The organism is Shewanella sp. SP2S2-6 (assembly GCF_031931965.1).
Taxonomy (GTDB): domain Bacteria; phylum Pseudomonadota; class Gammaproteobacteria; order Enterobacterales; family Shewanellaceae; genus Shewanella; species Shewanella baltica.
In genome coordinates this window covers 1-115,343 of sequence record NZ_JAUOEQ010000012.1, presented here as the reverse complement: position 1 = coordinate 115,343, position 115,343 = coordinate 1, and the positions used below count along the sequence as shown (strand labels likewise).

Below are 115,343 nucleotides of genomic sequence, written 5' to 3'. Positions count from 1 at the left end.
TGCCGATACGCTTTTTCAAATCCTGTCTGACTTTGGCGCCATCAAACAACAATCGATACAGTACCGCTTCGGCTAATACACTCTCTAGATTGAGAAAGTCGAGCGGATCATAGCTCGATTGGGCATAAAACTGTGCCAATAGCGCCGCAATCGACTGTTGGCGCTGATGCTCAAGCAGGGCATCTTGATAGGCTTCATAACCTAGCCACTCTTCTGCATCGGGTGGGCTGGACACTTGTTCGAGCAAGAACTTGTCGACATCGCCGTACAGTGACTTGCCGTTGACGAGTTTATGCTTGCTGACAGTGCTGAGCATGCTCCAGCCTTTTTGAAAGCATTTGACTACGCCATCGGCGGTGATCAACAGGCGTATCGCCTGCTGCGGGTTTTGGTTTGACAATTCCATCAAACCAAGACTCACCACACCAATGACATCGTGCGCTGCTTGTTCAAGCAGGTGCATTTTGTACTTGTTGTAAAACTTATCGGCCAGTTTGAGGCTCATCAAAATGGCTTTGGATTTGATTTGTGACAGCTGTTCACCGCTCAGCATTTCGTCTGCTTGGCCTTGGATCAATACCTTGCTCAGGTAGGGTCCTTGATCTACATCACGCAGTACCAGTTGCATCAAATAATTCCTTAATCCAAAAAGCTAAACATATCATCGACTTCAGCGTATTCATCCGTCACTTGGTTTTTCTCTTTGGCTTGAATAACCAGCTCGTTGACAAACTTGCTGATGATCATTTCCCAACCTGAGCTTTCGTTACGCAGCAGACTCTTAATGGCTTTTTCAACATCGGGCGCAAGCTCGTGGATTAAGGCCATTAGGCTGCGTGGGTCGTCTATGCTGAGGCTGTGTGCATCTTCACTGGCGACGCGGCTGTCGTAGCCGATGGTTTCGGTGTCTTCTTCGTCATCATAGAGATCTGTGTAGCCGTCTTCATCTTCATGTTTTTCGCCTAACATCATTTCGATGAAAGGGATCGACAGATAGAAGAGGCCCGCTGGATCTTCGGCGATACATTCTAAAATCGCGGTTTGCTTTTCTTCGCTATCTTGGATGCGAATTAAATAGGTCAAAAAATCAAAGGTATGCTGAATAAGTTCTTCGGCATTGTTTTTGATTTTTTCTTCCCAGTACAAAGGTTGCTGACAGACGATGTCGCGAATTTGTTCTGGGGTCATGAGTTCAGACATGATCGAAGGGCAAGAGATATCATGGTGACTGTTGATTTGCGTCAGCGTGACGATATCCATGTGTTCGATGACTTCGACTAATTGCTCGTCGCTCATGGTATTCGCAATGATTTCAAAGCGTTTGCTCGCTTGTTTTGGCTCTACGTCCGCCAACTCTTTAATTTCGGCGACGGTAATCTCAATGAGACTAGTGTTCATTAGCGGTCCTCATCATCGTAGTGATCGTAGTAGCCATCTTCCTCTTCGCCTTCATCATCGTCGTCGTTATCTGAGGTGCCAACATAATCGTTGTCATCATCTTCATCGTCGTGATGTTTTGCTGCTGGCGTTGCTTTACCTTGATTTTCAAGTAAATACAGTACCGCGCAGCTTTCAATCAGTAAGGTTTCCGAGTAACCACGCACGGCTAACACTAAAGGTAAATCGGCATTGTTAAAGCCAATCGTGACTTTAAACTCATCCCACTCGGGTTGAGTTGCCGTGTTTATCCAATGTGCCCACTTGAGTTTGGCTTCGGCGGGAAACTTAATTCGACCGTAAAGCGCGACAGGCAGGTACTCAGGCACAGTATCAAGCATCTTAGGATCGGCTTCTAACACCTTTTTGATTTGGCTAGTAAATTGCTCTAGCGCTTTAGGTGTATCGGGATCGTCGTAGGACTCGATATTGTCGTAGGCATTATTTTTTAGCTCATTAATGCGTGAGATATTCAGTTTTTTGACCATTTGGCACTTACTCTAGAAAACGCTCAAGGATAAAATTGATCCCACAGCTCGCGCATGGCGCTAGCGGGATCGGTCACTATTACGTTATTGAAATCTTTGATAAACGCATTTCGTCGCTTAGGATCTGACAACACATCATAAGCATTTTTAACGCGTTCAAGTTGTACGGCGGCTTGCTGCTTTTCCTCTTCCGAGGCGCCTAACAACTTGTCGGGATGATATTTGTTTGACAGCCGTCGATAGGCTTTTTTAATGTCGTCTTCTTTGGCACTGGGTTTTATACCGAGCACACTAAAGTGGTTAATCATACTTGTACCTGCAGGCGATGGGGCTGATATCGCGAGATAAAAAGGGTTTGACTCTGATTATCTTTAAATTCGTGGAATTATGATTAGTCAGCCGTGGATGATAGCAGAAATCCCCACTCAGCGGCAAACGCGCGAGCAGGAATTTGTGCTTTAGTGAAGGGTTAAAAATCCTTTAAACTTTAATCTGTTGTGGCGCATGGATTAAGTCAACCGCTATGCTGTTGAAATCCCGTTACCAAGCCAGATTGACAGCTAACTTAACCTTGTTTTTAGGCGAGATAATTGCCCTCGATTCTGGGCAATATTTTAGCACCGAATCCTTCGCTAAAATCATTCACACAGAGCTAACCCACACTCGCCTCAGCCACGTTCGGCAGAGTTAACGCCGTAACAGCTAAGTCAAACTAGACACTAACCGCAGGTTCATCCCAAGCGTGAGCATTTGCTTCTGTTCCCGCTGTAAATCCTTCATAAACAGGCTGATTTTTCGCTTATGGCTCGGTAGCACTAGCATGAGCCCATCGGGGATCACTTTAATATGATCTAAGGTCAGCGTCTTGGCGATACGGCCAAGATTGAGCAAGACAGCGAGCCTCAGCAGGCAGAGCAGGCGATTCAACGTGAGCTTATGGTTGGGATCGAGTTCGGCGAGCATTAATTCGTTGGGCTTTTTTCTGTGATTGGTGATAAGCCGCGCTAAATCAAGCTGTAAGGCTTCACTAAACCCGGGTAAGTCACTGTTGCTGATGATATAGCCACCGTGTTTGTGCAGGGACTTTGAATTAATGTGTAGCCCAATCTCATGTAAGGTTGCGCCATAGGCGAGCAAGCGTGCATGGGGCCTTAATTGCCATTCATCGGCGACCTGTTCAAACAAGGCCATGGCGGTGTCGCGTACCTTAGCGGCGTGGGCCATATCGATATGATAAAGCTGGGCAATACTGTCGACGGTGCGGTGGCGAATATCCTGATACTGGCCAATTTTGGCCAGTTCATAGAGTACGCCTTCACGCAGTGCGCCTGGGCTAAACTCGAGCTTTTGTATCGGTAAGCGCCTAAAAAAACTGATTAAAATAGCAAGTCCGGCGGGCACTAAAGGAATGCGTTTATCATCGACATTGGCAAATTGAATTTGGCTAATATGACCACATTTGATCAACTTGATTTTGAGCTGTTTGAGTCGTGGCAGCGTGATGGTTTCATCACCGTGTTCTTCTTGAATCGCTTCGCAGATGGCTTTGACTGTGCCTGAGCTGCCTAACGTCAGCTCCCAGCCGCCCGCGAAATATTCCTTGGAGAGTGAAGCGAACTGCTTATCGGCTGCGCTTTGGGCATCACGAAATGAGGCTGGGGTGATGAGTCCATTGATAAAGAAACGCTCGTTAAAACTCACGCAACCGCAGCGCAGGCTAGATAACTGGGTTGGGGTATTCTTTTTACCGATCACGACTTCGGTCGAGCCACCACCAATGTCGATGACTAAATTGGATTTTCCAAGCACTTGGCTTTGGGCAATGCCGTTGTAAATCAAACGGGCTTCTTCATGGCCCGAAATCACTTCCACCGGATAGGGCATGATGGCGAGCGCGGCCTCAATAAATTGATCGCGGTTTTTGGCGATTCTGAGGGTGTGGGTGGCCACTAATCGCACTTGCGCTTGGTCTAGATTGGAAAATCTTTGGTTAAAATCCCGCAGACAATTGAGGCCACGTTCTATGGCGTCATTGTCGAGAATATTCTGCGCATTGAGCCCAGTGGCGAGCTGAACCTGTTGTTTTTCTTTGTGTAAAATCTGCAAGCTGCCATCTTGCTCACGGGCGATGACCAGATGAAAACTGTTCGATCCCATATCGATGGCAACAAAGTGGCGCGATTTAGCATTTGCGGGCGCATTGGTTTGTGGTGCCTGCGACTTTAGTAATGTGTGTTGCTGTGTGTGCGAATGTGTGGCTACCAATCGGATTATCCTTAGGCAATCAAAGCGATATAAAGCCAGCGTTAGCTGGCTTTGGCCTGTAACTCGGGCGTTATGTCGGGCTCAGCGTTGCTCTCTCGCTCAGCATCACCCTCATGGGCGGACATACGTAAGGCATTAAATTCTTGCAGTTGGCGCTTCTCATAATTAATCAGATATTGATAAATGGCAATTTGAGAACGCACTTTTCGTTTGTTACCCCGGTTTCGATAGGGGTTACTTTGTTCTTTGTTTATGACCCGTGCTTTAGTGTTGTCATTGAATTGTAAGGATAAAATATCCATTATCATTTGTTTTAGGCGCAGATCATAAATCGGCACACTCACTTCGACGCGGTTATCTATGTTGCGGCTCATCCAATCGGCGGAGCAGATAAAAAGTTTGTTCTCCCCGCCCGCGTGGAACAGCATCACCCGTGAGTGTTCGAGGAACCGGTCGACGATACTGTAGACTTCGATGTTGTCGCTGATCCCGGGAATTTGCGGAATAAGCGAGCACATACCGCGAATGAGTAACTTAATTTTGACCCCAGCCGCCGAGGCCTCATAGAGTTTTTGGACCAAGGATTCATCGAGTAAGTTATTTAGTTTTAAGGTAATCGCCGCCTTCATATGGCTTTGGGCATTGACGATTTCATTATCAATCAAGTGACTCAGTTTTTGTCTGGCATCGTAGGGCGACACGATTAAATGCTGGAAGTTATCGCGGCGATACGGATGCTCAATCAAGTCAAACACTTGCTCCACTTCACGGGCAATCTCTTGATTGGCGGTGAACAGCGACAAGTCGGTGTAGACCCGCGCCGTGCCTTCGTTAAAGTTGCCTGAGCCAACGTGACAATAGAGTTTGATTTCCCCTTGTTCCTCACGGCCAATTAAGCACAACTTGGAATGCACTTTTAAACTGGTGATACCGTGGTGAACTTTGACGCCCGCTTCGGCTAAGATGCGGGTCCATTCGATGTTGGATTGCTCATCGAATCTGGCCCGCAGTTCAATTACAGCTGTGACTTGTTTGCCATTTTTCACTGCATCGATAAGCGATTGCATCACATGGGATTTTTTCGCCACTCGATATAAATTAATTCGAATAAAGCGCACCGCCGGATCGTAGGCCGCTTGGCGCACCATTTCGGTAAAATGGGAAAACTTATGGTACGGATAGTTGAGCATGATATCGCCCATCCGAATCGCATCGAAACTGTTGGCACTGCGGCCAAAACCTGCGCTATTGAGCGCCGGCAGTTTTTCGTTTTCGAGGTAGTCGCGGCTCGGATTGGGAAAGGCGATAAAGTCTTTAAAGCTGTGGTAGCGCCCGCCTGGGATCAAACATTCTGTCGAGCTGATGTTCAGATTTTCTTTGAGCATCACCAACATGTGTTCGGGCATTTCTTTGTCATACACTAAGCGCACCGGCTCGGCGGTCAGACGTTTTTTCAATCCCTTAGTCATTTTTTCGAGCTGAGTTTGCTCTAGCTCGTCGGTGATATCAAAATCGGCATCGCGGGTTAATTTCATCGAATACACTTCAATGGCGTCGTACTCAAAGAAAGGGCCAAAGAGTTCATCCACGCAGTGGCGAATAATGTTATCTAATAAAATCAGATACTTTTTCGCTTTACTCTTTTCAGCGGGGAGTTCGATAAACCGCGGCACGTTTTTGGTTGGCACTTCGACTAAGGCGTATTGGCGGCGAGCCTTAGTGAACAAACACACGCATAAATAGGTGGCGTCGTCGTTGATTTGTTTGATCAAATCGCGATTGTTATTGACGATAAGCGGGGCGATATGGCGTTTAAATTGATCACGAAAATGTTTTTTCAGCCAGTCGCTGTGGAACTCGCTTAATTGTTTCTCATTGATTAACAAAATATTACGACGTACCAGCTCGCGCATTAAATCCGTGTATATCCCGTCGAACCTTTCTTGCAATGCCATCACTTTCGATTGGATTTTGGCCATTAAATGGCGACTGTTGCTGCGACCTTCCTGCAGGGATGACAGCAGAATCGAGCGCCTGACCGCAGCCACGCGTACTCTAAAAAACTCATCCATGTTATTGGAAAATATCCCTAAAAAGCGCACTCGCTCCACTAAAGGAACATTGGGATCGCAGGCTTCTTGCAATACCCGCTCATTAAAAGACAACCAAGAGAGTTCTTTATCAATCGAAAGTTTATCGGTATTCGGGGACACTGCACAGCTCCTTTAAGCAAGCGTCATGGCGCAATATACAATAGCATTCATCCGCCTTTGTGCAATCAGATTTACTGCCTACAAGTGAAGGAATTTCAATGATAAATACTGCGTACATGCCAAAATCAGTCTGGGATTTATCTGGGATAAAGATACGAGGGAAATATGTCAGCTTGATGACGAGTGTGACAGAAATATGACCTTAAGATGATCATCTTGGATTGGACTGAAATGCTGCTCGTGCAACTGCGATTGACGCATTGAGCCCGCTATACTCGCTGCCAGTTTGCGAGTCAATCCGGCAGTGTTAACTCCTTGGGCATTATCGCAAACTATGTTATCTTTCTCGGCTTTTTTATCGCGGGAGTAAAAGGTATGTTTGTTGGATTTGATTATGGTAGTGCTAACTGCGCCGTAGGGATCATGCAGGGTGATGATGTGCAGTTATTGGCGTTATCAGAGCAATCAGCTTATTTACCTTCGACCTTATATGCGATGGACAGGGAACTGATCGCCGAGGCGGTTTATCGTGGTCTTCCTATTGAATTAAAAGCCGATTACGCCAAAAAGCGCGCCGCACAATTGAGCCGCGCCCGCATGGTGCGCCATGAGTTAGATCTCGACGCTGATGTTCAGGCCGTGTTTGTCGGTGAGCAGGCGGTAAGCGTGTATTTAGAGATGCCGGAGGAAGGATTCTATGTCCGTTCGCCAAAATCATTTTTAGGTGCAACGGGTCTCAGACCCGAGCAAGTGGCCCTGTTTGAAGACATAGTTACCCTGATGATGCAGCACATTAAAGTGCGCGCCGAATCTGTGTTAGTTGAAAAGGACCTTGCTAAACAAGGCGCTGCGGCAACGATTACCCATGCGATTATTGGTCGTCCGGTGAACTTTCAAGGCATAGGCGGTGAAGAGAGTAACCGTCAGGCTGAATCCATTTTGACCTTAGCGGCAAAACGCGCGGGTTTCGTCGACGTTGATTTTCTGTTCGAGCCGTTAGCGGCGGGGATGGATTATGAAGCGAGCTTGACCGACAACAAAACCGTGCTGGTTGTCGACGTGGGCGGCGGTACAACGGACTGCTCAGTGGTAAAAATGGGACCCGCCCATAAACAAAAAGCGGATCGCAGTGAAGATTTCCTCGGCCATAGTGGTCAGCGAATCGGTGGTAATGATCTTGATATCGCCCTTGCAATGAATGCCTTTATGCCGCACTTTGGTTTAGGCTCTTTAATGACCAATGGCAAACCTATGCCCAGTAAAGCTTTTTGGAATGCGGTAGCGGTAAATGATATTAGCGCCCAGCGAGAATTCAGTACCTTAAGCAGCCGTAAACTGATTGATGAATTGGTGAAAGAAGCCGAGCAGCCACAGTTGCTCAACCGACTGTTAAAAGTGCAACAACAGCAGCTAAGCTATCAGTTGGTCCGCCAAGCCGAACGCGCCAAAATTGCCCTGTCGGATGCCGAGAATACAGATATCAATCTCGATTTTATCGAAGCGGCGCTGCACGCGGGTGTGAGCCGCAATTTGTTTGAGAATGCTATCGAGCCTTCACTGACAAAAGTAGAAGCCCTGATGCACCAAGCGCTCTCGCAAGCGGCAAAAACCTTAGCGGCTGATGGTTTAGCTCAAGACTCTGTGAATAACGAGAATGTATCTACCGACAATGCTGCAGAATGCAAACCCGATGTGATTTACGTCACAGGTGGTACGGCGCGAAGCCCTGCGATCTACGCAAAAATCGCCGGTATTTATCCCGATATTCCGGTCGTGGTCGGCGATCACTTTGGCTCTGTGACAGCAGGGCTAACCCGCTGGGCACAAAAGCTATTTGCTAAGCACTAACATATAAGCATTAACATAAAATCACTAACATATAAGCACTTATATAAGCACTAATGTAAAAGGATGTAGGAATGAAAACTCTGTTGAAGTGTGCGTTTGCCGCCACTGTGGGCTTTTTGCTCGCGGGTTGTGGTGACGATGTAGGTAAGGTGAGCTTAGGGCTTTTTACCACTAAAGATGTGATCATCGATGCTAAGCACGATCCTAAAATTCCTGGGGTGACTTGCCATATTAGTCGTATCGAAGCCAATTTAGATTTTGCCGATCCATCAGATATGGGCATAAGTTGCCGTCAAACGGGGCCAATTAACGCGGCCGATTTGGCTAATATCGACATGGGTAAACACGGTGAAGTGATTTTCACCGAATCCCTGAGTATTTTGTTTAAGTCATTAAAAGTGCGCCGGATTTATGATGCGCAGAACCAGACTCTGCTGTATTTGTCCTATTCGACGAAAGAGACCAACGGCAGCCATAAACATGCCTTGTCGACAGTGCCGCTATATGGCTCTGCTGCTTGGGTTGACCCTGCGTTGAGTGCTGGAGCAAAAGCGAATTAATCGCCAAAGAGTTTATAACTTTGCTGTGCTTTTGCCGTAAGCATCGATATTTGAAATAAGTTGAATTTGCAGTCAGTTAAATATGCAGTCAGTGTTGATAAGAGAAAGGGGCGGAATGTTTATTCCGCCCCTTTTTGTTTTTATAGGCTGCGAGCATTTAGCCGTTAATGACATAACGCAATAAATATTAGCCCTCTAACGACCTCGCTGAATTTCTATCACGATCTTTATCGCTACTTAGCTTTGGCCGCCAGTACTGCATTAAAGCGGTCAAACCCTGCGCTGAGATCGGCAATTAAATCCGCGGGATCTTCTAAACCAATATGCAAACGAATTAACGGTTTGCTCGCATCCCACTTTGTCGCGGAGCGGATTTTTTCAATGCCGAAAATACCGAGGATCAAACTCTCGTAGCCGCCCCAAGAAAATCCCATCTTAAAGTGACTCATATTCTCAACCAGTGCGGTGACCGCATCGGCATCGCCTTGTTTCAATACAAAGGAAAACAAGCCGTTGGAGGCGCTAAAGTCGCGTTTAAAGAACTCGTGGCCGGGGCAGGTATCAAACGCCGGATGACGCAGATGATCGACTTCTGGTCGGGTTTTCAACCAGTTGGCAACTTGCAGGGCATTTTTTTCATGCTGCGCCATACGCACGCCTAAGGTGCGCAGGCCACGGGCGGCAAGGTACACATCATCAGGGGAGGTGGTTTGTCCCATCAAATAGCTGTGTTCGCGCAATTGTGGCCAGTATTTTTCGTTGGCGGTAGCTGTGCCTATCATCACATCTGAGTGACCGACAATGTATTTGGTCGCCGCTTGAATCGAAATATCCACACCCATTTCAAAGGGCTTGCTATTGATTGGGGATGCCCAAGTGTTATCCAGCATAGTAATCAGCCCATGTTCGTGGGCGATGCGGCACAAGGTCGGCACATCTTGCACTTCCATTGTGATGGAGCCTGGAGACTCTAAAAACAACACTTTAGTATTGGGGCGAATAAGGTCGCCAATGCCCGCGCCAATCAGCGGATTGTAATAAGTGGTTTCGATACCAAAACCGCCGAGAATATGGGTGCACAGATCCCGCGTTGGCTCATACACGCTATCGACCATCAACAGGTGATCGCCGGCTTTTAAAAATGACAATAACGCCGCACTGATCGCCGCCGCGCCAGAGGGATACAGCGCTGTACCGACGCCGCCTTCTAATTCAGCAATCGCCGCTTGAAACGAAAAATGAGTTGGGGTGCCACGGCGGCCATAAAACATCTCGCCGTTGGTTTTATTTTTCGCGGCGTGGCGCAGTTCATCCATCGTTTCGAAGACGATAGTCGAAGCACGAAAAACGGGCGGATTGATCACGCCTTTGGTCCATTTTTTGTCTCGACCTAAGCTGACGATTTGGGTGGCTTGATGATGTTTATCTGTCATTGGATCATTACCTTGGCATTTAGGTTGAACGAATAGGTTGAACAATGTTGGAGAAGAACCATTGGAGATATCTAATCTATTGTTATGGCGGTCATCTTAGCATCTGCACGCAGAAATGACAGGAGGCGCGATGATGAGTTTGACTCATGTTATTGGCTCCTGTCCCTTCGGTCTTTAGATTATGAAGCAGGGCTCAAAGGCAAGGTTACTAGGATATCGACGCCATTATGCTCGCTGCGATTGCGGGCGAGGATTTGTCCTTGGTGGAACTCGGCGACCAATCGTGCGATATACAGACCTAAACCGAGATGAGGTTTGTCTTGGGCTTGATTTATCCGCACCGACACCATGGAGTCGAAAATCTGCTCCGACATATCAACGGGCAGTTCTGGTCCTAAGTTACTGATAAGCAAAGTTGCTTGCTTACCGACTTGGGTGAGCGTGACTTCGATGGCGCTGCCTTTATCGCAAAATTCAATCGCGTTAGCGATAAGTTTGTCCATCAATTGGGCGATATATTCCGGTACACCTTGCATCATCAGTGGCTGCTCGGGAACTTTTACGCTAAAGCCTTGTTCTGGATAGGTCATTTGATAACCTTGCATACAACCGCTAACCACTTGTGAGAGTGGAAACTTAGTGATATCGGCCTGCGTTAAACTCTGCTCTAAGCGCGTTGCTTCGCTCATGTTATTTAAAATCATGCTTAAGCGGCTGACACCTTCTTGGGCGCGGTCGACATATTTTTGCGTGTCTTTATCTAAGGTTTGTAGGTTTAAATGCTCAAGGGATGATCGCACAACCGCCACGGGCGTGCGCAGCTCATGGGACAGGCGCGACGACATGTTTTCCAGATAATGGGTGTATTGACCAAGCCGTCCGACAATGCTGGAGAAACTGCGGGACAGATCGCCAATTTCATCCCGTGCTTTAGACGGTTTGAGGTGATTACGAACGCGGCCTTGGCTATCAATGGCATTTTCAGCTTCATCGCGCAGTTTACGGATACGGTTAGAAATGCTCGAAGCGAAGAAGAACAGCGCCAAAGTGCCCATGCTCATTATGGTCAAAATTACGTTAAAGAGTTTTTCCAGCGCGCGGTTACGCAGGGTACGAATTCCGTGGGTGGTTTCTTCGGCGACAACGGCGCCCATGACATTGTTATCAATCCAAATAGGGCTGGCGGCAGCGAGCACCACAGCTTTATTGTCTGGGGTTAAGCGCCAAGTTGAGCTTTGCTGACCCGCAAGGGCTTTTTGGATATGACTGCCATCAAGCTCAGTGGAGTCTTGCAAGGAGTCGATAAAGTCTTTGGGCGGCTTAGTGAGAATTTTATAGTACAGCGGATGCAAGTAATCGCGCTTGAAGGTTTCCCACAGCGTGGTGCTCTTTTCATCTTCTAAGGTGCGGGTCCACACGCTGTCATTGGCTCGAATATCGCCCGATTTTGCCAGTACGCGGCCGTGCTTATCGACTACCCAAATGCGTGAGCTATAGTGGCTCATGCCTTTGATAATGTTTTCAATTTCTGGCGATGGCACCAACACAGTGCCGAGATTATCGACCGTATCTAAGGCCGATGTGCCGACAACGGCAGCCACATCGCGGTTCTTGCTGTCGTTAACATCGGAAATGGCAAAACCGAGTTTGCTGCCGACCATGTCTAATGGAATACGCAGCTCGACATTGTAGCCCACATCTGTGGTCGCCCATTGTCCTTGAATACGTACTTCAGGTTTGACGGGCACGGTTTGCTTAGGATTGGCAGGTAACTCGAAGGCGCTGATCCAACCGGGTTGCGTGGTGGCAACGATATAGCGCTTGAATTTATTGTCGGGCGCGAGTGTCGCAATTGAAAGATGATCGTTTCTATCGACACTTAAGGCATTTTTGCCACGCAGCACCACAGTTGGGTCGGTCACTTGAAAGAAGGCATACAGATAACCATCATACTGGCCGACCATGTGGGTAAAGCTTAAGGTCAGCGGCGCGTTGGGATCGGCGCGCATGATCTGATGCGCCTCACCGTACTGGATAAATCTGTGCTGATATTCTTCCCATTCGTTAAGTTTACCGTCGAGCAGAATCGCCCCATTGAGTTGATAGGCGTACAGATCGCGACTCTTTTCCACTTGCTTTAAAAAGCTCGCTTGTCCATCGAACAATTTCGGCCGTTCGTGCAGCGCGGTGGCCAATGCCTGAGTGGTGCCTTCTAAGGTGCGTTCTTGACCGTGGCGAAGATACTTTTCCATCTCCCACACATATTGATACCCCAGCCAAGGTAGGCAGAGCAAAAACAGGCTAAGGCCGATGACTTTAGTGCGTAGACCAAAGGGGAAACGTGTCATAAGTTAGGGATCAGCATCAATGGGATCAAAAGTGTATTGGCTCAAGGTTACGTGCATCAAGGTATCGCGAGAGTTCAGGCTAAGCTGTCCCAGCGATAACCCATGCCATAAACCGTATCGATACAGTCAAACTCAGGTGCGGTGGCGATGAACTTCTTGCGAATGCGTTTCACATGGGAAGTGATGGTGCTGTCATCGACAAAAATCTTCGCCTCTTGCATCAACTCATGGCGGCTGCGCACATGGCCCGGGTGTTTGGCTAACGCGTGCACCATCCAAAATTCGGTGACGGTAAGCTCAATGGGTAATTGGTTCCAATAGACTTGCATGCGATTGGCATCAATCGTCAGCGGACCTCGCTCAAGCAGATTTTCCTGCGCCGTTTGGCTGGCCGCAAGCTCGGAGCGGCGAAATAAGGCCGCTAAGCGCGCAGTTAAATGGGGAAAACTCACTTCTTTACTCAAGTAATCATCGGCGCCTAAACGCAGGCCACAAACAGTATCAAAGTCACTGTCACGGGCGGTCAAAAAGATGATCGGCAGCGTGCTCGACATAGCACGCAGTGACTGACACAGCATAAAGCCACCGTCAATTTCATTACCTAAGCCGATGTCGATAATGGCTAAATCCGGTAACCGAGTATTAAAGGCTAACATGGCCGATGGTCTGTCGGCATAGGTTTGCACGCTGTAACCGTGTTGTTGCAGCACGTCCTTGTAATTCTCGCGAATGGCCGCTTCATCTTCCACTATGGCGATACGCTTCATAGAGCCATATTCCTATTGACTTGGGGGAGTAAGTTTTCGTGACTATACAGGATTTTACCCGAGATAAAAGGCCACAAATGCAATTGCCATTTTGTTGCCACAATTGATAGTTGCATTGCCATTTTCCATCCCTGCTCATGCCATTCCACTTGTGTTTAATAGCCGCATTCAGTTTTGCACCCGTTTTGACCTGATGGGGTTTTGAACTTGTTGTTCAGGTTCGAGTGCAAGCTCAGCTAATAATCAAAAAGGAATGAGATGATGAAAAAGACACTAATTAATTTGTTGGTTTTGAGTTTATTAAGCGCGCCAGTCGCCAGTGTGTCGGCGCGGGTTTCACTGCAAAACCAAGCTCAAGGACAGGAGCGCAGCTTAGATAATGACGTCGATGCCAGCGGTATGGCGATGGATGGCGAATACGCAAATGAGGACGAACAGCCAGAAGCCTTAATTGGCCTCGGTGGTGGTGCATTAGTGGGCGCGTTAGTCGGTGGTCCTGTGGGGGCCATTATTGGCGCGTTCACTGGCACCTTGATTGGTAAGTCGGTTAGCGACACAGACACGCTGCACGTTCAGCAAAGGCAGATCAGCCTGCAAGAGTCGCAATTATCCGAGTTGAGTGTAAAGCAACAAGCCGCCGAAAAACGCGCGAGCGAATATGCCAAGGCGCAGCAAGAGCTTGATGAATTGCTATCCGCGCAACGTCAATTACTCAGTGAGCTCGCCCTAGGGCTAAACGTGCAGTTTCGCACTGGTTCCTCTGAGGTCGAATCGCATTTTTTGCCCCAATTAGATGATGTGGCCGAGGTGATGAATCTGTCGCCTGAGCTTAATTTGGAATTAAAAGGCTATGCCGATCGCCGGGGTGATGTGAGCTACAACCAAGCCCTTTCTGAGCAACGTTTACTGGAAGTCCGTGGCTACCTGATTAAGCAGGGCGTCGCCGCTGAGCGCATGACAACCCAAGCCTTTGGCGCTTTATCGCCACTGCAAGCGGAGCAGGACAGGGAATCGGATGTGTTCGATCGCCGTGTGACCTTGACCTTACAGCCTCATTCAACCTTGATGGCAACGCGCACGACACAATAGCGGTCGATGTTAGTCGTCCATTCTAAGCCGTCAATTTAGAACATTCATTTTAACGACTGCGAACGTCAGTCCATATTAGTTAATAGCAAGAAGGAAGCCTTTGTGATGATCACAGGGAAAAGGGTAAAAGAAATCAGCGAAAGCTTAGCGATATTAATGATCAGTGCTGCCGTATGTTGGGGCTTGCCCTTTGTGGCATTAGCCTCACCCAATAGCACGGGCACATTGTCTGAGCCGCAGAATATTGCCTCGGCGCTGGTCGGCCAAAATACTGCTCAAAGTACGGCAGAATCACAGGTCATTAATTACGATGGCATTACTCAGGGATTATTACTTTATCGTCAGCCGAGCGGCGCTTGGGTGCCATCTTTGCCACTCGATACACAAGTGTCGATGCAAGTCTCTGGCTTAAGTAATCGCGTGAGCGTGAAGCAGGTTTTTCGCAATAACACTGAGTTTGTGTTGAATGGGCAATATCTGTTCCCGCTGCCCAATGAGGCCGCGGTGGATTCGCTGCGATTACACATTGGCCAAAGGGTTATCGAAGGGCAAATTCATCCTAAGGCCGAGGCTAAGCAGATTTTTGAGCAAGCCAAAGCGGAGGGTAAACGCGCCAGCTTAGTGAGCCAAGAGCGGCCAAATATGTTCACGACCGAAGTGGCCAACCTAGCACCGCAGGAAGAGTTGATTGTCGAAATCAGCTATCAGGAGAGTATCAAATATGAAGATGGCTTGTTTAGCCTACGTTTTCCGCTGGTGGTCGCGCCTCGGTATATCCCGGGCTTAACCTCTGACGCCAGTGCTAGCGATTCAAATAATCCTATAGCACAGAGCAGCCAATCGAGCCGAGTGACCAGCTCGCAGGTGTTTGATGCCGACCTGATTGTGGCGCCTGTGCGGGACGGCGCCAGTGGACGCGATCCTGTGCTCAAAGCGGACATTCAAGTTTTGCTGGCAAAGGGGGTTGATAAGGCGTCAATTGAGAGCCCTTACCATGACATCAAACTCAAGCAAACCAATAGCGGCGCCGTTGATGTGTCACTGGCACAACGCGTGCCTGCCAATCGTGACTTTGTACTGCAATGGCGCGTACAGCAGGGTACGAGTCCAATGGCTTGGGTGTTTAATCAACAGGGTAAGACCCATAAACCCGATGGCGATAATTTGTCTCAGGACACGCTTGAAACCAGCAAAGCTAACGGCATGAATGAAGATAATTACAGCCTAGTCATGGTGTTGCCTCCTAAGGTCGAAAAGAGCACCCAACCGAGTTTGCCCCGTGAATTAATTTTGGTGATTGATACTTCGGGCTCTATGGCGGGGGATTCTATCGTTCAAGCCAAAAATGCACTGCTTTACGCATTAAAAGGACTCAAGCCCGAGGACAGTTTTAACATTATAGAATTTAATTCCAGTCTGTCTCAGTTTTCAGCGACATCATTACCGGCGACCTCGTCGAATTTGGCCCGCGCCCGTCAATTTGTGAGCCGTTTACAAGCCGATGGTGGCACTGAAATGGCGCTGGCACTGGATGCTGCCTTGCCCAAATCCTTGGGTAGTGTCTCGCCCGATGCCGTGCAGCCTTTGCGCCAAGTGATCTTTATGACCGACGGCTCTGTGGGCAATGAACAAGCCTTGTTCGATTTGATCCGCTACCAAATCGGTGAGAGCCGCTTGTTTACTGTCGGTATAGGCTCAGCGCCTAATTCTCACTTTATGCAAAGGGCGGCTGAACTGGGTCGTGGCACTTTTACTTATATTGGCAAAGTGGATGAAGTCGACGAGAAGATCAGCGCCTTGCTGAGCAAAATTCAATATCCCGTATTAACCGATATTCAAGTACGTTATGACGATGGCAGTGTGCCCGATTACTGGCCGTCACCGATTGCAGATTTGTACCGCGGCGAGCCTGTGCTTGTGAGTCTAAAACGCAGCGCCCGTGAGCCGCAGGAATTAGTGATCTCAGGTCGCCAAGGGCATAAAAACTGGCAACAGTCGTTATCGCTTCAGGACAACTCAGCGGGACTTATCACCAATCAAGGTGCGGGTTTAGATTTACTGTGGGCGCGTAAACAGATTGGTGCATTGGAGCTGAGTAAAAATGGCGCAAATGATGACAAGGTAAAGCAGCAAGTCACGGCCTTGTCGATGAATTATCACTTAGTCAGCGCTTATACCAGTTTAGTGGCGGTGGACTTAACCCCCATAGATTCAACCGCAATGAGCCGCGATGCTTTGGTGCGTCAGCACTTGCCCTTAGGTTGGCAGCCTTTTGGTGCCTTGCCACAAACTGCAACCTCGAGCCGTTTGGATATGTTATTGGGTGAGTTGACCTTACTGCTGGCCTTGGTACTTATGGGATCGATTCTGCGACAAAAACGCGAAGAGAAGGCAGCCATGGCGGCGCTTGCCTGTCATCGATGAACCATGAACCATGAATCATGAACGACGAGTAAAGCCCGATGAGCAAAGGCAGAACACAGCGATTTTTAGTGGTGGGATTATTTTTAATTGGCGCAACATTGTTAGGAAAGGGACTCTATATGCAAGCTAAAGCACACTTTGCCCAGTATTTGATTGAACAGGCGTGGACTAAAACCTTAGCTGATGGACAATCCCATAAGCCTTGGTCATGGGCGGATACTTACCCCGTCGCAAAGCTGTCCATTTATCGTGAACAAGCGGCGGCTAATAGCGATATTGAAGCCGAGCTTAATGACAGTTTATATGTGTTGGCGGGGGCTTCAGGGCGAAATTTGGCCTTTGGCCCAAGTTTAGTATTGTCCAGTGCGCCAGCGGGGCAAAAGGGCAATACTGTGATTGCCGGTCACAGGGACACGCATTTTGCGATCCTCAATGGCATGGCGGTAGGGCGTCGATTATCGTTGCAGACGCTTAAGGGAAATCACATTATTTATGAAGTAGTTGCGACTCAGGTGGTGCATGAAACTGAAACGCAGTTTATGGCGCCATCCGATGATAATCGCTTAACCTTAATCACTTGTTATCCCTTCGATGCGCTTCAAGGCGGCGCCGAACTGCGCTTTGTGGTGCAGGCGATACCGGTTGAGGATGAATCAATGGATACGGCTAGTGCCGATGTTTCAGCTTCAACTGGGAATGGGATGCAAGGGAAGGTCGCTTCTAGTACGCGCAGTTTCACCCATTAGGTCGCACGTTAATTTAAGCCTTAGCGCAATCTTCAACCAAAGCGTTAAGGCTGCTTTGAGCTAACAATGTCAACATTAATAATGTTGATTAAATCATGCTGACCAAATAGTGCTTATCAGTAACCGCCAAATGAGCGTCTTTTAATCATCCCAGCCTGAAGCCGAATCATCGGCGTCAGGCTAATTCATTACGTTCCAGTTAGCATAATCAAGCCATCACAATCAGTTGCTGATCGGTAACACACGATTTCGACCTAAACGTTTAGCGTCATAAAGTAATTTATCTGCCGCTTCAATTAATTGCATGCCCGTTTGTTTTTCTTGCCATTGGGCAACCCCAAATGAGGCACTGATATTATTGATGCGCTCGTCTTTACGTCTGTCTTTCAAACTGAGCTTTTCGAGTCCACGGCGCATGGCTTCGGCCAGTTGCCTTGCGATGCGTAACTGACTTTTAGGCACAATAATCACAAATTCTTCACCGCCAAAACGATACAGTTTCGCGCCATCGCGGCAGGATTCCTGTAGCCGTTTCGCCACGGCGCGTAACACTTGGTCGCCAAGCTGGTGGCCGTAGGTGTCGTTAAACACTTTAAAATGGTCGATATCGGCCAAGATCAAGCAGGTGCCTAAGGGCGCTTGGGCTAACATGCCAGCAAAATCGCTGTCGAAGGCGCGGCGATTAAAGCAGCCAGTCAGCGCATCGTAGAGCACATCTTTTTCTGTCTGTTCGAGCTTTTTCTTTAGCGCATCGATTTCGGTTTGCGCTTTCTGCAATTGTCCGGTAAAGAACTCAGTGCTCGAGCGAATATTGTCCGACTCTTTCACTAAACTGCGCACCAGATCGAGCACTTGCTCAACACTAAAACCCTCATCTTCGATGCGGTTGAGCTTTTCAAAATTACTCTCGATGCGCGACTGGAATTCATTGGCATCTAGATTGGTATCTTTGAGCGATTGGGACAGCTCAGTCACCATAGCATCCAGATTCTGGCGCATTTCGCGGACATCGAGTTCAACGGGATCGGCAACATACTGGCGATATAAGAGTTCGCTACTCACAGGAGGACAGGTGTTGTACTGGGCGATAACGGTATCGAGTCGTTGATTTAACTCGGGATTCTGTTCACCAACATAAGTGTACCAAAGCGCATAGTTAACCGGGGTGGTCGGAATTTTATGTTTGAGCATCAGAGGCACTGCTTTTTTGAGATTCAGTGCAGCAGCTTGTAATAACTCTAGCGACATATTGTTACCTTACTTAATGAAAATAAACGGATATTTTAAGATTTTCGCTATTTTATTCTGTTGTTATCTGTTCAAAGCTAACCGCAAGCATCGTCGGCTCGATGAAGGCATGAACACCGTTTGTGCTTGGGCAGCAGCAACTCCGTTTGCGCTAAGACTTCCATCATAAACTAAAGATGATATGGTAAAGTCTATCCTTAAAATCAAATAATGATAATAACTTGGGAGAAAGTTGTGAAAAATATCATCTTAGCCACAAGTCTGATGGCCACTATCTCATTACCCGTCTTTGCTGAAACCGCATTTGTGCAAAGCCTCGATCTCGCGCAATACCGAACCGATATTAAAACCTTAGCCAGTGATGCCTTCGGTGGACGTGCGCCTTTATCAGAAGGTGAGAACTTAACTTTAGACTATTTAGTGAAAGCATTTAAAGATATGGGTCTCAAACCCGGATTTGGCGACAGTTATCTGCAGGCCGTACCCTTGGCGCAAATTAGCGCAGATCAAAACATGCAGCTTGATATTGGCGGACTTAAATTTGCCAATGGCAGTGAATTTACCGCGAGAACCCAAAGAATCGCTGAAACCGTGAGCCTGAATAAAAGCGATGTGGTGTTTGTCGGCTACGGGATCAACGCGCCCGAATATGGCTGGAATGATTACCAAGGGTTAGATGTAAAAGGCAAAACCGTTATCGTGCTTGTGAATGATCCTGGCTTTGCGACTCAGGACCCTGCGGTATTTAAAGGCAATGCCATGACCTATTACGGTCGCTGGACTTATAAGTATGAGGAAGCCGCGCGTCAAGGCGCCGAGGCTGTGTTTATTGTTCACGAAACTGCGCCTGCCGCCTATGGCTGGGGTGTGGTGCAAAACTCCAACACGGGCACTAAGTTCACTCTGGTCGATGCCAATAATAACCAAGGCCAAGTTGGCGTCATGGGTTGGGTACAGCACGAAACCGCGCAAAAAATCTTTACTAAAGCAGGATTGGATTTTGATACCTTAAAGCAGCAAGCTGCCAAGCCAAACTTTAAGGCGATCCCACTTAAGTTGAGCGCCCAGCTCACGTTAAACAATAAAATTGAACGCGCTGAGTCCCATAACGTTGCGGCTTTACTGCCTGGCAAAATGCGCCCCGACGAAGTGGTGATGATGCATGCCCATTGGGATCATCTCGGTACTGTGATTGAAGACGGTAAGTCAGAGATTTTAAACGGAGCGGTCGATAATGCCAGCGGTGTGGCGGGGGTTTTAGCCTTGGCGCGTTACTTCAAACAGCAAGCCAAGACGGCGCCACTGGATCGCTCGGTGCTCTTCAGTGCCTTTACGGCGGAAGAAACGGGTCTGATCGGTGCACAGCATTTTGCTCAGCATCCGAGTGTGCCAACGAAAAACATCGTCGCCTTTTTAAATATCGATGGCATGAATGTGAATAAGGGCGTGGATTACATTTTGCGTTATGGTGAAGGCGTATCTGAGTTGGAGCAATACTTAGATAAAGCCGCGAAGGCCCAAGAGCGTTCAGTTAAAGCCGATCCAAGACCGCAGAATGGGTTGATGTTTAGATCGGACCACTTTGCGCTGGCACAACAAGGTGTACCTGGATTGCTATTTATGAGCCTTGGGGATACCGATCCTGATTATATCGCCCATAAATATCACAAGCCTGCCGATGATTATGATCCAAGCTGGAATTTAGGTGGTGTAAGCCAAGATCTAGATCTCATCGCCAGTATGATTACCACCTTAGCCAATAGTACCGATTGGCCCCATTGGCTTGAGTCATCTGACTTTAAAGCCAAGCGCGAGCAAGATGGGCGTAAATAGTGTTAATGAGTTGAATCATGAGGGCGCCAGTAGGTGCCCTTATTTTTGGACACTGATTTTAGCTGGGGATTGAGCGATAGTTTTAGCGAGGCGCAGCGATTTAAGACAATAAGAGTCTTAATAGAATGTGTTTGAATTAAAAAGAATAACTGATGGAAAGCATAGGGCCGATAAAGCTGTAATAGATATTGTAATCGGCGATTTGAGTGTCTTTATTCGGCGAGTTTTGGGCGATATCCACATCAACTTTATAGTAGTTATAGGCCACACTCATACGCCAGTTTTGAGTGATTTGTGCATCAACACCGACTTTAATATCAACGAGCTCGCCTTTTACATCATTGAGTGTGATGTAGAAATACTGTGCATGGCTGGTGACTTGCCAACCGGGAACAAATTCATACTGACCATAAATGCCAAAGTCCGGCAGTGGCGCAGTGACATTTTCATCAACAATGCGCGGGATCGCTTGGCTACCACAGACGTTATTGAGTAATTCTGACGAAGCGCAAACCCCAATCATACCTTCAAAACCTGTCTTGATAAACATAGTGTGTAAACCAAGTGACAGACCCACATCATAGTTACTGCCTTGAAAGACATCATAACCATAGCCTAAACGCAGTACGTCGATGTTTAAGGTTGAACTGAGCTTACCGCCCGCTTTGATATCGTAAATGGTGTCGTTGATTTCGAGCTGGAAGGGTTTGGCTAGGGCTTGGGTATCGGCGCTGCGGTGGAGTTGTTTCCAGTCGAGGTAGATATTGTGCCGCTCGTTGAAGTGATAATTTAACTCGATAAAAGGCAGGAATTCGTTTTCAGCGAGTTTGAGATCAGATTCATAATCTAAGGTGAAGTTATTACCCGAAACTGGGTTAGTGACTTCCATATTGGTGTCTGATTGCGAGTAGAAGCCGCCTAATTGAATAGTAAAGTCATCGGCTTGCACTTGAGTGCTGACGAGTGACGCTATGATGAGGGGTAACAGGCGAATCGACATGTTAAGGAGTAACTCCAGCATTATTCTTATTATGTTTAGCGATAAGGTCAGACTTTAGTGCCATAAAAAATCGACATTTGGAGTTTAACAGCAAATTTCGCTATGTGAATAAAATGTTTTAAAAAATGCGAAAATTTGTGATTTAAAACAAAAGTAGGACTTATTTTAGCGGCATTGAATGAAATTTGAGCGAAACATCACATCAATTGTGGATTGAAGGCTAACGCAAACGGTAAGGGAGGGACTAGTGCTACCTAGAAATAACTTCAGTATTGCAGCTTTGCTTGTGGCGCGAGATGCCAATGGATGTGAAACATGATAAATGGGGGATAGTAATCAATTTAAGAATAGCTAGCGGCGTGATACCGCTAGATATTGATATTATATCGCTGGTCCGCTATTTAGGCTCGATAACGGGCGTCACAGACGTTTCTACATTGTCAGTAATGACCACTTTGGGGCTACTTGGCTCATCTTTATTAAACATGCCTAAACGGATGCGAATAAAGTGTAAAATTTGCGCGGCAATATCCACATTCAAACAGGATTCTAGGCCTTCAAATCCTGGGGATGAGTTTGCTTCGCAAATTTTGTAATGGCCGTTATCAAACAATAAATCGATACCCGCAACATCGAGATCGAGAATATTGGCTGTTTGCGTTGCAAGCCATTCAATTTCAGGAGTGATCTGAAATGGACGCGCTGAGCCGCCGGCACTGACATTGGCTTTAAAGCTGTCTTCTTGACCACGCCTTTCGTAGCAACCCGCAACACGACCACCGATGGTAAATACCCGAAGATCGCGCCCATGACTGTTAGCGATAAACTCTTGCAGAATAATGTTAGCGTTTTTGTTGGTCGCTTCAATCAACTGCATTAGATCGTCAAATTCACGTGCCTTATGGGATAAAAACACACCGCTGCCCTGTGAGCCAGAAAGCGTTTTAATCACCACAGGAAAGCCGAGATGGCGCTCTACAAGGGCGATATCAACGGGGAATTTAACCAACATGGTTTTAGGCGTAGGCAAATTTTTCTCTGCCAACAATTGCTGGGAGAATAATTTGTCTTTAACGATTTCAATGGCTTTAGAAGGATTGAGGCAATACACGCCTAATCTTTCTAAGTGGCGAATAATGGCTAAGGCAAAGTAAGTTGTGCCTGATCCCATTCGCGGAATAATAAAATCGGGCAGCTCGACGGCTTGCCCATTCAATAAAATACTCTTGTTATCTTCTCTGGTGACAGTCAGATCAAATTCATCAGGTGCGTAAACTTCCAACTGTATGTTGTCGGCTTTTGCTGCCGCCAGTAGACGCTCAATTTCATACCATTCAGGTTTTAGCTGAGTCGCGGTTTCTTTATATAAAATCCAACCACGCATTTAGTAGCAAACCTTAATCTTCATTCTTTATCCTCGGGTTCAGGTTCATCCTGAACATCATCTTCAATATCAAATACAGCCTCGGCCTCAACTTCTATTTCGGGCTTGGTTGCAGGCAAATGCACTGTACCAACCACGGCATAAAAGGGTTTCCCCATGGCGAGCCTGCGATACTTTACCCAGATCTGCTCTAACAAGCTACTGGGCGCGATATTTCCTTTGGCGACTTCCACAAATTGAGCTTCATCGGAGGTGCAGGGCAAGGTTTTACCTTCGGCTAAATTCTTCATTGCATGACCATGCAATTCAAGCAGTTCAGCTTCCTTATTAGTAAAATCGCCGCTTCGTTTGAAGCCTTTGGGGAAATTCGCGTCGTCGTAGAAACGTTTTTGCGAGACAAAACTGGCAGCAGCTGAGCCGTTAAACGTCTCAGAACCCTTGTTAGCGTTTGAAAAAGACTGTTCAGACATGGCAGATACCCTCTAGTTTTTGATATACAAAGATTTGCAACTGGAGTATTGGCTAGTATTATTGATTTATAAATCAAAAAAATTTGCCTATGTTGGTCAAGAATTTTTATGGATACCGATTTACTGAAAACCTTTCTTGAAGTCTCCCGTACTCGCCATTTCGGTAAAGCGGCCGAGAATCTGTATCTCACGCGCAGTGCTGTGAGTTTTCGAGTCAAGCAGCTTGAGAGCATTTTAGGCGTCGCGCTGTTTGAGCGTCAGCGTAATAACATTCAGCCCACACCCGCAGGCGAGCGCATGCTTGGCCATGCCGAGGCGGTATTAACGGCGTGGGAGCGGGCTAAACAAGATGTTTCCCTCAGTCAGTTACAGTCGACTCAGCTTGCCATTGGTGCAGGGCCGAATATTTGGGATGCCTATTTGCAAGGTTATTTACAGGGATTGCACGTGGGGCTGCCCGGCGTTGCGCTGCGCACCGAAGTGCTGCCTGCCAATGCGATGACGCGCCAATTAATGGACCGCACCCTCGATATCGCGATTTCATTCGATCCGCCAAAGCTTGATCAATTTGAATTAGTGCAGCTGGGGCAAATTAATTTGTTGTTGGTTTCGAGCCTAAAAGGTCAAACGGTGAATGCCGTGGTGCCGGGGCAATATGTAAAAGTGGATTGGGGGACGGCGTTTAATATTGTACATGCGCAGGAATATGCGTCGCTGCCTGTGCCGACACTGCACACGAGCTCTGCGCGTATCGCCTTGGATTTCATCTTAAATAATGGTGGTTGTGCTTTCTTACCCGAGCATTTGGTGCAGCATGCTTTGCGCAGCGGCGAATTGCATTACGTCAGTGGCGCCAGCGCTATTTCACGAAATGTGTATGTTGCCTATTGGGCGGAAAATGATCGTTTAGCCCAGATCAAACAAGCCATCGACTTTTTAAGGGACGATGGCTCAGTGTTTGCTCATGCGACTATCTAAAACGTCGGTGTTAAAACACCAGTGGCGCCAATACGACCAGCCAAGTTAATCCACACAGCGCAAGACTCATAAACACGGCAGCCGAGGCAATGTCCTTGGCTTGGCCGCTTAGTGGGTGAATTTCACTGCCGACACGATCGACCACAGCTTCAATCGCCGAGTTTAAAAGCTCAACAATCAACACGATAAACAGTGTAAAAATCAGCAGCAAACGTTCAATCGTGCTGATATCAACCCACAAAGCCACGGGTAACATGACGATGGCCAACATTAATTCCTGTCTAAAAGCGGCTTCGTGGACCCAAGCGGCCTTTAAGCCCTTCATCGAAAATCCCGTCGCTCTGAAAATGCGTTTAATACCGTGATTGTTGGCTGGTTTCATAGTGTTTCCAATAGACATTAGCGACAATGCGCTGAGGTGTTGCTCACTCAAACAGGTTTGATAAAACCAACTGTTGTGGATTTTAACATTTGACTGAGTTAATAAATTTGGCCGCAGTATAGCCCGAGATGAAAAGCGCATAAACAATTAACTGAGTAAAATCGTCATCAACATTCGTTGTTAACTTAGGCGCTTAGTGACTTTCGACGGTTTTTTAGTGCAACTTGAGCTATGCGTTCTAAGCTTGATGAAGGATATATTGCCAGAGTGAGCAAGGGAATGACTCATATCAGCCCGTTACAAGATTTAACATTTCATCGTTTTATCCGCTTTCGGTTTTTCAAACAACGTCTGCTCTTACTCAGTCTGCTAATATTCGGTTGTTTAGTCCCAGTGACCTATGCACAAACCTCACTACCTTCGATACAGTTGGCAACCGAGTTTGATGCCCAGCAAGAGATTAATATTCACGACTTTTTGATTAGCGAAAAACTCGACGGGGTGCGAGGTTACTGGAATGGTCAGGCACTATTGACTCGGCAAGGTAATCTTATTGCTGCTCCAACTTGGTTTATCGCGAATTTTCCGAATTATCCCCTCGATGGTGAATTATGGCTTGGGCGAGGCCAGTTTGAGGTTATGTCGAGCATAGTTCGACAAACCTCAGCCAAGGATGATGACTGGCGCAAAGTGCGATTTATGGTGTTCGATGTTCCCAAGGCGGGTGGCGACTTTCAGCATCGCTATCAATTTGCGTTGACCGAATTAAGCGATAAATCGCATTATCTTGAAGTCATAGCGCAGTTCCAAGTGGACAGTCTTGAAGCTCTGTATCAAAAACTCGATAGCTTAGTTGCTAAAGGTGCTGAAGGATTAATGCTGCATCGCAGCTCCGCGACGTATGTTAGTGGCCGCAATCCTAATTTGATGAAATTAAAACCCTATTATGATGCTGAAGCGACAGTGATCGGCCATATACCAGGGAAAGGTCAATTTGCAGGGCAAATGGGTGCAATAAGAGTGCAAACCCCAGACGGCCGGATTTTCAACATAGGCACAGGTTTTAATCTCGCAGAGCGCCAACATCCTCCCGCAGCGGGCGCAATCATCACCTATAAATATCTGGGTCTTACCGTAAATGGCTTACCCAGATTTGCCAGTTTCCTGCGGGTACGCGTCGATATAGATAAGATCGACAGTCAACAATAGGGGCGTGTATGGTTAACAAGGCTTAGTTCAAGCACTTGTTTTAGTAGACTTTATTTCACTTTGGTTTGACTTTAATTTGACAACTAAGGCACAAAGCACATTTAATCACTTAATCATGACGATGGATAAGCTTTGACTGTTGAAGGATTGAATGAAATGAAAGAGGCGAGAGTGCAACGTATATTAATGGTGTGTCTGGGCAATATCTGCCGCTCACCGACGGCAGAAGCTGTGTGCCGCTTTAAGGTTGCGCAGCGTAGGCTCAATATTGAGGTAGACTCTGCGGGTACTATTGGTTATCACCAAGGGGATACGCCTGACCGCCGTGCTATGGCGGCGGGGGAAAAGCGGGGTTTTAGTTTCGATGGAATGCGGGCTCGGCAGGTTGTGGATGCCGACTTTGAACATTTTGATTTAATTTTGGCGGCGGATAAGGCCAATTTAGCGGATTTGCGTAGTCGTTGTCCGCTTGAGTATCAGTACAAGTTACAGTTAATGCTCTCTTATGCGAATACGCAAGTCACGGAAGTGCCGGACCCTTACTATGATGGCGAGCAGGGCTTTGAACTGGTGTTGGATTTATTAGAGCAGAGTTTGGATGCCTTGCTTGATAGGTTGACCTCTGGTGCGCAAAAGTAGTTGCGCGTGACAGTGTTTGTTAACGCGACATCTTCGTTTATGAAAATAAAAAGCCAGCATATTCAATATGCTGGCTTAAATATTAAGCTTGATGAATTAGCTTACTAAGCTTGAATATCAACGCCATTAGCGTCTTATCTTCAACACACGTTGAGCGTTATTTTCAATGCTTGCAGAGATAGTAAGATAACTTGCCGTGATGACTAAGCGTGATGACTACGCGTAATGAGTTAGTCGTTATGGCGCTTACCAGAACGCTTCAATCTTTCTGCTGCAAGTTTGGCTTCTTTTATTGCTTCCTTCTCCGCCATGATGCGGGCGACTTCAATCTTCTCAAGCTCGGCCATCGCAGGCGTTTCTAACGAGAGGAGGCCGATTTTTCCTGAGCGGTATTCATGCAGCAATAACTCAGATGCCTTGTGCATATCAATGCGACCACCGGGGCGCAGCGCACCACGTTTGCGGCCGATTTCCTCGAGAAGTGCGACATCATCCTTGGGTAATTCACTTAAGTTGTAGCGTTCACAAATCTCTTTTGGATAAGCGGTTAAGAAATACTTGGCGGCGAACAGGGCCACATCTTCATATTCCATCGCGGTATCTTTAATGGCGCCCGTGACGGCAAGGCGATAGCTGCTCGCTTCGTTATCCACTTTGGGCCACAAAATACCCGGAGTATCCGATAGCACGATACCGTTACGTAAATTAATCCTTTGCTGGGTTTTGGTTACCGCAGGTTCGTTACCGGTTTTGGCGATAACACGGCCAGCTAAGGTGTTGATGATGGTGGATTTCCCAACGTTAGGAATACCCATGATCATAGTGCGAATGTCTTTTTCGGTTTTATCGCGACTCGGCACTAGCTTACGGCAGATATCAGGGATCTTTTTCACCATTGCCGCTTGCAGTGTGGTGATCGCGGTGGCTTTTACGCCTTGTTCGCGTTCTAAGTATTCAATCCATTGCGCAGTGATCTCTGGATCGGCCAGATCAGATTTATTGAGTAGTTTGATACAAGGTTTGTCGCCTCGAAGCTGAGCCACCATGGGGTTTTCGCTACTGTAGGGAATACGCGCGTCCAGCACTTCGATAACAAGATCGACCTGAGGCATTGCCTCTTCAATCTCTTTGCGTGCCTTGTGCATATGCCCTGGATACCACTGAATTGCCATGATAACGCCTTGTCCTAAATAACTTAAAGAACGGCTATTCTACCTTGAAGGTGGCGAATGTCATAAAAAAAGCGCCCTAAGGCGCTTTAATCGCTTAATCCTTGACTGTCTTTTGTGATTATCACTTGGATTAATAGGCGGTATTAAGGGTTAAATAACCCCTAGTTCGCGCAGTCTTTCCATCAAATAACTGTCGGCGGTATAACGCTCAGACAGCACGACAGCAGGGTTTGGATGCAAAAATAACGGCAAAGAGATCCGTGGTTTGGTTTTATCCGTACCTTCAGGATTGATGACGCGATGTGACGTCGATGGGAAATAACCGCCAGACGCTTCCTGTAGCATGTCACCGATATTGATAATAATGCTGCCAAAATCGCTGGGGACATCTAACCAAGTGCCATCTTTGGCTTTCACTTGTAACCCAGGCTCATTGGCCGCAGGTAACACTGTGATAAGGTTAATATCTTCATGGGCGGCGGCGCGAATGGCGCCCATTTCTTCACTGCCCGTCATCGGTGGGTAATGCAGAATACGCAGTAAGGTTTTTTGGCTGTTGGCGATCATTTCTGGCAATGGCATCGAAAACTTGGCTTTTACGTCTTCGGGTGAGTGGGTTTCAATCCACTCTAAAAGTTCTGAAGCCAGCGCATTGGCTTTGTCGTAATAGGCGAGAATATTGGCACGCAGTGAATCGGGGATCCGGCCCCAAGGATAAACGTGATAGTACTCTTTAATGTCTTTGACTGTGTTGCCTTTGGCGGTTTCAGAAATTGATGCGGGGAAGAAACCGTCGTGGGTTTCTTTTTTGAACATATAGTCGTTTTTAGCTTCTGAATTAAAAAAGGCTTGCCACTCGGTGTAGATGTCTTCAACTAAGCGCTTATCAATCGGATGATTAGATAAAACACCAAAGCCAGTTTCCCTAAGTGATTCAACGAATTGCTGGGCACTGTTTTCAGCGCGGTAATCAATGGTTTCTAATTTCATTGTGGTTTCTACTTGTTATATTTAGTTGTAATTTGACCCGCAGCAAGTGTAGCCGTGCACTTGAGCGGGTGCAAACACTCCGCGAGGGTGAGTGAGAGCAACTGCTGTATTTTCCGTCATTTATGTTGTCGCTTAATGCGCACTGATTTAAATGCTTAGATTAGGACTGACTTAAGTGGCAAGATTTTAGCCGTTAAACCCGTTAGTATGGGTTATTGGATGTGTTGTGATTAGATTTGTTGTGATTGATGTCAGCCGCATTTTGAAGCCGAGTGCAAGATATCTTGCTTGGAGTGGGTCTTATGTTGGGTTTTATGGAACAGCTGCTTAATTAACTTAATCAACTTAATCAAAGAGTATCAAAATAGACAACGACGTGAGTCGAAAGGGCATTAATATGAACAAACTGACCGATTTTGAACGCTATGTTATCGAAGAAAAAGGCACTGAACGCCCATTTAGTGGTGAGTATTATGATCATGATGCCAAGGGTTTGTATTTATGCAAAAAATGCCATGCGCCCTTGTACCGCTCTGAGCATAAATTTAATGCCCATTGTGGCTGGCCAGCTTTCGATGATGAAATCGCCGGCGCTGTAACGCGCCATGTTGACGCCGATGGCCGCAGAACCGAGATTGTCTGTAGCCAATGTGGCGGCCATTTGGGCCATGTTTTTGAAGGTGAGATGTTAACCCCCAATAATATTCGTCACTGTGTTAACTCCGTTTCTATGGTTTTTAAAGGGATGGATGATGCTGTTGAACCAGCATCGAACAGCTTTGCGACTTTTGGCGCTGGGTGTTTTTGGTGCGTCGAGGCTATCTTTCAAAGCCTCAAAGGCGTGGTGAACGTCACTTCTGGCTATGCTGGCGGTGATGCCCATGATGCCGATTATAAATCGGTTTGCTCAGGCCAAACTGGCCATGCAGAGGTTGTGCATATTGAGTTCAATCCAGAGGAAATTGATTTTACGACGCTGTTAAAGGTCTTTTTTGAGAGTCATGATCCGACCACGCTCAATCGTCAAGGCAATGATAAGGGGCCACAATATCGCTCCGTGGTGTTTGCCCATAATGCTGAGCAGATAGAGCAAACTACCGCTATGCTGACTCAGTTAGCAGCAGCCAAGGTTTTTGATGCGCCAGTAGTGACCCAAGTGTCAGCGTTTGAGACGTTTTATCCCGCTGAAAATTATCACAATGATTACTTTGCTTTACACGGTGAGCAGCCTTATTGTCAGATGGTTGTGCGCCCTAAAGTCGAAAAAGTGAAAGCCTTGTTTGCACGATTGCAAAAAGCTTAAGCAATTCAGCGCAGGATGCTAAATACAAAAACGCCACCGATAAAGGTGGCGTTTTTAATCGATTTTTTAATGTCCGCAACGATAGTTACCGAGGGAACTATCTACTCTCGGCTAACCACTGGGCGTATTGTTTGGTGTAATAGCTGACAATCAAATCCGCTCCAGCTCGCTTTAAGCCGACAAAGGTTTCTGTCACCACTGCACGCTCATCCAACGCACCTGCAAGGGCGGCAAACTTGATGCCCGCATATTCACCGCCGACTTGATAGGCGGCGAGTGGTAAGTGAGTTTCTTGTCTTAAACGGCTTAACACATCCAAGTAGGGCGTACCGGGTTTAACCATCAGGATATCGGCGCCTTCGGCTTCATCTAATGAGGCTTCTAACAGGGCTTGGCGACCGTTGGCATAATCAAGCTGATATCCCTTGCGGTTACCACTGAGTTCACAATCGACCGCGGCTCTAAAAGGACCGTAGAAGGAAGAGGCGAATTTTGCCGAGTGAGCCAGAATCGCCACATGTTCAAAACCTGCGGCATCAAGCCCTTGGCGAATGGCTTTCACTTGACCGTCCATCATGGCCGATGGTGCTAACATATCAGCGCCCGCTTTGGCGGCTGTTATCGATTGCTTAACTAAATTTTCGACGGTGAGGTCGTTGCAGACTTCATTATTGTGCACCACGCCGCAATGGCCGTGATCTGTATATTCACAAAAACAAATATCGGGGATCACCATCATCTCAGGCACGGCGGCTTTAATGGTGCGCACCATGCGGGCGAGTAAACCATTGTCATCCCAGGTGTCGCTGCCTTTATCATCCTTAGTGTGGGAAATCCCAAAGGGCATAACATAACGGATCCCGAGGGCGTAAAGCTCGCGCACTTCTTCCGCCAGTGCAGTCTCAGGTAAGCGGCTGATACCAGGTAGCGTGGAGATAGGCACTGCGTGGGTGATGTGTTCTTCTATGAACAGGGGATGGATGAGATCGCTTAACGAAACATGGGTTTCGCGCAACAGATCGCGCATCGTTTCTGAACTACGTAAGCGTCTTAGGCGACGCAATGGAGGCGTGTTTAACATGAAATATCCTTATCGAAGGCGGGTTAGTGCAATCGTACAATAGTAAAGGAATGGCAAGGAATGAATTCAATCCAGACTTGTCTGCTCTGACAAGCAAAGTTGAAAAAGTTTCCCCAAGCTGGCGGTATTCCTTAATGAGTTTATCGATCATTGACTTAGATCACATAAATCCATCAAGTCCTGATTTGCTACTGGATATCATGCGGGCGCTATTTTAGCTGACTTGCTTGCTTAGCCCTTTGTTTTCGGGCATTTGATGTTATTATTTGCGCCAGTTTACTCATGGCATATTCGCACAATACCGAAATGGTTAACTTGATGCGAAATCTTGCCCGCTAATCCGGTTTTGAAATGACAATAACACACGAACACTCTGCTTGTATTCTTGCCTTAGACACTTGTACCGAATCCTGCTCAGCTGCGCTGCAATATCAAGGTCAGATTTATGCTGAACTTGCCGATGCGCCGCGTGAACACAGCCAGCGTCTGTTGCCTATGGTCGATTCAGTGCTCAAGCAAGCGGGCATTAGCTTAGATAAAGTGGCGGCGATTGCCTATGGTCGAGGTCCTGGCAGTTTTACGGGGATCCGTATTTGCACTAGCATGACCCAAGGTCTGGCACTGGGGTTAGATTTGCCTGTGATTGGTATTTCAACTTTAGCGGCAATGGCACAAATGGCCATTAGCGAGCATCAAGCCGAGCAAGTGCTGTGTGCCATTGATGCGCGCATGGGTGAAGTGTATTGGGGGCAGTTTGTGGCCGTCGATGGTATTGCGACATTAGTCGGTAAAGAAGTGGTCAGTGCGCCTGCCAACGTACAACTTCAGCTTGATACTGAAGCGCCCATTGTGGCTTGCGGCACAGGTTTTGATGCTTATCCGGATTTACTGGCACTCGGCAAGGGGATTTTAGCTCTCGACGCCGTGAAATATCCCGATGCAAGGGCTATGCTGATATTGGCTGAGACAGGTATCAAAGCAGGGCTAACAACCTCGGTCGATGAGCTTGAACCTGTGTATTTACGTGATACAGTCACATGGAAAAAGTTACCCGGTCGTGAATAAGCTGTTCTTTGCCTGAGTATCTGCGATAGAATCTCAGGCAATTAATGCTAAGCATTCTTTACGATGAATGGCTTAACGATGAATAGTGCAAACTTAAGGCTTCTTGATGCAAGTGAATGTGAATCAAATGAGTTTGACGAATGCTGTAGCGAGTAATAGACCCGCTATCGCTCAGGGGCTAACCGCACCTGAATCGTCACGCCCAGTGATTGAGCAAGATGCTGTCGAAGCCCTCAGTTTAGAAACACAGCCTAAAGGTAAAAACGCAGCGGGCAATTTACAGTCAAGGCTCGGCGCCCACCTCGAGTATGAACAAGATACGCGTGGTCATCAGGGGGCGATTGCCCAATATTTACAAACCCAACATGCCGCCAAACGCGATGAAATTCAGCAAATGGTTGGCGTGGACTTGTATGCTTGAACATCAACAAAAGCCTCCCCGTTCTACCTCGCGATTTTCCTCTTCTAAATTAACAGGTTTAGCCGCCAGCGGTGTGCCAAGCCGAGGCTTGTTTATTATCGAGCTGGTGGTGGCGTTACTCATCACTCGCATTCCCTATTTAAGCGTGCCGTTTAAATGGCTTGAAAGCTATTTCCATGAATTGTCCCACGGCATTGCGACGATATTAAGCTCGGGCGTGGTCAGCCATATTCAATTGTTTCCGAACGGCGCAGGCTTTTGTTTTAGCCAAGGCGGTTCGCCTATGTTGATTGGCTTTGCTGGGTATTTTGGCGCGGCCTGTTGGGGATATTTAATCTACTTGCTCGCGACTTGGCCAAAGGGGATCCGCGTGAGCTTTGCCTTGCTGGGCGCTTTAGTGGTGCTAAGCGGCTTGCTTTGGGGCAGAGATATTCTCACGCTGGCGATTCTAGCCGTACTCACTATTATTTTGTTGTTACCGCTTAAACTCAGTCAAAACAAAATGTTGACCCAGTTTTTGCGTATTATCGGTTTGATGATCATGCTTAATGCGCTGGCAAGTCCAACTGTGTTGCTCGGGCTTGATGGCCAAGGAGATGCGGTGATGTTGGCCGAACGTTCTTGGATCCCCGCGTGGATTTGGGTGGGACTTTGGTTATTAACCAGTGCCTGCGCCTTGTATTTTGCGTGGCGCCGTGTGGATAACGCTGCGAGTCGCTAATCATCAAGGTCATTTAATACCTCAGGCGTATTGTGTTTCCTCTGGCTTTTTTCCGCTTTGCGCTTTATTGGTTTAGCTAAAGGTGAATTGACTCATCACTTTGAGCCATAACCACTTATGTCACTCAAACCTAGGTTTTACGACTTCTATTCCTTGGATTTTTGGCCATTGGCTGCTAGCTTATGCCTTCGGTATCCATGGAGAATTACAATGAAAAAAGTCACCTTAGTTGCCAGTCTACTGCTTGCTGGTTTATGTTCGAGTGTTACCTACGCCGATGAAAGTTTAGATAAAGTCTTAAAAAGCGATTTTCGTCAGGCTAAAAATGCCAGCCGTGACGTTTATCGTCATCCCGCTGAAACCTTAAGTTTTTTTGGCATTACCCCAACACAAACTGTGATTGAACTCTGGCCAGGTAATGGTTGGTATAGCGAAATATTAGGGCCTTATTTAGCCAAAGAAGGCCAATATATCGCCGCCAGTTTCGAAACCGCTCCCGCGACGGATACACCCGGAAATCGCTATCGCGCCAACGCTGGTACTAAGTATGCTGCGTGGATGACGGCCAATAAAGACGTCATGGGCAATGCAAAGATTGTTACCTTCGATCCTCCACAAAAGATGGATTTAGGCGCCGATGGCAGTGCCGATCTGGTATTAACATTCCGTAATCTTCATAACTGGGCATCGAGTGATCAGTTAGAGAATGTGTTTGCCGCGTCATATAAAGTATTGAAAGACGGCGGTGTCTTTGGTGTGGTGGAGCATAGAGCCAACGAAGGGATGAATTTTAGCACTGGCTATATGGACCAAGCGGCCATGGTTGCTTTAGCCAAAAAAGCCGGTTTCACCTTAGTTGAAAGCGCCGAAATCAATGCGAACCCCAAAGATACTAAGGATTATGCCAAAGGTGTTTGGACGCTACCGCCATCTTTTGCTTTGGGTGACACGGATAAGGAAAAATACCAAGCGATCGGTGAAAGTGATCGTATGACACTCAAATTTGTCAAAAAATCATCTTAATCACCTGACATCAGAGGCATTATGTGGCAATCTCTCGCCCCCCAAAATCAAATCGAATTTGTATTACCTCATATTAAGGTCGCAGGCCGATTATGGGGGGCGAAGGATAAACCTTTACTGCTGGCCTTACATGGCTGGTTAGATAATGCCAACAGTTTTGAACCCTTAGCTGCGCATTTACTCGATTATCAAGTGCTCGCGATTGATTGGCCTGGACATGGCTTTTCGGCGCACCGGCCGGGGCATTACCCGCTGCATTGGATTGATTACTTGTATGATTTGGATGCGCTATTAACGGCATTACCGCAAAAGCCTGTGGCCATGGTGGGGCATTCGCTCGGTGGCATTATTGCCTCTGCATATACGGCGACCTTCCCTGAAAAGGTCAACAAGCTGGTATTGATTGAAGCGTTAAGTCCCTTATCAGAATCGCCAACGCAAGCGAAAGCACGACTAAGGAAAAGCTTCTATCAACACGAGAAGTATTTAACCCAGAAACATGGGCAGGCAAAAATTTACGACAGCATAGAGACCGCAGTGCGGGCGAGGGCACATTTAACAGGACTTGCCGAACCTTGGTGTCGTCTGTTGCTCGAGCGTAATATGCAACCCGAAGGTGAGGGCATAGGTTGGCGCAGTGATCCTCGATTGAGATTAGATTCACCCCAACGGTTAACTTTTGCTCAAGTTGATGCCTTGATGCAGGACATCAATATTGAAACCTTATTAGTGTGTGGCAAACAGGGATTTAGCCAGTTGCAGACCGCCATACCTAAGGCGCGAACCTGGTTCAAACATTTGTCTGAACATATAATCGAGGGCGATCATCATGTGCATATGGACAATGCTGAAGGCGTTGCCCGCTTGATCCGCGAATTCGTTAAATAGGCTGCCTTTGCCGCCCTAAAAAAGACGCTAGGTTTTTTGTTTTTTTTATGTGATGATGATCAAAATTAAAACGCTCGTATGATTTATGACGAGTCAATCAATAACTATAAAATGTAAGCCGGTATTTTAACTCGGTATTTATCGAGTCTTGACGCTTGTATGGATATTGTTTCCGCAGTTGTGGGGATTTAGGAGAGAGTAGTGGATCAGCCTTGGATTAATCATTTGCCAAAAGATGTGCCTGCTGAAATTAATGTGGAGCAGTACTCATCGCTTGTTGATATGTTCGAAACAGCGGTGGCTAAGTATGAAGACCAACCTGCATTTATCAACATGGGTGCCACGCTAACCTATCGTAAATTGGAAGAACGCAGCCGTGCATTCGCCGCGTATCTACAAAATGAATTAAAGCTTGAAAAGGGCGATCGTGTCGCCTTAATGATGCCAAACCTGTTGCAATACCCGATTGCACTGTTTGGGGTTTTACGTGCCGGTATGGTGGTCGTTAACGTTAACCCGCTATATACCCCGCGCGAACTTAAACATCAGTTGATTGACTCGGGCGCCAAAGCCATCGTTGTCGTGTCAAACTTCGCCCGCACCTTAGAAGAAGTGGTCGAACAAACGCCCGTTGAAAGCGTCATTATCACCAGTTTAGGTGATCAATTAAGTGCACCAAAACGCACCTTAGTGAACTTTGTGGTGAAGTACATTAAGAAGCTCGTCCCTAAATACGACTTACCCCACGCACTATCTATGCGCGACACCTTATCAACTGGTCGCCGCATGCAATACATCAAGCCTGAAGTCACTAACGACGACTTAGCGTTTTTGCAATATACAGGCGGCACAACTGGGGTGTCTAAAGGGGCGATGTTGACCCATGGCAATATAGTCGCCAACGTATTGCAGGCCGATGGCGCTTATTCGCCCGCCTTAAACGATGGCAGCGAGTTTGTGGTAACGGCCTTGCCGCTGTATCACATCTTCGCATTGACTGTGAATTGCCTGCTGTTTTTGCACAAAGGCAGCCAGAACTTACTCATCACCAATCCCCGTGATATCCCAGGATTTGTGGCCGAGTTGAAAAAGTATCCTTTCACTGCATTGACTGGGGTAAACACCTTATTTAACGCGTTAGTGAACAGTGATGATTTTTCCCAGTTGGATTTTTCGCGCTTAAAACTCTCTATCGGTGGCGGCATGGCGGTACAAAAAGCCGTCGCGGATAAATGGCAAGCCATCACTAAGACCCGTTTACTCGAAGGTTATGGTCTGACGGAAGCCTCACCTCTATTAACCTGTTGCCCATATAATTTAGATGGTTACAACGGTTCAATTGGTTTCCCTGCACCTTCGACACTCATTCAAATCCGTAATGATGACGGCAAGGTATTAGCCCAAGGCGAAACTGGCGAGCTGTTTGGTAAAGGCCCGCAAGTGATGAAAGGCTATTGGCAACGTCCTGAAGAAACCGCCAAAGTGATCGATACTGACGGCTGGTTAGCCACGGGCGATATTGGTTACATGGATGAGAAAGGGTTCTTCTATATTGTCGATCGTAAGAAGGACATGATCTTAGTCTCAGGCTTTAACGTGTTCCCTAACGAAGTCGAAGAAGTGGTTGCACTGCATCCTAAAGTGATTGAAGTGGCCGCAGTTGGGGTGCCAAACGACGCCAGTGGTGAGTTAGTGAAGGTATTTGTGGTGGCAAAAGATAAATCTTTAACCGCTGAAGACATCATTAAGCACTGCCGTATTCATTTAACGGGATATAAAGTACCGAAGCTGGTAGAATTTAGGGACGAGTTACCTAAAACCAACGTGGGTAAGATCTTGCGACGAGAGCTTAGAGACGAAGCTAAGCGAGCGTAAGATTGAAGCCGGCATTTGCCGGCTTTTGTTTTTATGGACTGTGATTGACCCACAGGATCTGGAGAAGAATTTGTCAGCGTTTCAATATGTGAGTGATGAAGCAAGCCTTAATGCCCTCGTTGCCCAATATAAACAGAGTAAGATACTCGTGTTAGATACCGAGTTTGTTCGTACTCGTACTTATTATGCCAAGTTAGGTTTGATCCAAGCCTATGATGGTAAAACCTTAGCTTTGATTGATCCTGTGGCTTTACCTGATTTAGCCCAGTTTTGGGCGCTGTTATCGGACCCGAATATCGTTAAGCTAGTGCATTCCTGCAGTGAAGACTTAGAAGTGTTTGCCCACTATGGCAAATGTCAGCCTACGCCTTTGTTTGATAGCCAAATTGCCGCCTCTTTGTGTGGTATGGGCCACGGTGTGGGTTATGCCAAGTTAGTAGAAACTTGCCTGGGTGAAGTGATTGATAAAGGCGAGTCGCGTACCGATTGGATCCGCCGCCCGTTAACGGAAGCACAGTTAAGTTACGCCGCGAATGACGTCTTGTACTTGTATCAGCTCTATCCTCAACTTGAAGCGAAACTCAGCGCCCAAGGCCGTTTAGCTTGGTTATATGAGGAAGGGGAAAGGATGACTCAGGGCAGGCTTGCCGATCCTGATCTCGACACGGCTTATTTGAAAGTGAAAAATGCTTTCCAACTGACCGAAATCCAATTGGCTTACCTTAAAGTGCTTGCTAAGTGGCGTCTTGAAAAAGCCTTAGTGCGTGATTTAGCCTTAGGTTTTGTGATCAAAGATCATGGTCTTATTGCATTAGCGAAGAAGCAACCTAAAACTTCGGCTGACTTGTTTAAGCTCAATGACTTGACCGAACAGGAAAAACGCATTCACGGTAAAGATCTATTACGTGTGCTACAAACCGCTGATTTGGTCAATTTACCCGAGTTAGTGGATGTGCTGGCGTTGAAGTCGGGTTACAAATCGGCCTTTAAGGCGATAAAAAGCTGCTTAGTTGAGTTGTGCGAACAGCATGATGTGCCACAGGAAATGCTCGGCTCTAAACGTCATATCCATGAGTTTTTGCAATGGCGTTGGGATAAGCAACAAGGGGATTTACCCGCGGTGTTATGCGGATGGCGAGGCGAGATTGCCGCTGAGTCCCTAGCTAAGCTTGAGGTCTAAGGCTTTTAATCTAGTATTTAAATCTTGCGCGTGAAGTCTTGTACTTTATGCGCAGTATTTGAAACTTATCGATAGCCGAAAAACAGCCAACAAAAAGCGTCATCTTCTTCAGAAGATGACGCTTTTTGCGTAATCGACTTATCTGTCAGGCAATGTGACGTTAAGTTCGAGTACCGACAGGTTCGCGTCGTTTTGATCTAACTGCACAGAAACTTGATCATCAGAAATCGGCACATATTTGCGAATAACGGCAATGATCTCTTGTTTCATCTGTGGGAAATAATCGGGAGTGTCCCTTTGTCCACGTTGATGAGCCACAATGATCTGTAGGCGCTCTTTAGCCATTACCGCAGTGCTAGGCTTTTTCTTGCTTTTGAAATAGTCGAGTAAAGACATAATTAGCTACCAAATATCCGTTGTAAGAAACCTTTCTTTTCTTCCGTAATAAAGCGTACTGGGACATCTTCGCCCAGTAAACGTGCAACTGTGTCACTGTAGGCTAAACCTGCATCACTTTCTTGATCGATAATCACAGGCACGCCTGAGTTAGAGGCTTTGAGTACCGATTGTGATTCAGGGATCACGCCCAGTAATTCAATGGCCAGAATTTCTTGAACATCATCAACACTCAACATTTCGCCCGATTTTACACGGCTCGGTGAATAGCGAGTCAGCAGTAAGTATTCTTTGATTGGCTCAAGGTTTAGCTCGGCGCGGCGTGATTTGCTCTGCAGCATCCCTAAAATACGGTCTGAGTCGCGTACTGAACTGACTTCTGGGTTCGTGGTCACAATGGCGATATCGGCAAAATACAGTGCCATCATAGCGCCTTGCTCAATCCCCGCAGGTGAATCACACAGAATAAACTCAAAGTCTTTGGCTAAATCGTCTAGAACACGGCCAACGCCTTCTTTGGTCAGCGCATCTTTATCACGGGTCTGTGAAGCGGGTAAAACGAATAACTTATCGCAGCGTTTATCTTTGATCAGCGCTTGATTTAAATTGGCTTCACCATTGATCACATTAACGAAGTCATAAACAACACGACGCTCGCAACCCATGATCAAGTCTAAGTTTCGTAAACCTATATCGAAATCAATAACGACTGTCTTGTGTCCTTGCATGGCAAGACCGGTCGCAATTGCAGCACTCGATGTGGTTTTACCTACGCCGCCTTTACCTGAAGTGACAACAATAATTTGTGCCATGTTTCTCTCTATCCTTTGTTCTGCCATTTAGAGGGGCAATGATTCAACCATAAGCGACTCACCGTTTAGGCGAATGCAGCCGCTTTTATCTGAGCTATGTTGTTGTAGATTTTCAGCGAGCCAATATTGCCCTGCTATTGAAACGAGTTCGGCCTCCAGAGAGTGGGCTATGATGACGGCGCTGGTATCGCCCGCCGCGCCTGCCATGGCTTTCCCTCGTAATGCGCCATAGATATGAATGCTACCATCTGCGATGACTTCTGCGCCATTGCCTACCGCACCAAATATGATTAAATCACCATTTTTTGCGTAGACTTGTTGGCCTGAACGAATATTTTGCTTCACTATTTTAGTTTGGCGAGGTGCTGGCGGTGGCGTACTGCTCTGTTTTCCGGCTTTAACTATGGCAAGACCTAAGTCTTTGGCCTGTTTACTGAGTACGGTTGTCGCGCCTGTTATGCCAACAATCACTAATTGACGTGAGATCAACAGATCCTTTAACGCACTTAAATTTAAGCTGTCGTGCTGGATCGCACTCAGATTGACAACTAAAGGAGCACCCAGAAAAAACTGTGGGGCTTGTGCCAACTTACTGTCTAATTCAGTCATGACAGCTTGTAAATCGCTGCTATTAATATGAAGCACTGAAAGAGTAAAAGAAGCGCCTTTTAACTCTAAGCTAGGTTTTGACATCCCGGCACTATTCTCCAGAAATCATCAGTCGGTTCGCTGATTTTACAATTAAATTACTAGGCGACCATGTTATAGTGTGCCCCATTGACTGGCAAGTTTGAACTATTGGATATTTGTACTCTTATGCTATGTGCCGTTTATAAAAGTAGCCGAAAGGCTGATACTTATTTATTTGTGAAGAAAAGAGATTGTTTTGATGATGTTCCAGCGCCTTTGATGGAAATGTTCGGCGTGCCAAAGCTGGTGATGGTGTTTCCTATTGCGAAACGTGACGCGTTAGGCATGGCAGATATTCAAAAGGTAAGAGCTGCGATGGAAGAAAACGGCTTTTATTTACAAATTCCACCACCTCAGGTGAATTTATTGGCAGAGCATAAGCTCAGTCTTGGGATCAAAGATTAAGCCAATAGCATAAAAATAACAGGAAGGTATATGCATCGATACCGTGCTTATCGAACCCAAGCTTATCAAATCAATGCTTACCCAGTTAAGGTTTGTCACTTTGGGGTTTATCAGAATAAGCATTATCGACTCGCCGCATATATCTTCGCTCCCATCAGGGCATTTGTCTGTTTCATCATTTGGCTGAGTGCGTGCAGTTTGCCAGCCATGGCGCAGCAGCCGGATGAGAAAATCAGCTTTAGTGATTATTTAATTCAGCTAAAGCAAGAAGCCCATCTTCAGGGTATCAGCCAAGCGACCTTAGATTTAGCCTTTCCCCAGATCAAACTCTTCAAAAAAGCCCGAGTAACAGACAGCCCCCAGACTGAAAAAACTCACAACCTCGATACTTATCTCGCCGACACTGTGCCCGAGTGGAAAGTTGACACCGCACGGGTGCTGTTTAAAGAGCATGAACAACAACTCAACGCCATCGCCAGCCAATACTCTGTTCAGCCACGCTTCTTAGTCGCGCTCTGGGGGCTTGTCTCCGACTTTGGTGAAGCTTCTGGCGATTATCCTGTGCTATCTGTGACGGCGTCACTGGCCTTTGGCGGCGAGCGCGAAGCTTTCTTCAAAAAAGAGTTTATTGCAGCGCTCAGCATAATGGATAAAGATCATATCGGTTTTCAAGCTCTTAAAAGTCGTTGGAATGGCGCCATGGGACAAACGCAGCTGATGCCAACGGATTATCTTGCCTATGGGCAGGACGGCGATGGCGACGGTAAGAAAGACATTTGGCACAACACACAAGATGCGTTTGCCTCCGCGGCGTATTTGCTACAGCAACTCGGTTGGAACGGCAATGATACTTGGGGGCGACAGGTACAAGTGCCCGCAACGCTTGATTTGGCCGTCGCTGGATTAGATAAACCCCAGTCCTTAGCCCAGTGGCAAACTCTCGGTATTCGCAAGTTTGATCATACCGATTTGCCGTCCCGCGAAGACATCAACGCCTCGCTAATCATGCCCGATGGTGTTACCGGTCGAAAATACCTCGTTTATGGCAATTACCGCGCATTAATGCACTGGCAGAATACCGATTATTTCGGGATTTCTGTCGCGCATCTGTCCGAGAGAATAAAGTATCCGCCGATAAACTAGTGTAAAATAGCCCGCATTAAGCGGGCTTTTTATTGAGAAGATACAGTTAATCATGGCATTTTGGCAGAGCAAAACATTAGCGCAGATGAGCGCAACCGAGTGGGAATCCCTGTGTGACGGTTGTGGTAAATGTTGTTTAAACAAGTTGATAGATGATGAAACCGAAGACTTGTATTACACCAATGCGGCCTGCCTTTTGCTCGATCATCAAACGGCGGGCTGTCAGCATTACAGTGACCGTTTCACCCATGTCCCTCAATGTACTGTGATCACGATTGATAATATCCATGAGTTAACTTGGCTTCCCGACAGTTGCGCATATCGCCGCTTAGCGGCAGGGCGTGAGCTACCGAGCTGGCATCCGCTGCTGACTGGCTCTAAAGAAGCGATGCATTTAGCGGGCATGTCGATCCAAGGCAAAGTGGTCGATGAAAGACGCGTGAAGGATATTGAAGATCATATCGTGCTATGGCCACTCAAAGATGTGGATTAACAGACGTGGATTAATTTTTGCCTTAGCGAAGTAGATTGAAAAGTGAATTATTGGTTGAAACGACACTGGTTGATTGAAAAAACAGTAGTTGATTGGACCGTTACCGTCAGAATGAAAAAACAACAAGGGAGCGATTATCGCTCCCTTGTGCATTTTGGGTGTTAAGTGAATTTAAATTCCATCAAATAATGCTCGACTAGATTTTTAATCCCACCATCAACTGATCAAGTTGCCCAGCTGTTGCTTGCAGCTCATCACAACCTGAAACCGACTGGTTCGCCGATTGCTCCACATCGTGGGACTGGTTGCGGATTTCCATCAGATTAGTCGCAATCTCGTTGGCCACAGCCGATTGTTCTTCGGCCGAGGTGGCGATTAGCACACTCATTTCAAACACTTTATTACTGTGGTGGGCGATAAACTCTAAGTCTTTGCCCGTTTGCAGTACGTGTTGTTTGCCTTCATTCGCTTGACTCACAGTACGCGACATCACTTGGGTTAGATTGCGAGTACCCGATTGCAGCGATTCGATCATGGTTTTGATCTCAACCGTTGCGGCTTGAGTGCGGCCCGCTAAGGTACGTACTTCATCGGCGACCACGGCAAAGCCACGACCTTGTTCACCGGCGCGCGCCGCTTCAATCGCCGCGTTGAGGGCGAGTAGGTTGGTTTGCTGGGAAATCGCATTAATGGTTGATACCACTTCATCAATTTTACTGGCGTTGTCATTGAGTACGCCCACCGCATTCGAGGCTGAGGAGATCTCATCCGATAACACATCGATGGCTTTGACTGTGGTTTCAATGTCTTTACCACCCGCGCTAACCTGTTGATTAGCCTCTTGGGTTTCGGCAGAAGATTGCTCGGCATTGCGGGCGACTTCCTTCACTGCGGCGGTCATTTCTTCCATCGCCGTTGCTAGGGAGTCCAAATGTTGTCTCTGGTTCACCGCTAAGGATTGACCTTGCTGCGCTGTACTACGAAACGAGGACACTACCTCGCGGATTTTCGTTGTCGACTCGGCGATTTGTTTCACTAACAGATGCTGACGCTCCACTAAGGCATCGATACTGATGGCTAAGATACTGAATTCGTCCTTTACCTCGAAGAAGTTTAAACGTCCGGTTAAGTCACCCGATGCGGCCCGTTTTAATGCCATCACTGTGGTATAAAGTGCGCCGCCCACGAAGGTCGAAATGTAGTAACTAAATAAAAATAACACGAACAGAAGCGCCGCCATCAGGCCGTAAACCAGCAGGTTATCTTTGGCGAGCAGGGCATCAATTTCTTTGCTGTCTAAGGGAATAATCGTGATCAGGTTTTGATCGTTAACGCGACTCACAGCTCTAGGTTGCTTACCGCTATCATCAATACCGCCACCGCTGCGAGCTAAGGATTGCGCTTTGCTGTCGGCTTCATTCACCGAAATAATGCTGACATTGCCTTTGATTTCGCGACTTAGCTGGCTAAGGATAGTTTGGCGTTCTTGCTCTGGTAGTTTGTTATATAAGCTGCCTGTGACTTGGTTGATTTGTTGTGACGCATTTTGAAGACCGTTGAGCTGTCCTTGCACTAAGGTTTGCTGGGATTGGTTATCAAGAAAAATCGCCAGTCCAACAATCATTAGCATGGGAACGATAGAGAGAATAGCGAATTTAGTTTTTAAGGTCATATGGATAAGATATTGATCTATCCAGCGAAACTTTACTTCTTTCATGAGTGCCTCGATAAAATGGGCTGTGAACCGAATGTATATCGGTCAGTTTGCCATAGACTTGATAGTTTTCTGTTTTGTAATGATTTATGTTGCTAATGTAGTCTAATTGCAGTCGTTATTGTGTTGTTTGCTGCAATTTTGGCAGGGTACAGGCATTAGTTTACAGTTTAGTTACAAATGCTGCTAGTGGCTGAATAGGGAACTTGTTTCGGTCAGAATTGAGGTTTGGATTTCACCTTGAGCAAAACTCAGGCTCTGAACTGGGGTAACACATGAATTTGCATGATAAAAACCCCCAATAAGCCCTAGTAATATGCCGCTCGCTCGCGTAAAATTTCTATCCTTTTATTTCGTTATAGCTAGCAAAGCGTCTGGCATTAACGCCCGATAACCTGAGCACCCAAATAGCCTGAAAGTTTGGCGCCCATAGCACTTGTTTATCAAGCGCGACTATGCAGTGGAAGAGAAAATGCAGCAGTTAACTGAGATCGTAGAACAAGCCTTAGTCATTATTGACCAGGCCAGTGATCTAAAAGCACTGGATGATATCCGTGTCGATTACCTTGGTAAGAAAGGTAAGATCACCGACATGATGAAAATGATGGGTAGCTTAAGCCCTGAAGAAAAGCCAGCCTTTGGCCAAGCGGTCAATGATGCTAAACAGGCTATTCAACAAAAATTAACTGAGCGCATCGATGGTCTGAAGAGTTCGGAACTGGAAGCCAAATTAATCGCTGAAAAGATTGATGTGACTTTGCCAGGCCGCACCCAAGAGATCGGTGGCTTACATCCAGTGACGCGTACCATTGAACGTATCGAAACCTTTTTCGGGGAATTAGGGTTCTCGGTAAAGCAGGGGCCTGAAATTGAAGATGATTTCCACAATTTCGATGCGCTGAATATCTCTGAGCACCATCCTGCGCGTGCTGATCATGATACCTTTTATTTCAATCCTAAACTGATGCTGCGTACCCAAACTTCGGGCGTGCAAATCCGTACTATGGAAACTGAAAAGCCACCATTACGCATTATTTCTCCGGGTCGTGTTTATCGTAACGATTACGACCAAACGCACACGCCAATGTTCCACCAAGTGGAAGGGCTTTTGGTTGATGAGCATGTGAACTTTGCCGAATTGAAAGGCATTTTGCATGACTTCCTGCGTAACTTCTTCGAAGAAGATCTGCAAGTGCGTTTCCGTCCATCTTACTTCCCATTCACTGAACCTTCAGCAGAAGTAGACGTGATGGGCAAAAATGGTAAATGGCTAGAAGTGCTTGGCTGCGGTATGGTACATCCGAATGTGCTGCGCAGCGTTGGCATAGATCCAGAAAAATACTCTGGTTTTGCTTTTGGTATGGGTGTCGAGCGTTTAACTATGTTGCGTTACGGCGTAAACGATTTACGTGCGTTTTTCGAAAACGACCTACGTTTCCTGAAGCAATTTAAATAACGGAGCTGTAATAGCATGAAATTTAGCGAATCTTGGCTTCGTGAATGGGTAAACCCTTCAGTCAGCCGTGAAGCATTATCCCACCAGATCACTATGGCCGGTCTCGAAGTCGATGACGTTGAAGCCGTAGCAGCCGATTTTAGCGGTGTCGTGATTGGTGAAGTGGTGGAGTGTGGTCAGCATCCCGATGCCGATAAACTGCGCGTGACCAAAATCAACGTTGGTGGTAGCGAACTTATAGATATCGTCTGCGGTGCACCAAACTGCCGTCAAGGTCTTAAAGTGGCCGTAGCTATGGTTGGCGCCGTATTACCTGGCGATTTTAAAATCAAGAAAGCTAAGCTGCGTGGCATGCCATCAGAAGGCATGTTGTGCTCGTACAGTGAGCTTGGCATTAACGTCGAAAGCGATGGCATTATCGAATTGCCATTGGACGCGCCATTAGGCACTGACATCCGCGATTATCTGCAACTTAATGATGCCGTTATCGATGTAGATTTAACGGCTAACCGTGCCGATTGCTTAGGCATGGCAGGCCTTGCCCGTGAAGTGGGCGTGTTAAACCGCCAAGCCGTGGTTGAGCCACAGTGGCAAGCCGTCGCGCCAACGACAGATGCACAGGTCACGATTAACGTTAAGGCGCCAGCCGCTTGTCCACGTTACTTAGGCCGTGTGGTTAAAAACGTCAATGTGAAAGCGCCTACGCCATTATGGATGCAGGAAAAACTGCGCCGTAGCGGTATTCGCTCTATCGATCCTATCGTTGATATCACTAACTTTGTGTTGATTGAATTCGGTCAACCTATGCACGCTTTCGATCTTGCCAAGTTAACGGGCGATATCCAAGTGCGTTTAGGCACTGGCGAAGAGAAAATCACCCTGCTTGATGGCAGCGAAGTGACCATCCCAAGCGATACCTTAGTGATCGCCGATGATGCGCGTCCATTAGCCCTTGCAGGCGTGTTTGGCGGCGAATATTCAGGCGTGAGTGACACGACCCAAGACATACTGCTTGAATGTGCCTTCTTCGCGCCTTTAGCCATTATGGGTAAGTCACGTCGTTTAGGTTTACACACAGATTCATCACACCGCTTTGAGCGTGGTGTTGACCCAGAAATGCAACACAAAGTCATGGACCGTGCGACTCGTTTAGTGCTGGATATCTGTGGTGGTGAAGCGGGCCCTGTAGTTGAGGCTAAATCAGAGGCTGATTTACCCAAACCTGCACAAATCGTGTTACGTCGCAGCAAGTTAGATCGAATTTTAGGTCACCATGTACCAGACACAGATGTGGTCGAAATTTTACAACGTCTCGGCTTTAGTGTGGTTGTGGGCCAAGATAGCTGGCAGGTCACCACTGCGACTTATCGTTTCGATATGGCGATTGAAGAAGATTTGATCGAAGAAGTGGCGCGTATTTACGGTTATAACAATATCCCGAATATCGCACCTGTTGCCGCTCTGCGTATGTCAGATCATAAAGAATCTGACTTAAGCCTAAAACGCGTGCGTGCCTTACTGGTCGCTCGTGGTTTCCAAGAAGCGGTAACCTACAGCTTTGTCGATCCAAAACTGCAAAATCTGGTTCACCCTGGTTTAGACGCTATGGTGTTACCAAACCCAATTTCCAGTGAAATGTCGGCCATGCGCCTGTCAATGTTCACCGGTTTATTGGCCGCCGTTGGCTACAATCAAAGTCGTCAACAGAGTCGCGTGAGACTTTTTGAAACTGGCCTGCGCTTTGTTCCTGATATCAATGCAGAATCCGGTGTAAGACAACAAGCAATGCTCGCTTGTGTCATTACTGGGCTCCAAAATGATGAACATTGGGCTATGGAATCGAAAACCGTTGATTTTTTCGACCTTAAAGGTGATTTAGAAGCAATTATCGGCTTGACAGTTTCCGCATCAGAATTTAGCTTTAGAGGAGCGACGCATTCTGCTCTCCATCCGGGGCAATGTGCTGAAATATTGAGAAATGATCGAGTGATCGGTCATATAGGTGCAATCCATCCTAGTTTGGAGAAGCCTTTTGGACTCAATGGTAAAACCATCGTTTTTGAGTTGGAATTGGATGCTTTATTGCATACCAGTTTGCCGCTAGCCCAAGCTGTATCTAAGTTTCCAGCTAATCGTCGTGACATCGCAGTCGTAGTAGATGAGAGTGTATCTGCAGGTGATGTAATGAAATTGATAAGAAAAGTTGGCGAAAATCAGTTGGTTGGCATAAACTTGTTCGATGTATACTTAGGTAAAGGTGTTGAACCTGGCAAGAAGAGCCTGGCGATAGCACTTACATTACAAGACACTACTCGTACGCTTGAGGAAAAAGAGATTGCTGAGACCGTTGGTTCAGTCGTTTCTGCCCTTAAGTCCGAGTTCAACGCATCGTTGAGGGATTAAAGTATGGCACTTACCAAAGCCGAAATGGCAGAACATCTTTTTGAAACACTCGGAATGAACAAACGTGTCGCCAAAGAGATGGTTGAGTCGTTCTTTGAAGAGATTCGGGGCGCACTTGAAAGTGGTGAGCAGGTCAAGTTATCTGGCTTTGGCAACTTTGACCTTAGGGACAAGAATCAAAGACCGGGAAGGAACCCAAAAACAGGCGAAGATATCCCAATTTCTGCTCGTCGTGTCGTGACTTTCCGTCCCGGCCAAAAGCTGAAAACTCGTGTAGAAGCAGCAAACACGGGTAAGTAATTTCGTTTGTTTGATGGGAAAGCCACTCCTTAGAGAGTGGCTTTCCTGTTTATTTTTTCGTGCAATATCTCCATTATTTCTATCCACTGTCTGAGGTGAATTCTTTGTCAAGACAGCCCAAACATTTTGACCGTCGTTTTAAACTCGCCTTATTACACCCTAGATACTGGGCCACTTGGTTGGCGATTGGTCTATTAGTGATTTTCGGACTCATGCCCGCATGGCTACGTGATCCCATAGCAAGATTATTGGCAAAAATAGTGATGCCGATTGCCAAAAAGCCCATTAGTGTTGCCAGAGCCAACTTAAGGGCGTGCTTTCCTGAACAATCTGCCGCCGAGATTGAAGCGTTAATCCGCGAGAACGTACAAAACTTCGTTTTGGTCTTGTTAGCTCAGGGCGAATTGCTGGTGCGCTCAAAAGCGCATTTACGTCGTCGAGTCAATTTAATCGGCTTTGAGCATGTGACGAAAGCGCAGGCCGCGGGCCAACCGATCATTTTTATCATGCCTCATGTGTGGCCAATCGATTATGCCGGCTTACGCCTTAACCTTGAGTTGCCTATGGTGACTATGGCCAAAGCCCATAAAAATGGCTTATTCAATTGGTTTAGTAATCGTGTGCGCAGCAGCTGTGGTGGCCATGTGTATATGCGCGAGGCGGGCATTAGGGCGCTATTGGCTGAGCTTAAGCGCGGTAACAGTTTCTTTTATCTCCCCGATGAAGACTTAGGTCCTGAACAAAGCGTGTTTGCACCTTTTTTAGGCACAGTGAAAGCAACGCTGCCTGTCGTTGGGCGTTTAGCGCAGGCGGGGAATGCCCAAGTGTTGCCAGTAAAGATTGGCTACAACCAAGCTACACGTCAGTTTGATCTTACTGTGATGACGGCCGTTGCGCCTGAAGACATGGTAGGCAAAGAAAACGAGGCGTTGGCACTGAACAAAGTGGTCGAGCAAGTTATCTTAGCTTATCCAGAGCAGTATATGTGGTTTCTGCGGGTGCTCAAAACGCGCCCAGAGGGTGAAGCTTCTATCTACAGCTGATGTAGCGTGACTGAAAGTAGTGTGGTTTAAAATGGCTTTGAGCGCTGATTGCTCAAAGCCATTTTTTTGAGGAATATTCTTGCTGATAGGACTCTTTATTGATTGAAATCTTTATCGACTCTGCTGTTGTTAACAATGCAGATTACAAATGAAGGATTTAATCTTCATCTTGTTCCATCTCAAGTTGCATCAGTAGCATATCTTCACCATCGAGTACGCGGGTGCGATAGCTTTGACACGCAGGGCAGATGACCGTGCGCTCACTCAGTACGGATTCAGTCTGGCAGTCTTGGCAAAGTATCACTAGCGGCTGAATTTGCATATTGAGTAGGGCTTCTTTGCAAATCCCATCGAGCTTAAACGTATCGAAGGCCGTTTGTAGCAGGCTAGGTTCAACTCCGCTCATGACGCCTAGTTTGATATCCACTCGGGTGATTTTATAGGCATGATTAGCCAGCGCGTGCTGCTCGCATTGCTCAATCAAGGCACTCACAATTGAATATTCGTGCATCAGCAAATCCTTGGCAGCAGTTCACCCTGGGGAAGATCGAGATAACGCTTGGTATTCCAAGGCGTTCTTAGCACGACTTTCCCTACGAGTTCATCACTCACAGTGCCGATTATCGCTGCATGCTCACAGTGGCCAAAGCGTTGCATGATTTCGAGCGCACCTAAAGCGATGTCGTTGGGGACGGCGAGGATGAAAGTACCTTCGTTGGCAAGATCCATGGCTTCGAAACCATAGAGTTCGCACAGACCTTTGACTTCATCGCTGACGGGAATACTGGCCTCATTCACTGTGATGCCGACATTGGAGGCGACGGCCCATTCGTTGAGCACTGCCGATAAGCCGCCGCGAGTCGCATCTCGCATCGCATGAATGGGAATATTGGCGGCAATCAATTGCTCGACTATCGGCCAGAGCGTGGCGCAGTCACTTTGTAATGCTGATTCGAGCGTGAGTCCTTCACGCGCCATTAAAATCGCTGCGCCGTGGCAACCAATATCACGGGAAACAATAATGGCATCGCCCACTGCAATGTTTGCCGCTGAGATATTCGGACGCAAGATGCGACCAATGCCTGAGGTATTAATAAATAAACCATCGGCGCAGCCCTTGGGTACGACTTTAGTGTCGCCGCAGACAATCCGCGCGCCACTTTGTTTGAGCTCTTTTGCCATGCTGCGGACAATAGCCGTTAAATCATTGATAGAAAAGCCTTCTTCGATGATCACGCTACAGCTCAGATATTGAGGCTCTGCGCCCATCATAGCGAGATCGTTGACTGTGCCTGCGATGGCGAGTTTGCCGATATCGCCGCCGGCAAAAAACAAAGGTGAAACGGTAAAAGAGTCAGTGGTAAAGGCGTTGGCGCCGTGCAAATCGAGTTTGGCAGCGTCTTCTTCGCAACGAAGGATTGGATTATCAAACTCGGCAAAAAAAAGATCACGGATCAGTTTATTCATTTCTTTGCCGCCACCGCCGTGGCTGAGTTGAATGGATTTATCTTTTAGCGTATCAGCCATGATGTGGCTCCTTGATATCGATACCTTGATAGCGGTAATAGGCGTTACATGCACCTTCGGAGCTGACCATGCAGCTGCCTAAGGGCGTTTCTGGATTGCAGCCGCGGCCAAAAACTTTACAGTCCTTTGGTTTAGCAAGCCCGCGAAGAATATCGCCACACTGGCAGGCTTTATGATCGTCAATTTCCTTCACGGGTAAGCAGTCTTTAAAGCGCAGTTCGGCGTCCCTGTGGGCATATTCGGGTTTGAGCTGCGGGGCTGAATTGGGGATAGGACCGAGGCCGCGCCAGCGAAATTGTGGTCTGACATTGAAGAATTGATTCACTTTGGCCTGCGCCGTGAGGTTACCGTCTTCCGATACCGCGCGGCTGTATTGGATATCGAGCTCCGCTTTGCCCGCGGCTTTTTGGCGCACAATCCGTAAAATCGACTCCATCACATCAACGGGTTCAAATCCTGCGACAACCACGGGCGTGCCATAGTTTTCGACTGTGCTGCGATAGATTTTGGCGCCGCTGATCACGCTCACATGGGCGGGGCCAATAAAGGCATTCACTCTGGCTTTCGGGTCGTGCATCACGGCATCAATAGCGGGGGGCACTAATACATGATTGATATGGAATAACAGATTTTCGAGTTTTTCGTGCTCGGCCAGCTGCAATAAAATCGCCGTCATTGGGGTTGAGGTTTCAAAGCCGATGGCAAAGAACACTACGGTTTTATCGGGATTGTCGCGGGCAATTTTGAGCGTATCTAAAGGATCATAAATCGGTCGAATATCGCAGCCTTTCGCCCTAAAGCTGGCTAAGGAACCCTTAGAGCCGGGCACACGGATCATATCGCCTAGCGTGACTAAGATGACATTTTCTTGGGAGGCCAGCGCCGCCGCTTGGTCAATGCGCTCTTTCGGCATAATGCACACAGGACAACCTGGACCGTGGATAAACTCAATATTATCAGGCAGTAAATCCAGTAAGCCGTATTTCATAATAGTGTGAGTATGACCGCCACAGACTTCCATGATATTGATTGGTTGCTTAACTAATTTAGCGGTTAACTGAATATCCCGCGCTAAATTGGCAATCGTTTGGGGATCGCGAAAGCCTTGATAGAGGTGTTTTAGTTCAAGCATGCTCTTTCCTCGGTACACTCGATAGGGGTGCGCCTTGCGACTTAATCCTGCACTGCTGATGGTCAGTGTATGGCTTCATTTTCAAGCTTAGTGACGATTTCTTCGTATAGATCAATGCTTTGCTGCGCATCTTTCTTATCAATTTTGTTCATCACAAAACCAATATGGATAAGTACATAGTCGCCAATTTCCAGTGGCTCATTCATTAAATGACTGCTGACATCGCGGCGCACGCCTAAGGTGTCGACTGTAACGCTCTGGCGCTCAATATCGACCGCCACCACTTGGGAAGGTATGGATAAGCACATTATTGTGCACCTTGAATGTTGTCTTTAAGCCAAGCGGCTACTGCCTGCATGGAGTCGCCGTCTTTAATAGAGACTTCAATAATTTGAGTTGCTGGATTGAGTTTTTTAAGCTGCGCTCTGGCTTCGTCCATCTTGAAATCAAAATAGGGCAGTAGATCGCACTTAGTGATAAACACAACATCGGCGCGGCGGAACATCACGGGATATTTCTCAATCTTATCATCGCCTTCAGGCACTGATAGCAGCACGATATTTTTGTGGGTACCTACGTCATAACTGGCTGGGCAGACAAGATTACCGACGTTTTCAACGAAACAAATATCCAGCCCTTCAAGTGGCAGATGATGCAGGGCACCGTGCACCATAAACGCGTCGAGGTGACAGGCACTGCCCGTTTGAATTTGATAGGCCTTAATGCCTTTCGCGATTAAGCGGTCTGCATCGCGGGAGGTTTCTAAGTCGCCTTCAATCACCGCATAGTTGAGCTTGGTGTATTCTTTGAGATTTTCTAAAAGGGTCGTTTTACCGCTGCCCGGGCTACTCATGATGTTGAAGGCAGTAATGTTATGTGCCTCAAAGTGGGCGCGGTTATGACCTGCTTCGACATCATTTTTATCTAAAATTTTGTGGATGACTGACAAGGTTTTTTTATCGTTTAACTGAGGATTGGTGTGTAACTCTTGATGGCTATGCTCATGAGTATGTGAATGATTATGCTCATGGCTATGGGCATGCGCGCCTAGATGATCATGGTCGTGGCGGGTAAGGGAGCAGCCGCAGTCTTTACACATTTTACCTCTCCTTGAATCGGCATAGTGCGAGGACTTTGCCTGACGAATTGTGAATGCTGATATACGGATCGTTAATTTGGTTACGCTAATGTTGAGTGTGATACAAATTGCACTGCAGATCTTTGATGTTCGTCAGGTTTATGGGGATAAAAATGGCGAGCGAACATCAGGGGTTATCAAATAAGTAAGGTTATTGACTCTGATGAATGCCATACCAAAGTTGGCCTAGAGCTATGCCGCCATCATTGATGGGTATCTGTTGACTGGATAACACTTTATTGCCTTGGGCGCTGAGCTTGCTCAGGCAGTATTCCAATAGGTATTTATTTTGGAATACGCCGCCGCAGAGCACGGTTGGGAGGTGTTGATACTGGGCGGCATAGTCGCAGATAGCATCGCCTAATGTGTGTAAAAAGGCGCGGGCGATGGCATAGCATCTATTGTCTGTTAGCGGTTGTGCTGTAATCAATTCAACAATTTGCTTGAACATGTCACTGCTTCGCCACTGGTCGGTGTCAAGAGGTAAGTTAAGCGAAATGACTTCAAGGGCTAATGCATCGGCGCGATTGGCCGCGGCTTCTATCGCCATGCCCGCTTGGCCTTCAAACAGTGTTGTTTCGATTAAGCCTAAGGCGCAGGCGAGAGCATCGAACAAGCGTCCGACCGATGAGCTTTTAAGTGCGCTACCGTTCTGCCAGATTTTATATAAATTAGTTAAGGTATTTGGGCTCATGCTGCAGATAATGGGCAGGTTCAGCGCGAGCACGGCATCAAGGCTCATTTGCTCGAACAATAATGCCAGTAATAACCGTACAGGTTGTTTAATCGCTTGCTCGCCGCCCAGCAGCGCTATGGGCTCGAAATGGGCCAGTCGTAGCGCTTTATCGAGCGTGGTTAATAACACTTCTCCGCCCCATAAACAGCCATCGTCGCCAAGCCCAGTGCCATCAAAACTAAAGCCCAATACAGGTTCTCGATATTGGTTAACCGCCATCACGCTGAGCACATGGGCATGGTGATGTTGTACCGTTAAACATTGGCTTTGGCTGGTATTGATGAGTGCTACACTCGAGTTTGAGTGCATTTCTGCCCAGCGCGATGGGGCATAATCTGGGTGTTTATCGCGAACAATAAGATTGGGCGCAAAGTGATACAGCCGCGCGAAGGTCGCTAAGGTGCGCTCAAAATACTGCTCGGCGCTGACACTGAACAAGTCGCCAATATGGGGACTTAAAAACACATTGTTGCCAAAACCTAGGGCGATAGCATTTTTTTGCTGTGCGCCCACGGCCAAAATTGATTGGGATAGCGGTATCTCTAAGGGAAAACTTAACGGCGCATAACCACGGGCGAGACGCAGCACTTGCACCTCTGCAGGCAAATCCATGTTGGGCTGAATCACCTGCACCACACTGTCATCACAGCCATTAATAATCGGCCGATTATGGTCAACTATCGCATCCACCACATGGCTTAAGTGGCTAATAAGCTCATCACAATCTGTGATGATAGGCTCACCTGACACATTGGCGCTGGTTGCGACCAATGGCCCTTTGAAGAGATCTAACAGCAAATGATGCAGTGGAGTGTAGGGCAAAAATACCCCGAGTTTATTCAGATTGGGGGCGACAGCTGGGCTTAGATCATGTTCGATGCGGCTGCTCATCAGCACTATGGGACGCTCCTGCGAACTCAGTACTTGCCACTCGGCATCCGTCCCTGTGACATAGTGCTGCGCCATCTGGATATCCGCCATCATCACCGCTAGCGGCTTGGCTTGGCGCTGTTTTCGCAGCCTAAGAGTGTTGACGGCATTGTCGTTACGGGCATCACAGATTAAGTGAAATCCACCCAATCCTTTAATTGCCAGAATCTGCCCTTGGTGTAACCTGTCAGCCGCCGCTGTCAGTATCGCAAGGTCCGTACTCAATTCAGGTGTGCTGACATTTGAGGTATTGGGAATGATGTATTCCCCTTGGGGTGTTTTTAAACTGAGTCTGGGGCCGCAGACTGGGCAACTGACTGGCTGAGCATGATAGCGGCGATCGAGTGGGTTTTGATATGCTTTGGCGCACTCGGGGCACATGTCAAAATCGGCCATGGCGGTATTGTGGCGATCATAGGGTAAGGCATTGATTATGGTGTATCTTGGGCCGCAATTTGTGCAGTTTGTAAAAGCATAGCCAAAGTGGCGATCATCAGGATTATGCATGTCGTTCAAGCAATCTTGGCAGGTACTTTTATCCGCCGATACTGCCACCTGCGCACCTATCGGTGAACTTGGGTCATCGTCCTCATGGCTGTCGCTTTTTATAATTTCAAATGTGGTTTCGCTTAGCAAAATCGGCAGCGGTGTTTGGGTGATATTGTCGATACGGGCCAGTGGCGGCGGGGTGGTATTGAGCGTTGTGATAAATTGCGTGAGGTTTTCTTCCGTGCCTTGCAGCTCAATGGTCACGCCCTTGGCATTGTTGAGCACAGTACCTGTTAGTTGAAATTCAAGGGCATAACGATAGACAAAGGGGCGAAATCCAACCCCTTGCACTATGCCAGTGATGTGCAGCTGACAACGCTTTAGCGCGGCGCCCTTGTGGACAAGGTATTCCAATGCCAGCCTGCGCTTTATCTGCAGATCACTGTGCTTTTTGTGGCGACTATTATGTCTATGTGGCTGCATGCGTTGTGACTTAACTTTTGGCCTCCTAATCATGGGTATTCAGTTGGCGCTGCTTAACGTAAAGTGCGCCAACGGCTAAGTTATCGCCGTCTAAATCTAGACTACGATTGATCACTAAGGGGAAGTTTTTGCCTAAGCGTAAACTGATGCGTTTACACAGGGTTTCATTCGTTAATTCATTGCCCGCTAAGGCAACATTGTACACGCCGATATTTAAATCGATATGTTCTAACCAGTTAGAAAGATAGTCCGCCAGCGAGTCTTGCATCGCAAAGGCGAGTTGACTCGGGTCGTCATTACCTGCGATACGAAAACTCAAGACAGTGCCTAAGGTTTTACACCAATTTAGGCTGCGGTGGGCTTCACCTTTGGTCAGGGGATAATCGATACGCGGGGCATTGGCACCGTGGTAACGCATGGCGGCGGCCATGAGTGTATCGCTGAGTTTTTCTTGGCTTTGCGTTTCTTCTTGGGGATTAAGGCCAATTAAAATGGCGGCAATGGCCCACAAACTTTGCAAGTTGTCCCGTCTGCCGTGAAGCTTTAGGCTTAGGAGTTTTAAATAATCGTCGGGGAACAGGCTCTTAAACTTTTGTGCCACGGTTTTTTGTGGGCTGCTGTCCAGTTGATGGAAGATTTCGTAACCGTTATCGGGCAGCTCGGGCAGTGCAAAGAAGAGTTCAGTGTCGCCCTTATTATCGCAGGTGACAATTTGACTGGCGTGGGTATGGCTTAAGTAAATGACCGCGGCATTTTTTGCCTGTCTGTGGCTGGTAAATTTACCGTTGAGTAAGGCACTGAATAACGCTGCGTCCGCGATGGTATGATTTTCGGTATCGCTAGCGTGTGGCGTGCCAGCATGTTCAACTTCAGTGTGAGCTGCTTCTGCGTTAGCGGCAAAGGTGTTAGCAGTGTGAGTCGCTTCACTCGATTGAGGTAATACCGCTACATTCAGTTCGCCTTGATGGGAACGTGACCGTTTCGCTGCTTGCCATTGGGCTTGATAACCGTGAAGGCTGACTTTTTCCCTTAAGGGTTCTGGGGCGATAAAGTGCTTGGTTTGAGCCTGCGTTGAGCCTAAATCTTTGCTAGCAATTTGCGCCCAAGCGCCATCGACCCACGCGAGTTTCGGCCTATTATGCTGGCCTTGGATATAAACCCAATCGACGCCTTTTTGTCGCAACACTTCAGCGAGTACTAAGATCACTCGGCTGTAGGCAAAGCAAATGTCGTACAGTGGCGCACTGAGTTTGTCGTGCTCTTGCGTGGGTCTGGCGCAGATAAGCGGCTTTTCAATACTGGAAAGCGCGAGCACCTGTGAATCGTTCAGGCAGAAATGGGCGTTTAGCGTATTGGGATTACAAATTAACAGTTGTGGCCGCTCGCCTAAGGGCTGAGCAAACGGTGTCAGACTAAGTTGCAGATCATCGGCGGCCGCTAATGTCAGTGGGCCTTGTGTCAGCAGCCCCTGTGCCATGGCTTTTATATCTGACAAGGTTAAGGCTTTTTGCGCTGGCGTTAATTGTGTTTCGCCCTTGCAGCAAGGGCAGGCTAAATCTAGCATGCCAAACTTCGCCGATTGATTATCGCCAATCAGCGGATAACATTGCTGACAAAAAGGCGCGATGGCAGGACTTGATCCAGACTGTGAGTAGGGCAGTAAGGTTTTGCCGCCTTGGGGCTCGTCGATGACCTTAATGCCGGAGTCAATCAACCAAGCGGAAATCAAAAAGTCCGCGGCAATGGCATCGGCCAGTTGCTCGAGTTGAGTCTGCTCGCCCTGGGCTTCAATAAAGTAACTGTGCTGACCAAAGTCCTGTTGGCCATCACAGCCTATGCTGATGTTCAGCGCATCGTAATTTAGGTATTGATTACATAAATGCGCGTACAAAGGCACCTGACGTGAACAGGTAAAATCAAATCTGATGTTTTTCATTTTCTATATACTTTCACCAGTAGTAACGCCGCGTTTATAAGAGTCAGGGATCAGCGAGTCGATACTGTGATCGGCAATACGCGTCGCAGTGAACCCAAGGGAGGCTAAGTGGGATAACAAGCTTGATTCCATTAACGGCACTGCGGCGGCGACTTTAGGGGTCAAACCCAGCACCATAGGTTCGAGCACGGTTGGGGTGACGCCCAGCACAAAGGTCTTAGGTCTGTCGCCAACCATTTCCATCATATTGAGGGTTTGCAGCATTTCGACTTCATGGGCGCTGCCTTGCCAGTCGATTTCCTTCGGAGCCTTATCAAAATCGAAGAAGTAGACCTCGCCCGCTTCTACGCCATTGGCATTGACAGTATCGACCACGATTAAATAATCATATTGGCAAATAATGGGAATGAGTCCCTGAGCCAAGGTGCCGCCATCGAGCAGCTTCAGCTGGTGAGACTCATGGGTAAACTGATAATTATCAGCTATATAATTGACAAAATGTACGCCGATGCCTTCATCGGCGTACAGGACATTGCCAATACCGAGTAGCAATATCTTCATTGGACTCCTAGTGGTGTGAGTCTGGCTTTGGGTAGTCATAGCCAGAGACAATCGAGTCAACTGAGTTATGTTTGAAGCGTATCCCTGACCAAACCGCCATATAGACGTGGATAACCACAAAGATAACAAATGCCCAAGTTAAGTAGTGATGGAAAATCCTAACCTGTGCCAGCCCACCCATTTGTGCCGTAATCCAAGCGGCGCTGCCCCAAAGCATCCCACCTAAACCTTGGTGATACACATTGGCGTACAACACCAGACCCGTTATACATATCACGAGAGCGACCAGTGAGATTGCTACATAAGTCACAAATTGCAGCGGTCCATATACACCCGCTTTATGTAAGTGACCCATCCATAAGTAAGATTTCAGCTGAGTGATCCAGCTTTTTACACTCATCACATCGCGAAATGAGCGCCGCTCAATGTCGCTTCGACTGAAAAAATACAGGTAGAAGCGGACTAAGGTGATCGCGGTCAATACAAAACCGCAGATCAGATGCGCGAAGCGGATCCAGCCTTGTACGAGCACATCCGTACTTTCAGGCGCCACAAGAAACGGCCAAGCAATATAGAATCCGGTGATCACTAGCACTAAAATTGATAGTGCCCTGAGCCAGTGGAAAATCCGTATTGCCGGACTAAAAACCAGTGTCCGAATGCGGGTTGCAGAATGGTTCATTTTGCGTTCCCTCCCTCGATTATTGACCATTGGGACTGACACGGAACTCGCTCAATGCCTGACCTTTAAAATCCATCACGTGTACAGAACACGCCATGCAAGGGTCAAATGAGTGAATAATACGTATCACCTCAAGGGGCTTAGTAGGATCTTCCAGTTTCAAGCCAATTAAAGAGGCTTCATAGGGACCCATTTTACCGTTGGCATCCACAGGTCCTGCGTTCCAGGTCGTCGGTACTACGGCTTGATAGTTCTCAATCACTCCATTTTTAATGCGGATCCAGTGGCTTAACATGCCGCGTGGCGCCTCAATCATGGCGTGACCTATGTACTCTTTGCTCGGGTCGATATTGGGTTTTACATAAGTTGATTCATCAGACTGGATATTCGTCAGCAGCGCATCGAAGGTTTTTAATCCTTCTTGGGCGACGATAACTGTCTGTAACATACGGGCAGCGGTGCGACCTAAAGTGGTAAATAGGGCGGCAACGGGTAAGCCAGTGCGAGCAAGCAGGGCATTGACCGAATCGACAACCACTTTGTTACCACGGGCATAGCTCACCAATAGGCAGGCTAATGGGCCCACTTCGACAGGTTCACCTTGATAACGGGGGGATTTCACCCAAGAGTATTTGCCATCGCCATCCAGTGTTGGCAGCTTGCCATAGACGGTATCGCGTTCAACAAAACCGGTATAATTGGGGATGGTGGTACCGTCATAGGGATGCTGCGGCGCATCGGCGCTATACCAAGCATGGCTAACGTCTTCAGCAATCAGATCTGGGTTTACATCGCTGACACCGGCAAGGTCGCCATTCATGATCACGCCTTGATTGAACATGTATTCGCCATTTGCTAACACAAAGTCATCGGTCGCCATGAAGTTTTTCACATTCACGCCGCCCAGCACGCTTGGCTCAGTACCAAAGGCTTCGGCCGCCATTACGATATCCGCTTGATAAGCACGCAGGATAAAGTCAGTCACGGTCGCATGTTTTTGCTTCCATTCCTGCAGGCGAGCAGGGCTTAACATGTCACGCACCGACGTCACACCACCAACAACAACGGATTGTGGATGTGGAGATTTACCGCCAAAGATGGCCAGCATTTCCGCCGCAACACGTTGTACTTCAAGTGCTTTAAGGTAGTGAGAAAGTGCGATAAGGTTTTGCTCTGGAGTAAACTTATAGGTGCCATTGCCCCAATAAGCGTTGGCAAAGGGGCCCAATTTACCGGTTTCGACGAAGCCTTTGACTCTTTCTTGCACGGCTCTTAAATCACCTTCACCCGCGGCTATGGGATGGTCTGTGTATTTCAGGGCAACTTGTGCCGCTTTAGCAGGATCGGCGCTCAGTGCAGAAACCACATCAACCCAATCTAAGCCGTGTAGATGGTAGAAATGCACAATATGGTCGTGCATGTATAAAGAGGTTTGCATTAATGAACGTAAGTATCTCGCGTTCAATGGAATTTGAATTCCCAGAGCGTTCTCAACCGCTTCAGTACCGCAGCGGTAGTGGGAATAGGTACATACGCCACAGATACGTTGCACAATAAGGCCAACATCCATAGGCGTGCGGCCTTTGAGAATGACTTCAATACCGCGCCAAAGTGTGGAGGATGACCAAGCCTTGTTGATGACGTTATTTTCATCAACTTCGACTTCGATACGTAAGTGACCCTCGATACGTGTGATAGGGTCAATAACAACGCGCTTGCTCATGGGTTATTCCTCCAGCGGTTTGGCAAAAATACTGGCAACGGCATGGGCTCCAATGCCCACCACAGTCGCGCCTAAAATCACCGCACCAATAGTATCTGCGGTCGCATCCAATCCATGGAGGAGTTGACGGCCAAGGGGTTTTTCAAAGTCAGCCATATCGTCCCAGAAGTTAGGTTCTGAGCAACCCATACAACCGTGTCCAGCGAGTACTGGCCAGCTAGTGTGATGGTTAAAGCGCTCGGTTGGGCAGTTGTTGTAGGTGTAAGGACCTTTACAACCGACTTTATACAGGCAGTAGCCTTCTTTCGCGCCGTGATCGCCAAATTCTTCAACGAATTCACCGGCATCAAAGCGGCCGCGACGTTCACAGTTATCGTGTACCCGTGCGCCGTAAGCCCATTTTGGTCTGTTAAACATGTCCAGCGCAGGTAATTTGCCGAACATGATGAAGTACATCAAAGTGCCGACTATGTTCTTTTCGCTCGGTGGGCAACCGCCTAAGTTAATGACGGGTTTACTGACCACTTCGTGCACGCCTTTCGCCCCCGTTGGGTTTGGATAGGCAGCTTGCACGCCACCAAACGCCGCACAAGTGCCGACAGAGATAATCGCGGCGGCGCCTTCTGCAGCATGTTTGATGATTTCTAATCCTGTGTGACCTTTACAGCCCACAGTGAGGAAGCTGCCGTTATTGGCGGTCGGAATTGCCCCTTCAACGGCCAGTAAATAGCGGCCCTTGTAGGTTTCGAGTGCATTTTCGAGGTTTTCTTCGGCTTGCCAACCCGCAGCAGCCATTAAGGTTTCGTGATATTCCAAGGAGATATGATCGAAAATCAGCGAATCTAGATTGGGGGTATCGGTACGAATTAAGGATTCTGAGCAGCCAGTACATTCGGCCATGTGTAACCAGATTAAGGGTACACGGTCGGCTAATTCGGCAGCTTCGGCTACTAAGTTACTAAAAGGGAGCGGCAATGCGAGCATGCTCGTCACCATGGCACTCCACTTCATAAAATCACGGCGACTAATGCCGTGCTGTTGCATTTTTTCAATCAGCGATTGTTGTTGACGGGGAGCGAATTGGCGTAACGCATCTAAGCGCGCCTTTCCCTGTTCATATAGGGCTGCATGTGTGTCCATGGGTCAACCTTTTTTGTTATTTAAATGTAAATTGGTAAGGGTTTACATAATTGACAGGGTCAGTTTAGGCCGTTGGAGTGTAAAGATTCTTGATGTATATCAAGAATTTTCAAGAGATGTGATAGAACTGAATTTGACATTTAATTAACATGACGCAGATCTAATTTCACTTTTTCTAATGGGACAAAATGTCTCATATTTGCCATTTTGGATGAAATCGGTCACTTAATCGGCGTTCATGTTATTAAGGTTGCGCTGTTGATAATGCCGACCTTAAGTGGGGGAGTCTGTGCATACGGCTTAATTGGACTTATATCAGCTTGTTTAAGAAAACCTTAAGATTCAGTTAATAGATTCAAAGGTAATCGTTAATGCGGAATATGCTATGAAGAAAATATGGTTGTTATTCAGTTTAATGGCCGCTGGCGTACAAGCCGCGCCGTCGTTGGATCACCAAGTGTTTAACGCGCAAAACCAAGCTGTTTCTCTGAGTGAGTTTAAAGGTAAAGTCGTCTATGTCGATTTTTGGGCTTCTTGGTGTGGGCCTTGCCGTAAATCTTTTCCTTGGATGAATGAGATCCAAACAAAGTATCAAGATCAAGGTTTGGCCGTCGTGGCAATCAACCTAGATACAGATAACGAGTTAGCCCAAGAATTCTTAAAACAAGTCCCCGCCAATTTTTCAGTGCGTTTCAATCCCGAAGGAGATGTGGCGCGCAGTTTCGATTTGCTCGGTATGCCGAGCAGTTTTATGTTCAATCGCCAAGGTCAGCTAGTGCAGCACCATGTTGGTTTTTATACCGATAAAGCCGCTGAATACGAGCAAGAACTCGTCAATTTACTGAAGGAGTAATTTATGCTTAAACCCGCATTAGTCGCAGTCACACTCATTATAGGTTTGAGTGGTTGTTCAAATTTAGGGGTGCAGCCATGGGAGAAAGGCCAGTTGGCCCGCAGCGATATGGCGCTCGACAGTGAAAAGCTCGATCTGGCGCTCGATGATCATATTTATTTTAGTAAAGAAGGCAGTAGCGGTGGCCGTGCCTTTGCTGGTGGTGGATGTGGCTGTAACTAAACTCTCCGTTGGTGTTAGTTGCCCTTAGATGTAACGCACAAATGTAACGCGCAGATGTGCTTAAATCACGGGCGAAATCCCGCGGTATTGAATAGATAAAAGTGACCTACAGGTGTTGTCAGCTATGACCCAAAAAAACAATCAAATAAATGCAAGACAATCGAAACAGATTGCGGGTGCGTTAGCCTTAGCCAGTTGTGGGCTGTTTGCCACCAGTGGCCACGCGACTGAATTATCTAAAAAAGCTGACGACTGGAAGGTCGATGCTGCGCTAATGTATTACGGTGAGCAGGATAGAGTGCAGGCCGTTGAAGCCATAGGTACAGCGCAAAAAGCCTTTGGCGATGATAGCGTGCTGGATCTCAAATTGGTGGTCGATAGCTTAACCGGTGCCTCGGCTTCGGGCGCTGTGGCCCAAAGTAGCAGCCAAACCTTTACTCGTCCTTCGGGCAATGGCCAATACAGTGTGGCAGCGGGCGATACACCGCTCGATGACACGTTTCACGATACTCGCGTACAAGCCAATGTCGGTTGGAGTGAAGTGCTAACACCAGATTGGAAACTCAATGTTGGCGCATATGGCTCGAAAGAGTTTGATTATATGTCAATGGGGCTCAATGCCAGTATTGAACGCGGCTTCAATAAAGACAACACGACGTTATTTTTAGGCACAGCTTACAGCTTCGATGTGGTCGATCCTGTCGGTGGACGTCCGGTAGATTTATCCTCAATGGCGGTTCGCGATAACTTCGCCAGTGAAGAAGCATACCGCAGCGCATTTGATGCGACTCGTCAAAGTGGCAGCGATAACAAGCAAACCGCCGATGTGATGCTAGGCATCACCCAAGTACTGAGCCAGCGCTGGTTGTTGCAGGCCAATTATGGTTTATCGAGTGTGAATGGCTATTTAACCGATCCCTATAAAGTACTCAGTGTGGTGGATAACAATGGCATCACTCAGGATCTCTTGTATGAAAGCCGCCCCGATTCTCGCTTGAAGCATAGCTTCTATGTGATGACTAAAGGCGCGTTGGATGCGGGCGTGGTGGATTTTTCCTATCGTTATAATACTGATGATTGGGATCTCAAGTCGCACACCTTAGAAACCCATTACCGTTATTACTTTACGGGCAATTTTTACGGTCAATTGCATCTACGTTATTACCAGCAAACGGCGGCTAACTTCTATCAACCTTTCTTGATGGCGGATACGCCATTGCCAGAGTTTGCCAGTGCCGATTATCGTATCGGTGATATGTCGGCTTATACGATAGGGATTAAATTTGGTCATCGATTATCGGGCGGTCATGAGATGTCGTATCGCTTAGAATATTACCAACAGGATCCGAAAAATAACGGTACGACTATTCCTGGAGAGCTGCAAAACTTTGATCTGTTCCCGACGCAGAAGGCGATAACAGCACAGTTTAGTTATTCTTTTTAATACGAAATAATGCTACTGACTCAGATAGCAAGGCGTTAAACTGTATGGGTAGCTTAGCTACCCATACTTAATTTTTCCCTGAGCTTATTTGAGCTGAATTCCAGTGGGATGCCATGTGAAGAGGTGATTTATGATGTCGACATCATCCCTAAAAACCGCACTTTATTCGCTGCAACGCCGTGATTGGGGTTATCTGGGCGAATTTAGGGCCATGGCGAGTCCCTGTGAAATTCTCATCGCATGCGATCAACTCGATATTGCCGATGATATGTTGGATATGGCTGTCACTGAGGCGCTGCGTATCGAGCATAAGTACAGTCGCTTTATTGCGCAGAATTGTCTGTGGCAATTAAATCATGCCAATGGTCATAAGCAGCTTATCGATGAAGAAACCTGGCAGTTGTTGGCTTTTGCTAAACAATGTTTTCAGCTCAGTGACGGACTCTTTGATATTTCTGCAGGGCCGTTAATGGAGCTGTGGCGTTTTGATCCCAAAGCCCAGTTGCCCGAACATGCCCGCATTCTTGCCGCGAAAGCCTTAGTGGGGTTTGATCGTATCGAGTTTGATTCGCGCCATATTGAGATGCCAACGGGGATGAAATTGGATTTTGGTGGCGTAGCTAAGGAATATGCGGTTGATAGAGTCGCCTACGAGTTGGCTGAATGTTATCCAGATATTCCTGTGCTAGTGAATTTTGGTGGCGATATCGCCTGTCCTGTGCCCAAAGAGTACCCATGGCAGGTGGGCATTGAAGATCCACAACACCTCGATCACGCGGCTAATGTACTGGCGATCAGTCAGGGTGCATTAGCGACTAGCGGTGATACCCGGCGGTTTTTTGAAGTCCATGGAAAGCGTTACGGCCATATTGTCGATCCACGTACTGGCTATCCCGTCGTCCAGGCGCCGCGCTCCGTGACTGTGTTAGGACCAAATTGTGTGACCGCAGGAATGCTGGCGACTATGGCCATGTTACAGGGCCAAGATGCGGAAGATTTTTTACAGCAACAAGATGTTAAGTTTAGTATTTTCCGTTAAGGGTTCTTTTAAAAGGCTCTGTTAAGGACATTGAATGCGTATTATGTTGGTTGAAGACAATGAGTTATTAGCCCAAGGGATTTGCTTGAGTTTGGCAAAGCTGGGCATGCAGGTTGATCACCTTAATAGTTATCAGCAAGCATTACAGGGCGTTAAAAATGAAAGCTTCAGTGCCATAGTGCTCGATCTGGGTTTACCCGACGGTAACGGTAAAGAGTTACTTAAAGCTTGGCGTCAGCAGGGAGTGTCAATTCCTACAATAGTCCTGACCGCCAATACTGATTTTGACACTAAGCTCGAATGCTTAGACATGGGCGCCGATGATTATCTCGGTAAACCTTTTGATGTGCGTGAATTGGCCGCGCGCATTCGCGCCATTGTCAGACGCCAGTACGGGCTCGATCACAACAGTTTGATTATTGGTGCGCTGTGTATAGATTTAAATACCCGCGAAGTGACCTTTCGCGATCAAAATGTGCTGCTTTCACGGCGTGAATTCCAGTTATTGCTTGAACTCGCACAATCAGCGGGTCGTGTATTGACGCGCAGCCAACTGGAACAGTTAACCTATGGTTGGGATGAAGTCGGCAGCAACTCGATTGAAGTACACATTCATCATTTGCGTAAAAAGCTCGCCAATGAGCTGATTAAAACCGTGCGCGGAATCGGCTATACCTTGATTGAAATAAATTAATTCACTGAATTAAGTGACAATACTCACGTTTGTGGGTATTGATACCTCAGTGATTAGCTGAGGGTAAAACGTTAGGAAACCAAAGTGATTCGATTAAAGGAGCTGGATGTGTATTCACTGCGTTTGGTACTGACATTATTGATTTTGTCAGGTATTTCAGTGTCCGTTGCTGTCTCTAGCTGGTTGAGTACTCGGGATTCTAAGCATCAAATAGAAGAACTCTTTGATGCGCAAATGCTACAAACCGCAAAAATGCTGGAGCTGTTTTATCACACTGAGCCCGGTGCGACGCCCCAGAGTACTGCAAGACCGCAAGTGCTCCACGTTCCCGATAGCCAGATCAGTTCCTTTGCCGAAAAAGCCGATGCCCTGAAACTCGCCTATGAGCATAAATTGGCGTTTCAAATTTGGAGTGAGGCGGGCGAAGCCTTAGTGCTGTCGGACAATATTGGCCATCAACCTATCACCCGATTCGTGCAGGGTTATCACAAGAAAGTGTTTGAAGGTGAACTCTGGCATGTGTTCAGTTTTTTCTCGGTTAAAAATCATGTTTGGATTGTCACCGCTCAGCAGGATGAAGTGCGCCAAGAGCTCGTATCGCAAATCATGCACAACGCGGTTATCGTGCCCTTGATTGTGGTGCCTTTGACACTACTTATCGTTAGCCTATTGTTTTATCTATTGTTCCGGCCGTTAAAAACCTTCGAAAGGGAGTTGATTGGGCGGGCGCCGAACGATCTCACGCCGCTGACTATGTCACTACCGAAAGAACTCGTACCTGTTCGACGCGCATTAAACTTATATATCAATAGTATAGCTAGATTCATTGCCCGTGAACGCCGTTTTAGCGCCGATGCCGCCCATGAACTGAAAACACCATTATCTGTGATTAAATTACATCAACACGGTTTAGAGAGCCTTATTGATGATGATCCACAGCAGAAATTTCATCTAGCTGCGATTGATGCAGGCGTGGTGCACATGAGTCATACCGTTGAACAGTTACTCGTGTTAGCGAGGGTGGATTCGATAAATGAGCTCAATGTGTCATCCCACGCTATCTTGCCCATGGTTGAAGATGCGCTTAATCAACTGATGCCACAAATCACCGATTATGAATGGAATATCGATATCGCGCCCCAGCTGACCGTGACCTGCGATCGGTTCTATCTGCTGCTGGTGCTAAAAAATATTATCGAAAATGCCTGCAAATACAGCCCGCAGGAATCAGAAATCTCAGTGTCGGCTCATTCACAGGGTGATGAGATTAGTATCTGTATCGCGGATCGCGGCCAAGGCATGACAGAAGAGCAGATTGCTAATGCCACTGAGCGTTTTTATCGTGTGAATGAAAATGAAGGCATAGGTGCGGGTTTAGGTTTGTCTATCTGCCATCACATCATTGAATTGCATCAAGGCCGTTTAGTGATAGCGCCAAGGGAGCTGGGCGGATTATCTGTGACTCTTTTTTTGCCGCAATAGTTCAGAAGTTAACATCTTAAAATAGATCCGCAGTTTAAGTGACATCACCTCAGTGGTTTTGATACATTTGGGTGAGTGTAATTGTGCGTTTGTCTGTTATCTTAGAAAAAATCCTTAGGTTTACCAACAGATTGGTTCGCTAATTGCGTTTTTTCATCTAAGATCATCCACACTAAGTTGAGACTTTAAAAAGTCTCATTTTACTTTCAAAAATGTAGCATTTGGATCACTTAACCTGCTTTTGTAACTGTGAAAGCAAAAATATGCATGATAATGTTATTTTTATATTCCTTTTAGGTATAAACTTATTCTCAAATAGTATTGTGTAGAAGGGGTTAACTGCATCTTTATTTATGAGTTTTTTTCTCCTTCTGATATCTTTCGCGATATGTAAGCAACTGTTTTTTTTCGCCCCTAAGCGAGGATGAAAAAAATTCACTGTATACATAAAAAACATTGATTTCTTAGTTTATTTTTTAGGTTACCTATCTATGGTTAGCTTGTTGCGTTGCCCATCGTCCAAACCTTATTCGTCACTCATTTGTTCACTGACGCTAGGCGCTGTTGTCGCCCTGTCTGGTGTCGCGTACGCTGAAGAGACAAAACCCGCCGAGACAGTTCCTGTGGTAACTCCGCCGAAAGTGATTTCTCAGCCCGCTACAAAAAATCAAGTGAGATTCACTAAAACAGGCGCTTTCGATAGCGATACTGTGGTGAAGATTGCAAAACGTTTGGCAGCGAAACCGTATGTGGCCCTTAAAGACCCGTTACCGGCCGGCCTGGCTAAATTGTCATACGATGAATACCGTGATATTCGTTTTAACCCGACTGCGTCTATTTGGCGTGATCAGGGCGTGCCTTTTCAAATGCAAATGTTCCACCGTGGCTTCTATTTCCAAGATCTGATTGAGATTGCGATTGTGGAAGGACAAAATGCAACGCATTTGGCCTACGAGCCTAAGTATTTCACCGCGGGTGAAGTGATTACCCAAGCGTTACCCAATGACGACATTGGCTACTCAGGTTTTCGCATTCATAACCAACTGAATACTAACGGTGTGTTTGACGAACTTATGGTGTTCCAAGGTGCGAGTTATTTCCGCGCTTTAGGTAAAGGTAACGCCTATGGTTTATCTTCACGTGGTTTAGCGTTAAAAACCGCCGATGCCGAAGGGGAAGAATTCCCAATATTTCGCGCTTTTTGGGTTGAACGTCCATACAATGACAGCAACTTGATTGTTGTGCATGCCTTGCTAGATAGCCCAAGTGTGGCGGGTGCTTATACTTTCTCTGTCCGTCCTGGTGATAACACTTTGATTGACGTTGAAGCGACGCTGTTTCCGCGAGTTGAGCTGAGCAAAGTTGGTTTAGCACCCAGCACGAGCATGTTCCTGCATTCACTCAATGGTCGTCATGATACCGATGACTTTAGACCTGAAGTGCATGATTCTGACGGTTTATTGATGTTAAACGGCCGTGGTGAACATTTATGGCGCCCATTGGCTAACCCACGTCAATTACAGGTCAGTGCGTTTTCTGACAACTCGCCACAGGGTTTTGGTTTGATCCAACGTGAGCGTGATTATGCTTCTTACCAAGATTTAGAAGCACATTATGAACGTCGCCCAAGTCTGTGGATTGAGCCTGTGGGCAACTGGGGCCAAGGTTCAGTGGTGTTGACTGAAATTCCGACTGAGTCTGAAATTCATGACAACATCGTTAGCTACTGGAAACCTCGTCAGCCTATTCCTGCGGGCAGTGAATTCCATTTTGCCTATCGCATGAGCTGGGGTGATGAACCCGCGGCTAAAGTCGGTGCTGTACATGTGTCTCGCTCTGCCAGTGGCCGTGCTGATATCGCTAAAGCAACACCAAGACGTTTATTTGTGGTCGACTATCAAATTGAAGGTCCGATGACAGATGAAATGCCAGTTGCTAAAGTAGAAGCGTCTGGTGGTGTGGTCACCAATGTGGTGATTGCCCGTAATGCAGCCAAAAATGGCTATCGCTTAGCTTTTGAATTAGAGCCAGAAGATAAAGAACTTATCGAACTGCGCGCTGAACTCAAGTTCCCAACTCCTCGTCAGGTTGAAACCTGGCTCTATCGCTGGACGCTGTAAGGTTCATGACGGAGCAACATGATATGACTGTATCCGAAAACTCGGTACTCGAGACGGAAGTCCTCGTGGGTGGTAGTGCTATGCCTAATGAACGGCCTGGCGCTATGGAACCCCAAAATTTAAGTAAGATGCCAGAGGGATTCCCTCGCCGTAGTACAGTGGCGAATGGAGTACGTTCGCATGCTTCGCGCCGCTTCTTAGTGGTTGGCGGTGCTTTATTACTGTCTTTATTCGCTATTTATGAAATGGGCGCGGTATTTAGTATTGGCGGAATTACGCCACTAGAATATCTCGTGTTGGCGTTATTTGCGGTTAACTTTTGTTGGATCGCCTTAGCGTTTTGTAGTGGTATTGCGGGTTTTTTAATTTTGCTGCGCAAACCGCGGGCAAAAGATCTGCAAGTAACTGAGCTGCATACGCGCACTGCGATCTTAATGCCTACCTATAACGAATCCCCTGACAGGGTATTCTCTGCGGTTTCTGTGATGGCAGAAACCTTGTCGCAAACGGGTCATGGTCATGCTTTTGATTGGTTTATCTTAAGTGATACCACAGATCCCGATATCGCCTTACTTGAAGAGCAGGCGTTTTTGGTGTTACGTCAAGAAACCCATAAACACTCGCGTGTGTATTACCGTCGTCGTCGTAAAAACGTCGCCCGTAAAGCGGGTAACGTGGCGGATTTCTGCCGCCGTTGGGGCTCGCGCTATGATCACTTGTTAGTGCTTGATGCCGACAGCTTGATGGAATCATCAACCATCACAGGTTTAGCCCAGCGTATGCAGGCCGACCCTGATGCGGGCTTAATTCAAACCATTCCGTCGCTGATCAACGGCACCACTTTAATGGCGCGTTTACAGCAATTTGCGGCGCGGATTTATGGTCCTGTAATTGGTACTGGTTTAGGTTGGTGGGTACAGAAAGAAGGTAACTTCTGGGGCCACAACGCCATTATTCGTACCGAAGCTTTCATGACCGCGGCCGGATTACCCAACCTTAAGGGCAAGCCGCCTTTTGGTGGCCATATCATGAGCCATGACTTTGTTGAAGCGGCACTTATTCGCCGTGCGGGCTGGAGTGTGGTCATTGCCTATGACTTGCCCGGTTCATACGAAGAATGTCCACCATCAATTATCGACTTAGCCGTGCGTGATCGCCGCTGGTGTCAAGGTAACTTGCAGCATTCACGTATTTTGCCGACCAAAGGTTTGCACTGGGTGAGCCGTTTGCATTTACTGACGGGTATCATGGCCTATTTATCATCACCTTTCTGGTTGATGTTGATTTTGACCGGTTTGATGTTAGCCCTGCAGGCACACTTTATTCGACCTGAATATTTCACCGATCAATTTTCACTGTTCCCCACTTGGCCCATCATGGACTCTGATAGGGCATTGAGATTGTTCTACATTACTATGGGTGTCTTGTTCGGTCCTAAAATATTCGGCGTCTTGTTATTGCTTAAAGACGGCGAGTTTGCTCGTAGTGTGGGTGGCCGGATTAAGGCAATATTCAGTGTTATTTTTGAGGTCATACTCTCAGCGCTGATCGCACCTATCATGATGTTTATCCATTGTGGTGCCGTGATGTCTATTCTGATGGGCCGTGACAGTGGCTGGTCGCCGCAACGTCGTGATGACGGCAGTATGCCTTGGATGACGCTAATCTATCGTCACCGCTGGCATATGCTGGCGGGTGTGATGTTAGGTTATGCGGCGATTTTGGATTCTTTGACTTTGTTAGCTTGGATGAGTCCGGCGTTGATTGGACTCTGGATTGCCGTGCCTATTTCAGCTTGGACGGGTTCTGTTAAAATCGGCGAAGTGTTCAAGCGTGCGGGTATTCTTGCGACACCTGAAGAGCGTAATCCTGCAAAGATTTGCTTGCAAGCACAGGAAGCGCGTGCCGCTTACCAAGAACACATTGCTGAGCCTTGGACATTAGCACAGGTACTTAAAGACCCTGAGTTGATGGAATTGCATTTGGCTATGGTAGATAAACAGCCTTTGCGCGCTGCGGGGACTCCGATTGAAGCGATGGAAGCGATAGTGCATGTGAAAGTGCATGAGGCTCGTTGCCAACAGAGCGCATTAGCTGTATTGAATCGCCAAGAAATGGCGATGGTATTAGCGAATCCTTTGATGTTACGTAGCTTGCAGAAATTACCAGAGCAGTTTGTTGAAGAAGATCTGGTGTCTTTTTGCTAACAAATATCAACACATAGCCAACCATCATTAGCGCAGCATTTGCTCACAAATGAAGTTGGTTATGATGATAATGAAAATGCCACTGACGACCTCAGTGGCATTTTTTCTTTTCATAATCTGCAGTTTTCCCCTAGTAATTCACTGATCCCCATGGAATAGTCGTATTACATGACTGACATGATCGCTGGTTTTCAGCTGACCTTAAATAGCGAAGGGAGTATTTATGGTATTGCACAAGATAATCCAGTATTTCCCCCGCTTTGTACGCGCATCGCACACTAAGCAAATACCCAAGAATTGCCGTTTTGGGCTGATAGTGCTGAGTGTTATTGCCTGGTTTCCTATTATGTTAACGACGTTGGCGATAGCCGCCGACGAGACTCAAGCCATTTCATCTGATCCCAGTATTAGCGTACAGCCAAGCATGCAGCATGTGCAGCCAAGTACAGAGGGTAAAGCGGCTGAGCCCGATGCAGTCTTGCCACTTACAGCACTCGTACAACAGGTGTTGTTGCTGGATCTTGCGGGCGTTAATCCTGTTTTTGGTCTGCATTATCGTGAATTAACGCTATCACCAAATACCTTATCAGCGGTTGATGTGGCGCGGGTTAAAGCTGATGTGAAGGGCTACTGGCGTTATATCAAGACCTTTGCGCAATGTAATAACGGCGCACCTGTAGACACAGTATTAAGCGTTATTCCAACGGATGCTCAATATCAAAGGGTGCTAAAACAAGTCGCCCATTTAGTGCAATTGCAGGCGACTGAGCCTTGGGAAACCTTAGTGTTGGATGAAAAGTTAACGGCCGGAATGAGCCATCCACTCCTTGATATCATAGCTAAACGTTTGTGGCTTTTGGGTGATTTAGAAACAGAAGCAACAACGAACCTTGTCTATAGCGAAGAATTGGTGGTTGGTATTAAACGTTTTCAACACAGGCATGGGTTAAAACAAGACGGGGTGATTGGTAAGCAGACCATGTATTGGCTGAATCAATCGCCAAAAGCGAGGGCTGTCTTACTGGCTAAAAATACCATTCGGCAACGAGTGTTTGAACGTAAGTTGGAGCCAAGCTACTTGCTGATTAACGTGCCTGCCTTTGAAATGACCTTAGTCGATAATGGCACCACAGTGCTTAATTCCAAAGTAATAGTGGGCAAGTCTTCACGGCAAACCCCGCTGCTGGATAGCCAGATTTCCAGCGTGGTCCTCAATCCCAGTTGGCGAGTGCCGAGCAGCATTTTACGCCGAGATATCCTGCCGCAAATTAGGCGAAATGGTCATTATCTTAATGAACGCCAATTTGATGTGTACGACTATAACGGCCAACTAGTGCAACACATGCCAGAAGAATGGCAGGACTTAGCCAGCACTTCGTTTCCCTATCAGCTAGTGCAACGCCCAGGGGCGAAGAATGCATTAGGCAAATATAAGTTCCACTTTGATAACAGTTTCAGTGTCTATTTACATGGCACTTCTGAGCCAAGCCTCTTTAATAAGGACGATAGGGCACTATCATCAGGCTGTATTCGGATTGAAAAAGTCACTGAATTAGCCCAGTGGTTTAAAGAACATTTAGTTAAAGATAAGCGTTTATGGGACAAATTAGCCCCAGATGTAACGGAGACACAGTGGTTTTCACTTTCTCAAAAGCTGCCAGTGCATCTGGTGTATTGGACTGCATGGCTGGATGACAGTGGGCAAGAGCAATACCGTAGCGACATTTACCATTTAGAAGCTGAGTTGACGAATGCCGTGCCTGCCACGGTTTTAGATCTCAATTAAGATTTTGCACGATAAAGCAGAATTAAGATAACAAATTGAACTCGCAGAGCATTTTAAAATCGTGGGCAGAATAGGGTTGGCAAAACTTGATCTTAGGGCCTATTCAGTATAATTTGCTTGATTAGTGACCAAAAAGCATGCAAAAGGTGATCATGTGACTTTGATATGTCCTGCCCGTAGGCAGTTATTGTTAGGCCTAAGTGGTGTGGCATTATGTTCTCTTATTCCCTCAAAAGCAGTAGCCAGTCGTTCAACCAAAGGGATCCGTGAGTTAAGTTTGTTTAATCGCCATACCGGTGAACGCGACGATGGCAGTTACTGGGTTGATGGTCATTATCAAAGTAAGGTATTAGACGATTTTAATCATTTACTGCGGGACCATCGCCAGAATGTGGCAGCGCCCATGGATAAACGTTTATTCGATTTACTCTATTCACTTAAAACGACGTTGAATGTCGACGATGAAATCCATGTGATTTCTGGTTACCGTTCACCCAAAACCAATGCCATGCTAGCGAGCAACAGTGGCGGCGTGGCAAAAAAGAGTTATCACATGCGCGGTATGGCTATGGATATCGCGATCCCAAGCGTTAAGCTTAAAACCCTCAGAGACGCGGCTTTATCACTAAAACTGGGAGGCGTGGGTTACTATCCTAGCTCTGGCTTTGTGCATGTCGATTGTGGGCCAGTACGACATTGGTAGCTTGAATGATTTGTTGTTGGACTCGTTGATAGAATCTTTGCTCTAGGGTTTGAGACTCTGTCAGGTAATGCCTCAGCAGCGGGATAAATTGCTGGTTGAGCTTGTTCATTTCTCTATGCTGTTGCCAATCACAAATCAATAAACTCAAATGTTGTGAGAATTGATACTGCCTTTGCCTTTGTAACTCAATGTCGACCGACTCAATGACCTGCATGAGTAAAATCAAGCTGCGGTTTTTCTGTTGGGTGCAGGCAAGCAATTCTAAAAATTTTAATTCGAGGGTATTTTGCTGGTAAGGAACGGTTTCGATAAGTGAGACGAGTTCACGGGCCAGTTGGCATGAAAGTCTGTTTTCTTGTTGTAACTGGTATAGTGCATGACGCATTTTTTGACACAGCAGTTATCGAAATTTGCCCGAGCTTATCAGGCTTCTTAATTTCCCAGTGTGATCTAGATCGCGTGTTTTTTGTTTGAGATCAAAGCCTTTTCTCAGCTGTAACAGTCAAGATACAAGTTCTTCAATTTGATAAATAGCTACCTTTTTTACTAACGCAGCGGCTTAAAAATTGGTGGGGTGCAGGATTCTTGTGTGCCTTGGGTATCTATGTTAGTATTCGCGCGCTTTATATGAGCCGTCATTGGTCGAAAATGTCGGCAACTTTTTACTCTAAATTTAAGTGAGAAACACATGTCTTACACTATCCAAGCACAAACCCGCACTGAAATAGGGAAAGGTTCGAGCCGCCGCCTACGCCATGCTGGTAAAGTTCCTGCTGTTATTTATGGCCAAGGCAAAGAGCCAGTTTCTATTGTTTTTGATCACAAAGATATCATCAACATTCAAGCTAACGCTGATTTCTACACTTCAACTCTGACTATCGTTGTTGATGGTAAAGAAGTGGGTGTACGCGCACAAGCTATGCAACGCCACGTGTTCAAGCCAATCATTGAACATGTTGACTTCGTTTACGCTTAATTGTCGTAACTGAAGCAAAAAAGCGCCTAAGGGCGCTTTTTTTGTGGCTGATTTTCACGCGCCTGATTTTCATCTGATGGATCGGCGTGACTCATTTTATTGTTGCCAAAGACTTATCATAGATAGGCAGAATGTATCGACATTCCACCCGAGTCTTAATCTTGCTACTTGATATTAAAGTTGTAATAGATATCAAGAGATTGCCCTAAAGTACCCGATACGGTTTCGAGATAAAGCTGTGAGAGCAGGTAATATCTGACCGTCATCTCATAGCCAGGGTTAAACACGCCTACCCCGTATTTCACCATCAAGTTCTCGCCGATAAAGCCACTGATCGCCACACGGCCTTCATCGTTGGTGTCGAGTTGCACGTTAGAGAAACCAAACTCTTCTATTAATCCGGTCGCGGTATTACCTATATTATTTATTGCGCCGCCGCCCACCTGCGAGCCTAAACCTAAGGCCGCGCCCATCATCAACGAGTTATTTTGCTCATTGTTGGCACTGTTAAAACCACTGCCTTTAATAATGTAAGACAAGATTTCAGCCTGCTCTTTAGCGGGGTTAGAGAACAGGGTCACCACAGGGCGGGCGGGAGTGCCAGTAACGCGCACACCCGCGACTAAGTCTTCACTCTTAATCTCGCGTATTGCCTCAATATTTAAGTTTGGCACTGACGTTGGCCCCACAAACTGCACTTCGCCGGTACGGATCTTCAGGGTTTGGCCCATAAATTTGTAACTGCCCTGATTGACCTTGATATTACCGAAGAGCAAAGGTGGGCGGAACGCTTGTTGTTGCAGCTTTAAGGTTCCTTGCAGCTTACCTTTGAGACCCATGCCATCAATCCTGAGCTCGTTGCCTACACTGATATTCAGATCGGCCACGACGGCATAGGGGCTAGTTTTAGGTTGCATAGCGGCAATGGAATCGTCAAAGACCACGTCTTCGGAGGTGGCGATACCGCCTTCTGCTAATGGCACAATTTTAATATTACCAGAAGGGACTGCAATTTTTCCTTTTACTGCCAGTTGCTTACTATTGAAGCTTAAGTTGATATCGGGTGAAACATCGAGGATAGCCAGTGGCGGTTGGATCACGGCGAGCTTATCGCCTTCGAGGGCTAATTCGCCACTAAATTGACCTTGGGGCCATTGCAGTTGACCATTTACCCTGCCCAAACCATTACCCATCATCCAGCGGCCTTTGAGCTGGGCTTGTTGACCCGCGAACGACATAGACAGGTCAATTTTGTCTATGAGTGTTGGGTTTGCCGTCAGGGCTAAGGCGCCCTCCGTTAAGGCCATGCTTCCCGATACTTCTGGCGCCTCTAGATTGCCCGCAAAGTTAAGCTGACTGGTCAGCAAGCCTTGTACTGTATTGAGTTGCGGGAAAAATTCTCCCAGTGGTTGTAAGTTGATTTGCTTGATATTGGCAAAACCTGAGAGCGTGCGGTCTGGGGTGACATTGACGTTGATCTCACTCTGCCAACTGGCCACGCCTTCAGATTCAAAATTTAATACTGTTGCAAGCCGTTTAGCATCTAAGGTCGCCAGCAATGACAGATGTTGGTAATTAATGGTGACTTCACGATTCTTATCCCGCTTGAGCATGATACTGCCAGGGGCAAAATCAAAGTTCACATCGGCAGTGGGTTTACGACCCGCAGCCCAAGCAAAATTAGCTAACAATGAGGCAGGACCATCCCAGCGCATATTCGTTGGCAATATCGGTACGAGTAATTGCCCTGGATTACCCGAATAGCTCACCTGCGCGCTGCCTTTTTTGCCGATTGTCGTCTCGCTGTTTAGGCAGATGCGGCTGTTCGGATTCATGAGGCAAAACGGCGTGATGCTGCCCTGATTTTTGTTTTGATCCCAAGCGAGGTTAATGGCGTTATCGAGCTGCCATAGGCCAACGGGGGTGTTGAGATTTAGACGTTCGACATCGAGCCGTAGTCGCGATTTTTTCACATCGTATTGGCTACTCACTGTGGTATCGAGACCGAGATCGCCCGTGGCATTCAGGGTCAGCTTTTGAGCGTCAATCGTGCCTTTCGCCCCAAGCGTCACTGTATCTACATTCTGATCCGCAATCTGTAAGGCTTTTGATTTCAGCGAGATAGCAAATTCATGTTGTTCTAGCGGCTTGTAATAGGCCTTTAAGTTGGATTCTCGCAGTTTAATGTTTTGATAAAACAGTTCAGCGAGTTGGGCGGTGAGTTCAACTTGAGGGTGCTTCTCATCCCCTGTGACATTAATTTGCGCCTGCAATTGGCCGCTGGCCTTAGGCAACCACAGACCGAAGTCGGGTACTTGCAGCTCACCCTGTAGATCCCAGTTGGCGTTGGCTTCGCCTTTGAGTGCCAGAGTCGAGCCCAGTACTTTGGCGTTCAGCCCCTTAGCACTGACATACAGGGAATCATTCACATTGATATCCCCTGTGATATCGAAGGGATAACCTTGCAGAGTGCCCGTGAGCTCAGTGTCGTTCAGGGAGACTTGCCAGTGAGGATCAGCAAATGAGCCTTGAGTGCGTAATTTTCCTGAAATCAAACTGTCCGGTAGACTGGTTGCTATTTGCGCCGTATCCGTTTGTGGTAGTTGTACTTCCTGCAGTTTTACGTCATTGAGCCAGAGATTGGCGTTCCAGCGAATGGCTTTTTGATAATCGAGTTCGCCCGTGAGCTTGACCTGACCAATCGCGCCCGTTGCATCAAGATTATTAATGGTTAACTTCGCATCTTGATGCTGAAGGCTAGTGTCTATGGTGAGTACTTTGTGAAACGGCGTTGTCAGCTGGCCTTTAAGGCTTGCCTCTTGACGATTGAGATCACCTTGACTTTCCAGTGCCACATCACTGACTGAGTAATGAGGGCTTTTTAGCGGCCACTGCAGCCGTGTCTGTTCAAGTTTTACCTTGTAGGGCAGGTTAGGATCGCGAAGCGTTATCTGCCCATCTAGCTTGAAGTCGGCATCGCCCTTGGCGACAGCGTTTACCTGCAATTGCCCTAAGCTTTGGCTCAGCTTTATATCTAGCGCTTGGTGAGTCAGCTCAGGTAATTCGGCTAATTGGTTAAGGGTGAGGTTGGCTTCTAAATCGAGTGGATAATCGTTATCGAGCGTTAAACTGCCTGTGATATCCGCGCTGCCATCTGTATGGCTGATGGCAAGATGATCTAAGGTCAATTGATATTCGCGGAAATGACCTTGCAGCTCGGCATGGCTAAAGACATCTTTACGATCGCCGATTTGCAGCGTGGTGTTATCAAGCGTGAGGGCATTAACCGTCACAGGAAAAGGCATAAACACTTGTGGCAAGTGCGCTAGGGCCCATTCAGCATAATTGTCTTTTACGGGCTTGTTTTTTGCCGGCGAGTTGGCCGATGGATCAGGTGTTGCATTGGCCGCTGCGTTGGGTGTCGTACTCGCGGCTATGTCGGCGTTAGAAGCCGTCGTTGTCGCTGCTTGGCTCGTTTGCGCGGTATCGGTTGCTGTGGGGATCAGCACGAACAATCCTTCACTGGAAAGCTGCTTAACCGACAAGCCTTCGGCAAACCACTTTGCCTCTGCGTTAAGGCGATTCGCTGTAAATTGCATCTCATCCACTTGGATATTCACAGCCTTGAGCTCCGAGGAGTCTAACTCAATATCAAAGGGTAATTGCAGCTCGTTGGGCGCTTCATCGAGCGGCACTATCGGGGTTTCGTTTGTGTCGGCAGACAGGGCTAAGGTATCAATAGTCACATCGACTTTGGCCGCAGATAAGCCATTCACACATAAACGTTTTTGTAGTAAACAGGCGGGTTGCCACAGTAAATGCAGATCCTCAAGTTGCACCTTGATGCCAGCCATAGACCAAGACGCATGGGAAAGGGCTAAGTCTTTATTAATGGAGCCTGAGGTGTAAGTTAGATCAAGATCGGGCACAAACTGATCGGCTAAGCCCACTGTGATGCGCGAACCAAACTCAGTGCCGAGTAATAGGGCGATTAACACTAAAAGCCCTAATGGCACATAGATGATAATCCGAGTCCAGAGTTTGAACTGTCGCCACAGTTTTTGAATGAATGATACCGATTGGGTGACAGAGGTCGCAATGGCTTCAGTGACTTCGGTGATAGGGCTGTCTATTACGTCTTGCTCTGTTGGCTTATTATGCTCTGGGGGCTGGCTCATAGATCTGTCCCCATGGTCAGGTGAATACGCCATGATCTTTCAATGGTATCGGTTTCTTTCAATCCAACCCCTAAATCCAGTTTGATTGGGCCAATGGGGGAGATCCAATGGATACCGCCACCGACTGAGACAACAGGTTCAAATTGATTATTATCGAAGGCGTTACCCGCATCGATAAAGGTACCGACCCGCCAAGTGGGGGTTACATAATATTGATATTCTAAACTGCCGACCATTAAATAGCGGCCACCTATGACCTCGCGATTGGTTTTACCATCATCTGCGACATAATCTAAATAGGGACCCAATTCTTGATAACCATAACCCCGTACACTTTGATCACCACCGGCAAAATAGCGCAGCGAAGGCGGGATAGAAGCCAGATCATTCTCGTTGGCTAAGTTGGCGGCTAAATCGATACGCGCAACAATCCTGTGATTGTCGAAGAAGGTATCAATCCATTTAAATTTGGCTTGAAGGCGCGCTAAGCGGGTTTCTGAGCCTAAATTGGGATCTGCATAATCTAGGCTGTAAATCTGTCTGAAACCAGACTTAGGATCGAGTGAATTATCTCCCCGCGTCGTTCGCGAAAAGTTGATCCCAGCCAGATAAAACGACGGCATATAATCGACATCAGACTGGGTGTATTCTTCGCGAATAGCCTCAAGTGAATAATTCATTAGCCACTGATTTTCTAGTCTTTGTTGGCGCAATAGTCCAATAAGGTATTTAGTCGATTCAAGCTGACCTGTGTTACTAAAATCGCGATTCTCGGCGTCATACACTTGGGTCACACCGTATTTATCCCGCAGTAAACCGACGCGGATTTTTAATTGATCATCTAAGGGATGTGTCAAGGGGATAGTATAAGTGGTTAATAACTTAGGTCTATCCGGTGACCATTCGAGGCTGGTTTCCTGTGAATGGCCGTATTTATTGATTTGTGGCGTGCGCCAAGTGACGCGCACCCTTGGGTCGAAAGCTTGGTCTGTCTTACCAATATCACCACCAAAACCGAGCTCAATGGCGTGGCTTGCCTTAGGGGTTAATTCGACCAGCACAGGAATATGACTCTCTTCGACACCGTCGATTTGCGGGATCACTTTGATATTGGCGAAATAGCCCGTATCTAATAACTGGCGATTCAGCGCGCTCACACGGCGGGTTGAATATGAAGCACCTGCCTTAAAAGGGATAAGATCTTCTAAAATTTCAGGTTCTAAACTATGGCCTTCGAAGCTGACTTGGCCAAATTTATAACGTTTACCAGAGTCGAAATGTAAACTTACCTGCGCGGTATTAATGTCGCGGTTAACTTTAATCTGTGATTCCGTAAATTCACCATCGAAGTAACCTCGGGCTAAAGCTAAGGTGACCAGTTGCGATTTGACGTCGCTATATACACCGTGGTTTAGCACATCGCCAGGCTTTAAGTTGACCTTAGCCAGCCATTGATCGAAGGCGCGATCATCAAGCATTTCACCACTGAAGTTAATATCGACCCATTGCACTATGGTCGGTTCGCCAGCAGTGATCTCCAGTTTCAGTTCCCAAGGGCCCTTATCATGTTCCGTCAGTTTTTCTTCCACTTCACCATGGTAGTAACCCATGGATTCTAAGGCTGTGCTGACATTGTCTTCGACATTAAACAGAAAGGCACGGCGCTGCACCTCGGACTCGGGTAAGGTGCCTAAGTGCGCAACTATGTTACGTTGCAGAGCTTCATTCACGCCTGAGACAGACAATTTAATAAATTCATCTGCCGCCGCAGCGACGGATGTGACTGAAATCAGACTCAGAAATAAGCAAAAACGAAAATAATGTGAGGTGATTTGCAAAAATGGCTGCACTTTATAGTCCCTGTGATGTGGCATCATTGTCGCCAGAATAAAACCAACAGGCAAGGAGATGATTGAAATTACACGATGAAATGGGTACAAAGGACGCTACTTTTTAAGGGGATGTAAAGAATGAAAACAAAATTAGCCACCTTTAGTTTAATTATCTCGGGTTTACTTTTTATGTCACACAACACCTTTGCCAATGACAAACCGTTTGCGATTGCGATCCACGGCGGCGCTGGCACGATTTCTAAGGCTAATCTCACCCCTGAACAGCGCCAAGCCTACAAAGATAAGTTAAAGGAAGCGGTTGATAAAGGCTCAAAAGTGTTAGAAGAGGGCGGTGACAGTTTAGTTGCGGTGCAAACAGCCATTAATATTCTCGAAAATAGCCCACTGTTCAATGCCGGCATAGGCGCGGTTTACACCTATGACGGCGGGCATGAGTTAGATGCGTCCATTATGGATGGCAAAACCATGAATGCTGGCGCAATTGCTGGAGTGCGCCATATCGCCAATCCCATTGATCTCGCTTTAGCTGTGATGAATAAGTCTGAGCATGTGATGCTCTCGGGCGCAGGTGCAGAAGAATTTGCCTTGACTCAAGGCTTTAGCTTAGTGCCAAACAGTCATTTTGATACTGACGAGCGTTATCAACAATTACTCGATGCTAGGCAAAAACTGCAAGCTGCGGCTAAATCAGAGCAAGTCGCCAATGTTGAGATGAAAGATCTCGATTACAAATTTGGTACCGTAGGCGCCGTCGCCTTAGACAAAAATGGCAACTTAGCTGCTGGTACCTCAACCGGCGGCATGACGGCAAAACGCTTCGGCCGCATTGGAGATTCCCCGGTGATTGGTGCCGGTACTTATGCTGAAAATGGGGTGTGCGCCGTATCGGCAACCGGACACGGTGAGTTCTTTATTCGTTACCAAGTGGCGGGGGATATTTGTGCCAAAGTGAAATACCAGCAGAAATCCATTATTCAAGCCGCCGATGAAGTGATCAATCAACGTCTTATCACCGCAGGTGGTTCGGGCGGCGTGATTGCCGTCGATCAGCGCGGTAATATCGCCACGCCATTTAACACTGAAGGCATGTACCGCGCTACCCGTAGCAATGGCGAACCCGCCCAAGTGCTGATCTGGCAAGACCAATAACTTGAATTGTAAAAGCAGTTGGTTCGAGACGGACATTGCTTACAAGATTGTTTAGAAGATTGCTTAGAAACATCACTTATAAACCTTAAAAAGCGAGTGCTGCGAAAGTGGCACTCGCTTTTTGCTAACGGTTTTTTGCTTTAAGACTGGATAAGAAGCTGATAGGTTTGAGCTATTACGATTAGTCTATGGTATGTGCGTATAAAGCGTTGTTTGATTTCATTAGACGTACAATCATCAAACGCAAAGCCGTACTTAACTCACAGTCAAAAAGCTGCAGTTTGTGTCCAGCGAACTCATCGCGTTTGCATGAGGTTGCACTCAGCGTAAAGGATATTTACATGATTTCTACCGTGTTAACCGACCGCGTCAGAGTTTTCCTCAATCGGTTTCGCCATCGACTTTGGGTTAAACCACTGCTTGTTTGCCTATTATCGATTGCAGTCGCCTTTGTCGCAAAATTGGCTGATGGCACTGAGCTTGTTGAGATTGCACCTAAGGTGTCATCGGCCTCCATCGAGGCGCTGTTATCCGTTATGGCTTCCAGCATGCTGGTTATCGCCACTTTTTCCGTGGGTTCTATGGTCTCGGCCTATGCTTCGGCGGCTAACACGGCAACACCACGTTCATTTATTTTAGTTGTCGCCGATGATGCCTCCCAGAATGCGCTATCGACCTTTGTTGGGGCATTTATCTTCAGTATTGTGGCACTCACTGCGGTCAAAAATGATTACTTTCAAACGGCAGGTCTGTTTATCCTTTCCCTGCTGACCACGTTTATTTTTGGCATGGTGATCTTTACCTTTGTACGTTGGGTGGATCGCATCGCTCGTCTTGGCCGCATGGCAACCACAATTGAGAAAGTTGAAAAGGCGGCGGCCGATGCCCTGACACGGCGACGCAATACCCCACATCTTGGCGGCGTTTCTGTGCGTCCCCAAGCGCGTGGACGAGCCGTGTACGCGGCTAACGTCGGTTATGTTAAGTACATTAATATTGCTGCGATGCAGCGCTGGGCAGAGAAAAACGAGGTGCGAGTCGTAATCGCAGCTCTGCCGGGTACGTTCGCCACACCCAATCGACCATTGGCATACATTAGTGCCGATGGTGCGGAGCAGACTGAGATGGATTGCACTTGTGTTGTCGAGTCATTCCAGATTGGTGATACCCGTCTTTTTGACGACGATCCGCGATTTGGTCTAGTGGTACTGTCGGAAATCGCTGGCCGCGCTTTATCACCCGCGGTCAATGACCCAGGTACGGCCATTTGCATCATAGGCACACTGGTACGGCTGTTTACACTATGGGGTGAACCCGCGGCAGGTGATGATAAACCCGCGCCAGAGTGTGATCGCGTAGAGGTTCCTCACGTTTGTGTGCAGGACATGTTTGATGATGCGTTTACCGCGATAGCTAGAGACGGTGCGGGAGTGGTGGAAGTCGCAGTACGGCTACAAAAAGCGCTTGAATCGTTAGCATCCAGCGATGACGGGGAAATACGCGCAGCCGCTGAGTACCACGGTCGATTGGCGCTGAAGCGTTCACAAAAAGTGCTTGATATCGAAGAGGACTTGCAAGCCGTACAAGACGCCGCCAAGTTCGCCGGATCAGCAGCTTCGTCTAGCACTTAACGAGACATTAATTATTTCGTCGTGCTGTGTATCCGTTTGCTGTTTCTTTTTATTCTGTCAGCGCTTTTTGACATTCGGTTTACACACTAGATAAGCGCAATCGATATAAATCGCACATCCTTGCCGATATTTTGACTAGACTACAAACGTAGGGTTAATTCGAGGGGAAGACTATGGACTTAATTAAGATTCGTGACCATATGGATCGTCAGCCCGTGTTACTGCGCGCGAATATGTCGCTGGCGACCGCGGTCGAAAAGCTGTTAGATAATAATAAAATGGGCGCCGCTGTGGTTGATGAGGCGGGCGATTTGGTAGGCTTTTTATCCCAGCAGGATTGTCTGGCTGTGATGATCAAGAGTAGCTATCACTGCGATATGACCTCAGTGGTGAAGGACTGTATGCGTACTGAAGTGCTGTTTGTCGGGCCTGATGACAGTATTTTGCAACTTGCTGAACAAATGCTCGGGCCTAAACCTAAGGTTTATCCTGTGGTTGAACACGGTAAAGTGATAGGCACGATAAATCGTACTAATGTGCTCAAAGCGATGAATATCTATATGCAACAATGCTATCTTTCACCGGTTTAATCTGAGCCGCTGTGGACATAATCTGACAGCCTTTATCCTGAGTGCAGAGTAATTAGCAATACCATTGCGCCACTTTCCTTGCTAGGATCGCCGTTTTTGATGCTAGCAATGGAATTTGGATTTGAACTCAGACAAACATCCGCTATCGAACGCCTATCTTAATCTTTGTTATCAGGCTGATGCGTCTAGGATCCGTCGTCGTTTATTTAAGCTCAATAAAGAAGCCGACTCAGATAAAAAGACCCAAATCTTAGCCCAGCTGAGTGAGCAAGCGCAGGCGGCGTTTGAGAAGGTTGAGCAGCGCCGTAACGCTCGCCCTAAAATCCAATATCCTGAAAACCTTCCCGTTTCTTTGATGCGCGATGACATTGCGCGCGCGATTGCGGGCAATCAAGTGGTGATCATTGCTGGTGAAACGGGCTCGGGTAAAACCACGCAGCTCCCCAAAATTTGTTTAGAACTCGGCTTAGGTTGCCGTGGCATGATTGGCCACACCCAGCCAAGACGCTTAGCTGCCCGCAGCGTGGCGAGCAGAGTCGCAGAAGAATTACAAAGCCCGCTCGGTGAAGTGGTCGGCTTTAAAGTGCGGTTTGCCGATGCACTTAAGAGTGACTCTTATATTAAGTTGATGACCGACGGTATTTTACTGGCGGAATTGACCTCAGATCGCAATCTCGATCAATACGATACTATCATCATAGATGAGGCCCACGAGCGTAGCCTCAACATCGATTTTATTCTGGGCTACCTTAAACAGATCCTTAAAAGACGCCCCGATCTTAAAGTCATCATCACGTCGGCGACCATAGACGTTGAGCGTTTTTCTAAGCATTTCAACAATGCGCCGATTATCGAAGTGTCGGGCCGTACCTTTCCGGTCGAAACCCGTTATCGACCATTAGTGCAAGATAGCGATGCTGATTTAGATCAAATCGAAGGCATTTTTGCCGCCGTCGATGAGCTGGTGGCCGAAGGGCTTGGCGACATTCTGATCTTTATGAACGGCGAGCGGGAAATTCGCGATACGGCCGAGCAATTGAGCCGACGTAATTACCGCGATACCGAAATTTTGCCGCTGTACGCGCGTTTGTCCTATGGCGAGCAGTCCAAAGTCTTCAGTAGTCACAGAGGTCGGCGGATTGTACTAGCGACCAACGTAGCGGAAACCTCGCTGACTGTGCCGGGCATTCGCTATGTTATCGACCCAGGTACGGCGCGTATCAGCCGCTACTGCTATCGCACTAAGGTGCAACGCTTACCGATTGAACCTATCTCACAGGCGAGCGCCAATCAGCGCCAAGGCCGTTGTGGCCGTGTGGGACCGGGTATCTGTATTCGTTTGTACGATGAGGCGGATTTTAATAATCGTCCGGCGTTTACCGATCCTGAGATTCTGCGTACTAACTTGGCTTCGGTCATTTTGCAGATGCTGGCCATCGGCCTAGGTGATATCGCCGGTTTCCCCTTTATCGAGCCACCCGATCCCCGCCATATCCGCGATGGTTTCTTGCTGCTCGAAGAATTACAAGCGGTTGAGAGCAAACACGGCAAGCTAGTGTTGACGCCACTTGGGCGCAATCTGGCGCAAATTCCTGTGGATCCGCGTTTGGCGCGTATGGTGGTCGAGAGTCAGCAGTTAGGTTGTTTGAACGAAGTGCTAGTGATTGCCGCGGGCTTATCGATTCAAGATCCCCGCGAACGACCGATGGAGAAGAAGCAAGCCAGTGATGAAGCCCATCGCCGTTTTGCCGATCCCAGTTCCGATTTCGTCAGTTGGATAAATCTGTGGCAGCACTTAAAAGATCAGCAAAAAGAGTTATCTGCTAGCCAGTTCCGTAAAAAGTGCCGCGATGAATATTTAGCCTATTTGCGCGTGCGCGAGTGGCAGGACTTATACACTCAGCTTAAACAAGCCGTGCACGATTTAAAGTGGCGTTTAAACGATACACCCGCCAATTACGACAGCTTGCACCGTGCGTTGTTGTCGGGATTGTTGAGCCATGTTGGTTTTAAAGATAACAATAACGAGTATTTAGGTGCGCGTAATCGTAAGTTTTTTGTGTTTCCCGGTTCGCCGCTCGCCAAAAAAGGCCCTAAGTGGATTATGGCGGCTGAGCTTACTGAAACATCACGTCTATTTGCTCGCTGCTGCGCTAAAATCGAACCCGAATGGCTAGAGCCCTTAGCGGCGCATTTGATTAAGAAAAGCTATGTAGAGCCCCATTTTGAGGCAAAACCTGGCAGCGTTATCGCCCTTGAGAATCAAGTGCTTTATGGTTTGACGGTTGTGCACCGCCGCAAAGTGCAATACGGCCCCATCGATCCTGTTGAAGCGCGTGAGATTTTTATCCGCAGCGCTTTGGCAGAAGGGCAGTTACAGACCCAAGAAGCGTTTTTTGTCGCTAACCAAAAGCTGCTCGAAGACATTGAATCACTCGAACATAAATCCCGTCGCCGCGATATTTTGGTGGACGAGCAAGTGTTAGTGGATTTTTACGAGCCGCGGATCCCTGAAGGGATTTACAACGCGCAGCTGTTTTTTGGCTGGTGGAAGAAGGCCAAGCGCGAGCAACCGGATTTACTCGATTTCAGCAAAGCACTGTTAATGCAGCGCAATGCCGACCATATCTCGACCTTGGATTTCCCCGATACGTGGCACAAGGGCAATTTGCGCCTTCAGCTAAGTTATCACTTTGAACCCGCGGCGGCGGATGACGGCGTGTCGGTTCACATTCCGGTGGCGCTGCTTAATCAAATCGACGATAGCGATTTTGATTGGCTAGTGGCAGGGCTAAGGGAAGAAAAGTGCATCGCTCTGATCAAATCTTTGCCTAAGAGTTTACGACGTAACTTTGTGCCCGCGCCTGACTATGCCCGCGCTTGTGTGCAGGCCATGGTGCCTTTTAGTGCCAGTTTGCTTGAGGCCATGTGCAAGCAATTATTGCGCATGAGTGGCACGCGTATATCGCCGGAAGATTTTGATTTAACGCAACTGCCCGCGCATTTGCAGATGAACTTTAAAATCGAAGACGATAAACACAACTTAGTCGCCGAAGGTCGGGTGCTCGATACCTTAAAAGCCGAGTTGCAGGGCGTGGTGGCGAAAGCCATTCGTCAGGTGGCGGATAAAGGTATAGAGCAAGAAGCGTTAACTGAGTGGTCCTTCGGCGATTTGCCGCAGCAATATCAGCAGCAAAAAGGCAATTATCAAGTGCGGGCGTTTCCGGCGCTGATCGATAAAAAAGACAGTGTTGCGATCAAATTATTTGATGACGAATTTGAAGCCTTAGATGCCCATCGCCAAGGTCTGCGACGCTTATTGCTGCTAAACATTCCATCACCGGTGAAACACTTACAGCAAGCTTTGCCGAATAAGGCGAAATTGGCGATGTATTTCAATCCCTTCGGTCAAGTGCAAATCTTGATTGATGACATTATTGCCGCCGCTGTGCAGCAATTGTTGGATGAAAAAGCCCTCGATGTGCGTAATCAAACCCAATTTGAGCAGGCAAAGGACTGGGTCCGCCAAGAACTCAACCCGACCGCAGAGCAAATTGCCCTGAAGGTTGAGCAGATTTTGACCTTATACCAGAGCATTAAAAAGCGTCTCAAGGGCAAAATTAGCTTAGATATCGCTTTTGCTATGAGTGATATTCAAAGCCAATTAGACAAATTAGTTTTTAAAGGGTTTGTTGAATCCTGCGGTTGGAATCGTTTAGTCGATGTGGCGCGTTACTTAAAAGCGATTGAAATCCGTGTCGAGAAGTTGCCTGTCGATCCGACTCGTGACCGTTTGCATATGCAGAGCATTAACAAGGTGCAGGAAGCATTGAATGCACAATTGGCGAAAGTGCCACGATCGCAGCCGACACCGCCCGCGTTAATTGAAGCGCGCTGGATGATTGAAGAGTATCGTGTTTCCTGTTTTGCGCAGGTGTTAGGCACGGCTTATCCGATATCTGAAAAACGCATTTTGAATCATATCCAACAAGTATAAAAATATGAGGTCAGTGAATTTATTATTTACGACTCAATAGTTGTTATTCTTGGTTATCTCATTACGCCGCTAAGCTTACTTAGCGGCGTTTTTACTTTGTGGTTTTAGTCGTTCTCGTTTTGCGGTCACTAACTTACCTGAGCAAACAACATTTAATCTCGAAACGTCAACACGCCCTAATCAGTTTGCTTTACTCCTTTGGAGATATTTAGCGCTAATTTTAAACATTCACCTTGCTAAAAAACTGATCTTTGACCATGTTTTAGCCACACCTTAATAACTTCTTTGTCCGAATTCACCTCATTACAATCTAGTAAATCGTTTACAAACCATGAGCTAGTTAAATCTATCGCCAAATTGATGATCTGGATCAAGCATCATCAGCTTTACCAATTTGGAGGTATACAGTTTGTTAACAACTAAAAGGTATGATGTTTGAGTGAGTTAAAGATGCAACGGATATACATAAAACCTGCCGCTGACGCTTGTTCCAGCGCGAAAAAATGGCAGGAACACACCTCTTGGAGGATGCATGAGTGCTAGCACCGCAGAAGAAAAATCCTTAGAACTGAAAATTTTTATCTTTTTAACCGTATTTCTCGCACCGTTATTGTCCGTGCTGCTGGTCAGTGGCTTGGGCTTTGCAATTTGGTTTAGTCAGATCCTGACTGGACCGCCGGGAGCGGGTTAATCGCTTTATTATCAAATATTAGACAAAGAGTGGAATGTCGGATGAGCAAAGAACTCCATATCACCAGTTTAGTGGTGCAGGTCTTACCGCAGAAAATGGCAGATGTTAGACAAGAGATCATGACCATTGAAAATGCCGAACTTTCCGTCAACAACGAAGTGAAATTGGTCGTGGTTATCGAAGGTGAGACTCAGCGCGCCTTGATGGACTGCATAGAAGCGATCAATGCCATTCCGGGTGTGTTATCCGCCACTATGGTTTACCACCAGAGTGAAACGCTCGAAGAGGGTGAAGAATGAATATGAACAGACGTGACTTTATTAAGGCCAACGCGGTGATCGCCGCTGCAGGGGCCGCAGGTTTAGCTTTGCCCGCTGGCGCAAGTAACCTGATAACCAGCTCAGAACAAACCAAATTAGAGTGGAACAAGGCTCCATGCCGTTTCTGTGGTACGGGCTGCTCTGTGACTGTCGCCACTCGCGACGGCAAAGTGGTGGCCACCCACGGCGATGCCAACAGTGAAGTGAACCGTGGCCTTAACTGTATCAAGGGTTATTTCCTGTCGAAAATCATGTATGGCAGCGATCGCTTAACCACGCCCATGCTGCGAATGACCGATGGCAAATACGACAAGCACGGCGAGTTTTCGCCGATAAGCTGGGACAGCGCCTTCGACATCATGGCGCAAAAATGGAAAGAGACCATTAAAGCCAAGGGCCCAACCGCTGTGGGCATGTTTGGTTCGGGCCAATGGACAGTGTGGGAAGGTTACGCCGCCGTTAAGTTGATGAAGGCGGGCTTTGGCTCTAACAATATCGACCCTAATGCGCGTCATTGTATGGCGTCGGCCGTGGTCGGTTTTATGCGCACTTTCGGTATCGATGAGCCAATGGGCTGCTATGACGATATGGAAGCCGCCGATGCGTTTGTGCTTTGGGGCTCGAACATGGCCGAAATGCACCCGATCCTGTGGAGCCGAGTGACCGACAGACGCTTGAGTGAACCCCATGTCAGAGTGGCCGTGTTATCGACTTTCCAGCATCGCTCCTTCGATCTGGCAGATTTACCGATAGTGTTCACCCCGCAAACCGATTTAGCCATGTTGAACTTTATTGCTAACTATATTATTCAAAACGATAAAGTGAACTGGGATTTCGTGAAGAAACACGTAAATTTCCGCCAAGGCACGACTGATATCGGCTACGGTTTACGTCCGACTCATCCGCTTGAACAGAAAGCCAAAAACGTCAAAACGGCGGGGGATTCAACGCCAATCGATTTTGAAGCCTTCAAAGCCTTTGTTGCCGAATACACAGTCGAGAAAGTCAGTAAACTGTCTGGCGTGCCAGAAGATAAACTGATCGAATTGGCTAAGCTGTATGCTGATCCTAATACGAAAGTGACGTCATTCTGGACCATGGGCTTTAACCAACATACCCGTGGTGTGTGGTGTAACAACCTGATTTACAACATCCATTTATTAACAGGTAAGATTTCTACCCCTGGCAACAGTCCGTTCTCGCTGACAGGTCAGCCATCGGCCTGTGGCACGGCCCGTGAAGTCGGGACTTTCTCTCACCGTTTACCTGCGGACATGGTGGTGACCAATCCCGAGCACAGAAAACACGCTGAAGAAACGTGGAAAATTCCAAGCGGCATTATTCCACCTAAACCCGGTTATCATGCTGTCGAGCAAAATCGCCGCCTAAAAGACGGTGACTTGAACTGCTATTGGGTGCAAGTGAACAACAATATGCAGGCGGGGCCGAACATCAACGAAGAAGGGCTACCGGGTTACCGTAACCCTGCCAACTTTATCGTGGTATCAGATGCTTATCCCACAGTTACCACTCAAGCCGCCGATTTGATCTTGCCCACTGCTATGTGGGTTGAGAAAGAGGGGGCTTACGGTAATGCCGAGCGCCGTACTCAGTTCTGGCATCAAATGGTGCAAGCGCCGGGCGAGTCGCATTCGGATCTGTGGCAGCTGATGGAGTTTGCGAAACGTTTCACCACAGATGAAGTGTGGCCAAAAGATGTGTTAGCCGCTAATCCAGAGTTTAAGGGCAAAACCCTATTCGAAGTTCTGTACCAAAACGGCAATGTTGATAAGTTCCCATTGACGGATGCGGATCCTAAGTATCTGAACGATGAAGCTAAACATTTTGGTTTCTATGTGCAAAAAGGCCTGTTTGAAGAATACGCCTCCTTTGGACGCGGTCATGGCCACGACTTAGCACCATTTGATGCTTATCACGAGGCCCATGGTCTGCGTTGGCCTGTGGTCGATGGCAAGGAAACCAAGTGGCGTTTCCGTGAGGGGAGCGATCCTTATGTTAAAGCAGGTAAGGGCTTTGAGTTTTATGGTCATCCCGATGGCCGTGCGGTGATTTTTGCGCTGCCCTATGAGCCCGCCGCCGAGTCGCCAGACGAAGAATACGATATCTGGTTATCGACGGGCCGAGTGCTGGAACATTGGCATTCGGGTTCTATGACCCAACGTGTGCCTGAGCTTTATCGTGCTTTCCCTGATGCTGTGTGTTTTATGCATCCCGAAGATGCCAAGAAACGCGGTCTGCGCCGCGGTGACGAAATTCGTGTGGTGTCACGACGGGGTGAAATTAAGACCCGAGTTGAAACCCGTGGCCGTAATAAACCGCCTGTGGGCTTAGTGTTTGTGCCTTGGTTTGATGCTAGCCAGCTCATTAATAAAGTCACTTTAGATGCGACAGATCCCTTGTCAAAACAAACTGACTTTAAAAAATGTGCGGTGAAGATCGTCAAGGTTTAAGGAGAACACGATGAAAACCCTAAAATTAGTTTCAGCGATCGGTTTACTGGCCTTTGGCGCATTAATGATGACAAGTGTATCTGCCGCCAGTATTCCCGAAGATAAAATTGATACCCTGCGCCAAGCGCCTATCAATGTCGAGCCGACGCCGCCAGCGATGCAAAACGTGCGTAATACCGATGTGAAGGAAGTGCGTAACTATCCCATGCAGCCACCCGTGATCCCGCACAAAATTGACGGCTATCAGCTCGATCTTAAAGTGAATAAGTGTATGGCCTGTCATGCTCGCAGTCGCATCGGGGATTCCCAAGCGCCTATGGTCAGTGTCACGCACTATATGGACAGGGATAATAACTTCTTAGCCGAATTATCGCCGCGTCGATATTTCTGTACTCAGTGCCATGTGCCGCAGTTAGATGCCAAATTACTGGTCGAAAACGACTTTGTAGACATGGAACATCTGATCAAAACCAACACTGAGCAGAAAAAACACTAGGAGTTAGCATGTTAGATAAACTGAAAAAAATCTGGCAGGTACTCAATCGTCCGAGTGTGCATTACAGTTTAGGTTTTTTGACCTTAGGTGGCTTTGTGGCTGGGGTGATTTTCTGGGGCGGCTTTAACACTGCCCTTGAAGCTACCAACAAGGAAGCCTTCTGTATCGGTTGCCATGAGATGGAAAATAACGTCTATCAAGAGTTACAGACAACGATTCATTTCACTAACCGCAGTGGTGTGCGGGCAACCTGCCCAGATTGCCATGTACCACATAACTGGACAGATAAGATCGCCCGTAAGATGCAGGCATCTAAGGAAGTGTGGGGGAAGGTTTTCGGCACGATTAACACCCGAGAAAAGTTTGAAAGTAAACGGCGTGAGTTAGCTGAGCATGAATGGGAAAGATTAAAAGCCAATGACTCGCTCGAGTGCCGTAACTGCCATAACTTTACGTATATGGACTTTACCCGCCAATCACCCAGAGCGGCGCAGATGCACTCAACGTCACTGGCGAGCGGCGAAAAGACCTGTATCGATTGCCACAAGGGGATTGCTCACCATCTCCCCGATATGGCAGGTGTGAAGGGCTTTTAATCTTAAACAGAGTGTGACTTCGTGTGGTTTAGCGTGACTTAGGCTCGTGTTACTTGATGTAGCTTAGTGTTATTTAAGGTTAGTTAGATATCTCCAGCCAAAGGCCAAGCATACCTGCTTGGCCTTTTTATTGATTGTAATGGCAGCATGGCATTGCGACTTCACTTGGTAGTTGGCATGCTGAGATAACGTTTAAGCGATTGATTTTGTTTATGAGAGCCTGACGGGGTTTTATTCAGTTCACTGTACAGGATACAATCGACATTATGGAAAGGCCGCTATGGAAAATACCATTACGCAGGAGGCGATGATGAATGAACAACTTGAAAAACTCTTAGAAGACATCGGTTTTATGAGCCCGAGCTTGCTTGAAATCGTCCAGGGCGTGCGCCAAACCGTTAAAGCCACTGCCGCCTTATCCTCGCTCGATATCACTGAAACTGTTAAATATGGTGGAATACTCTTTAGCACGAAGAGCGCTTTTGGTGGGGTGTTTGCCTATAAACAGCATGTGTCATTGGAGTTTAGCTTGGGCGCAAACTTTAGCGATCCACACAAGGTGCTCGAAGGCAGTGGCAAATTTCGCCGCCATATCAAGTTAACCTCAATCGATGAAATCGCAGCTAAACACGTGGCGGAATATATCACGCAGGCGCTGCATCAAGCGGATAAGTAACAAGCGAATGAGTGGCTGTTTCGCTTTATGATGTTAGGTAATAGTGTTAGGCATTAGTGTTGGGTCGTGATGATAATTTATGGTGCTAACTCATGGTATTAGTTCAGAGTATTAGCTCAGCATGCTAGCAAAAGCGCAGAAACAAAAAAGGAGCTGAATATTCAGCTCCTTTTCGTTTTGCTAAGGCGCAGTAGCGACGCCTTAGCTTAATTCTAATGTTGAGCTTGTTACTCCAAAGAGTCACACGCCCAATCAAAAGGATATTAGAAGTTCGCAGTGCGCGGTGCACGTGGGAATGGGATAACATCACGAATGTTGTTAACGCCCGTCACGTAAGACACTAAACGCTCAAACCCTAGACCAAAACCTGCGTGTGGCACTGTGCCATAACGGCGCATATCACGGTACCACCAGTAATCTTCTTGGTTTAGATCCATTTCAGCTAAACGCATATCCAGCACGTCTAAACGCTCTTCACGTTGAGAACCACCGATGATTTCACCGATACCTGGGGCTAACACGTCCATCGCGGCAACGGTTTTACCGTCATCGTTTAAGCGCATGTAGAAGGCTTTGATATCTTTCGGATAGTTCTTCACTACCACAGGGGCTTTGAAGTGTTCTTCGGCTAAGTAACGCTCATGCTCAGAAGATAAGTCGATACCCCAAGACACTGGGAACTCGAAGGTTCTGCCACAGTTTTGCAGAATTTCAACCGCATCTGTGTAATCCACTTGTGCAAAATCGCTTGAAACGAAAGATTGCAGACGGTCGATCACTGTCTTATCAACGTGCTGGGCGAAGAAGGTTAAATCGTCCATACGCTCAGTCAATACGGCATTGAATGCGTATTTCAACATCGCTTCGGCAAGGCCAGCGATGTCGTTTAAGTTAGCGAAGGCCACTTCAGGCTCAACCATCCAGAATTCCGCTAAGTGGCGGCTAGTGTTTGAGTTTTCAGCACGGAAAGTCGGGCCAAAGGTATACACTTTTGACAGTGCACAGGCGTAGGTTTCAGCGTTCAACTGACCAGATACGGTTAGGAAAGCTTCTTTACCGAAGAAATCTTTATCGTAATCGACTTTACCTGCTTCAGTACGCGGCAGGTTTTCCATATCTAAGGTCGATACGCGGAACATCTCACCGGCACCTTCACAATCTGATGCAGTAATCAGTGGGGTAGATACCCAAATAAAGCCTTCTTCGTGGTAGAAGCGGTGAATCGCTTGGGATAAACAGTTACGCACGCGGGCAACGGCACCAATAATGTTAGTGCGTGGGCGTAAGTGCGCTAATTCGCGTAAATGTTCAATCGAGTGACGCTTAGCGGCCATTGGGTAAGTGTCTGGATCATCAACCCAGCCAGCAACTTCAAGTTCAGTCACTTGCAGTTCAAATGCTTGGCCTGCGCCTGGAGATTCCACCACGTCGCCTGTCATCACAACAGAACAACCCGCAGTCAGCTTTAACACTTCGTTGTCGTAATTATCTAAGCTATTGGGCACGACGCCTTGGATAGGATTAAAGCATGAGCCGTCATAAACAGCTAAAAAAGAGATGCCGGCTTTAGAGTCACGACGGGTTCTGACCCAGCCACGCACTGTGACTTTAGAACCGACGGCGTGCTCACCTTTAAATACAGATGCGACAGATGCGATGCTCATTGTTGCTTAATTCTCCAACGAAACGTTTTATATGAAAATTTTGGAGGTTTATATTACCTTGCTGGTGGCTTTTCTCAAGCTGAAAAAGGTATCCTGAGGTTAATAATATCGATATTGAGCGATATAGTGAGTTAAACGGCGGGAGGCGGTATGAGCAAGACTAGAATATTTCAAATTATCCTTGCGACCTTATCCATTTTAGGCTGGGCAATAGCCGTCTATGCGCTATTAGTGTTTAGTGATGCAAGGCCAGACCGTGAAGTTGGGGCCTATTTGACCCGTGGCGCGACATTTAGAGTCCATTGGGATCCACATGAAACCCAATTATTGCAGTATTTGATTTGGGCCTGTGGCGGCATTAGTTTGGTCAGTTTAGCGTTTAATTTTTATGTCGCCCAACATAGTCGCATGGGCTATTGGTTTAATATTCCCATGTTGCTGTTAACCTCGATTGTCGCTGGTTTGTATATTCATTTGGTGGTTTAAGCTAGCCTGTTGGCTTGTGGCGGTTTCGCTATGGCAAATGAAGTCAGAGAATATCGGCAGGAATGCTTAACTGGCGGCACAGATGGTCGATAATGGCCGCAGTCGCACCCCAGATAAACCGTTGTTGATAGGGAATAAAATGCACGCTGTAATAGCGCCCTTGGCGTAAAAAGCGTTTTTGGTGGCGATTATTCGGTTCAATAAAAAAGCTTAATGGCACGGTAAAGCAATCGGCTACCTCACCGGGATCGAGTTTTAAATCAAATGCCTGCTTGATAATGCCTATCACAGGAGTGATTTCAAACCCTGTGAAGGTATTGTGGGCTGGAAACGTGCCCACCACGTCGACGTTATGCCTTGAGAGTCCAATTTCCTCTTCTGCTTCCCTTAACGCGGCCGCAATCGCATCAATATCATAGGGCTCAATTTTACCGCCAGGGAAACTGATCTGCCCCGGATGGGCGCGCAGATGCATAGGTCTTTGGGTCAAAATTAGATTCAGCTCACCGTTAATCTCCAGCAGTGGGATCAACACTGCGGCTTTGCGTAATCCAAGGTGAGGGAAGGCCGCCGGATCTTGCCGCGCTAACGGGTGCAGATTAAATCTGAGTCTAAATTCCGCTTGATCCATCGACGTTCTCGTTACTGTTTAGTATTAAAGCTTACGGCTTTTGTGACGCAGCGCCAAGCAAAGGTAAAATACGGCTGATCTTATCAAAGGTTTCTTGGTACTCGGCATCCACTTCAGAATCCGCCACTATGCCGCCGCCAGCCCAGCAATAGAGTTTGCCCTGTTCGGCCACAATAGTGCGAATGGTAATGCTGGTATCAATTTGGCCGTCTTGGCTGATATAACCCATAGAACCACAATAAAGGCTGCGCCGTGAAGGTTCGAGCTCTTCGATAATTTCCATGGCACGAATTTTCGGTGCGCCGGTAATCGAGCCGCCGGGGAACGCCGCGCGCAGTAAATCACTCGCCGTGAATCGGCTATCAAGCTTGGCCGTCACCGTACTGACTAAGTGATGCACGGCAGGAAAGCTTTCAATCTCAAAGAGATGCGGTACACGTACTGAGCCTGCCGCCGCCACTTTGCCGATATCATTACGCAGTAAATCGACAATCATGACATTTTCGGCGCGATCTTTTGGTGAGTTTGCCAGTGTATTGGCGGCTTTCACATCCAGTGCGGGATCGGTATGACGCGGCAGTGTGCCTTTGATGGGTTTGGTTTGAATATCGTCACCGCGAAGCTGAATAAAGCGCTCGGGTGAAATCGACAAAATCGTGTTTTGCGGCAGACGCATAAAGGCCGAGAAGGGTGCTTTATTGGCATTGCGCAGTTGGCTATAGGCCGACCACTCATCGCCTTGATAATGGGCTTCAAATCTTTGGGTTAAATTTATTTGATAGCAATCACCGCTGTGCAAATAGGCTTGTACCGCCTCAAATTTTCCCGTGTATTGGGCTTTGTCTATTTGTGCTGCCCATGGACTAGTGAGCATGAATGCGGCGGAATTTGGCTTTTTAGTGATTTTATCTTGAATTTTATTCAACTCAATGTCGAGTGCCGCTTCACCTAAATAGTGCAATAAATGCCAACACTGGGCTTGGTAATCAAAAACTAACGCCCAGTCGTAAAAGCCGATGTTCATCTCTGGCAGTTGTATATCTTGCTTGGCCGTTATCGGCAGGGATTCAATTCTGCGGCCTAAATCGTAGCTAAAACTGCCCATTGCGCCACCACTAAAGGGCAAATCACAATCAAAAGATTTTGAATACCAATGGGTTAATAAAGTGTTGAGTAACTCGAAGGGATCACGGTTTGGGTCTATTGCCTCGGGTAAGCTCAAGCTCGTATCGATGAGCTTTATATCGCTACGCTCGCCCTGAGTCACTAACGTAGCGATAGGATTGGCGCAAATGATGTCGAATCTGGCGTCTTGATGCGGCGCGTTCGCCGAATCTAACAGAATTGCCCAAGTGTCATTTGCAAAGTGTTCGAACAGTGCTGCTGTACTTAATGTCCAGTCAAGTTGGCGTGATGCAAGCTGTTTTGACGCCCTAATTGCCATCGATTAACCCTATTCAAAATGTGATGTAGCCCAAAAAGATGTGAAAGAGTATCATATTGGCCCAGAAAGAATTAAACAAAAACAAGTTAGGCCGCAAAGGCTGCTGGAGCGCTCCTACTATGTCATCTCACCATAAAATGTCTGAAACTTCTGTGATTAAACAAGCCGACTTTATTGAAAGTGTGGCGGATGCTTTGCAATACATTTCTTATTACCACCCGAAGGATTTTGTTGATGCCATGAGCCAAGCTTATGAGCGTGAACAAAGTGCGGCGGCGAAGGATGCGATTGCCCAGATCTTAATTAACTCGCGTATGTCGGCCGAAGGTAAGCGTCCTCTGTGTCAAGACACTGGGATTGTGACCACTTTCGTGAAAGTGGGTATGGGTGTCCAATGGGACAAAACCGATATGACGATTCAGGAAATGGTCGACGAAGGTGTTCGTCGTGCCTATACCAATCCTGATAACCCACTGCGCGCATCAATAGTGTCAGATCCTGCTGGCAGCCGTAAAAATACCAAAGATAACACGCCATCTGTGGTGCATATCGACATGGTGCCAGGCAACCATATCGAAGTGGCGATTGCAGCCAAAGGCGGCGGCAGTGAAAACAAAGCTAAGATGGTGATGTTAAACCCATCAGATGATATCGCTGCATGGGTAGAAAAAACGCTACCGACTATGGGTGCTGGCTGGTGTCCACCGGGTATGCTGGGTATAGGCATCGGCGGCACGGCGGAAAAAGCGGCCGTATTAGCCAAAGAAGCGCTGATGGAAAGCGTAGATATCCATGAGTTGATGGCCCGTGGCGCGCAAACGACCGAAGAAAAGCTGCGGTTAGACATTTTTGAGCGCGCGAACAACTTAGGCATAGGTGCCCAAGGTCTTGGCGGTTTAACCACAGTGTTAGACGTTAAAATCAAATCGGCGCCCACCCACGCGGCGTCAAAGCCAGTGGTGATGATCCCGAACTGCGCGGCTACACGCCACGTACATTTCCATTTAGACGGTTCAGGTCCTGCGGAATTAACGCCGCCATCATTGGCCGATTGGCCAGAAATTACCCGTGAAGTGGGTGATGATGTGCGCCGCGTTAACTTAGATACTGTCACTCAAGCGGATATCGAGCAGTGGCAGAGCGGTGAAACCATTCTGCTGAGCGGTAAAATGCTCACCGGTCGCGATGCTGCCCATAAGCGCATTCAAAGCCTGATTGAAAGCGGTGAAGGTCTGCCAGAAGGCGTGGACTTTACCGGTAAGTTTATTTACTACGTTGGCCCAGTTGATCCTGTAGGCACTGAAGTTGTCGGTCCTGCGGGCCCAACCACGGCAACCCGTATGGATAAATTCACTGACTTAATGTTAGAGAAAACTGGCTTGATGGGCATGATAGGTAAAGCTGAGCGCGGCCCTGCGACAGTTGAATCAATCAAAAAGCACAAAGCGGTATATCTGATGGCCGTTGGCGGCGCAGCGTATCTAGTGTCTAAAGCGATTAAACATTCTCGCGTCGTGGCCTTTGCTGATTTAGGCATGGAAGCGATTTACGAGTTTGACGTGCAAGATATGCCAGTGACTGTGGCTGTGGATTCAAATGGCGTGAACGCCCATGAAACTGGCCCAGCAATTTGGAAAGTGAATATCGCCAACGCGAAAGCCTAAGTTGGAGTGAAGCTAAGGTCTTAGCGGATTGAACTTGATGGCTTTTTAAGCAAAGCCGTTTAAATTTACGCTCTGATATCGATTGCTTCGGTAATCTGATATCAGTTCCTTAGACAAATCATTGCGCCACTGACATTTTGTCACAAAAAAATACGCTCAGGTTCGCCATTTGGCTTGCCTGAGCGTTTTTGTTTCGATAGTGTGGCAAGCTTATCTTCAAAAGATACGATCTCAGATCGTTTTTAACATTCGTGTTTGCAGCAATGATGATTATCGAATATTTGCAAGCCTCGAACCTGTTCAACAAAAGACGGACATAACAATGAAAATAGCTCCTCTCCTATTGGCGCTCGGCGCCGCAGGGTTGGCGTTATCAGCCCAAGCGGCCGATCCAACGCCTTTTACTGTGCAACAACTCATTAAACTCAATAAGATGCATTCTGCGACTGTGTCTCACGATGGCACTAAATTAGTTTATGGTCTTAAAACGGTAAACGATAAGGGAGAGGGCAGCTCTGATCTGTATCTATTGGATCTGACTGACACGAAAGCGAAACCGTTACAACTGACCTCTGCTGCGGGCACTGAGCACGATGTGAGTTTCGCCACTGACGACAAATCAATTTATTTCCTTGCCGGTCGTAGCGGTTCAAGCCAGCTATTCCAACTGTCATTAACGGGCGGTGAAGCGGTTCAAGTTTCTGATTTACCTTTGGATATTGATGGCTACAAGCTATCAAACGATGGTAAACAAGTTGTACTTAGCATGCGCGTATTCCCAGAATGTAAGGATTTAGCCTGCTCAAAGGATAAATTTACCGCTGAATCTGAGCGTAAATCGACGGGTCGCGAATACAAACAGTTAATGGTTCGTCACTGGGACACTTGGGAAGATCACGCCCGTAACCATTTATTTGTGGGCGCTGTAAACGGTGAAAAACTGACTAAAGTTGTTGATGTCACCCAAGGGTTAGATACTGAAACGCCGCCAAAACCTTTCTCGGGTATGGAAGAAGTGACTTTCACGCCAGACGGTAAGTTTGTGGTTTATAGCGCTAAAGCGCCGAGCAAAGATCAAGCTTGGACCACTAACTATGATTTGTGGCAAGTGCCAGTGACAGGCGGCGCAGCAACCAATTTAACCAAAGACAATCTCGCATGGGATGCACAGCCAACGTTTTCGAGCGATGGTCGTTACATGGCCTATTTAGCGATGAAGAAACCGGGTTTTGAAGCGGATCGTTACGGCATCATGCTGCGTGATACTACCACTGGCCAAACCAAAGAAGTGGCGCCATTGTGGGATCGTAGCCCAAGCTCACTGATGTTTGCCCCTGACAATCGTACCTTGTATGTCACGGCGCAAGACATAGGCCAAGTGTCTATTTTCCAAGTGAATACTCAATTTGGCGATGTGCGTTCTATCTACAGCGATGGCACGAATAGCTTAATTGCGGTCACTAACGATGAACTGATTTTCGACAGCAAAACCTTAGTTGAGCCGGGCGATCTCTACAGTATCACTACAGATGGTCAAGGCCTTAAGCGCCTGACTGAAGTGAACAAAGACAAGCTGGCCGAGATCAAGTTCGGTAAGTTTGAACAGTTCAGCTTCAAGGGTTGGAATAACGAAGACGTCTACGGTTACTGGATCAAACCTGCTAACTTCCAAGAAGGTAAAAAATACCCGATTGCCTACTTAGTGCATGGTGGACCGCAGGGTTCATTTGGTAATGCCTTCAGCGGTCGATGGAACGCGCAGTTATGGGCGGGTGCAGGCTATGGCGTTGTCATGGTGGATTTCCACGGCTCAACCGGTTACGGTCAAGCCTTTACGGATTCTATCAGCCAAGATTGGGGCGGTAAGCCATTAGAAGACCTGCAAAAAGGCCTAGCGGCGGTGAGCCAACAACAAAAATGGCTCGATCCGCAAAACGCCTGTGCGCTCGGTGGTTCTTACGGCGGCTACATGATGAACTGGATCCAAGGTAACTGGAACGACGGTTTCAAGTGTCTTGTTGACCACGCAGGTCTGTTCGACATGCGTTCTATGTACCATGTGACCGAAGAATTATGGTTCCCAGAGTATGAATTTGGCGGCACTTACTCAGATAACAAAGCCTTATATGAGAAGTTTAACCCAGTGAATTATGTTGAAAACTGGAAAACGCCCATGTTGGTGATCCACGGCGAGAAAGACTTCCGTGTTCCTTATGATCAAGGTTTAGCGGCATTTAGCTTTATGCAGCGTAAAGGTATTCCATCTGAGTTGTTGATTTTCCCAGATGAAAACCACTGGATCTTAAAACCTGAAAACCTAGAGCAATGGTACGCCAATGTATTCCGTTGGATGGACCGCTGGACTAAGCAGTAACTGCCAGCATAATAACAGACTGTTGAATGACAGACTGTTTAATAACAAACAATGAATGGCAGTGTAATAAAAGGCGTAAGGCTCGCCCTGATAGGGTTATCATCGGCGAGTCGTTTGATGTGATTAACTATTAAAGTGTTTTACGCGAAGCGTCTTTTGTTCAAGCGTCTTAAAAAGCCAGGACTCTGTTCTGGCTTTTTATTGCGTCATGTAATGGATTTATTTTTAATCAAGGAGTTAAGATGAATATTCGAGCCGCAACCTTAGCTGATATCCCTGAAATAAGCGAATTGCTCACTCAGTTAACCCAAGACTTTATTGCTCCAACATGCACTGAAGAGGGCGCTGCAATCTTAGTCAATGCCATGTCGATAGAAGCGATTGGTAGCTACTTTGCTATGGGTTATCAGTACCATGTCGCCATAACGGACTCGGGCCAACTCGCAGGTGTAGTGGGGATGAAGGCGAATAGTCACTTATACCATCTTTTTGTTGCCTCCCATGCGCAGGGACAAGGCTTAGCGCGAATGTTGTGGGAACATGCTAAAACTCAATGTTTAGCCCAAGGCAATCCGGGCGTATTTACCGTGAACTCGGCGCTGAATGCGCAGGCTGTGTACTTAGGCTTTGGCTTTGTGCCATTAGGATCTGAGCGAGAGCGCGGCGGGATCCGCGATATTCCCATGCAGCTGACGCTTTAGGCTGGCAGCACTCATTCATCCAAACACTAGTACTCTCAATTGAGCTAATAGAACTAAAAATAGAGGAATTATGGCAAATTTAACCTTTTATCCCATCGGCACCGCGGGTGAAAAATGGGGCGAGTCTGAAAAAGCCGCATGGCTGACGAGCACCCAAATCAAGCGTTCATATCAAGACGATGTCGTGACGCCACTCAAGGCGATGCAAGAAGAGCTGTCTACGCTTGGGCTTGCCATTGTGCAATATGGCGCCTTATCGATTAACGCCGAGCGTTACCCATTATTTGCGGTAAAAAGCCAACAGTTTGATCCACAAAAGCCAACCGTGCTGGTGACTGGCGGCGTGCATGGTTACGAGACTAGCGGTGTGCATGGCGCATTGGCCTTTTTAACTAACGAAGCGGCGAATTACGTGCAACAGGTGAACTTAGTAGTTGCCGTTTGTGTGAGTCCTTGGGGTTACGAGACTATTAATCGCTGGAATCCAAAGGCTGTCGATCCAAACCGTTCATTCTATGCCAACAGCCCCGCAGAGGAATCAGCAGCCTTGATGGCTTTAGTCGCTTCCGTTACTTCAGTTGAGCAAGGTTTTGATCTGCATGTAGATTTACATGAAACTACTGATTCAGATGAGTTAGAGTTTCGTCCAGCGCTGTGCGCCCGCGATGGCATTGAGTATGAAAAAGGCACTATCCCTGATGGTTTTTATGCTGTGGGTGATACCGAAAACTCAATGGATGCCTTCCAAAAAGCCATTATTGATGGCGTGAGTAAAGTGACGCATATTGCTCCTGCCGACGAGAAAGGCGAGATCATAGGCTCGACTGTGGTGCAGCACGGGGTGATTAACTATCCGCTTAAGTCATTAGGACTTTGCAGCAGTGTCACTGGCTGTATTTATAACACCACGACAGAAGTGTACCCAGATAGCCCAACGGCCACGCCTGCCGAATGTAATCTGGCGCAGGTTGCGGCCATCACCAGCGCCATCGATTATGTACTGGCGCAGCGTTAGTCACAGTTTGTTGTGATGATAAGCTTAGTAATTACCAGCTTAGTGATAATAAGCTTAACGGTGGTTAGTTTAGTGATAGCAAGTTGAGTTCGAGCCTAGTGAAGTGGTGTTGCGTTTATTCAATTAGCGCATCGACATACCCACGGTTTACATCACAGTAAAGCATGCCGCAAAAGCCCTCATTCGAGGGCTTTTTCATTTATGTCGCGCTGCGTTTATTTAGCACGCGCTTAGCATAGTTAGGCGATTGCCTAGTTGTTGTCGCTATAGTCACGGCCATAATAGCTATCGAGGAACAGTTGTTTCAGCTCGTTAATCAAGGGGTAACGTGGGTTGGCACCGGTACATTGATCATCGAACGCATCTTCGGCTAATTCATCTAACTTGGCGAGGAAGTCGGCTTCGTTGACGCCGGCTTCTTGGATAGAAGCAGGAATGCCAATCGTCGTCTTGAGGTGTGTGATTTTCTCAAGCAATTTTTCGACTTTTTCTTCATCCGTTTTCCCGCCTAGTTTCAAGTGATCTGCGATGGCAGCATAACGGCACAGGGCTTTTGGCCTGTCGTATTGGCTAAAGGCCGCTTGCTTAGTGGGCAGATCCGTTGCGTTAAAGCGTATTACGTTATTGATCAGCAGCGCATTGGCTAAACCGTGGGCGAGATGGAATTCTGCGCCCAGTTTGTGCGCCATTGAGTGGCAAATCCCGAGGAAAGCGTTAGCAAAGGCGATACCTGCGATGGTGGCGCCATTGTGGACTTTTTCACGGGCGACAGGTGACTGTGAGCCCAAGTTGTACGCATCGGGTAAATATTTGCACAGTAAGTCGAGGGCTTGCAGTGCTTGGCCGTCGCTATATTCGTTTGCCATCACGCTAACATAGGCTTCAAGAGCATGGGTCACCGCATCTATGCCACCAAAGGCGGTCAGAGATTTAGGCATGTCCATCACTAGATTAGGATCAACAATCGCCATGTTGGGCGTGAGTTGATAATCGGCAATCGGGTATTTTTTACCGGTAATTTCGTCTGTCACTACCGCAAAAGGCGTGACTTCTGAGCCTGTGCCTGAAGTGGTTGGAATTGCCACCATCATGGCCTTGGTGCCCATTTTAGGGAATTTGTAGATACGTTTACGAATGTCCATAAAGCGCAGTGCCAAATCAGAAAAATCGACATCGGGATGCTCGTACATCACCCAAATAATCTTCGCCGCATCCATTGGCGAGCCGCCGCCGAGCGCAATAATCACATCGGGTTTAAAGCTTTGGGCCACCTTAGCGCCTTGACGGACTATGGCTAGAGTGGGGTCGGCTTCAACATCGTAAAAGATTTCGGTTTCAAGGCCTTGGGCCTTTAAAATCCGCATGGTTTCGTCGCAATAACCGTGGTTAAACAAAAATCTGTCGGTGATGATCAGCGCGCGTTTTTTATCGCTCAGTTCTTCAAGTGCGATGGGTAAACTGCCGCGGCGGAAATAGATGGATGCAGGAAGCTTGTGCCACAACATGTTTTCGGCCCTCTTAGCGACGGTTTTTTTGTTGATCAGATGGCTCGGGCCAACGTTTTCTGAAATCGAGTTGCCGCCCCAAGAACCACAGCCCAAAGTGAGTGAAGGTGCTAGTTTGAAGTTGTACAGATCGCCAATGCCGCCCTGTGAAGCAGGGGTGTTGATCAAGATACGTGCTGTTTTCATTCTAAAACCAAAGGCATGCACACGTTCAGTTTGGGTATCTTGGTCGGTATAAAGCCCTGATGTGTGGCCAATGCCGCCGAGCGCGACTAAGGCTTCAGCTTTATCCATGGCATCGTTAAAGTCGATGGCACGGTACATGCCAAGCAGTGGTGATAATTTTTCATGGGCGAAGGCTTCGTTGTCGCAAATGTCGGTGACTTCACCAATCAGAACCTTAGTCCAGTGCGGCACTTCAAAGCCGGCCATTTGCGCGATACTGGCGGCGCTTTGGCCAACGATATCGGCATTCAAACCGCCATTTTTTAAAATGACCTGCTGCATCGCCGCGGTTTCATCCTTTGATAGCATGTAGCCACCGTGAGAGATAAAGCGCTCTTTTACTTGCTCATAAATACTATCAACCACAATCACAGCTTGTTCTGACGCACAAACGACGCCGTTATCGAAGGTTTTCGACATGAGAATCGAACTGACCGCGCGTTTGATGTCGGCGGTTTCATCGATAACAATAGGCGTGTTACCCGCACCTACGCCAATTGCGGGTTTACCGGAAGAGTAGGCGGCTTTCACCATGCCTGGGCCACCAGTTGCGAGGATCAAGTTGACCTTAGGGTGAGTCATCAATTGATTCGACAGTGCGACGCTTGGCTCATCAATCCAGCCAATAATGTCTTTAGGTGCACCCGCAGCTATGGCAGCATCCAGCACTAACTTTGCCGCAGTTGTGGTTGAAACTTTGGCCCTTGGGTGGGGCGAGAAGATAATTGCGTTACGGGTTTTAAGGCTGATTAAGGCCTTAAATATCGCGGTCGATGTGGGGTTCGTGGTCGGTACTATGCCACAAATGATGCCCACAGGTTCGGCAATGGTGATAGTGCCGAAGGTGACGTCTTCAGATAAAATCCCGCAGGTTTTTTCATCTTTGTATTTGTTATAAATATACTCAGAGGCAAAGTGGTTTTTGATCACTTTGTCTTCAACGACACCCATGCGGGTTTCTGCGGCGGCCATTTTTGCCAGCGAGATACGCGCATCGGCAGCGGCAAGGGCCGCTGCGCGGAAAATTTTATCGACTTGCGCTTGGCTGAATGTCGCATATTCGGCTTGTGCTTTCGCAACACGCTCGACCATGAGATCCAGTTCTTGTGCATTGGTCACTGTCATGATTAATACTCCTAAAAAGATTTAGTGAATCAAGGCATTCACTAAATCCTCTTTATGGTAGAAAATTACACCTAAAGCCGCATTTAAAGTGTGACGCCACCGACAATATCGGGCTTTTATGTAATAAAACTACACTTAGGGTAACTTGTTTGTTTAAAATTGCGTTGAAAATGCATCGACTTCGATAACTAAATATTATTCGAAGTTGTGATTTAACCTCAAAAATCTCATTTTTCAGTCAATAGCGCTTGAGATACTATACTTGCCCTCAAGCAAATTTTGATGAAGACGGCGTGACACGCACATAAGGATAGCAACTTGGAGTTAACTCTTTACGTTAAATTTTTTCTTGGCCTAGTTGCCATCATCAATCCGGTCGGGTTGTTGCCTGTGTTTGTGAGCTTAACCAGCCATCAAACTGAAGCTGAGCGAAATCACACGGGTAAAGTGGCTAACTTTGCGGTTGTGGTGATCCTCTTAGTCACGATTGTGGCGGGTCAGCACATTCTGAATATGTTCAGCATTTCGTTATCTGCCTTTAGGATCGCGGGTGGTAGCTTGATCGCCATTATTGCGATGTCGATGTTGCAAGGTAAGTTAGGTGAAGTGAAGCGTAACCAAGAGGAAGATCGCGAATCCTCGGCGATGGAATCGGTGGCGGTTGTGCCTTTGGCTTTGCCACTGATGGCCGGACCTGGTGCTATCAGTTCGGTGATCGTCTTTGCCGCTGAGCATAATTCATTGTCGAACATCATTGCGATGTTCATTACTGTGATTGTGTTTGGTTTAGTGAGTTTTGGCCTGTTTAGAATAGCATCCGTCATCTATAAGATTTTGGGTAAGACGGGGATTAACGTCATTACTCGTCTTATGGGGCTGTTGATGCTATCCATAGGTATTGAAGTGATTGCGGCAGGTGTAAAGGGATTATTCCCGCAGCTCTTTAGCTAGAGTCGTATTACCCCGCAGGATTAAGTTTTTCTTCTTTTACTAAAACGCATTGGAGTTTATCCCGTGCGTTTTTTGTTTTTATCAGTGACTCGTTTGATGTTTATCAAGTTTATCCCGCGGTTTACCTTATCCGAAAAGCCAAATCTAACGCTATTGATAAGACATGAGGTAAATCCTCGTTTATCAGAGTATTAGCCCGCGATCTCCCCCAGAAACCTTAGTCGTTATATGGTTAATCTTATGCTATACCTAGTGTTTGGTTATTTGGTCTAATACTAAGTTTAAAAGGATATTTCTATGAAATGGCAATGGATTGGTAATCTCAGTCTAAAACAAAAATTATTAATGGTTGTCTTACCTCCCTTATTAGCTTGTTTCCTCTGCGGAACCCTTTACCTCATTGAAAAATATGAATATAAACAAGATTTAACCTTAGTGGTGCAACTGAGTGAGTTGGCTGTAACAAACAGTAACTTAGTGCACGAATTACAAAAAGAGCGCGGAATGAGTGCAGGATTTATCGGTTCAGCAGGAAAAGCCTTCGCCGGTAAAATACCAAGCCAAAGACAGTTAACGGATACCCAGCTTAGTCTCTATCAGCAATTTATCACTCAAAATCAGCTGCCAGCGATATTTGCTCCTAAACTTAAGGAACTTAATTCGCAGTTAGGGCGATTAAATTCAATTCGCTCACAGGTGGACAATTTAACTATCAGCGTCGCCGATGAAGTCGCCTATTACACTGAGTTAAATAAGTTACTACTGGCGATAGTCGATGAAACCGCAAAAACGGGTGCCAACCAAGAAATCGCCATCAAAGCAGCTGCCTTTAGTGCTTTTTTGCAATTAAAGGAGAGGGCGGGGATAGAAAGGGCGGTGTTAAGTTCAACCTTCGGCCAAGCCGGATTTAAGCCTAAGGTTTATGCAAAATTTATCACTTTAGTCTCGGAGCAAAATACCTACCAAGAAAGGTTTTTAGCCTTAGCCTCAATGGATTTATCCGCTGCATTTAACCGTTTGCAGAGTTCAGCTGCAATGCATGACGTTGAACTGTTACGTCAAATTGCATTTGAGCAAGATAATCAAAAAATTCAACAACAAAGCCCAGAAGATTGGTTTAGTAAATCAACCGCGCGGATTGAGTTATTACGTGAGTATGAGCAGCAGGTCTCAGCTGATTTACTCAAGATCACCCATGAGAGATTATCCTCAGCAAATGAGAAAATGTTCTTAGTGCTCACGACCTTAATCTCAGTATTAGCGATAGTCTTGATACTGAGTTTATCTGTGATCCGCTACTTGCACGACAGTGTGCATCATTTGTATTCGACTATTACACAAGCCCGTAAACATTATGATTTGAGTGTGCGTTTGACTCAAACAAGCTCGGATGAGTTTGGTGAACTTGCCATTGCCTTTAACGACATGATGAGTGATTTTGAAAAGGTTATCCTACATGTGCGTGCTAGCGGCGCGAAGCTACAGCAAGCGGTAGCCCAAATGGACCTTTGTACCCACGCCATGGAGCAAGATGTGATGGCGGGTCACAGCGAGGCAGAGCAAGTAGCCTCAGCTATGACAGAAATGAGCGCGACAGTGACCGAAATTGCCAGCAATGCCGTACAGGCATCCGAAGCGTCTTCCGCCGCCAATAAAGAGGCTAAAGAAGGCAACCTCGAAGTCGGCCGAACCAGCAAAGCGATCAAAGCGTTAGCCGACGATATTAGTGGAGCTTCTAAAGCCATTAACGATTTAGACCGTGAAATTCACGGCATAGTGGTAGTGCTTGAAGTGATCAGCAGTATTGCAGAGCAAACCAATCTACTCGCACTCAATGCCGCGATTGAAGCCGCGCGAGCAGGGGAAATGGGCCGCGGCTTTGCCGTTGTTGCCGATGAAGTCCGCAGTTTGGCACAGCGCTCACAAACCTCGACCTCTGATATTAAAAACATGACAGATAGATTGAAGGCAGGGGCGAGCATTGCGGTAAAAGCCATGGACAGAGGCTTGGCGCAGGCGAATAACAGTGTCCATGAGGCCGAGCAAGCGGGCGTTGAACTGAAACGGATTGTGGAGCAAGTCGACATTATTGACCGCATGAACGAGCAAATTGCTACAGCAACCCATGAGCAATCGGCGGTATCCGAAGACGTAAATCGTAATGCACTGAAGATCAGTGAGATTTACCTTAACACCCAAAGGATCTCCGATGAGCTTAGGGAACTGACCAAAGCCCTAACGTTTGACGCAAATTTAATGTCAAAAGAAGTACACAAATTTACCGTCAATTAACGGCATAAAACGGTGAAAAGATTCAGGAAATGACGCTGGTTTGCTTAGCAATTGTGCAACCGCCTGAAACTGGGTCTTTTTTACTTGACCCCCTTTAGGCTTTTGCGTACAGTACCGCTCCGTTAACGATGAAAGCCTCTCGGCAAGGCTATATGAAATCGCTAGCGATTGTTAAACGTGAAAGATTAACCACGCTAACATAAATCGACATATGGTGAGGTGTCCGAGTGGCCGAAGGAGCACGCCTGGAAAGTGTGTATACGGTAACGTATCGAGGGTTCGACTCCCTCTCTCACCGCCAAATTCTTAAACAAAAACAGCGACTTACGAGTCGCTGTTTTTGTTTTGGGAACTATTTGGGATCCAAATGTGGATTTTAATATAGTTGTTTAGCCTAAAATCTCCCTTCCAATCATTTTTTCCGGTTTTACCTTAGTGATATTCTTTCACTCATTCAGCACTTATCTACCCATCTTAGGCATACTGGCAGTTGGTATGTTATCAAGTGTAGGTGTGTGAAAAATCATCTATGTTAGTTCGACAATTTCTAGAATTATTTGATGGGGTGAAAACAACTGAAATGTTGCTTAGCTAATGTGAAGGTAATAACAGTTGAAATGTTGAAACCAGCATTGTTCCGGTGATTTTTTAGAACCTTAATAATGCTGGATATTGGCATGCTTATTTTATCTAATGTAAGCAGCTCTATAGTTACCCTTGAGCGGTTGTGAACCGTTCAAAAATAGAATTTATCTTTTGGGATGCGCTATCTCGTTCTGCTTTGTTTGGAGATTTATTCCATTTAAGATAGTGTTTCTCTGTTGTTAAGACGCTTGCATGGCCGAGTTGTTTTGAAATGTACGTTTGATTAGCACCTTCATTACATGCTAAGGATGTAAAAGTGTGTCGGCAATGGTTTGGTTTTGTCTTGCTGACGTTGATAACCTTCAGAAAATGATAAAAATCCTTTCTAAATTTCTGTTCGTTTTGATAGCTTGTTTGTGTATCCATGCATAGCAAGACGAATCGGACATTTTCTTGTTTGATTTGTTTATAATCCGCACCAAGAGTCTTGATTGTTTGTTGAGGTGATAGTTCATAGAACCTTTTCTTCATTTCATTCAGCATCCAAAGCGCAGGATCTAAAATATCGACTTGACGAGATTCGACGCCTCTTACTTTTAAGGTTTTATATTTTCCATCTACTCTCGCTCTGCGGATGGTAATAATTTTTTTTTCTAAATCAATATCCTCCCAAGATAAACCCATTAGCTCTGAAAACCTGAGCCCTGCGCAACAATTGAACAATATAATAAGTGCAATCATTGGGTTAATAGAAATACTATTCTGAATTTTGTTAAGATCCTCGATCGTGAATAATTTTTCAGTGATTGTGCTATCGCCATGACCCTGCTTAATTTTCATTCTTCGTAAATTGATCGGCGACTTTACTAAATCACCGTTGTCGACGGCATTTTGTAAAAGTGTATCCAGCAGCCTGATCGTCTCATTCACTGTTTTCCATGCCAACGTAGATAATTGTTCGTTACGAAACTTAAAGACATCATTTGAGTTAATTTCAAGTATATTTTTTTCACCAATAGCCAATGAGATACGCTTAAAGTGACCTTTATAGCTTTTGACTGTAGCGGGAGCCAAGGTGGGATAGTGGTTTTTTGTATAGTTTTCTATTAAGTCATTAATAGTTAAAGGGACTTTGGTATTATTTCTTTTATAATTAGCGAACGCGAGTTCCAACTCGGCTGGCGATAACTTCCGCCATCCATCTAACTTAGATATCACGGAAACAATTTCTAGAGATGTAAGGCCCACATACAGTGTTTGTTTATAAGTCCTGTTTTGTCGTTTAAACACAGCTCTTAACGAATTACCATGTACTTCAATATTTTTAATTTGATGCTGATTTATTACCCCTTTTGCTTCAGCAGGTGTTAGTTGCACTGTATTTAAAGGAAATTGTTTCACTGTGCTTAATTCCCTTGTTCATTGATTAATACGTCAATTGCTTCGTAGTGAAACATATTCGTACCATCGAATTTCTTGTAATGAATCCCTTTAATCAGCACCTTACGACGAATTTTGCTCTTAATTGCGTTATAAGTTAACCCTTTGTAACGTTCCAAAATTTCTGCAGTGACCCATCCTAGTTTTTGAGACATATCTTAACCTCGCATTTTGTTGGTATGAGGTTATTGTCATCGAAGTGATTTGGCGCTGAAAATTTTGATTATGCTTTCTTTGCTTTTTATTTTTGTAACCCAAGCTTCATAGTTTTTTTTATGTTGCTGATTTTTAATTATTTTGTTTTGACTTAAGGTTTGTTGTCGAGCCAGGCAACACTACTGATATTTAAAAAAAATATTTTTGAATTGACTACTTTTTAGGGCAGTTCTTGGAGTGATTATTTTGTTTAGGAAGGAATTTAAGCTGAGTTTCACAGTGAAGATTCCTTTTAATATCATTAATTTAAGTTAATATCAAGGTATATTTCATACTTTGGATAGACAAGATGTTAATGACAGTTGAGCAAGCGAAATTGTTTTGTAAGAAAAAAAATATTAAACATCTAGATATTCGCTCAAGTACCTGCGTCCGAATGATGTTTAAACTTAACTCAGAACTATACCGTATGGCATTAGATGATATTGAGTGCACTGAACAAGGATTGTTACGCGCATCAGTAATCGTTAGTGATTTGAAAAATCTAGCAAAATATAATCATGAGCAATTTTTGAAGCAACTTGATAATTATCATTTCATTCGAGAGGAACAGCTTGAAGCTAAATTCTTCAATCATTACATTGACGCTTTTTTGAACGCGAAAAGGATAACGTTAGCGCCATGTACGATTAAAAACTACGAGAATAAGATTCTGACGCATATCGTACCTCGCTTTGCAAATGATGCAGTTGATAAAATTAAGCCGTTAGATATTGAATCATGGATGAATACTAAACTAGCGTATTTGAGTAACAAAACGATTAAGGAGATTTTAAGCATTTTAAATCAGATATTTACCTTTGCGCTGTTGGATGAGGCAATATCGGTTAATCCGCTGGATAGGTTAAAATCGACTAACGTTACAAATCTCAAAGTGTTAACGCAAGTACCAGATCCATTCTTAGCCGAAGAGATAACTCAAATAGCATCAGTGGCCACAGATAGACAATCTGAAGTCAATATGATCATTTGTAATTGCTTTCTCGGTCTAAGGGTCAGTGAGTTGATGGCGTTGGCATGGGAAGATGTTGACTTAGAGAATGATACAATTCATATCTCGCGTGCAGTCGTTGAAGGCATTTACAAAAAGCCAAAAAACCTATCTAGTAACAGGCATATAGAGTTACTCCCGCAGGCAAAAACAATACTCATTGATCAGCGTGATAATTATAATTATTCTGCACTAGAAACGATTAATGTGCTTCGAGAGGACAATAAGTCTATAGAGAGGCAGCGTGTTCACTTTGTATTTTGTAATAGTAATACTAGAAAAGCATACACTTCAGATGCCCACTTGAGACAAAGATTTTATTGTTACCACTTGAAGAAAGCTGGGATTCGTTTTAGAGGGCCAAGTCAAACGCGGCATACCTTTGCATCGCACTTAATTTCGGCAGGACTACCTTTATCTTGGGTTGCTCGGCAAATGGGACATACCAGCATAAAGATGATCGAGAAACACTATGGTAAGTGGCTACCAACGCAAAAATACTGCATGAGAGAAATGGCTGAAAAAGCTTTCACATTTTGATTTAAATGATTGAAATTACTTAAGGTTAATATATGCCAAAAATCGTATATGTAGACATGGACGATGTGCTTGTAAATTATACAGAAGCTGTAACCTTTAAAAAACTCCAGAAACCTGAGCAGGCATACCCTCAAGCTGAATTAGGATTTTTCAGCTGCTTAGCCCCTAAAGTAGGTGGCATTGCTGCGATGAAAAAGATGCTCGAACATCCAGATATTGAACCTTATATAGCCACAGCGCCAAGTCTGCAAAATCCATTGTGTTATATGGAGAAGCGTATTTGGGTAGAGCAACACTTAGACATGGAATATGTCAGCCGTCTTATCATCATTCCGAACAAAGGATTGCTGAAGGGAGATATTCTTATCGATGACCACGTTGAAGGAAAGGGCCAAGAGTTTTTTAAGGGGGATTTGTGGCAGTTTGGTTCAATACGCTTTCCAGACTGGAGTGCTGTTGAGATTGAGTTATTTAATAACTTTCTCAGATGATGACGCCTTACTTAATAGTCAAGCTAACTGGCGAAAGTTGTTGGCTCGAAGTGGTGGTTGAGCAAGATTGATTTCGATGCGATTTAAATAAGGAAACTGCTTTAACATTTAGGCAGATTCCTTACTATGGTCACGGATTTCAGAGTTTTTTCTTATCTATTTCTTTGGCTTACATCTTTTCACAAGCACTATGCTGCCAATAATCATTAGCGCAATTGGTAGTAAAAATTCCATCATTTTTCCTTAACCGCCCTGTAGGCGTCATTCACTAATTTGTCTGGTTAGTTACGTTGAGGTTTAGCAAAACCGGAACATCATGTACTTAAAACGCACCCATGGATCCTCGGGCTCAGGTGTATTTGCATAACGTCTATCATAGGCTAAAACACCGAAGGCGTACTTAATATGAAGTATTAACGGAGGTAAAAGGCAATTCATATCCTCAGTATAGATAAACCAGCAAAAGCACATGATGGTGATAATGCTCAAAAGGACTAAAGGTATCCATTTGGCAAGTATTTTGTCGTTTAGATGACGGCGCATAATTAGAAACCATCCCCAAATCCACTGTCGAAATCGCAGCTAAATGTGTCGTTAGGCAATGACCAAGCATCATCGCTTATGCTGCTATTACACACCGATGTGTCGGATTCAGTAATGCCAAATGGGTTGCCATGCACATCGACTCCTGTGTTACCTATCATAGGTGTGCCATCAATGTTTACGATCGGGCCGTTGTGATTATTGTCAGTCATGCTGTTATTCCTTTAATGTGATTAAGAGTAAAGCTCCTAAATTGACATTAATGAAAAAAAGCACTTTTTCAAGCATATTTTTCGCAATGGTGGACAATAAAAATGTTGAGTGAGTTTTGTTGTTTTTCTTTCATTTTTTTATCTTGTCTCGGACTTCACACTCACATTAGTGACGACATTTTAATGCTGAGCTTGCAGGTTGGCGTTAACAGAATGTGCTTTTGACGAGCAAAAATCGGTACGATTTTTTGCGACAAAAGTG

The 115,343-nt window shown here is 46.8% G+C and carries 97 protein-coding genes and 1 tRNA gene (1 of these 98 running past the window's edge); 56 read left to right on the top strand and 42 right to left on the bottom strand.

The window, feature by feature from the left end; all coding sequences use genetic code 11:
- The 4 genes in view from Q4Q57_RS10815 to Q4Q57_RS10800 are tightly spaced (at most 23 nt apart) and all read right to left on the bottom strand, a layout consistent with a single transcriptional unit that may run on beyond the window.
- A protein-coding gene (locus tag Q4Q57_RS10815) for a hypothetical protein (protein ID WP_311890812.1) crosses the window boundary here: on the bottom strand, positions 1-628 show its 5' portion. The gene continues 269 nt to the left of window position 1, outside the view; the window shows 628 of its 897 coding nt (coding positions 1-628); the start codon lies at positions 626-628; its stop codon lies beyond the left edge, outside the window.
- An 11-nt stretch (positions 629-639) separates the two neighbouring features.
- The gene (locus tag Q4Q57_RS10810; RefSeq protein WP_006086363.1) at positions 640-1,398 is read right to left on the bottom strand and encodes a hypothetical protein; all 759 of its coding nucleotides are present in this window, start codon (positions 1,396-1,398) and stop codon (positions 640-642) included.
- Positions 1,398-1,925: a hypothetical protein gene (locus tag Q4Q57_RS10805; RefSeq protein WP_006081329.1), complete on the bottom strand. Its 528-nt coding sequence runs from the start codon at positions 1,923-1,925 to the stop codon at positions 1,398-1,400. The genes Q4Q57_RS10810 and Q4Q57_RS10805 overlap by 1 nt, the downstream gene beginning before the upstream one ends.
- A 23-nt stretch (positions 1,926-1,948) precedes the next feature.
- A complete protein-coding gene (locus tag Q4Q57_RS10800; RefSeq protein ID WP_006081330.1) occupies positions 1,949-2,233 on the bottom strand; it encodes a J domain-containing protein in 285 nt (94 codons plus the stop codon).
- A gap of 215 nt (positions 2,234-2,448) precedes the next feature.
- Here Q4Q57_RS10800 and Q4Q57_RS10795 point away from each other — a divergent pair, with 215 nt between their 5' ends.
- The gene (locus tag Q4Q57_RS10795) at positions 2,449-2,616 is read left to right on the top strand and encodes a hypothetical protein (RefSeq protein WP_157600320.1); all 168 of its coding nucleotides are present in this window, start codon (positions 2,449-2,451) and stop codon (positions 2,614-2,616) included.
- An 11-nt stretch (positions 2,617-2,627) separates the two neighbouring features.
- On the opposite strand, the gene ppx is transcribed toward Q4Q57_RS10795, so the two are convergent.
- Positions 2,628-4,190, bottom strand: coding sequence for an exopolyphosphatase (gene ppx, locus Q4Q57_RS10790; protein ID WP_012088937.1), 1,563 nt, complete (start codon positions 4,188-4,190; stop codon positions 2,628-2,630).
- A gap of 41 nt (positions 4,191-4,231) precedes the next feature.
- On the bottom strand, positions 4,232-6,403 hold the full coding sequence (ppk1, locus tag Q4Q57_RS10785; protein WP_006081332.1) for a polyphosphate kinase 1: 2,172 nt from the start codon (positions 6,401-6,403) through the stop codon (positions 4,232-4,234).
- 375 nt (positions 6,404-6,778) lie between these two features.
- Here ppk1 and yegD point away from each other — a divergent pair, with 375 nt between their 5' ends.
- Positions 6,779-8,251 carry a molecular chaperone gene (yegD, locus tag Q4Q57_RS10780; RefSeq protein ID WP_311890811.1) on the top strand — a complete coding sequence of 491 codons (1,473 nt, stop codon included), beginning with the start codon at positions 6,779-6,781 and terminating at the stop codon, positions 8,249-8,251.
- A 71-nt stretch (positions 8,252-8,322) separates the two neighbouring features.
- Positions 8,323-8,811: a CreA family protein gene (locus tag Q4Q57_RS10775; RefSeq protein WP_006086367.1), complete on the top strand. Its 489-nt coding sequence runs from the start codon at positions 8,323-8,325 to the stop codon at positions 8,809-8,811.
- Positions 8,812-9,044: 233 nt separating this feature from the next.
- Here Q4Q57_RS10775 and Q4Q57_RS10770 read toward each other — a convergent pair whose 3' ends face one another.
- The 3 genes from Q4Q57_RS10770 to pdsR form a co-directional block, all read right to left on the bottom strand.
- The gene (locus Q4Q57_RS10770) at positions 9,045-10,244 is read right to left on the bottom strand and encodes a cystathionine beta-lyase (RefSeq protein ID WP_311890810.1); all 1,200 of its coding nucleotides are present in this window, start codon (positions 10,242-10,244) and stop codon (positions 9,045-9,047) included.
- 179 nt (positions 10,245-10,423) lie between these two features.
- Positions 10,424-12,592 (bottom strand): proteobacterial dedicated sortase system histidine kinase, encoded by a 2,169-nt coding sequence (gene pdsS, locus Q4Q57_RS10765; protein WP_259569890.1) that lies wholly within the window; start codon positions 12,590-12,592, stop codon positions 10,424-10,426.
- Positions 12,593-12,666: 74 nt separating this feature from the next.
- On the bottom strand, positions 12,667-13,359 hold the full coding sequence (pdsR, locus tag Q4Q57_RS10760; RefSeq protein WP_006081337.1) for a proteobacterial dedicated sortase system response regulator: 693 nt from the start codon (positions 13,357-13,359) through the stop codon (positions 12,667-12,669).
- A gap of 258 nt (positions 13,360-13,617) precedes the next feature.
- Here pdsR and pdsO point away from each other — a divergent pair, with 258 nt between their 5' ends.
- The 3 genes from pdsO (at position 13,618) to Q4Q57_RS10745 (ending at position 17,618) form a co-directional block, all read left to right on the top strand.
- A complete protein-coding gene (gene pdsO / locus Q4Q57_RS10755) occupies positions 13,618-14,448 on the top strand; it encodes a sortase-associated OmpA-like protein PdsO (RefSeq protein ID WP_063883952.1) in 831 nt (276 codons plus the stop codon).
- A 105-nt stretch (positions 14,449-14,553) separates the two neighbouring features.
- The gene (locus Q4Q57_RS10750) at positions 14,554-16,872 is read left to right on the top strand and encodes a marine proteobacterial sortase target protein (protein WP_311890809.1); all 2,319 of its coding nucleotides are present in this window, start codon (positions 14,554-14,556) and stop codon (positions 16,870-16,872) included.
- A gap of 38 nt (positions 16,873-16,910) precedes the next feature.
- Complete coding sequence (locus Q4Q57_RS10745) at positions 16,911-17,618, top strand: class GN sortase (protein WP_311890808.1); 708 nt, start codon at positions 16,911-16,913, stop codon at positions 17,616-17,618.
- Between the two features lie 222 nt (positions 17,619-17,840).
- On the opposite strand, the gene Q4Q57_RS10740 is transcribed toward Q4Q57_RS10745, so the two are convergent.
- On the bottom strand, positions 17,841-18,866 hold the full coding sequence (locus Q4Q57_RS10740; RefSeq protein WP_012587834.1) for a GGDEF domain-containing protein: 1,026 nt from the start codon (positions 18,864-18,866) through the stop codon (positions 17,841-17,843).
- Between the two features lie 210 nt (positions 18,867-19,076).
- On the opposite strand from Q4Q57_RS10740, the gene Q4Q57_RS10735 reads away from it, so the two are divergent.
- The gene (locus Q4Q57_RS10735; protein WP_311890807.1) at positions 19,077-20,699 is read left to right on the top strand and encodes a M28 family metallopeptidase; all 1,623 of its coding nucleotides are present in this window, start codon (positions 19,077-19,079) and stop codon (positions 20,697-20,699) included.
- A gap of 136 nt (positions 20,700-20,835) precedes the next feature.
- Here the strand turns inward: Q4Q57_RS10735 and Q4Q57_RS10730 are convergent, their stop codons facing one another.
- From Q4Q57_RS10730 to Q4Q57_RS10720, 3 genes are all read right to left on the bottom strand, one after another.
- Positions 20,836-21,699 (bottom strand): DUF481 domain-containing protein, encoded by an 864-nt coding sequence (locus Q4Q57_RS10730; RefSeq protein WP_311890806.1) that lies wholly within the window; start codon positions 21,697-21,699, stop codon positions 20,836-20,838.
- Between the two features lie 397 nt (positions 21,700-22,096).
- Positions 22,097-23,083: a RimK family alpha-L-glutamate ligase gene (locus Q4Q57_RS10725; RefSeq protein WP_011846616.1), complete on the bottom strand. Its 987-nt coding sequence runs from the start codon at positions 23,081-23,083 to the stop codon at positions 22,097-22,099.
- Between the two features lie 20 nt (positions 23,084-23,103).
- Positions 23,104-23,553, bottom strand: a complete 450-nt coding sequence (locus Q4Q57_RS10720) for a DUF413 domain-containing protein (protein WP_011846617.1) — start codon at positions 23,551-23,553, stop codon at positions 23,104-23,106.
- A gap of 108 nt (positions 23,554-23,661) precedes the next feature.
- On the opposite strand from Q4Q57_RS10720, the gene hdfR reads away from it, so the two are divergent.
- Positions 23,662-24,531 carry an HTH-type transcriptional regulator HdfR gene (gene hdfR, locus Q4Q57_RS10715; protein WP_261273008.1) on the top strand — a complete coding sequence of 290 codons (870 nt, stop codon included), beginning with the start codon at positions 23,662-23,664 and terminating at the stop codon, positions 24,529-24,531.
- A 10-nt stretch (positions 24,532-24,541) separates the two neighbouring features.
- On the opposite strand, the gene Q4Q57_RS10710 is transcribed toward hdfR, so the two are convergent.
- Positions 24,542-24,913, bottom strand: coding sequence for a diacylglycerol kinase (locus Q4Q57_RS10710; protein ID WP_006086380.1), 372 nt, complete (start codon positions 24,911-24,913; stop codon positions 24,542-24,544).
- A 279-nt stretch (positions 24,914-25,192) separates the two neighbouring features.
- Between Q4Q57_RS10710 and Q4Q57_RS10705 the strand changes: the two genes are divergently transcribed.
- Both Q4Q57_RS10705 and Q4Q57_RS10700 read left to right on the top strand, forming a co-directional pair.
- Positions 25,193-26,122, top strand: a complete 930-nt coding sequence (locus Q4Q57_RS10705) for a DNA ligase (protein WP_311890815.1) — start codon at positions 25,193-25,195, stop codon at positions 26,120-26,122.
- 156 nt (positions 26,123-26,278) lie between these two features.
- Positions 26,279-26,761: a low molecular weight protein-tyrosine-phosphatase gene (locus Q4Q57_RS10700; protein WP_311890805.1), complete on the top strand. Its 483-nt coding sequence runs from the start codon at positions 26,279-26,281 to the stop codon at positions 26,759-26,761.
- A gap of 230 nt (positions 26,762-26,991) precedes the next feature.
- On the opposite strand, the gene ylqF is transcribed toward Q4Q57_RS10700, so the two are convergent.
- Together ylqF and Q4Q57_RS10690 are read right to left on the bottom strand one after the other, a co-directional pair.
- The gene (ylqF, locus tag Q4Q57_RS10695; protein WP_220592779.1) at positions 26,992-27,933 is read right to left on the bottom strand and encodes a ribosome biogenesis GTPase YlqF; all 942 of its coding nucleotides are present in this window, start codon (positions 27,931-27,933) and stop codon (positions 26,992-26,994) included.
- 150 nt (positions 27,934-28,083) lie between these two features.
- The gene (locus Q4Q57_RS10690; protein ID WP_311890804.1) at positions 28,084-28,923 is read right to left on the bottom strand and encodes a 2OG-Fe(II) oxygenase family protein; all 840 of its coding nucleotides are present in this window, start codon (positions 28,921-28,923) and stop codon (positions 28,084-28,086) included.
- A 397-nt stretch (positions 28,924-29,320) separates the two neighbouring features.
- Here Q4Q57_RS10690 and Q4Q57_RS10685 point away from each other — a divergent pair, with 397 nt between their 5' ends.
- Positions 29,321-30,226 (top strand): bifunctional methionine sulfoxide reductase B/A protein, encoded by a 906-nt coding sequence (locus tag Q4Q57_RS10685; protein ID WP_311890803.1) that lies wholly within the window; start codon positions 29,321-29,323, stop codon positions 30,224-30,226.
- Positions 30,227-30,323: 97 nt separating this feature from the next.
- Here Q4Q57_RS10685 and hemB read toward each other — a convergent pair whose 3' ends face one another.
- Positions 30,324-31,307: a porphobilinogen synthase gene (gene hemB, locus Q4Q57_RS10680; RefSeq protein WP_311890802.1), complete on the bottom strand. Its 984-nt coding sequence runs from the start codon at positions 31,305-31,307 to the stop codon at positions 30,324-30,326.
- A 351-nt stretch (positions 31,308-31,658) separates the two neighbouring features.
- Between hemB and tsaB the strand changes: the two genes are divergently transcribed.
- The 7 genes from tsaB to rnd all read left to right on the top strand — a co-directional run bounded on the left by tsaB (position 31,659) and on the right by rnd (position 38,480).
- Positions 31,659-32,372 carry a tRNA (adenosine(37)-N6)-threonylcarbamoyltransferase complex dimerization subunit type 1 TsaB gene (gene tsaB / locus Q4Q57_RS10675; protein WP_006081354.1) on the top strand — a complete coding sequence of 238 codons (714 nt, stop codon included), beginning with the start codon at positions 31,659-31,661 and terminating at the stop codon, positions 32,370-32,372.
- A gap of 106 nt (positions 32,373-32,478) precedes the next feature.
- Positions 32,479-32,793, top strand: a complete 315-nt coding sequence (locus Q4Q57_RS10670) for a hypothetical protein (protein WP_063882846.1) — start codon at positions 32,479-32,481, stop codon at positions 32,791-32,793.
- The gene (locus tag Q4Q57_RS10665; RefSeq protein ID WP_006086386.1) at positions 32,786-33,514 is read left to right on the top strand and encodes a M50 family metallopeptidase; all 729 of its coding nucleotides are present in this window, start codon (positions 32,786-32,788) and stop codon (positions 33,512-33,514) included. Before Q4Q57_RS10670 ends, Q4Q57_RS10665 begins: the two co-directional genes overlap by 8 nt.
- 210 nt (positions 33,515-33,724) lie before the next feature.
- Positions 33,725-34,537 carry a methyltransferase gene (locus Q4Q57_RS10660; RefSeq protein WP_311890801.1) on the top strand — a complete coding sequence of 271 codons (813 nt, stop codon included), beginning with the start codon at positions 33,725-33,727 and terminating at the stop codon, positions 34,535-34,537.
- A gap of 21 nt (positions 34,538-34,558) precedes the next feature.
- Positions 34,559-35,425 (top strand): alpha/beta fold hydrolase, encoded by an 867-nt coding sequence (locus Q4Q57_RS10655; protein WP_006086388.1) that lies wholly within the window; start codon positions 34,559-34,561, stop codon positions 35,423-35,425.
- A gap of 201 nt (positions 35,426-35,626) precedes the next feature.
- Complete coding sequence (gene fadD / locus Q4Q57_RS10650) at positions 35,627-37,300, top strand: long-chain-fatty-acid--CoA ligase FadD (RefSeq protein ID WP_261273369.1); 1,674 nt, start codon at positions 35,627-35,629, stop codon at positions 37,298-37,300.
- A gap of 70 nt (positions 37,301-37,370) precedes the next feature.
- Positions 37,371-38,480, top strand: a complete 1,110-nt coding sequence (rnd, locus tag Q4Q57_RS10645) for a ribonuclease D (protein WP_311890800.1) — start codon at positions 37,371-37,373, stop codon at positions 38,478-38,480.
- A 138-nt stretch (positions 38,481-38,618) separates the two neighbouring features.
- Here rnd and minE read toward each other — a convergent pair whose 3' ends face one another.
- From minE to minC, 3 genes are read right to left on the bottom strand one after another with little or no spacing between them, the layout of a single operon-like run.
- On the bottom strand, positions 38,619-38,876 hold the full coding sequence (gene minE / locus Q4Q57_RS10640) for a cell division topological specificity factor MinE (RefSeq protein ID WP_028760193.1): 258 nt from the start codon (positions 38,874-38,876) through the stop codon (positions 38,619-38,621).
- A gap of 2 nt (positions 38,877-38,878) precedes the next feature.
- Positions 38,879-39,688, bottom strand: coding sequence for a septum site-determining protein MinD (minD, locus tag Q4Q57_RS10635; protein ID WP_006086391.1), 810 nt, complete (start codon positions 39,686-39,688; stop codon positions 38,879-38,881).
- Positions 39,689-39,715: 27 nt separating this feature from the next.
- Positions 39,716-40,381 (bottom strand): septum site-determining protein MinC, encoded by a 666-nt coding sequence (gene minC, locus Q4Q57_RS10630; RefSeq protein WP_106650327.1) that lies wholly within the window; start codon positions 40,379-40,381, stop codon positions 39,716-39,718.
- Positions 40,382-40,504: 123 nt separating this feature from the next.
- Here minC and Q4Q57_RS10625 point away from each other — a divergent pair, with 123 nt between their 5' ends.
- Genes Q4Q57_RS10625 through Q4Q57_RS10615 form a run of 3 tightly spaced genes read left to right on the top strand, consistent with a single transcriptional unit; the run spans position 40,505 to position 42,419 of the window.
- The gene (locus tag Q4Q57_RS10625; RefSeq protein ID WP_006081364.1) at positions 40,505-40,783 is read left to right on the top strand and encodes a YcgL domain-containing protein; all 279 of its coding nucleotides are present in this window, start codon (positions 40,505-40,507) and stop codon (positions 40,781-40,783) included.
- 30 nt (positions 40,784-40,813) lie between these two features.
- Complete coding sequence (locus tag Q4Q57_RS10620) at positions 40,814-41,926, top strand: lytic murein transglycosylase (RefSeq protein WP_311890799.1); 1,113 nt, start codon at positions 40,814-40,816, stop codon at positions 41,924-41,926.
- Between the two features lie 52 nt (positions 41,927-41,978).
- Positions 41,979-42,419, top strand: coding sequence for a YcgN family cysteine cluster protein (locus tag Q4Q57_RS10615; RefSeq protein WP_006081366.1), 441 nt, complete (start codon positions 41,979-41,981; stop codon positions 42,417-42,419).
- 196 nt (positions 42,420-42,615) lie between these two features.
- Here Q4Q57_RS10615 and Q4Q57_RS10610 read toward each other — a convergent pair whose 3' ends face one another.
- Positions 42,616-44,136 carry a methyl-accepting chemotaxis protein gene (locus Q4Q57_RS10610; RefSeq protein WP_311890798.1) on the bottom strand — a complete coding sequence of 507 codons (1,521 nt, stop codon included), beginning with the start codon at positions 44,134-44,136 and terminating at the stop codon, positions 42,616-42,618.
- A gap of 469 nt (positions 44,137-44,605) precedes the next feature.
- Between Q4Q57_RS10610 and pheS the strand changes: the two genes are divergently transcribed.
- The 4 genes from pheS (at position 44,606) to lpxM (ending at position 49,335) form a co-directional block, all read left to right on the top strand.
- A complete protein-coding gene (gene pheS / locus Q4Q57_RS10605; protein WP_006081368.1) occupies positions 44,606-45,589 on the top strand; it encodes a phenylalanine--tRNA ligase subunit alpha in 984 nt (327 codons plus the stop codon).
- A gap of 15 nt (positions 45,590-45,604) precedes the next feature.
- Entirely contained in the window at positions 45,605-47,992 is a 2,388-nt protein-coding gene (gene pheT / locus Q4Q57_RS10600; protein WP_311890797.1) for a phenylalanine--tRNA ligase subunit beta, read from the top strand.
- Positions 47,993-47,995: 3 nt separating this feature from the next.
- Positions 47,996-48,292 (top strand): integration host factor subunit alpha, encoded by a 297-nt coding sequence (ihfA, locus tag Q4Q57_RS10595; protein ID WP_006081370.1) that lies wholly within the window; start codon positions 47,996-47,998, stop codon positions 48,290-48,292.
- Positions 48,293-48,396: 104 nt separating this feature from the next.
- Positions 48,397-49,335: a lauroyl-Kdo(2)-lipid IV(A) myristoyltransferase gene (lpxM, locus tag Q4Q57_RS10590; RefSeq protein WP_311890796.1), complete on the top strand. Its 939-nt coding sequence runs from the start codon at positions 48,397-48,399 to the stop codon at positions 49,333-49,335.
- Between the two features lie 157 nt (positions 49,336-49,492).
- Here the strand turns inward: lpxM and hypA are convergent, their stop codons facing one another.
- The 11 genes from hypA to hyaA form a co-directional block, all read right to left on the bottom strand.
- On the bottom strand, positions 49,493-49,846 hold the full coding sequence (hypA, locus tag Q4Q57_RS10585) for a hydrogenase maturation nickel metallochaperone HypA (RefSeq protein ID WP_311890795.1): 354 nt from the start codon (positions 49,844-49,846) through the stop codon (positions 49,493-49,495).
- Complete coding sequence (gene hypE, locus Q4Q57_RS10580) at positions 49,846-50,862, bottom strand: hydrogenase expression/formation protein HypE (RefSeq protein WP_311890794.1); 1,017 nt, start codon at positions 50,860-50,862, stop codon at positions 49,846-49,848. The genes hypA and hypE overlap by 1 nt, the downstream gene beginning before the upstream one ends.
- Positions 50,855-51,994 (bottom strand): hydrogenase formation protein HypD, encoded by a 1,140-nt coding sequence (gene hypD, locus Q4Q57_RS10575; protein ID WP_311890793.1) that lies wholly within the window; start codon positions 51,992-51,994, stop codon positions 50,855-50,857. The genes hypE and hypD overlap by 8 nt, the downstream gene beginning before the upstream one ends.
- A 62-nt stretch (positions 51,995-52,056) precedes the next feature.
- The gene (locus Q4Q57_RS10570; protein WP_311890792.1) at positions 52,057-52,302 is read right to left on the bottom strand and encodes a HypC/HybG/HupF family hydrogenase formation chaperone; all 246 of its coding nucleotides are present in this window, start codon (positions 52,300-52,302) and stop codon (positions 52,057-52,059) included.
- On the bottom strand, positions 52,302-53,093 hold the full coding sequence (gene hypB, locus Q4Q57_RS10565) for a hydrogenase nickel incorporation protein HypB (protein WP_311890791.1): 792 nt from the start codon (positions 53,091-53,093) through the stop codon (positions 52,302-52,304). The genes Q4Q57_RS10570 and hypB overlap by 1 nt, the downstream gene beginning before the upstream one ends.
- Before the next feature lie 190 nt (positions 53,094-53,283).
- Positions 53,284-55,803: a carbamoyltransferase HypF gene (gene hypF / locus Q4Q57_RS10560; protein ID WP_409438188.1), complete on the bottom strand. Its 2,520-nt coding sequence runs from the start codon at positions 55,801-55,803 to the stop codon at positions 53,284-53,286.
- Positions 55,796-57,706 carry a NiFe hydrogenase gene (locus Q4Q57_RS10555; RefSeq protein WP_311890790.1) on the bottom strand — a complete coding sequence of 637 codons (1,911 nt, stop codon included), beginning with the start codon at positions 57,704-57,706 and terminating at the stop codon, positions 55,796-55,798. Before Q4Q57_RS10555 ends, hypF begins: the two co-directional genes overlap by 8 nt.
- A 3-nt stretch (positions 57,707-57,709) precedes the next feature.
- On the bottom strand, positions 57,710-58,267 hold the full coding sequence (locus Q4Q57_RS10550) for a HyaD/HybD family hydrogenase maturation endopeptidase (RefSeq protein WP_006086407.1): 558 nt from the start codon (positions 58,265-58,267) through the stop codon (positions 57,710-57,712).
- 7 nt (positions 58,268-58,274) lie between these two features.
- Positions 58,275-58,949 carry a Ni/Fe-hydrogenase, b-type cytochrome subunit gene (gene cybH / locus Q4Q57_RS10545; protein WP_006081382.1) on the bottom strand — a complete coding sequence of 225 codons (675 nt, stop codon included), beginning with the start codon at positions 58,947-58,949 and terminating at the stop codon, positions 58,275-58,277.
- Positions 58,950-58,968: 19 nt separating this feature from the next.
- A complete protein-coding gene (gene hyaB, locus Q4Q57_RS10540; RefSeq protein ID WP_311890789.1) occupies positions 58,969-60,672 on the bottom strand; it encodes a nickel-dependent hydrogenase large subunit in 1,704 nt (567 codons plus the stop codon).
- A 3-nt stretch (positions 60,673-60,675) separates the two neighbouring features.
- The gene (hyaA, locus tag Q4Q57_RS10535; RefSeq protein WP_006081384.1) at positions 60,676-61,812 is read right to left on the bottom strand and encodes a nickel-dependent hydrogenase small subunit; all 1,137 of its coding nucleotides are present in this window, start codon (positions 61,810-61,812) and stop codon (positions 60,676-60,678) included.
- Positions 61,813-62,197: 385 nt separating this feature from the next.
- Between hyaA and Q4Q57_RS10530 the strand changes: the two genes are divergently transcribed.
- From Q4Q57_RS10530 to Q4Q57_RS10485, 10 genes are all read left to right on the top strand, one after another.
- Positions 62,198-62,665: a TlpA disulfide reductase family protein gene (locus Q4Q57_RS10530; protein WP_300477610.1), complete on the top strand. Its 468-nt coding sequence runs from the start codon at positions 62,198-62,200 to the stop codon at positions 62,663-62,665.
- A 3-nt stretch (positions 62,666-62,668) separates the two neighbouring features.
- Positions 62,669-62,887, top strand: coding sequence for a DUF4266 domain-containing protein (locus Q4Q57_RS10525; protein WP_220775984.1), 219 nt, complete (start codon positions 62,669-62,671; stop codon positions 62,885-62,887).
- 124 nt (positions 62,888-63,011) lie between these two features.
- The gene (locus Q4Q57_RS10520) at positions 63,012-64,331 is read left to right on the top strand and encodes a DUF3570 domain-containing protein (RefSeq protein ID WP_220775983.1); all 1,320 of its coding nucleotides are present in this window, start codon (positions 63,012-63,014) and stop codon (positions 64,329-64,331) included.
- A 130-nt stretch (positions 64,332-64,461) separates the two neighbouring features.
- Positions 64,462-65,370: an FAD:protein FMN transferase gene (locus Q4Q57_RS10515; protein ID WP_311890788.1), complete on the top strand. Its 909-nt coding sequence runs from the start codon at positions 64,462-64,464 to the stop codon at positions 65,368-65,370.
- 34 nt (positions 65,371-65,404) lie between these two features.
- On the top strand, positions 65,405-66,064 hold the full coding sequence (locus tag Q4Q57_RS10510) for a response regulator transcription factor (protein ID WP_006081389.1): 660 nt from the start codon (positions 65,405-65,407) through the stop codon (positions 66,062-66,064).
- Between the two features lie 84 nt (positions 66,065-66,148).
- Positions 66,149-67,546, top strand: coding sequence for an ATP-binding protein (locus Q4Q57_RS10505; protein ID WP_311890787.1), 1,398 nt, complete (start codon positions 66,149-66,151; stop codon positions 67,544-67,546).
- Between the two features lie 491 nt (positions 67,547-68,037).
- A complete protein-coding gene (locus Q4Q57_RS10500; protein WP_011846652.1) occupies positions 68,038-69,666 on the top strand; it encodes a glucan biosynthesis protein G in 1,629 nt (542 codons plus the stop codon).
- A gap of 23 nt (positions 69,667-69,689) precedes the next feature.
- A complete protein-coding gene (mdoH, locus tag Q4Q57_RS10495) occupies positions 69,690-71,873 on the top strand; it encodes a glucans biosynthesis glucosyltransferase MdoH (RefSeq protein WP_311890786.1) in 2,184 nt (727 codons plus the stop codon).
- Between the two features lie 223 nt (positions 71,874-72,096).
- The gene (locus Q4Q57_RS10490) at positions 72,097-73,659 is read left to right on the top strand and encodes a L,D-transpeptidase family protein (protein ID WP_311890785.1); all 1,563 of its coding nucleotides are present in this window, start codon (positions 72,097-72,099) and stop codon (positions 73,657-73,659) included.
- A 154-nt stretch (positions 73,660-73,813) separates the two neighbouring features.
- Positions 73,814-74,362 (top strand): DUF882 domain-containing protein, encoded by a 549-nt coding sequence (locus Q4Q57_RS10485; RefSeq protein ID WP_311890784.1) that lies wholly within the window; start codon positions 73,814-73,816, stop codon positions 74,360-74,362.
- Here Q4Q57_RS10485 and Q4Q57_RS10480 read toward each other — a convergent pair.
- The gene (locus Q4Q57_RS10480; RefSeq protein WP_311890783.1) at positions 74,313-74,747 is read right to left on the bottom strand and encodes a hypothetical protein; all 435 of its coding nucleotides are present in this window, start codon (positions 74,745-74,747) and stop codon (positions 74,313-74,315) included. The two genes, Q4Q57_RS10485 and Q4Q57_RS10480, sit on opposite strands and share 50 nt — an antisense overlap.
- 303 nt (positions 74,748-75,050) lie before the next feature.
- On the opposite strand from Q4Q57_RS10480, the gene rplY reads away from it, so the two are divergent.
- Positions 75,051-75,338, top strand: a complete 288-nt coding sequence (rplY, locus tag Q4Q57_RS10475) for a 50S ribosomal protein L25 (protein WP_028760163.1) — start codon at positions 75,051-75,053, stop codon at positions 75,336-75,338.
- A gap of 164 nt (positions 75,339-75,502) precedes the next feature.
- Here the strand turns inward: rplY and Q4Q57_RS10470 are convergent, their stop codons facing one another.
- Positions 75,503-79,516: a translocation/assembly module TamB domain-containing protein gene (locus Q4Q57_RS10470; protein WP_311890782.1), complete on the bottom strand. Its 4,014-nt coding sequence runs from the start codon at positions 79,514-79,516 to the stop codon at positions 75,503-75,505.
- A complete protein-coding gene (locus tag Q4Q57_RS10465) occupies positions 79,513-81,366 on the bottom strand; it encodes an autotransporter assembly complex family protein (protein WP_311890781.1) in 1,854 nt (617 codons plus the stop codon). The genes Q4Q57_RS10470 and Q4Q57_RS10465 overlap by 4 nt, the downstream gene beginning before the upstream one ends.
- 120 nt (positions 81,367-81,486) lie before the next feature.
- On the opposite strand from Q4Q57_RS10465, the gene Q4Q57_RS10460 reads away from it, so the two are divergent.
- The 10 genes from Q4Q57_RS10460 to Q4Q57_RS10415 all read left to right on the top strand — a co-directional run bounded on the left by Q4Q57_RS10460 (position 81,487) and on the right by Q4Q57_RS10415 (position 93,986).
- Positions 81,487-82,518 carry an isoaspartyl peptidase/L-asparaginase family protein gene (locus tag Q4Q57_RS10460; protein ID WP_006081401.1) on the top strand — a complete coding sequence of 344 codons (1,032 nt, stop codon included), beginning with the start codon at positions 81,487-81,489 and terminating at the stop codon, positions 82,516-82,518.
- Between the two features lie 341 nt (positions 82,519-82,859).
- Entirely contained in the window at positions 82,860-84,149 is a 1,290-nt protein-coding gene (locus Q4Q57_RS10455; protein WP_311890780.1) for a DUF2254 domain-containing protein, read from the top strand.
- Between the two features lie 173 nt (positions 84,150-84,322).
- Positions 84,323-84,739 carry a CBS domain-containing protein gene (locus tag Q4Q57_RS10450; RefSeq protein ID WP_106650356.1) on the top strand — a complete coding sequence of 139 codons (417 nt, stop codon included), beginning with the start codon at positions 84,323-84,325 and terminating at the stop codon, positions 84,737-84,739.
- Between the two features lie 121 nt (positions 84,740-84,860).
- Positions 84,861-88,736 carry an ATP-dependent RNA helicase HrpA gene (hrpA, locus tag Q4Q57_RS10445; RefSeq protein ID WP_409438187.1) on the top strand — a complete coding sequence of 1,292 codons (3,876 nt, stop codon included), beginning with the start codon at positions 84,861-84,863 and terminating at the stop codon, positions 88,734-88,736.
- Positions 88,737-89,268: 532 nt separating this feature from the next.
- Entirely contained in the window at positions 89,269-89,427 is a 159-nt protein-coding gene (locus Q4Q57_RS10440) for a nitrate reductase (RefSeq protein WP_028760147.1), read from the top strand.
- 41 nt (positions 89,428-89,468) lie between these two features.
- Positions 89,469-89,726, top strand: a complete 258-nt coding sequence (locus Q4Q57_RS10435) for a chaperone NapD (protein WP_006086429.1) — start codon at positions 89,469-89,471, stop codon at positions 89,724-89,726.
- Positions 89,727-89,728: 2 nt separating this feature from the next.
- Positions 89,729-92,218, top strand: coding sequence for a nitrate reductase catalytic subunit NapA (gene napA, locus Q4Q57_RS10430; RefSeq protein ID WP_311890813.1), 2,490 nt, complete (start codon positions 89,729-89,731; stop codon positions 92,216-92,218).
- A gap of 10 nt (positions 92,219-92,228) precedes the next feature.
- Positions 92,229-92,714, top strand: a complete 486-nt coding sequence (locus Q4Q57_RS10425) for a nitrate reductase cytochrome c-type subunit (protein WP_106650358.1) — start codon at positions 92,229-92,231, stop codon at positions 92,712-92,714.
- An 8-nt stretch (positions 92,715-92,722) separates the two neighbouring features.
- Positions 92,723-93,310, top strand: a complete 588-nt coding sequence (locus Q4Q57_RS10420; RefSeq protein WP_311890778.1) for a cytochrome c3 family protein — start codon at positions 92,723-92,725, stop codon at positions 93,308-93,310.
- Between the two features lie 310 nt (positions 93,311-93,620).
- Positions 93,621-93,986 (top strand): DUF1801 domain-containing protein, encoded by a 366-nt coding sequence (locus Q4Q57_RS10415; RefSeq protein WP_310795218.1) that lies wholly within the window; start codon positions 93,621-93,623, stop codon positions 93,984-93,986.
- Positions 93,987-94,249: 263 nt separating this feature from the next.
- Here the strand turns inward: Q4Q57_RS10415 and asnS are convergent, their stop codons facing one another.
- Positions 94,250-95,650 carry an asparagine--tRNA ligase gene (asnS, locus tag Q4Q57_RS10410; RefSeq protein ID WP_105252305.1) on the bottom strand — a complete coding sequence of 467 codons (1,401 nt, stop codon included), beginning with the start codon at positions 95,648-95,650 and terminating at the stop codon, positions 94,250-94,252.
- 150 nt (positions 95,651-95,800) lie between these two features.
- Here asnS and Q4Q57_RS10405 point away from each other — a divergent pair, with 150 nt between their 5' ends.
- Positions 95,801-96,136: a hypothetical protein gene (locus Q4Q57_RS10405; RefSeq protein ID WP_220775971.1), complete on the top strand. Its 336-nt coding sequence runs from the start codon at positions 95,801-95,803 to the stop codon at positions 96,134-96,136.
- Positions 96,137-96,179: 43 nt separating this feature from the next.
- Here Q4Q57_RS10405 and Q4Q57_RS10400 read toward each other — a convergent pair whose 3' ends face one another.
- On the bottom strand, positions 96,180-96,767 hold the full coding sequence (locus tag Q4Q57_RS10400; RefSeq protein WP_219233693.1) for a CoA pyrophosphatase: 588 nt from the start codon (positions 96,765-96,767) through the stop codon (positions 96,180-96,182).
- A 31-nt stretch (positions 96,768-96,798) separates the two neighbouring features.
- Positions 96,799-98,211, bottom strand: a complete 1,413-nt coding sequence (pabB, locus tag Q4Q57_RS10395) for an aminodeoxychorismate synthase component I (RefSeq protein ID WP_311890777.1) — start codon at positions 98,209-98,211, stop codon at positions 96,799-96,801.
- Positions 98,212-98,330: 119 nt separating this feature from the next.
- On the opposite strand from pabB, the gene Q4Q57_RS10390 reads away from it, so the two are divergent.
- From Q4Q57_RS10390 to Q4Q57_RS10375, 4 genes are all read left to right on the top strand, one after another.
- A complete protein-coding gene (locus tag Q4Q57_RS10390) occupies positions 98,331-99,875 on the top strand; it encodes a fumarate hydratase (protein ID WP_173248642.1) in 1,545 nt (514 codons plus the stop codon).
- Between the two features lie 322 nt (positions 99,876-100,197).
- Entirely contained in the window at positions 100,198-102,249 is a 2,052-nt protein-coding gene (locus tag Q4Q57_RS10385) for a S9 family peptidase (RefSeq protein WP_311890776.1), read from the top strand.
- 242 nt (positions 102,250-102,491) lie between these two features.
- On the top strand, positions 102,492-102,950 hold the full coding sequence (locus Q4Q57_RS10380) for a GNAT family N-acetyltransferase (RefSeq protein ID WP_311890775.1): 459 nt from the start codon (positions 102,492-102,494) through the stop codon (positions 102,948-102,950).
- 70 nt (positions 102,951-103,020) lie between these two features.
- Positions 103,021-103,965: a M14 family metallocarboxypeptidase gene (locus Q4Q57_RS10375; protein WP_311890774.1), complete on the top strand. Its 945-nt coding sequence runs from the start codon at positions 103,021-103,023 to the stop codon at positions 103,963-103,965.
- 251 nt (positions 103,966-104,216) lie between these two features.
- On the opposite strand, the gene adhE is transcribed toward Q4Q57_RS10375, so the two are convergent.
- On the bottom strand, positions 104,217-106,820 hold the full coding sequence (gene adhE / locus Q4Q57_RS10370; RefSeq protein WP_311890773.1) for a bifunctional acetaldehyde-CoA/alcohol dehydrogenase: 2,604 nt from the start codon (positions 106,818-106,820) through the stop codon (positions 104,217-104,219).
- 318 nt (positions 106,821-107,138) lie between these two features.
- Between adhE and Q4Q57_RS10365 the strand changes: the two genes are divergently transcribed.
- The 3 genes from Q4Q57_RS10365 to Q4Q57_RS10355 all read left to right on the top strand — a co-directional run bounded on the left by Q4Q57_RS10365 (position 107,139) and on the right by Q4Q57_RS10355 (position 110,364).
- A complete protein-coding gene (locus Q4Q57_RS10365) occupies positions 107,139-107,771 on the top strand; it encodes a YchE family NAAT transporter (protein ID WP_311890772.1) in 633 nt (210 codons plus the stop codon).
- Between the two features lie 297 nt (positions 107,772-108,068).
- Positions 108,069-110,063, top strand: coding sequence for a methyl-accepting chemotaxis protein (locus tag Q4Q57_RS10360; protein ID WP_311890771.1), 1,995 nt, complete (start codon positions 108,069-108,071; stop codon positions 110,061-110,063).
- 213 nt (positions 110,064-110,276) lie between these two features.
- Positions 110,277-110,364: transfer RNA gene (locus tag Q4Q57_RS10355), tRNA-Ser, on the top strand.
- Between the two features lie 410 nt (positions 110,365-110,774).
- Here Q4Q57_RS10355 and Q4Q57_RS10350 read toward each other — a convergent pair.
- Positions 110,775-112,049 (bottom strand): tyrosine-type recombinase/integrase, encoded by a 1,275-nt coding sequence (locus tag Q4Q57_RS10350; protein WP_311890770.1) that lies wholly within the window; start codon positions 112,047-112,049, stop codon positions 110,775-110,777.
- 5 nt (positions 112,050-112,054) lie between these two features.
- Positions 112,055-112,243: an excisionase family protein gene (gene xisR, locus Q4Q57_RS10345; RefSeq protein WP_014620713.1), complete on the bottom strand. Its 189-nt coding sequence runs from the start codon at positions 112,241-112,243 to the stop codon at positions 112,055-112,057.
- Positions 112,244-112,593: 350 nt separating this feature from the next.
- On the opposite strand from xisR, the gene Q4Q57_RS10340 reads away from it, so the two are divergent.
- Together Q4Q57_RS10340 and Q4Q57_RS10335 are read left to right on the top strand one after the other, a co-directional pair.
- Positions 112,594-113,835 carry a site-specific integrase gene (locus tag Q4Q57_RS10340; protein WP_311890769.1) on the top strand — a complete coding sequence of 414 codons (1,242 nt, stop codon included), beginning with the start codon at positions 112,594-112,596 and terminating at the stop codon, positions 113,833-113,835.
- Between the two features lie 32 nt (positions 113,836-113,867).
- Entirely contained in the window at positions 113,868-114,326 is a 459-nt protein-coding gene (locus Q4Q57_RS10335) for a 5' nucleotidase, NT5C type (protein WP_311890768.1), read from the top strand.
- Positions 114,327-114,871: 545 nt separating this feature from the next.
- On the opposite strand, the gene Q4Q57_RS10330 is transcribed toward Q4Q57_RS10335, so the two are convergent.
- On the bottom strand, positions 114,872-115,081 hold the full coding sequence (locus Q4Q57_RS10330; protein WP_311890767.1) for a hypothetical protein: 210 nt from the start codon (positions 115,079-115,081) through the stop codon (positions 114,872-114,874).
- Positions 115,082-115,343: the final 262 nt, after the last annotated feature.

Excerpts from the sequence above, each read along its gene's own strand:
- Q4Q57_RS10810 (WP_006086363.1), bottom strand. The coding sequence starts at position 1,398 with ATGAACACTAGTCTCATTGAGATTACCGTCGCCGAAATTAAAGAGTTG.
- Q4Q57_RS10805 (WP_006081329.1), bottom strand. The coding sequence starts at position 1,925 with ATGGTCAAAAAACTGAATATCTCACGCATTAATGAGCTAAAAAATAAT.
- Q4Q57_RS10800 (WP_006081330.1), bottom strand. The coding sequence starts at position 2,233 with ATGATTAACCACTTTAGTGTGCTCGGTATAAAACCCAGTGCCAAAGAA.
- Q4Q57_RS10795 (WP_157600320.1), top strand. The coding sequence starts at position 2,449 with ATGCTGTTGAAATCCCGTTACCAAGCCAGATTGACAGCTAACTTAACC.
- yegD (WP_311890811.1), top strand. The coding sequence starts at position 6,779 with ATGTTTGTTGGATTTGATTATGGTAGTGCTAACTGCGCCGTAGGGATC.
- Q4Q57_RS10775 (WP_006086367.1), top strand. The coding sequence starts at position 8,323 with ATGAAAACTCTGTTGAAGTGTGCGTTTGCCGCCACTGTGGGCTTTTTG.
- Q4Q57_RS10770 (WP_311890810.1), bottom strand. The coding sequence starts at position 10,244 with ATGACAGATAAACATCATCAAGCCACCCAAATCGTCAGCTTAGGTCGA.
- pdsS (WP_259569890.1), bottom strand. The coding sequence starts at position 12,592 with ATGACACGTTTCCCCTTTGGTCTACGCACTAAAGTCATCGGCCTTAGC.
- pdsR (WP_006081337.1), bottom strand. The coding sequence starts at position 13,359 with ATGAAGCGTATCGCCATAGTGGAAGATGAAGCGGCCATTCGCGAGAAT.
- pdsO (WP_063883952.1), top strand. The coding sequence starts at position 13,618 with ATGATGAAAAAGACACTAATTAATTTGTTGGTTTTGAGTTTATTAAGC.
- Q4Q57_RS10750 (WP_311890809.1), top strand. The coding sequence starts at position 14,554 with ATGATCACAGGGAAAAGGGTAAAAGAAATCAGCGAAAGCTTAGCGATA.
- Q4Q57_RS10745 (WP_311890808.1), top strand. The coding sequence starts at position 16,911 with ATGAGCAAAGGCAGAACACAGCGATTTTTAGTGGTGGGATTATTTTTA.
- Q4Q57_RS10740 (WP_012587834.1), bottom strand. The coding sequence starts at position 18,866 with ATGTCGCTAGAGTTATTACAAGCTGCTGCACTGAATCTCAAAAAAGCA.
- Q4Q57_RS10735 (WP_311890807.1), top strand. The coding sequence starts at position 19,077 with ATGATAATAACTTGGGAGAAAGTTGTGAAAAATATCATCTTAGCCACA.
- Q4Q57_RS10730 (WP_311890806.1), bottom strand. The coding sequence starts at position 21,699 with ATGTCGATTCGCCTGTTACCCCTCATCATAGCGTCACTCGTCAGCACT.
- Q4Q57_RS10725 (WP_011846616.1), bottom strand. The coding sequence starts at position 23,083 with ATGCGTGGTTGGATTTTATATAAAGAAACCGCGACTCAGCTAAAACCT.
- Q4Q57_RS10720 (WP_011846617.1), bottom strand. The coding sequence starts at position 23,553 with ATGTCTGAACAGTCTTTTTCAAACGCTAACAAGGGTTCTGAGACGTTT.
- hdfR (WP_261273008.1), top strand. The coding sequence starts at position 23,662 with ATGGATACCGATTTACTGAAAACCTTTCTTGAAGTCTCCCGTACTCGC.
- Q4Q57_RS10710 (WP_006086380.1), bottom strand. The coding sequence starts at position 24,913 with ATGAAACCAGCCAACAATCACGGTATTAAACGCATTTTCAGAGCGACG.
- Q4Q57_RS10705 (WP_311890815.1), top strand. The coding sequence starts at position 25,193 with ATGACTCATATCAGCCCGTTACAAGATTTAACATTTCATCGTTTTATC.
- Q4Q57_RS10700 (WP_311890805.1), top strand. The coding sequence starts at position 26,279 with ATGAAAGAGGCGAGAGTGCAACGTATATTAATGGTGTGTCTGGGCAAT.
- ylqF (WP_220592779.1), bottom strand. The coding sequence starts at position 27,933 with ATGGCAATTCAGTGGTATCCAGGGCATATGCACAAGGCACGCAAAGAG.
- Q4Q57_RS10690 (WP_311890804.1), bottom strand. The coding sequence starts at position 28,923 with ATGAAATTAGAAACCATTGATTACCGCGCTGAAAACAGTGCCCAGCAA.
- Q4Q57_RS10685 (WP_311890803.1), top strand. The coding sequence starts at position 29,321 with ATGAACAAACTGACCGATTTTGAACGCTATGTTATCGAAGAAAAAGGC.
- hemB (WP_311890802.1), bottom strand. The coding sequence starts at position 31,307 with ATGTTAAACACGCCTCCATTGCGTCGCCTAAGACGCTTACGTAGTTCA.
- tsaB (WP_006081354.1), top strand. The coding sequence starts at position 31,659 with ATGACAATAACACACGAACACTCTGCTTGTATTCTTGCCTTAGACACT.
- Q4Q57_RS10670 (WP_063882846.1), top strand. The coding sequence starts at position 32,479 with ATGCAAGTGAATGTGAATCAAATGAGTTTGACGAATGCTGTAGCGAGT.
- Q4Q57_RS10665 (WP_006086386.1), top strand. The coding sequence starts at position 32,786 with ATGCTTGAACATCAACAAAAGCCTCCCCGTTCTACCTCGCGATTTTCC.
- Q4Q57_RS10660 (WP_311890801.1), top strand. The coding sequence starts at position 33,725 with ATGAAAAAAGTCACCTTAGTTGCCAGTCTACTGCTTGCTGGTTTATGT.
- Q4Q57_RS10655 (WP_006086388.1), top strand. The coding sequence starts at position 34,559 with ATGTGGCAATCTCTCGCCCCCCAAAATCAAATCGAATTTGTATTACCT.
- minE (WP_028760193.1), bottom strand. The coding sequence starts at position 38,876 with ATGTCTTTACTCGACTATTTCAAAAGCAAGAAAAAGCCTAGCACTGCG.
- minD (WP_006086391.1), bottom strand. The coding sequence starts at position 39,688 with ATGGCACAAATTATTGTTGTCACTTCAGGTAAAGGCGGCGTAGGTAAA.
- minC (WP_106650327.1), bottom strand. The coding sequence starts at position 40,381 with ATGTCAAAACCTAGCTTAGAGTTAAAAGGCGCTTCTTTTACTCTTTCA.
- Q4Q57_RS10625 (WP_006081364.1), top strand. The coding sequence starts at position 40,505 with ATGCTATGTGCCGTTTATAAAAGTAGCCGAAAGGCTGATACTTATTTA.
- Q4Q57_RS10620 (WP_311890799.1), top strand. The coding sequence starts at position 40,814 with ATGCATCGATACCGTGCTTATCGAACCCAAGCTTATCAAATCAATGCT.
- Q4Q57_RS10615 (WP_006081366.1), top strand. The coding sequence starts at position 41,979 with ATGGCATTTTGGCAGAGCAAAACATTAGCGCAGATGAGCGCAACCGAG.
- Q4Q57_RS10610 (WP_311890798.1), bottom strand. The coding sequence starts at position 44,136 with ATGAAAGAAGTAAAGTTTCGCTGGATAGATCAATATCTTATCCATATG.
- pheS (WP_006081368.1), top strand. The coding sequence starts at position 44,606 with ATGCAGCAGTTAACTGAGATCGTAGAACAAGCCTTAGTCATTATTGAC.
- pheT (WP_311890797.1), top strand. The coding sequence starts at position 45,605 with ATGAAATTTAGCGAATCTTGGCTTCGTGAATGGGTAAACCCTTCAGTC.
- ihfA (WP_006081370.1), top strand. The coding sequence starts at position 47,996 with ATGGCACTTACCAAAGCCGAAATGGCAGAACATCTTTTTGAAACACTC.
- hypA (WP_311890795.1), bottom strand. The coding sequence starts at position 49,846 with ATGCACGAATATTCAATTGTGAGTGCCTTGATTGAGCAATGCGAGCAG.
- hypE (WP_311890794.1), bottom strand. The coding sequence starts at position 50,862 with ATGGCTGATACGCTAAAAGATAAATCCATTCAACTCAGCCACGGCGGT.
- hypD (WP_311890793.1), bottom strand. The coding sequence starts at position 51,994 with ATGCTTGAACTAAAACACCTCTATCAAGGCTTTCGCGATCCCCAAACG.
- Q4Q57_RS10570 (WP_311890792.1), bottom strand. The coding sequence starts at position 52,302 with ATGTGCTTATCCATACCTTCCCAAGTGGTGGCGGTCGATATTGAGCGC.
- hypB (WP_311890791.1), bottom strand. The coding sequence starts at position 53,093 with ATGTGTAAAGACTGCGGCTGCTCCCTTACCCGCCACGACCATGATCAT.
- hypF (WP_409438188.1), bottom strand. The coding sequence starts at position 55,803 with ATGATTAGGAGGCCAAAAGTTAAGTCACAACGCATGCAGCCACATAGA.
- Q4Q57_RS10555 (WP_311890790.1), bottom strand. The coding sequence starts at position 57,706 with ATGAAAAACATCAGATTTGATTTTACCTGTTCACGTCAGGTGCCTTTG.
- Q4Q57_RS10550 (WP_006086407.1), bottom strand. The coding sequence starts at position 58,267 with ATGAAGATATTGCTACTCGGTATTGGCAATGTCCTGTACGCCGATGAA.
- cybH (WP_006081382.1), bottom strand. The coding sequence starts at position 58,949 with ATGAACCATTCTGCAACCCGCATTCGGACACTGGTTTTTAGTCCGGCA.
- hyaB (WP_311890789.1), bottom strand. The coding sequence starts at position 60,672 with ATGAGCAAGCGCGTTGTTATTGACCCTATCACACGTATCGAGGGTCAC.
- hyaA (WP_006081384.1), bottom strand. The coding sequence starts at position 61,812 with ATGGACACACATGCAGCCCTATATGAACAGGGAAAGGCGCGCTTAGAT.
- Q4Q57_RS10530 (WP_300477610.1), top strand. The coding sequence starts at position 62,198 with ATGAAGAAAATATGGTTGTTATTCAGTTTAATGGCCGCTGGCGTACAA.
- Q4Q57_RS10525 (WP_220775984.1), top strand. The coding sequence starts at position 62,669 with ATGCTTAAACCCGCATTAGTCGCAGTCACACTCATTATAGGTTTGAGT.
- Q4Q57_RS10520 (WP_220775983.1), top strand. The coding sequence starts at position 63,012 with ATGACCCAAAAAAACAATCAAATAAATGCAAGACAATCGAAACAGATT.
- Q4Q57_RS10515 (WP_311890788.1), top strand. The coding sequence starts at position 64,462 with ATGATGTCGACATCATCCCTAAAAACCGCACTTTATTCGCTGCAACGC.
- Q4Q57_RS10510 (WP_006081389.1), top strand. The coding sequence starts at position 65,405 with ATGCGTATTATGTTGGTTGAAGACAATGAGTTATTAGCCCAAGGGATT.
- Q4Q57_RS10500 (WP_011846652.1), top strand. The coding sequence starts at position 68,038 with ATGGTTAGCTTGTTGCGTTGCCCATCGTCCAAACCTTATTCGTCACTC.
- mdoH (WP_311890786.1), top strand. The coding sequence starts at position 69,690 with ATGACTGTATCCGAAAACTCGGTACTCGAGACGGAAGTCCTCGTGGGT.
- Q4Q57_RS10490 (WP_311890785.1), top strand. The coding sequence starts at position 72,097 with ATGGTATTGCACAAGATAATCCAGTATTTCCCCCGCTTTGTACGCGCA.
- Q4Q57_RS10480 (WP_311890783.1), bottom strand. The coding sequence starts at position 74,747 with ATGCGTCATGCACTATACCAGTTACAACAAGAAAACAGACTTTCATGC.
- rplY (WP_028760163.1), top strand. The coding sequence starts at position 75,051 with ATGTCTTACACTATCCAAGCACAAACCCGCACTGAAATAGGGAAAGGT.
- Q4Q57_RS10470 (WP_311890782.1), bottom strand. The coding sequence starts at position 79,516 with ATGAGCCAGCCCCCAGAGCATAATAAGCCAACAGAGCAAGACGTAATA.
- Q4Q57_RS10460 (WP_006081401.1), top strand. The coding sequence starts at position 81,487 with ATGAAAACAAAATTAGCCACCTTTAGTTTAATTATCTCGGGTTTACTT.
- Q4Q57_RS10455 (WP_311890780.1), top strand. The coding sequence starts at position 82,860 with ATGATTTCTACCGTGTTAACCGACCGCGTCAGAGTTTTCCTCAATCGG.
- Q4Q57_RS10450 (WP_106650356.1), top strand. The coding sequence starts at position 84,323 with ATGGACTTAATTAAGATTCGTGACCATATGGATCGTCAGCCCGTGTTA.
- Q4Q57_RS10440 (WP_028760147.1), top strand. The coding sequence starts at position 89,269 with ATGAGTGCTAGCACCGCAGAAGAAAAATCCTTAGAACTGAAAATTTTT.
- Q4Q57_RS10435 (WP_006086429.1), top strand. The coding sequence starts at position 89,469 with ATGAGCAAAGAACTCCATATCACCAGTTTAGTGGTGCAGGTCTTACCG.
- napA (WP_311890813.1), top strand. The coding sequence starts at position 89,729 with ATGAACAGACGTGACTTTATTAAGGCCAACGCGGTGATCGCCGCTGCA.
- Q4Q57_RS10425 (WP_106650358.1), top strand. The coding sequence starts at position 92,229 with ATGAAAACCCTAAAATTAGTTTCAGCGATCGGTTTACTGGCCTTTGGC.
- Q4Q57_RS10420 (WP_311890778.1), top strand. The coding sequence starts at position 92,723 with ATGTTAGATAAACTGAAAAAAATCTGGCAGGTACTCAATCGTCCGAGT.
- Q4Q57_RS10415 (WP_310795218.1), top strand. The coding sequence starts at position 93,621 with ATGAATGAACAACTTGAAAAACTCTTAGAAGACATCGGTTTTATGAGC.
- asnS (WP_105252305.1), bottom strand. The coding sequence starts at position 95,650 with ATGAGCATCGCATCTGTCGCATCTGTATTTAAAGGTGAGCACGCCGTC.
- Q4Q57_RS10405 (WP_220775971.1), top strand. The coding sequence starts at position 95,801 with ATGAGCAAGACTAGAATATTTCAAATTATCCTTGCGACCTTATCCATT.
- Q4Q57_RS10400 (WP_219233693.1), bottom strand. The coding sequence starts at position 96,767 with ATGGATCAAGCGGAATTTAGACTCAGATTTAATCTGCACCCGTTAGCG.
- pabB (WP_311890777.1), bottom strand. The coding sequence starts at position 98,211 with ATGGCAATTAGGGCGTCAAAACAGCTTGCATCACGCCAACTTGACTGG.
- Q4Q57_RS10390 (WP_173248642.1), top strand. The coding sequence starts at position 98,331 with ATGTCATCTCACCATAAAATGTCTGAAACTTCTGTGATTAAACAAGCC.
- Q4Q57_RS10385 (WP_311890776.1), top strand. The coding sequence starts at position 100,198 with ATGAAAATAGCTCCTCTCCTATTGGCGCTCGGCGCCGCAGGGTTGGCG.
- Q4Q57_RS10380 (WP_311890775.1), top strand. The coding sequence starts at position 102,492 with ATGAATATTCGAGCCGCAACCTTAGCTGATATCCCTGAAATAAGCGAA.
- Q4Q57_RS10375 (WP_311890774.1), top strand. The coding sequence starts at position 103,021 with ATGGCAAATTTAACCTTTTATCCCATCGGCACCGCGGGTGAAAAATGG.
- adhE (WP_311890773.1), bottom strand. The coding sequence starts at position 106,820 with ATGACAGTGACCAATGCACAAGAACTGGATCTCATGGTCGAGCGTGTT.
- Q4Q57_RS10360 (WP_311890771.1), top strand. The coding sequence starts at position 108,069 with ATGAAATGGCAATGGATTGGTAATCTCAGTCTAAAACAAAAATTATTA.
- xisR (WP_014620713.1), bottom strand. The coding sequence starts at position 112,243 with ATGTCTCAAAAACTAGGATGGGTCACTGCAGAAATTTTGGAACGTTAC.
- Q4Q57_RS10340 (WP_311890769.1), top strand. The coding sequence starts at position 112,594 with ATGTTAATGACAGTTGAGCAAGCGAAATTGTTTTGTAAGAAAAAAAAT.
- Q4Q57_RS10335 (WP_311890768.1), top strand. The coding sequence starts at position 113,868 with ATGCCAAAAATCGTATATGTAGACATGGACGATGTGCTTGTAAATTAT.
- Q4Q57_RS10330 (WP_311890767.1), bottom strand. The coding sequence starts at position 115,081 with ATGACTGACAATAATCACAACGGCCCGATCGTAAACATTGATGGCACA.